This is a genomic window from Rhodococcus sp. 14-2483-1-2, from assembly GCF_002259405.1.
Lineage (GTDB): Bacteria > Actinomycetota > Actinomycetes > Mycobacteriales > Mycobacteriaceae > Rhodococcoides.
Genome location: NZ_NPFW01000006.1, coordinates 1 through 113,341, shown reverse-complemented (window position 1 = coordinate 113,341; position 113,341 = coordinate 1). Strand labels below are relative to the sequence as shown.

The window sequence follows — 113,341 nt, the reverse complement described above, 5'->3', positions numbered from 1 at the left end:
ACGGTGACCTCGAAGCCGGCTCGATCCAGCCAGAACGCCGCGGTGGGACCGGCGATGCTCGCACCGGTGACGAGTACACGAGAAGTCATGGAGTGGGAGTGCCCGAGCGTCCGGCCGTTCAATCCCGGAGGGAAAGTAGCTGAGCCTCACCTTTGTGGTGTACTTTCATCGAATTGTCCGAATGACCCGTTTTCGTCAGGAGAACCGTGTTCACCGTTCGCCGTCTGGCGCTGCTCTCGTTCAGCGCAACCCTCGCCCTCGGTCTCGTCTCATGCAGCTCGGACGGCTCGTCCGACGAAGGCACGTCCACCTCCGAGTCCGCCACCTCGGAGTCCGCACTCGTGGTGTACTCCGGCCGCGGTGAAGAGCTCGTCGACCCGCTGATCGAGCGAATCGGTGGCGATATCGAGGTCGACTACTCGGGCAACACCAACGCACAGGCCGCAAAGATCCTCGAAGAGGGCGACGCGACCCCGGCCGACGTCTTCTACGGTCAGGACGCGGGCGCACTCGGCGCCCTGGACGAAGCAGGTGCTCTCGCACCGCTGCCCGAGGACATCCTCTCCCTCGTTCCCGAGCAGTACCGCGGGACCGACGGCACCTGGGTCGCCACCTCGGCGCGGGCCCGCGTGTTGGCCTACAACTCCGATTCGGTGCAGGCAGCAGACCTGCCCACCGGGATCGACGGACTGCTCGACCCGCGCTGGCGCGGACAGATCGGCTACGCACCGACCAACGCGTCGTTCCAGGCCTTCGTCACCGCTCTGCGGGTGCAGCGCGGCGAGGACGGTGCTCGCACCTGGCTCGAAGGATTCGTCGCCAACGAGCCGGTCGCCTTCGAGGGCAACGGCCCGCTGCTGACCGCCGTCAACGACGGACAGGTCGCCACCGGCCTGCTCAACCACTACTACTGGTACCCCTTCAAGGACGAGAACGGTGCCGATGCCCCGGTCGAGTTGCACTACTTCGAGCCCGGCGACCCCGGCGCGCTGATCAACGTCGCCGGTGCCGGTGTGCTCGCTGCCTCGGACAACCAGGAAGCGGCATTCGATTTCGTGCGCGAGTTGCTCTCGACCGAATCGCAGACGTACTTCGCGAACGAGACAGCCGAATACCCCGTCATCGACGGAGTCACCTCCGACTACGACCTGCCGCCGCTGTCCGAGCTGGGCTCGACCGATCTCGATCTGGGCCGGCTCTCGTCTCTCGAGGCCACCCAGACCCTCCTCACCGACGTCGGAATCATCTAGTCGGTGCTCGTGTCTGCACTCCAGCCGCTTCGGCGGCGTCACTTCGGCGGTCGTCCCGTTCTCGGGACGACCGCGTTGTGCGTGGGAGCGCTGACGCTGACACCCTTGGTGTACCTGTTCGTTCGAGCGTTCGACGGAGGAACCGAGAAGGTTCTGCGTCTGCTCCTGCGGCAACGCACACTCGACCTCGCCGTCCGTACGGCAACACTGACTCTCACCGTGCTCGTCGCGTCGGTGGTGGTCGGGACGCTGCTGGCGTGGTTGACCGTCCGTACCGATCTACCGGGGCGACGCTTCTTCGCGATGGTCCTCGCAGCCCCACTCGCCATCCCGTCCTACGTCTCCGGGTACCTGTGGATCGCCGAATTCCCCTCGCTGGCCGGCTTTTCCGGTGCAGCGCTGGTGCTCACGTTGTCCTGCTTCCCGCTGGTGATGCTGCCGGTATCGGCGGCGTTCGCCACCGCGGACCCTTCGTTGGCCGAGGTCTCGCGAACCCTCGGTCGAGGCGCTGTACGCACGGCGCTGACCGTCGAGTGCCGTCGCGTCGTTCCGGCCGCGGCGGCGGGCGCACTTCTGGTCGCGCTGTACACCATCAGTGACTTCGGGGCGGTTGCTCTGATGCGATACGACGCCTTCACGCTCGGCATCTACAGCGCGTACCGCGGGGGACTCGATCGCACCGCGGCCGCAGTCCTCGGGCTGGTGCTCGTGGTGGGCGCGTTGGTGCTCACCCTCCTCGAACGGCGTGCCCGACGCGGCGCCACGGCGAGGGTGGGATCGGGAACCGACCGGATGGCCGAGCCTGTGGTTCTGGGCCGGTGGCGCGTGCCTGCTCTGGCCGTTGTCGTTGCTGCTCTCGGTGTTTCGGTGCTGGTACCGATTCTGGCCCTGGCGCGGTGGCTGAGTCGATCGTTGCGCTTCACCGTCGACTGGGCGGACGTACTGGCCGTCACGGCCAAGACCGTCCAGTACTCCGCAACGGCCGCTCTTGTGGTGGCCTTGCTCGCGTTGCCGGTCGCGCTGTTCGCGGCCCGATCCACGTCGAGGGCCGCCCGCGGTGCCGAGTTGTCCACCTACATCGCGCACGGACTACCGGGTATCACCGTCGGGCTCGCCACGGTCTTTCTCGGTATCAGGTTTCTGCCGTCGTTCTATCAGACGGCGGTTCTGCTGGTGCTGGCGTACGTGGTGCTGTTCCTGCCGTTGGCCGTCGGCAGTACGAGGGCGGTCGTCGACGCCACTCCCGTTGTCCTCGAGGATGTCTCACGGACCCTGGGCGCGGGCCGGTTGCGCACCGACCTCCGAGTGACCATTCCGATCGCCGTACCCGGCATCGCAGCCGGGGCCGCGCTGGTCTTCCTGACCGTCGCCAAGGAGCTACCTGCGACGTTGATGCTGCGCCCTCGGGGAGTCGACACGCTCGCGACCACGCTGTGGTCCACCACCGAGGCGTTCCGATACGGCGAGGCGGCTCCCTACGCCCTGGCCCTGATCCTGATCTCGGTGGTCCCGACGGTCGTTCTGACACGAGCGTTGGGGCGCACGACGCGGAAGCGAGTAGCACTGCCATGAGCATGGTGATTTCCGGTCTCGTTGCCTCGTACGGCAGTACGGCGGTGCTGCACGGGATCGATCTCGACCTCGGTGACGGCGAGATGCTTGCCGTCCTCGGCCCCTCCGGCTGCGGCAAGACGACCCTGTTGCGATCCATTGCGGGACTGCACCGCATCGACGCGGGCCGCATCACCTCCGACGGGCGGGACATCTCGGTTGCGGGGCAGATTCAGGTGCCGCCGGAGAAGCGAGGGATAGGGCTGATGCCGCAGGAAGGTGGATTGTTTCCACACCTGACGGTACGTAGGAACATCGAATTCGGTTTGCGTACAGGGTTTCTGCGGCCCTACCTGTCCGGTCACGCAGAGCGCACCCGACGCGTCGACGAGATGCTCGAGCTGGTCGGACTACCCGATGCCGGCGGGGTGAAGCCCAGCGAACTCTCGGGCGGTCAGCAGCAGCGCATCGCGTTGGCACGTGCGCTCGCACCGGCTCCGTCGGTGGTGTTGATGGACGAGCCGTTCGCCGCCCTCGACGCGGGGCTGCGTACCTCGATCCGGCAGGACGTGCGAGAGTTGTTGCAGTCCAGCAAGACCGCCTCTATCCTCGTCACCCACGACCGAGCCGAAGCGCTCGGAACAGCCGATCGGGTCGCCGTGTTGCTGGGTGGTCGCTGTGCCCAGATCGACACTCCGCGTGAGGTGTACGAGCGACCCGCCACACCAGCCGTCGCGCGGTTCGTCGGCGACGCCTACTTCATAGACGCTGCAGCACAGGGCGGCCACGTCGACACAGTCCTCGGGCGTCTCGAATCCACTACCCGAGCGACGGGAAACGGGCAGGCGTTGCTCCGTCCCGAGCAGCTGTCGGTCTCGGAGCGCGAGGACGGCGCATTCGTCGTCGAGCACGAGTTCTTCACCGGCCCCGAATCCTCGGTGACCCTGCGGCACAGTGGCACCGGGCTGCGGCTTCGAGCCATCGCCCGAACCGCGGACCGATTCGCCCCCGGTACCGCCGTCGACGTTTCCGTGACGTCTCCGGTGCATTGGTTTGCGGGTTCGGTGGAGTGACGCGGCTACCGAAATCACCACCGTCCGGGCGTCGACAACAGCGTCAGGGCGAGTACACCGACTGCGAGTATCGCCGCGCTGAGCACCAATCCCGACTGTCCACCGACCCTGTCGACCAGCAGACCGGCCCCAGCCGCACCGAATGCAGCGCCGAGGTTGTAGGCGGTGTTGACCCAGCTGCTCGCCTCGGAGCGTCGGCTTTCGGGAGCGAGTTCGTCGGCGGCCAGGTATGCGGTGATGAACGAGGGCGCGACGGCGAGACCGGCGACGAACAACCCGGCGGCCACTCCCCAGAGCGTGTCTGCCAGGGCTGCCGTTCCCGATACCGCGACGGCCAGTGCGGCCGACAGACCGCCGAGCTGAATCGGCCGCGACGACGTAGCGAGGTTCAGCTTTCCCCAGATCAGCCCGCCCACAACGCTGGCCGCGACCATGCCGGACTCGATATATCCCGCCGCGCTGGGGTGGCCCTGTGCGGTGGCCAGTTCGGCGACGCTGATGTAGACGATGCTCACTCCGGCGGCCAGAGCCGATATCGCGACCAGGACCGCGAACAGTCCCGGGATCGGGCGGGCCGTGACGGTGCGAATTCGACGGTGCGGCGGCGCGGTGTCGTGGACTTCCCAGGTGCCCCGTCTTATCGGTTCGGCTGCGATCATCGCCGAGGTGCCCGCCACCAGCACCACCGCTGCACCGGCAAGACCGACCCATGCGGGGAGCACCGTGATGAGGATTCCGACGGTGAGCGGGCCGGCGAGAAACAACACCTCCTCGCACGTCGAGTCGAGGGCGTAGGCCGCTTGCTTGCGATCGGGGGAGTCAGCGGTCATCGCCCGCCAGTTCGACCGCATCGCCGGGCCCAACGGCGGCACGGCTGCTCCACCCGTGACGAACAGGGCGATGGATAGCAGTACCGGGAAGTCGGTAGAACCGGTGATCGAGGCCGCGCCACCGATGCACAGCGCAGAGAGCGCAGCCAACGGCAGGAGAGCCCGGAACTGGCCGTGCCGGTCCACCAGACGAGCCTTGAACGGGAGCGTGATCGTGGTGAGGCCATAGGCGGCGATCGCGAGACCGGCAGTCGAAAAAGACCCGGTTCGTTCGTGGAAGGTGAACACCGCGGACAGCGGAATCAGCGCGAAGGCGAACCTACCGAGCAGGGCTGCTGCGAAAACTCCGCGAGCCCAGGGTATTCGGAGCACGGAAGAGTAGCCCTCGGACCCGACCGACGGCACCGGCGTCACCTCCTCGAATTCGGTTCGGCAGGCCCGACCCTATTCCGCGGCACGCTTGGGCATGAACAGTGCGGCGACGGCCATCACCGCCGCTGCCGCCAGGACACCCAGAAAGACCGGGTGGATGGCGTCGGACAGTTGTTCGGGACTCGGGTCGTCGGAGATGCGTGAGTTGACGATCGCACCGAACACCGCGACCCCGACTGCGCTGCCGATGGAGCGGGCGAACATGTTGGTCGAGGTGGCGACGCCGCGCTCGGACCATTCGACGCTCGACTGGGCTGCGATGAGGGTGGGGCTCGCGATCAGGCCCATACCGAGGCCGATCACGAAGCACACCGCCCCCACCTGCCATACCTGGGAACCGGAACCGAGGCCAGCGGCGAATGCCGCTCCGACCACCGCGATGGAGGCACCGATCAGCGCGGTGGTGCGGAAACCGAACCGGAGGTACACCCGCCCGGAGAGGGAGGCCGCGATGGGCCAGCCGAGTGTGAGGGTGGACAGTGCGAAGCCTGCGACGATCGCGCCGGTGCCGAGCACGCCCTGCACGAACGTCGGAACGTAGGACGTCAGGCCGAGGATCAACGCACCGACGAGCAGCGAGATGAAACTGCTGACCACCAGGACTCGACGCGTGAACACCCACAACGGCAGGATCGGCTCTTCGACTCTGGTCTGAACCACTGCGAAAGCGGCGAGCAGCGAGAGTCCGGCGACGAAGATGGCGATGCTGACGGGGGAGTTCCACGCCCAGGACTGTCCGCCCTCGAGCAGCCCGAGCAGCACCATCGCCGCGCCCACCGTCAGCAGACCGGCACCGAGGTAGTCGATCTTGGGCTTGGTGCGTTCCACGGCTCCCTCGTCGAACTTGCGCCACAGCATCACCGCGGCCAGCGCGCACAGCGGAATGTTGACGAAGAAGATCCAACGCCACGTCAGGAACTCGGAGAAGATACCGCCGAGGGCCGGGCCGAGCACCGAGGACATCGCCCACACGCTGGCGAGGTAGCCCTGCACCTTGGCGCGCTCGGCCAGGGTGTAGATATCGCCGGCGATGGTGATCGCCATCGGCTGCACGGCACCCGCACCGAGACCCTGGACTGCCCGGAAGGCGATCAGGGCGGGCATACTCCAGGCCAGGCCACAGAGTATCGAGCCGAGCAGAAACACCGCGATGCCGAACAGCATGATCTTCTTGCGGCCGAACAGGTCGGCCAGTTTTCCGTACAGCGGCACCGATACTGCCTGCGCCAGAAGATAGATGGAGAACAGCCACGGAAACTGCGTGAACCCGCCCAGGTCGTCGACGATGGACAGCACCGCGGTCGCGATGATGGTCGCGTCGAGGGCGACCAGAGACGTGCTGAGCATCAACGCAATCAATATCGGCCCGCGTTCGGAGCGGAATCCGACAGCCGACGTCGTGTTGTTCGTTGCCACGGCTACCAGTCTGATGCCTGCCGGCACCCCCGCCGCCACCGGCCCAGATAGTGTTGAACACCGTGCGACCATCACTGAGTAGCTACGAGCATCTGGCCGGCGGCAAGGTCCGCGATCTCTACACGATCGACGACGCGCATCTGTTGCTCGTCGCGAGCGACCGAATCTCGGCCTACGACCACATCCTCGACACCCCGATCCCGGACAAGGGACGCGTGTTGACGGCCATGAGCGTGTTCTTCTTCGAGGAGCTCGGCGGCGTCAACCACCTGGCCGGTGATCCGCTCGACGAACGCATTCCCGCCGAACTGCTCGGCCGCGCCCTGGTGGTGAAGAAGCTGAACATGGTGCCGATCGAATGCGTCGCACGCGGCTACCTCACCGGTTCGGGTCTGTCGGATTACAACGCGACCGGAAAGGTGTGCGGCGTCGAACTCCCGCCGGGGCTGATCGAATCCAGCAAGCTCGGCCAGGCGATCTTCACGCCCGCGTCCAAGGCCGAGCTCGGCGACCACGACGAGAACATCACCTTCGATCAGGTCGTCGAGAAGATCGGTGCCGAACTCGCCTTCAAGCTGCGCGAGGACACCATCGAGATCTACTCACGCGCTGCCAACTTCGCTCTGGAACGCGGAATCATCCTCGCGGACACGAAGTTCGAGTTCGGTACCGACGCCGACGGCAACCTCGTGCTCGCCGACGAGGTGCTCACCCCTGATTCATCGCGCTACTGGCCTGCCGATTCCTATGAGGAAGGTCGCGTCCAGCCCAGCTTCGACAAGCAGTTCGTCCGCGACTGGCTGACGGGCGAATCCGGCTGGGACCGCAACTCCGACACCCCGCCACCACCGTTGCCCGACGACATCGTCGCAGCCACACGCAGCCGCTACATCGAGGCCTACGAGCGCATCTCGGGCCTGAACTTCGACGATTGGGTCACGCCATGACGATCACCCCACCCGTTGCCAAGAAGGTGCCACTCGAGCGCACCCATCACGGCGACACCTTCATCGACAACTACGAGTGGTTGCGCGCCAAGGAAGATCCCGAGGTGATCGCCTACCTCGAAGCCGAGAACGCCTACACCGAGCAGCAGACCGCAGGCCTGGAGTCGTTGCGCGGCAAGATCTTCGACGAGATCAAGTCGCGAACCCAGGAGACCGACCTGTCCGTGCCGACGCGCATGGGGCAGTGGTGGTACTACTCGCGCACCGTCGAGGGCAAGTCGTACGGTCTCCAATGCCGTTGCCCCGTCGACTCTCCCGACGACTGGACTCCGCCGACGCTGTCGTCCGACGTGGACGTCCCCGGTGAGCAGATCCTGCTCGACGCCAACGAAGAAGCGAAGGGACACGACTTCTTCTCCCTCGGCGCGTTCTCCATCAGCCTCGACGGCACGCTGCTGGCCTATTCCACCGACACCGAGGGCGACGAGCGCTACACACTGCGCTTCAAGAACCTCGAGACCGGCGAGCTCCTCGCCGACACCATCGAGAACGTCGCGCCCGGGGCCACCTGGACGGCCGACGCCACCCACGTGTTCTACCTGACGGTCGACGAATCCTGGCGTCCCGACACCGTCTGGCGACACACGCTCGGCAAGTCCGGAGACGTCAAGGTCTTCCACGAACCCGACGAGAGCTACTGGGTCGGCTTCGGTTCCACCCGTAGCGAGAAGTACCTGATGATCTGGGTCGGTTCGAAGATCACCTCCGAATGCCTCGTTCTGGAATCCACCGATCCCGAGGGCGAGTTTCGCGTCGTACTGCCGCGCACGGACGGCGTCGAATACAGCATCGAACATGCCGTCGTGGCCGGTGAGGATCGATTCCTCATCACCCACAACGGCTCGGTGAACGGGTGGGGCACCGAGGGGGACAAGGCCGAGAACTTCCTGCTCGCCGAGGCACCGGTCTCGGACCCACTCGATCAGCGCACTCTGGTTCCGCATCAGGGCGACGTCCGGGTCGAGGACATCGACGCCTTCGCCGGCCACTTGATCTTCACCTACCGCCGAGAAGCGTTGACCCGCATGGCGATCTGGCCGCTGACCGATCAGGGGTACGGCGAGTACCGCGAGCTCGAATTCGACGAAGAGCTCTACTCCGTGGGGGCCGGCTCCAACCCGGAGTGGGATCAGCCGTTGCTGCGGATGGTCTACACCTCGTTCATCACCCCCGGCCAGGTCTACGACCTCGACATCGCCAGTGGTGAACTGCTGCTCCGCAAATCGCAGCCGGTTCTGGGCAAGTTCGATGCCGGTGACTATGTGCAGCATCGCGAATGGGCCACCGCGCCGGACGGCACGCAGATTCCGATGTCGGTCATCGCGCGCAAGGACGTGCCCGACGGCCCCGCGCCGACGCTGCTGTACGGCTACGGATCGTACGAGGCGTCGATGGACCCGTCGTTCTCGGTGGCGCGGCTCTCGCTCCTCGATCGCGGCATCGTCTTCGTCGTCGCACATGTTCGCGGCGGCGGCGAGATGGGTCGGCACTGGTACGACAACGGCAAGACGCTGAAGAAGAAGAACACCTTCACCGACTTCATCGCTGCCGCACAGCATCTCATCGACACCGGACGCACCTCGCCGAAGCGCCTCGTCGCCGACGGCGGCAGTGCAGGTGGACTGCTGATGGGCGCGGTGGCCAACCTCGCGCCGGAGCTGTTCAACGGCATCCTCGCCAACGTTCCGTTCGTCGATCCACTCACCTCCATCCTCGATCCGTCACTGCCGCTGACGGTCATCGAATGGGACGAATGGGGAAACCCGTTGGCCGACAAGGAGGTGTACGACTACATGAAGTCGTACAGCCCCTACGAGAACGTCGAAGCCAAGGACTACCCGTCGATCCTGGCGATCACGTCCATCAACGACACTCGCGTCCTCTACGTCGAGCCCGCGAAATGGGTTGCTGCACTGCGAGCAATGAAGACCGGTGACTCGGACCTGTTGCTGAAGACCGAAATGAGCGCCGGACACGGCGGAGTGAGCGGGCGCTACGAGAAGTGGAAGGAAGCGGCCTTCGAGTACGCGTGGATCGTCGAGAAGACCGGTGCGGCGGCGCCGCTCTAACGCCACATGTAACGGACCTGCGGTCGCCCGGCTTTACCGTATTCGGTGTGCCGGGTGACCAGGCCGTCGTCGGCCAGTCGCTCGAGATATCGCCAGGCCGTCACTCGGGAGACCCCGACGACCTTGGCGGCCTCGGACGCGTTGAGTCCGTCGGCCGCTTCCTTGATGCTCGCGGTGATGCCGTCCATCGTCTGCGGGGCAATACCCTTGGGTGTCGAGACGCGTTCGTCGGCCGTCCGTAGATGCGCCATGGCGCGGTCGATGTCGCGTTGACTCGACGCGTTCTCCCCGGCCGGCAACGCAGCGTGGAATTCGCGATAGCGCTCGAGCTTGTCGCGGAACGCGGCGAACGTGAAGGGCTTGAGCAGATACAGCACGATGCCGTGCGCTACTGCCGAACGCACCACCGACAGATCCCGCTCGGAGGTGATGGCGATGACGTCGGGACTCGGCCGTAGACCGCCGAGAGCTGCTGCCACGTCGATGCCGCTCGCGTCGGGCAGACCGATATCGAGCAACACCAGATCGACGGCCTCGGTGCTGGCGAAACGCATGGCCGACGCTCCGGTGTGCGCCACCCCGGCCACCTCGAAGCCCGGGGTGCGCTCGACGTACGTCTTGTGTGCCTCGGCGATCAGTGGTTCGTCGTCGACGATCAGGACGCGGATCATGACGCCGATCCAGGGATGGTGGCAACCATGACCGACCCGTACGTCACTTCCGAGGTCAAGGTGCCGCGATGGCGACCGATCACCTGAGTCACCAGGGCGAGGCCGAGGCCGCGTGAGCCGGACTTGGTCGAGTAGCCGCGCCGCAGAGCGGCTTTGAGCGTCTCCGGCGGCATTCCGGGACCACTGTCGGCGACCCTGACGACGAGTTCACCATCGGCGTCGCGGACCGTCACTTCGACCCACGGCTGGTCGGATTCTTTCGAGGCATCGATGGCATTGTCTATCAGATTGCCTACCAGCGTGACCAATTCACGCGCAGTGAGCACACCCTCGTGCTCCATCGCTGTGTCGTCGGTGATCGTCAGCTCCACGCCCTGCTCGGCGGCCTGACTGACCTTGCCCAGCAGCAGCGCAGCGAGTGCCGGTTCGCTGACCGCGTTCATCAGACGGTCGATGAGCGCCTGCGAGAGTTCCAGATCGGCCGTCGCGAACTCGACGGCCTCCTCGGGTCGGCCGAGCTCGACCATCGTGATGACGGTGTGCAGCCTGTTCGCCGACTCGTGAGCCTGCGAACGCAGCGACTCCGCGAAACTGCGCACCGAGTCCAATTCACCCATCAACGAACGCAATTCGGTCTGATCACGAATCGTCAGCACATTGCCCAGGCGTCGGCCCTCCCACATCACCGGATCCTGATTGACGACGAGTACGCGATCCTTCGTCAGATGCAATTCGCCACGCACGATGCCGGTGTCCATCTGCTGCATCGACTCCGGCAACGACTCGAAAGAGACCGGGCCCTCCGGTAGATCGAGGAGGCGTCGGGCCTCGTCGTTGACCAACTCCGCCTCGTCCCCGCGGCCGAACACCAACAGTCCCTCGCCGATCGAGTGCAGGACGGCGTCGTGATGCTCGTACATGGTGCGCAGTTCCGCCGGTGCCATTCCCAGTGTCTGACGCCGGAGCCGACGGCTGAGCAACGTCGATCCCGCTGCGGCGACGACGAAGGCGGCGAGCACGACCGCGATGATGAGCGGCAGGCCTTGGAAGAACTGATCACTGATCTTCTGGCGAGTGACGCCCGCCGAGACGAGGCCGACGATCTCGCCCGAGGAATCGGTGACCGGCGTGACCGACCGGATCGACGGGCCGAGAGAACCCACGTACGTCTCGGTGAACGTCTCGCCCAGCAAGGCGCGGTCGATATTGCCGCTGAACGGCTTACCGATCAGGTCGACGGTGGTGTGCGTGAATCGGGTGCGATCCGGTGCCATGACGACGATGAAATCGACACCCGTGACCTGACGAATCTTCTCCGTTTCCGGCTGCAGACGTGACGTCGGGTCGTCGGACTCGATCGCAATGGGCGTCGACGGTTCGTTGGCGATGCTCACCGCGATCGCCGTGACTTCGCGTCGGGTGGCGTCGTCGCTGTTGGACCGTTCGTTGAGCACCGTCAGGATGCCGCCGGCGAACACAACGACCGCCATGACGACGAGCTGCAGCACCAACACCTGGCCGGCGACGCTCAGTGGGCGCTTCGAGGACAACGCAATCCCTTCGTGCAATACATCGGACGTGAACGAAATGAACGTATAGGTGACTCCTGTCACCCGGTGCAGCAACATCATCTCTCAGCAGGGGTGATCCACCTCACTCCACTCCCAGTAGTCACGAAGTCCGCAGTTCGACTCGCGCTTCACCGGAACCCAGAAGGAACATTCATGACAACCATCGATGCGGAGCGGTTCGACAATCCGCCCACCGAGCCCAAGAAGAAGCGCGACAAGACTCATTGGCTCTACATCGCCGTGATCATCGCCGTCGTTGCCGGCGTCATCGTAGGACTGACCGCCAAGGACTTCGCCGTCGAGCTCGCGGTCCTCGGCACGCTCTTCGTCAGCCTGATCAAGATGATGATCAGCCCGGTCATCTTCTGCACCATCGTCCTCGGCATCGGATCGGTCCGCGCCGCAGCCAGTGTCGGCCGAGTTGGTGGCCTTGCCTTGGCCTACTTCATCACGATGTCGACCATCGCCCTCGGTATCGGCATGGTCGTCGGCAACCTGATTCAGCCCGGCGAGGGACTCAATATCGTGCCCGGCGGTGGCGATGAGTACGCCAAAACCGCAGAGGGTGCGGGCGGAACCATGGACTTCATCGCCGGCATCATCCCGGAGAGCTTGCTGTCGTCGCTGACCGCCGGATCCGTCCTGCAGACGCTGTTCGTCGCCATCCTCGTCGGCTTCGCGCTGCAGGCCATGGGCAAGAGCGGCGAGGGCATCCTCAAGGGCATCGGTTCGGTGCAGAAGCTCGTCTTCCGCATCCTGACCATGATCCTGTGGCTCGCCCCGATCGGTGCCTTCGGTGCCATCGCCGGTGTCGTCGGCAAGACCGGGTTCGACGCCGTCATCCAGCTCGGCACCCTGATGCTCGCCTTCTACATCACCTGCTTCATCTTCGTCTTCTTCTTCCTCGGACTGATCCTGCGCTTCGTCTCCGGCTTCTCCATCTTCAAGCTGGTCAAGTACCTGGCCCGTGAGTACCTGCTCATCGTCGCCACGTCGTCCTCCGAGTCGGCCCTGCCGCGTCTGATCGCCAAGATGGAACACGTCGGAGTCGAGCGCACCACCGTCGGCATCGTCGTCCCCACCGGATACTCGTTCAACCTCGACGGCACCGCGATCTACCTGACGATGGCCTCGATCTTCATCGCCGACGCCATGAACATGCCGCTCTCGATCGGCGAGCAGTTCTCGCTGCTGCTCTTCATGATCATCGCCTCCAAGGGCGCAGCCGGCGTCTCCGGAGCCGGTCTGGCCACGCTGGCCGGTGGCTTGCAGAGCCATCGCCCCGAACTGCTCGACGGAGTCGGCCTGATCGTCGGAATCGACCGGTTCATGTCCGAGGCCCGTGCGCTGACGAACTTCTCGGGTAACGCCGTCGCCACCCTGCTGGTCGGCACCTGGACCAAGACCATCGACAAGGACCGGGTCAACACGGTGCTCGACGGCGAACTGCCGTTCGACGAGGAGACCATGGTCGACGACCACCTCCCCGAGGACGACCGACCTGCAGACAAGCAGGTCATCATCGAAAAGCACGCCGCCAAGGCGTAGTGCCTGCCGGGCGCCGCGCATCCCCCCGTCGCCCGGTTCGGAAAAACGCAAGTACGACCCCGCCACCAGCGGGGTCGTACTTGCTTTTGTACGTCGGTTCCATTCTGTTGGTACTCACAGGTAAGTTCGGGTGATGACTGAAGTTCAGAACATCGGCATCAACACCCTGGGTGGTGCGCCCACCTCGCTCGACGAGTACGCCGGAAGAGCCATCCTCGTGGTCAATGTCGCCTCCAAGTGTGGACTGACCCCGCAGTACGAAAAGCTCGAGAAGCTCGCCAACGAGTACGCGGCCAGTGGCCTCTCGGTCGTCGGCGTGCCGTGCAACCAGTTCGGTGGCCAGGAGCCCGGCACCGCCGAAGAAATCGAAACGTTCTGCTCCACCACGTACGGCGTCACGTTCGCGATGACCGAGAAGGTCGACGTCAACGGTGACAACCGGCACCCGCTGTACGCCGAATTGACCAAGACCGAGGACGCCGACGGCAAGGCCGGCGACGTCCAGTGGAACTTCGAGAAGTTCCTGATCTCGCCCGACGGCGTCGTCACCGATCGCTTCCGTCCGCGCACCGAGCCGGACGCACCCGAGGTGCTCGCCGCTATCGACAAGATCCTGCCGAAGGAAACGATGGCCGTTTAGCTTCTGTCTGCATCGACTTCGAGCCTCGTTCACGCTGGTGTGCGAGGCTCGAGTCATGTCTGGACGCCTGATCGTGTCGGTGAGCGGAATCAAGAACGACACCTACGAGCATGCCGCCGAGTTCGCGCGCATCCTCGACGGACGCCGCGTCCCGCTGTCGCTGCTCGTCGCACCGCGGTTGAAGGACAAATACCGACTCGCAGCGGACGTGCCGACCCAGGAATGGCTCCGGGCGCGGCGCGACGGCGGCGACGCGATCGTTCTGCACGGCTACGACCAGGCCGCGACGAAGCGTCGACGCTCCGAGTTCTCCGCACTGCCGCGTCACGAAGCCCGACTGCGACTGATGGCAGCGGACCGCGTCATGGAACAGACCGGCCTGCGCACCCGCATCTTCGCCGCTCCGCGCTGGATCGCCTCACCCGGTGCCGTCGAAGCCCTCCCCGACGCGGGCTTCCGAATGTTGGCTGCACTCAACGGCATTCACGACCTCGAACGCGACGGCGTCGTCCGCGCCCGAGTGTGGGGAATCGGCGAAGGATTCAAGGCCGAGCCCTGGTGGTTCAAGGCACTGGTACTCGGCGCAGGCCGCACCGCCCGACGCGATGGAGTGGTGCGCCTGGCCATCAGTGCCAAGCAACTGGGACGACCCGGACCACGACAGGCAATCCTCGACGCGATCGACCTCTCCCTGCACCACGGAGCCGAGGCGGGCGTGTACGAATGGATCCCGCGAACCAAATCCCGCGTGGCTTAGCTCCTCGCTGCACCCCCACCCGCCCCGCGTCAATGGACCATTGCACGGCTCAGACGTCTGCAATGCGCCATTCACGCGTACGGGGTTGCGGCGTGAATGTGCCATTGCACCGCTCAGACGTATGCAGTGGTCCATTGACGCGAACGGGGTGAGTGCGGTCGTAGACTCGCAACAATGAGTGCCTCGACTGTGACCCTGGACGACATCGTTGCCGCACATCGACTTCTGCGCGATCGCAATCCGCTGGTGCAGTGTCTGACCAACACGGTGTCGGTGCAGTTCGTCGCCAATGCACTGTTGGCCGCGGGGGCCGCGCCGGCGATGGTGGACAACCCCGAGGAAGCGGCAGGGTTCGCCGAGATCGCCGACGCGGTCCTGGTCAATCTCGGAACTCCGACAGCTGCCCAGGTGGAGAGTTCTCGGTTGGCGTCGGCCGCAGCGAGGGCAGCGGGGAAGCCGTGGGTGCTCGATCCGGTGGGAGCCGGCGGTCTGCCGTGGCGAACCCAGGTGGCCGTCGAGCTACTTGCCAACCGGCCCAGCGTCATTCGCGCGAACGCGTCCGAGGTCATGGGATTGGCGGGTGCCGAAGGTGGATCGCGCGGGGTGGATTCGTCTGCACACGTGGCAGATTCGGTCGATGCGGCCCGGTCGCTGCTCGACCGGGCCGAGGTCGTGGCGGCGTCGGGGGAGGCCGATCACATTCTCGGCCCCGACGGCATGGTGAAGGTGGGCGGCGGAAGCGGACTGCTGCAACGGGTTACGGCTACCGGGTGTGCGCTCGGTGCACTGACGGCTGCCTACTGCTCGGTGTCACCGACTGCACTGATCGGTGCCGTCGCGGCGCACGCGCACGTCGCGGTCGCGTCGGAGATCGCGGCCCGGTCGACGTCGCGGCCGGGGTCTTTCGCAGCTGCGTTCCTCGACGGACTCGACACGGTCGACGAGTCGGCAATTCGTGAATTGGTTCGGCTCGACATCGGCTGGCCTGAATGACGCGTGCTCCAGTGTGCAGTTGGTGCTCCACTGTGCCGAAATATCCGCGGGAATGTCGCGAAAACTGCGTGTAGTGGTGCGAAAAATGCAGATCGCTGCGAAGGTAACGCCCTCTTGACCGAAACGTGATGTAACGGAACACGTTTGCGGGCGACATATCTGGCGTCGGACAATACGAACCAGGCGGTCTTCATGAAACGACTTCTGCTCCTCGCTCTCGGTGCATCGGCCCTCGTCGCCTGCGGGGGAGCGGAGCAAGGAACGCCCTCGGCAGCACCGTCCTCGGCCGTTCCGGCGACCACGGCGGCAAGCCCGGCGTCGGTGACACCCGACCCGGCCACCGTCACCGAAGAAACGCAGCCACAGCGGACCCCACCCGAGGAAGCCGGCGACCTGGTTCCGATGGGCCCACCGGACGCCGAGCCGCAGTGCCTCGATCTGGCGTCGGCACAGGTGACACAGGCCGTGGACTCGCTGCCGCTCGTGTTCGCCGACTCACCGTGGGTCGCCACCGACATGGGTGATCCGTGTGCGTCGTTCACCTGGGTCGAAGCCCTGCCGTACGGCGCGACGGTGAGTTCGCCGACGCATCTGCTCTTCTTCCACGACGCCGAGTACTTGGGCACCGCCACGCTCGAGCCGTACGGATTCACCTCTGTTGCGGCGCAATCCGCCGACACCGTGTCGGTGAACTACCGCTGGCCGCTCGCGAGCGATGCGAATGCCAATCCCACCGGCGGCCCGGTGACGATCGACTACGCGTGGGACGGGACGCAGGTGACCATGAGCGGCACCCTTCCGCCCGAGGTCACCGGCTAGATCGAGACGGACGATTCCTCGGGAAGCTCGCGGATTTCGGCGTCGGACATCTCCTTGAAGCGGCCGTAGTAGATGCCCCTCGCCTGCTCCGCGACGATGGCCTGGTGGATGGGGAAGGCCATATTCGGCGCTACCGCACGCAGGAATTCGACTGTTTCGGAGAGCTTCGACCACGGCGCGGCTGCGGGCAGCGCGAGAACCTCGACCTGCTGCTCGGGGACGAACAGCGAGTCACCCGGGTGGAACAGCTGGCCCGGATTCTCCGGTGTGCCGAGCAGGTACCCGGTGTTGTCGATCTCCGGCAGTTCGGGATGGATGACGGCATGGGTGCCGCCCACGCCGGTGACCGTGATGCCGCCGACAGTGAATGCCTTGCCTGCGGGAGCTGCCGCCCACTGGCCGCCCAATTGGCCCGCGGTCATCGGATCGGCATGCAGTGCCGCTCGCGGATTTGCCTCGACGAGAGCGGGAAGACGTTGCAGATCGACGTGATCCGGGTGCTGATGGGTGACGAGGATCGCGTCGAGTCCGGTGATGCCCTCGAACCCGTGGGAGAACGTGCCGGGATCGAACAGCACGGTGGTGCCGTTGAGTTCGACGAGAACGCAGGAATGTCCGAAGTGTGTCAGCCGCATGGGCTCCACAGTAAGCGCGGTTTCGCGCCTCCCGCCAGGGCTGCGTAGACTCCCACCTGCCGGTAACTGTCTTGCTGTACGTATTTCAAGGAGCGCTTTCGTGGCCCGAGTCGTTGTCGATGTCATGCCCAAGGCCGAGATTCTCGATCCCCAGGGTCAGGCGATCGCAGGAGCGCTCGGACGTCTGGGGATCTCCGGCGTGTCCGACGTCCGTCAGGGCAAGCGTTTCGAGCTCGAGGTCGACGACACCGTCGACGATGCCGAGCTCGAGAAGATCGCCGAATCGCTGTTGGCCAACACGGTCATCGAGGACTGGACGGTCACTCGCGTGTCGGTAGAGCCCGCCGCATGAGCGCCCGCGTAGGGGTCATCACCTTCCCCGGGACCCTCGACGACGTCGACGCCTCCCGCGCGGTCACCCTCGCCGGTGGAGAAGCCGTCAGCCTGTGGCATGCCGACGCCGACCTGAAGAACGTCGACGCCATCGTCGTCCCGGGCGGATTCTCGTACGGTGACTACCTGCGAGCCGGTGCCATTGCCCGATTCGCCCCCGTGATGGAGTCCGTCGTCAAGGCTGCCGAAGGCGGTATGCCGGTTCTCGGTATCTGCAACGGATTCCAGGTTCTCTGCGAGGTGGGACTGCTCCCCGGCGCGCTGACTCGCAACGAAGGCCTTCACTTCGTCTGCCGTGATCAGTGGCTGGCAGTGGAGAACACCGATACCGCGTGGTCGTCGCGATACGAGCCCGGTGCCGAGATTCTGATCCCGGTCAAGAATGCCGAAGGTCGGTTCCAGGCACCGCAGAACGTGCTCGACGAGCTCGAGGGGGAGGGCCGGGTCGTCTTCCGATACAGCGGCAGCAACCCGAACGGATCGCAGCGCGGGATCGCCGGCATCTCCTCGGCCAACGGCCGGGTCGTCGGTTTGATGCCGCACCCCGAGCACGCCACCGAGCCACTGACCGGACCGAGCGACGACGGCCTTGGCATCTTCTACTCGGCACTGGACACGATCGTCAACGCCTGACCCGAACTTGTCGGTGGTCGCCGATATCGTGCCGCCATGACACTGACGCTGGGCATGATCACGTTCGACACCACCGATCCCGGACCACTCGCACGCTGGTGGGCGGCGCAGGTCGAGGGCACGATCGTGGAGGAGAACGACGGCTGGTTCTATGTCGTCGAACTCGCTGCGGCACCGTATCGAATGGCCTTCCAGAAGATCGACGACCCGACGCCCGGCAAGAATCGCGTCCACCTCGACATGACCACCGATGACCTCGACGGTGAGGTCGCGCGCCTGATCGAGGCGGGTGCACGTGAGGTTGCGCAACACACCATGGGCGACTTTCGCTGGGTGACCCTGACCGATCCCGACGGCAACGTGTTCTGCGTGTCCGGTTCGCACTGAGTAGCGGATGCCCGCCCAAGCGTGGGTGACTCTCGTCGTGGGAGTCCTCGCCGTCGTCGGAGTCGCTCTCACCATTCGTCAGCGCACCGTTGCCGACAAACGGGCCCAGGCCTGACAGCGGATCGCCTGGTGCCTCGACCACACCGTCAGTGACAGTGATGACGAAGCGGAACTCGGCTGGGACGTCTTTGCGACGGTCACCGACTCCCCGCTCATCACCAGCACCGAACGCAAGGTGCTACTGGCCGTTGCGGGCCGGTCTGCACGTCGCGCACTGGCGCAACCGCGCGAAACCGAGGACACTGACGGCGAGAGCGAGCAGGAGGACCCGCGATGACCACCACCGACGAACGCAACATCAAAGCACCACGTCCAACGGTCGCCGCTGCCGCTGCCCGCGCGTACATCACCATGGCCGAACGCGATCATCAACCCGTCCCCGACTGGATTCGCGACGCTGCCGCCGGACGGCCCACCACTCCGCCGCCCGAATAGCGGGTCTACCGGCACGTGATCGCGGTCAGGCCGCACACGCTCGCAGCTCCGCCAAGGTAGAGGCAAAGATGCCCGTTGGGCCGTGCGATACGTCGCAGTATTCGCCGTCTCGCCAGAAGAACACCGAGCGCGACAGTGGGCTCGGTGTGTCACGTGAGAACACGTCCGCCAGTTCGGCGAGTGCGGCCGCTGCCGTGAGTGCACTGTCGGCGTTGCGCGGCCGGTGAAAAATGAACTCATAGGCATTGGGAACGACGAACACTACGCCGTACAGACATTCGCCGAGGTGTGCGGAGATCAGCGTGGACATATCGGCGACCTTGGACGCGAGGTAGATCGAATCGCCGCTGAGAACCTCGATGTCGATGCTGTTTCTGCTGAGAATTCGGCCGCCCTCGAACTTCAGCGCTGCGGTGTTCCTTCGGCCGGCTGCCCAGGCGGCGTTCAGGTCTCGGCCGACGAGATGCCGATCTGCCAGTGTCACAGCGCGATTCGGAGAAGACAGGTTCGGTACCCGTCGCGGTGCGCCCGGCACGTCGAGTAGCGGGACGGAATACTCGTACTCGCGCTCACCCATGGCCGCCAGGGCAGACGGAGCGATGACGCGCTCGCGCAGCCTCGAGTGGAACTCGTCGTCCGACAGTCCGGTGATGAACGTGGGATCCGCCTCGCGCATCGTCTCGATCATGAGATCGACATGGCCGGCGATGATGCCGTCCCACGCCGATCGACTCACCCCGGAGCACCGGGCGAACACATTGTTCAGTGACATGCGAACGCCCGAGCCCACCGCCAAAGTCGTCGCGTCCTCGCGGTGAACCACCACCCCGCGCTTGCGAAATGCTTCGATCGTCTTCATCCGCACGATGGCGAATGTGGTCGCATGAACTGCGCCGTAGTCAGGTGAAGTATGAAATTTCATGACGTTGTCCCCCCGGTCGGTGTGTGCTCTCGAGGTGTTCGACGCGGCGGCTGCCACAATGGTTCCCATGTCGACTCACGCCTCCGCAACCGGTCTCTGCAACTTCGTCGACGTCTCGCCGTCTCCGTTCCATGTCTGCAACACGGTCTCGGTGCAACTCGAGGACGCCGGTTTCGTGCGCCTCGAGGAGACCGATGCCTGGCCGACGGAGCCGGGCCGCTACTACCTCGTTCGCGGCGGATCGCTGGTCGCATGGAGTACCGAGAGCAGTAATTCGGGTCGTTCCGCAGGCTCCACTCCTGATGGCCCTTTCCGTATCGTCGGCGGACACACCGACAGCCCCAACCTTCGCGTGAAGCAACATCCCGATCTGCAATCCGCGGGCTGGCAGATGGTCGGCCTCGAACCGTACGGCGGTGCCTGGCTGAACTCCTGGCTCGATCGCGATCTGGGTATTTCCGGCCGGCTGAGTGTGCGCGACGGAAACGCGGTGCGCGAGGTTCTGGTCAAGGTCGACGAGCCGATCCTGCGAGTTCCACAGTTGGCGATCCACCTCTCCGAGGACCGCAAGGGCGTCACCCTGGATCCACAGCGACACGTCAATGCCATTTGGGGCGTGGGCAATTCGCCACAATCGTTCATCGCATACGTCGCCGAGCGAGAAGGCGTCGACCCGCATTCGGTACTGGGGTGGGAGTTGATGACGCACGATCTCGCGCCCAGTGCCGTCGTGGGTGTCGAGTCTGAACTGGTCAGCGCGCCGCGTCTGGACAACCAGGGCACCTGCTACGCCGGGACCCAGGCTTTGCTTGCCGCAGTGGAGAATCCGACCGCAGTCACTCCGGTGCTGGCACTGTTCGACCACGAGGAAGTCGGCAGCATGTCCGACCGCGGCGCGTTCTCGGATCTGCTGAACACCGTGCTCGAGCGCATCGTGCTCGGACGCGGCGGTGGCCGTGAGGACTTCCTCCGCACGATGGCCGGATCCATCTGTGCCTCAGGCGATATGGCGCACGCGACGCATCCCAACTACCCGGACCGGCACGAGCCCGCGCATCGTATCGAACTCGGTGGGGGACCGGTGCTCAAGGTCAACCAGAACCTGCGCTACGCAACGGATTCCGCGGGTGCCGGTGCCTTCGCGCTCGCCTGCGATCAGGCCGGAGTTCCCTTGCAGCGCTACGTACATCGCGCCGATCTGCCCTGCGGCTCGACCATCGGACCCATCACCGCGTCGCGCACCGGCCTGTCGACGGTGGACGTCGGAGCGGCGCAGCTGGCCATGCACTCGTCGCGAGAGTTGATGGGAGCCAGTGACGTGAAGTCCTACGCCGACGCGTTGGCGGCATTCCTCGCCCCTGCCTGAGTCCGATCGGCGATCGCAAACGCGCGCGCATTCGTCAGGTGCGCGTGGATTCGTGACCTGTGCGGGGGCGATGTCGCGCGCGTATGGCAAACGCGCGCGCGTTTGCGGGGCGGGGGTGTGGACGGAGGCTGAATACCGCGGCGCGACACCGTTCCCCGTTCCCCGTTCCCCGTTCCCCGTTTCTCGTTCCGCGATCGCAAACGCGCGCGCATTCGCCAGGTGCGCGCGGATTCGTGACCCGTGCCGGGGCGATTTCGCGCGCGTATGGCAAACGCGCGCGCGTTTGCGGGGCCGGAGGGGGGTGAGCCAGTGACCCGGGATTCGTGAACCCCTAGATCGAAGACCCGAGCTCGGCTAGACCGGGCTCAATTGCAGGCACGCATCGGCCGCGAGCCAGAACAACTGTTCGCGCACCGTCGTGGCCTTGGTCCAGCCGCGGTGATCCCAGTCGGCGGCGAGGGAGTCACCCGCGTACAGCAGTTGCGCGAATCGCACGCCGCGGAATCGGGCGACGGCGCAGAAGGCCGACGCTTCCATGTCGACCGTTCGGCAGCCTTCGTCGACGCGGCGGGAAACGCGGGCACGGGTCTCGCGGTAGAGGGCATCGGTCGTCCAGGAGCGGCCGGTGACGAAGTCGACTCCGGCGTCGGTGAGCACCGACTGCAGCACGGCCACGCCGGCGGGATCGGCGTCCACGACCCGTCCCGGCGGCAGGTAGTGGAACGAGGTGCCCTCGTCGCGGACGGCGCTGTCGACCACCATCACGTGTCCCATGCCCAGGTCGTCGGACAGTGCCCCCGCACCGCCGACGGCCACGAACTGGGTGCATCCCATCGCGATGGCCTCTTCGAGGAACAACGCTGCCAGCGGAGCGCCGACGCCGGGGTGGAAGACGGCAAGTTTCTCCCCGTTCCGTTCGATCTCGTAGACGGGGTGTTCGCCGTGCTCGGAGCGCATGATCGAGACGACTCTGGCGTCGCCCTTCGCGCAGATGCTGTCGATCACCTCGGAGAAGAAACAGACGACGGCCTTGGGTGGTACGTCGACTCCCTTGGCCACCATCGACGGGTCGATGACGCCCGTTTCGTCCAGATCGTTCTCGGTCAGCGCGATGTCCATCAGGTGATGTTCGCACGAACGAATCACAGCCCTGCACGACCGATGCCGTACATGTCGCAGGGTCCCGATAGACTCTCCCTGGCATTTCGCTCCATCGAAGGGACCTATTCCTCGTGTCCGCTAGCTCTGTACCCACAGACACTGTCTCCAACGCCGTCGCCACCCCCGACGTAGCGCAGCCGTACAAGGAACTCGGACTCAAGGACGACGAATACGTCCGCATCAAGGAAATCCTCGGCCGTCGGCCCACCGACGCCGAGTTGGCGATGTATTCCGTCATGTGGAGCGAGCACTGCTCGTACAAGTCCTCGAAGGTGCACCTGAAGTACTTCGGTGAGACCACCACCGACGAGATGCGTAAGCCCATGCTCGCCGGTATCGGTGAGAACGCGGGCGTCGTCGACGTCGGCGACGGCTGGGCCGTCACGTTCAAGGTCGAGAGCCACAATCACCCGTCGTACGTCGAGCCCTACCAGGGTGCGGCAACGGGCGTCGGCGGCATCGTCCGCGACATCATGGCCATGGGCGCTCGCCCGATCGCCGTCATGGACCAGCTGCGATTCGGTGCTGCCGATGCACCCGACACGCGCCGCGTCCTGAGCGGCATCGTCGCAGGCGTCGGCGGCTACGGTAACTCGCTCGGCCTGCCGAACATCGGCGGCGAGACGGTGTTCGACGCCTCCTACGCCGGTAACCCTCTGCTGAACGCTCTGTGTGCCGGCGTCATGCGCGTCGAGGACATGCACCTCGCGTTCGCGTCGGGCCTGGGCAACAAGATCATTCTGTTCGGTGCACGCACCGGTCTCGACGGTATCGGCGGCGTGTCCGTACTCGCGTCGGAGACTTTCGACGGAGACGAGACCGGCGGGGGCCGCAAGAAGCTGCCGGCCGTGCAGGTCGGCGACCCGTTCACCGAGAAGGTGCTCATCGAAGCCTGCCTCGAGCTGTACTCCAACAAGCTCGTCGTCGGTATCCAGGACCTCGGCGGTGCCGGGTTGTCCTGTGCCACTTCGGAACTGGCATCCGCGGGCAGTGGCGGCATGCACATCGAGCTGGAGAAGGTGCCGATGCGCGCCACCGGCATGACTCCCGCCGAGGTGCTGTCGAGCGAATCCCAGGAGCGCATGTGCGCGGTGGTCACTCCCGACAACGTCGATGCATTCATGGCCGTCTGCAAGAAGTGGGACGTTCTGGCCACGGTGATCGGTGAGGTCACCGACGGTGAGCACCTGCAGATCACCTGGCACGGCGACACCGTCGTCGACGTTCCGCCGAAGACCGTCGCGCACGAGGGCCCGGTGTACAACCGTCCCGTGCAGCGACCTGCCACCCAGGACGATCTGGTCGCGAACACCACGGCGTCGCTGAAGCGTCCGGAAACCGGTGACGAGCTGAAGGCGACGTTGCTGAAGATGATCGGCTCACCGCAGCTGTGCAGCCGACGCTTCATCACCGAGCAGTACGACCGCTACGTGCGCGGCAACACCGTCCTCGCCGAGAACGCCGACGCCGGCGTCATCCGCATCGACGAGAAGACCGGTCGCGGAATCGCTTTGGCCACCGACGCATCGGGTCGCTACACCGCACTCGACCCGTATCAGGGTGCGCAGCTCGCGTTGGCCGAGGCGTTCCGCAACGTCGCTGTCACCGGCTCGACCCCCAAGGCCGTCACCAACTGCCTGAACTTCGGCTCACCCGAGGATCCGGGCGTCATGTGGCAGTTCCAGCAGGCCGTGCGCGGCCTGGCCGACGGCTGCGTCACCCTCGGCATTCCCGTCACCGGTGGCAACGTCAGCTTCTACAACCAGACCGGTGCCGAGCCGATCCTGCCGACGCCCGTCGTCGGTGTTCTCGGCGTCATCGACGACGTGCATCGCCGCATCCCGACCGGTCTCGGCCTCGAACCCGGCGAGACGCTGATTCTGCTGGGCGACACCCACGACGAGTTCGACGGATCCATCTGGGCGCAGGTCGAGCACGATCACCTCGGCGGCGTTCCACCCAAGGTCGATCTCGCTCGCGAGCAACTGCTCGCAGACATTCTGCTCTCGTCCTCGCGTGACGGACTGGTCTCGGCGGCACACGATCTGTCCGAGGGTGGTCTCGCGCAGGCCGTCGTCGAAGCTGCTCTGGCCGGTGAAACCGGTTGCCGCATCATCCTTCCCGAGGGTGCCGATCCGTTCGTGACGCTGTTCTCCGAGTCCTCGGGTCGCGTACTGGTCGCCGTACCGCGCACGGAAGAAACTCGCTTCACCGGCATGTGCACCGCCCGCGGTCTGCCGTGGGCGCGCATCGGCGTCGTCGACGAGGGCTCGGATTCGATCGAGGTCCAAGGGCAGTTCTCCGTCCCGATGACGGAGCTGCGCGAGACGTTCGAGAGCACTCTTCCCAGACTCTTCGGCTGACCGAGGTGGGGGGACGCACATCGGAGCAGCGCCGGGGCGAGGTCGACGCGACACTCGAGCAGGACCAGCATCATCGGTACCACCTGCCCTCGGTCGAGTTCTCCGTCCCCTCACCCGCCAAGCACCCGTTCGTCATGTGGGCCTGGGGCCTGCTGCGCCTCGACTTCACCGGAATCGCGTTCAGCGCGTTGTTCTTCTGCTGGTCGCTGACTCCGTCCCTGCTCCCTCGCGGATGGTTGTTCCAGGGCATCATCGGCGGTATCAACGCGGCCATCGGCTACGCGTTCGGCGTCGCGGTGGGTTGGGCCGTGACCCGTTGGTGGCTCTCGTCCCGATCGTGGTGGCCGTTGCCGCGCAAGGTCGAGCTGGCCGTCAAGGTCGCCGTACCCGTCCTGGCGATTGCGGCATCGATGATCATGCTGGCGATCTCGGCGGAATGGCAGCGTGAGCTGGCCGCACTGATGGACGCGGAGGGCACCACCACGACGGGGTACTTCCGCACCGGTGCGCTCAGTATCGCCATTGCGGCGCTGTTGATTTCGGTGTGGCGGGTGTTGCGTGACCTCGTTCGCCTGCTCGCCCGTCAGATCAACCGCATCGTCAAGATGCCGCGCGAAGTGGCCAATGCGCTCGGGGTCGTCGTCCTCGTGGTGCTGTCCGTCGCGTTGGTCCAGGGCGTATTGCTGCGCGCGGTCTCCGAGGTCACCAATTCCGCGTTCAGTCTGCAGAACGACGAAACCCGGGACGGCGCAGAGCAACCCGTCGCCGACGAACGTTCCGGCAGCCCGAACTCGTTGGCGCCGTGGGACACCCTCGGGTTCGAGGGTCGCAACTTCGTCTCCAGCGGGCTGCGGGCCGACGAGATGGAGCGGGCCACGGGCCGTCCGAGCCTCGAGCCGATCAGGGCATACGCAGGCCTGGAAACCGCAGAGACCCAGGACGAGCGACTGAACATCGTGGTCGCAGAACTCGAGCGCACCGGGGCATTCCAGCGAGCGGCTCTCGTGGTCGTCCCGACCACCGGAACCGGATGGGTCAATCCCACCGCCATCGAAGCCGAAGAGCTGATGTTCGACGGCGATGTCGCCACCGTCGCATCCCAGTACTCGTACCTGCCGAGTTGGATCTCCTTCATTGCGGAGGGGGACAAGGCCGCGCAGGCAGGCAGAGCGCTGATCGACAAGGTGCACGACCGTTGGCTGCAGGAACCCGAGGCCACTCGCCCCAAGTTCTACGTCTACGGCGAGAGCCTCGGTACCCAGGCGGGGGAGGGCGCCTTCGACGGTTTGGCCGACATCAGGGCCACCGCCGACGGCGTGCTGTGGGTGGGGCCGCCGAACAACAACCGAATCTGGAGTCAGTTCGTCAGCCGTCGCGACCCGGGAAGCCCGGAGGTCCGGCCGGTCTACTCGGAAGGACTGACGGTCCGATTCGCCGACAACTCGTCGGGCATCCCGCCGGAGGATCAGCCCTGGTACGAGCCGCGAATCCTGTACGTGCAGCACGCGTCGGATCCGGTGGTGTGGTGGTCGCCGGACCTGCTGTTCGAGCGCCCCGACTGGCTGTCCGAGCCACCGGGACCGGACCGGCTACCGAGCATGCGCTGGTTCCCGGTCGTCACCTTCTGGCAGGTGGCCGCCGATCTGACCAACGCCGCAGGCGTCCCCGACGGGCACGGCCACAACTACGGAACCCTCGTGCTCGACGGCTGGGTGGCCGTCGCCGCGCCCGAGGGGTGGACCGAGCGCGACACCGAACGAGTTCGCGGCGTCATGGAGCAGTTCGCCGGCCGGGACGGTCCGGAGAAGTGAGAACCGCACTGACGGCCGGAGTGGAGCCTGCGGAACGACCCGTTCTGATCGGACTCGCGACGACGGCGTGGAGTACCTACCTCCTTCCCGCGCTCGGTCTCGACGCACGTCGGCGGGCGGTGGCCAACACCTCGTTCGCCGTCGGTGTTGCTGCACTGTCCCGAACGAGCGCGGCGGAACTCGGTCTGCGCAACACTGCCGCCGGCCTGAAGTGGGGCGCTGCTGCGGCGGCGGTGCCGGTGCTCGGATCCGCCGTCGTGGCCGCAGTTCCCGCGTTGCGACGCCGGGTCCGGCCGTCCGAGGACGAACTGGCCGAGTGGGTCCTGTTTCGGATTCCGGTGGGGACCGTCGTCACCGAGGAGTTGCTCTTCCGCGGTGTGCTCGACGCCGCGTCCCCTGCTCTGTCGCCGATCTTCTTCGGACTCTGGCACATTCACCCCGCTCGTGCTGCGGGTGACACCGTGCTCGGAACGGTCGCGGCGACGGCGGCGGCCGGTGTGGTGTTCTCGTGGCTGCGAGCCCGCAGCGGGAGTGTGCTCGCCCCGGCGCTGCTGCATTACTTTCTCAACGCGAGCGGCGCCGTGCTGGCGCATCTGGCGTTCGTCGACGAAGAGAAGGGCTGAACGACCATGCCACCGCACAAGGAAGTCGGCCCCGCCGAGGTGCGCGACGCCGTTCTGGCCGTCGAGCAATGGATCAAGGGTGAGGCGGACAAGCCTGCGCGGGCGCAGATCGCCGCCGCGGTGCGCACCACTGCCAGAACTCTGGGCCAGAATGCGCCCGGATCCTCGGTGGAGGTGCGGGTGCCGCCGTTCGTCGCGGTGCAGTGCATCGTGGGGCCGCGTCACACGCGGGGAACCCCGCCGAACGTGGTCGAAACCGATGCGCTGACGTGGCTGCAGGTGGTCACCGGAATCCGCGATTTCGCCGAGGCTCTCGCCGACGGTTCCATCGATGCGTCGGGCAGTAGAGCAGCCGAAGTGGGTCGCTGGCTGCCACTGTTGTCCATCAGGTGATTCGCTCGAAATCGGACACGGGTTCACCTGCTGGGAATCTCCCGTACACACGATGCGTTGACTCCGGCCGTGTGCCCGTAGACTCGGGCACGGCCCCCCGCCCCGTACCCCCAAGGGAGCAATGCCCGTGACCAACGCCGATTTGTCGGTCGACAGTCCGAATCTTCTGGTAGGCAAACCGCTCGACGAACCGGAGAACGAGCCGCGCGAGGAGTGCGGAGTGTTCGGAGTATGGGCACCGGGCGAGGATGTGGCCAAGCTCTCGTATTACGGTCTCTATGCGCTGCAACACCGTGGTCAGGAGGCTGCAGGCATCGCAGTGTCCGACGGCTCCCAGGTGTTGGTGTTCAAGGATCTCGGTCTCGTCAGCCAGGTGTTCGACGAGCAGACACTCGGCGCGATGCCCGGGCACGTCGCCATCGGACACTGCCGCTACTCCACCAGTGGATCGGTCACGTGGGAGAACGCGCAGCCGATCTTCCGCACCACCACCGCCGGCACCGGGATTGCGCTCGGCCACAACGGAAATCTGGTGAACTTCGCCGAGCTCGCCACCAAGGCGCGCGACGCAGGGTTGATCAGCGACCGGCTGCAGGGCAACGGCACGTCGGATTCCGACGTGGTGACCGCGCTGCTGGCGCACAAGGCTGCCGACTGCACCATCGAGCAGGCGGCGATGGAACTGCTGCCGCTGCTCAAGGGTGCCTTCTGTCTGACGTTCATGGACGAGCACACCCTCTACGCCGCGCGTGACCCGCACGGCGTGCGCCCGCTGTGCCTCGGCCGCCTCGATCGCGGCTGGGTGGTTGCCAGCGAGACGGCGGCACTCGACATCGTCGGTGCCGCGTTCGTCCGCGACATCGAGCCGGGTGAACTGCTCGCGATCGACGCCGACGGTGTTCGGTCCTCGCGATTCGCAGCCCCCGAGCCCAAGGGCTGTGTGTTCGAGTACGTCTACCTCGCTCGGCCCGACAGCGTCATCGGTGGTCGTTCGGTGCATTCGACGCGAGTCGAGATCGGACGACGCCTCGCGAAGGAGCATCCGGCCGAGGGCGACCTGGTTATCCCCGTGCCCGAGAGTGGAACTCCCGCTGCGGTCGGTTTCGCGCAGGGCTCCGGCATCCCCTACGGCCAGGGCCTGATGAAGAACGCCTACGTGGGGCGCACGTTCATTCAGCCGTCGCAGACCATTCGCCAGCTCGGCATCCGGCTCAAGCTCAATCCTCTCAAAGAGGTCATTCGGGGCAAAAGGCTGGTGGTGGTGGACGATTCGATCGTTCGCGGCAACACTCAGCGCGCCCTGATCAGGATGCTGCGTGAGGCCGGTGCGCTGGAGATTCACGTGCGGATCGCGTCGCCACCGGTGCGCTGGCCTTGCTTCTACGGCATCGACTTCGCTTCTCCCGCAGAGCTGATCGCCAACGGTGTCGACTCCGAGGACGGGATTCTCGAGGGCGTTCGGCAGGCGATCGGAGCCGATTCGTTGGGATACATCTCCATCGACGGCATGATCGCTGCCTCCGAGCAGCCTGAATCGCGCTTGTGTGCAGCATGTTTCACCGGCAAGTACCCGATCGATCTGCCTGCCGACAATGCGCTCGGCAAGCACGTCCTGGAGGGTCTGCTGGCTTCGGCCGCCGGGCAGCCGGTGGACAACGACGCGAATGTGAGTGCTCTGAGTCGTCCGTGAGCTGGGCGTTCCCGCGAGGGAACAGCGGGGTTTTCTCAATGCCACATATTGGAAACAGTCCGTCGGTACTGTCCCGAGTTACATAGGACACACCGATTGGATAGAGGCTTTCAGATGACCCTGTCGCCCGACGACGGACGCATGCAGCGCTACAGCGCGGCATCGAAGACCGCTGGACCCATCAGGGCCGTGCGCAAGCACGGCAAGAAGACCGCTGCAGTGGCAGCACTGTCGGTACTCGCATTGACTGCGGCAGCCTGTGGCTCGGGCCGCACCGACGACGCCGGCGGATCCGGCGACAGCGGCGGCGGCGAGACCATTACGGTCGGCACCACCGACCAGGTGACGTCACTGGACCCGGCCGGCTCGTACGACAACGGCTCGTTCATGGTGATGAACCAGACGTATCCCTTCCTGATGAACTTCGCGCCCGGTAGCTCCGAGCTCGAGCCCGACGTAGCCGAGAGCTGCGACTTCGCCGAGCCGACCGTCTACACGTGCACGCTGAAGGACGATCTGAAGTTCGCGAACGGCAACCCGCTGACGAGCGAGAGCGTGAAGTTCTCCTTCGATCGAATCGTCGCCATCAACGATCCCAACGGGCCCGCATCGCTGCTGACGAACCTCGACAGCATCGCGACGCCGGACGAGAAGACCGTCGAGTTCACGCTGAAGGCAGCGAACGACCAGACGTTCCCGCAGATTCTGGCGACACCGGCAGGCCCGATCGTCGATCAGACCGTGTTCCCGGCAGACTCCGTTCTCGACGACGACGCCATCGTGGCGGCAACGCCGTTCGCGGGCCCGTACTCCATCGCGAGCTACGCGAAGAACTCCCTCGTCAGCTTCACCGCGAACGGCGACTATCAGGGAATTCTCGGAGCCCCGAAGACGTCGTCGATCAACGTCAAGTACTACACCAGCTCCGACAACCTCAAGCTCGACGTGCAGAACAAGGCCATCGACGTCGCATGGCGCTCGCTGACCCCTACGGACGTCGAATCGCTCGGCAGCGTGGACGGTCTGACGGTGCACGAGGGACCCGGCGGTGAATCGCGCTACATGGTGTTCAACATGAACACGATGCCCGGCGACACCCCGGAGCAGAAGTTGGCCGTGCGCAAGGCAATTGCGGCCTCGGTCGATCGTCAGGCGCTGTCCGACGGCGTCTACAAGGGTACGTACACCCCGCTGTACTCCGTGGTCCCCACCGGTCTGGCCGGCGCGAACACCGCCTTCGGCGACGTCTACGGCACCACGCCCAATCGTGACGAGGCGGCCGGATTCCTCTCTGCCGCAGGCATCGCCACTCCCGTGCAGCTCAACCTGCAGTACAACCCGGACCACTACGGTTCGAGCTCGAGCGAGGAATACGCCGCGATCAAGAGCCAGCTCGACGCGACGGGCCTGTTCAACGTCAACCTGCAGTCCACCGAGTGGAGCACGTACACCAAGGAACGCGTCGCCGACGCCTACCCCGTGTACCAGCTGGGCTGGTTCCCGGACTACCCCGATGCAGACAACTACCTGACGCCGTTCTTCGGGCCGGACAACTTCCTGCAGTCGCACTTCGAGAGCCCGGCCATCACCTCGCTGCTCGATCTCGAACGCACGACCGCCGACGAGAATGCTCGGATGCAGATCATCGGTCAGATTCAGACCGAGCTCGCGACGAACTTCCTGCCGACGCTTCCGTTGTTGGAGGGCAAGCAGATCGCCGTCGCCACCGACGAGATCAGCGGTGTGGACGAGACTCTCGACGCCTCGTTCAAGTTCCGTTTCGTCACTCTCGCCAAGAGCTGACGGCGTGCCCACTACCGACAGCACGACGGTAGAGGGCGAGAAGCAAGCACAGCAGGCGAGCGCGCCGTCACGGTACGGCGCGCTCGCCCGTTATCTCGGGGTCAGATTTCTGCTGATCATTCCGACCGCCTGGATTCTCGTCACCGTCGTGTTCTTTCTCATGCGGGTGATCGGTGATCCGATCACCGCGGCCCTCGGTGGCCGCCTGCCCGCCGAACAGATCGCTCAGCGCAAGGCCGAGGCCGGGTACGACCGGCCGATCCTGACGCAGTACTGGGAGTACCTGACCGGATTGCTGCGCGGCGATTTCGGCCGCTCGGCCACCGACAATCGCGCGATCAGTGACGTTCTGCTCGTCAACGGCGCTGCCACACTGGAATTGGCGTTCTGGGCACTGCTGGTCGCCTTCGCCGTCGGCATCCCGCTCGGCTTCTTCGCCGCCACCCATCGGGACCGATTCGGCGACGCCTCGCTGCGGATCTTCGCGATCCTGGCGTACGCGGCTCCGGTGTTCTTCGTCGGCATGCTGCTCAAGTTGCTGTTCGCGGTCAAGCTCGGCTGGCTGCCGGTGGCGGGACGAGCGAGCACCAACGTGGAACTGGCACTGCAGAACGTCTCGCCCAAGACCAACATTCTCATCGTCGATTCGTTCCTGTACGGCGAGCCGAGCTACATCGTGGACGTGCTCGAGCATGCGGTACTTCCCGCTCTCGCCCTGGGTCTGCTGACGGCCGGAGTGTTCCTGAGACTGGTGCGCGTCAACCTGATTCAGACCCTGCAGGCACCCTTCGTCGACGCCGCGCGCGCTCGCGGATTGAGCGAGGGCACGGTGACGCGACGGCATGCGTTCCGCAACGCCATGATTCCCATCGTCACCGTCATCGGTCTGCAGATCGCCGTACTGCTCGGCGGCGCGGTGCTGACCGAGACGACCTTCGAGTGGCAGGGCCTGGGCTACGAACTCGCCCGATACCTGCAGGCTCGCGATTTCGTTGCGGTGCAGGGCATCGTGACGTTCCTGGCCGTGGTGGTCGCCGTCGTCAGCTTCGTCACCGACGCGATCGTCGCACTCATCGACCCGAGAGTGAGGTTCTGATGAGCACCGAAGTCGTGCTGTCCGACGTTCCTCCGACCCGCCCGCACCGTCGGGGATTTCCCGGCGTCGCGTTCGTCAAGTCCACGTCGGGCTTGCAACGCGTCACCCTGATCGTCGGGTTGGCCCTGATGGTGGGGTTCGTGATCGCGGCAGTGTTCGCTCCGCTTCTCGCGCCGTACGGGTTCTCGCAGACCAGCGATGCCGGGCAGGATTTCGCCCGGCAGGCAGCCCCGTCCGCGCAGCATTGGTTCGGCACCTCGGTCCGCGGCGAGGACGTGTTCTCGCGCGTGATCTACGGTGCGAGAACAGCATTGATGGTGATCGCGTCGTCGTTGATTCTCTCGCTCATCATCGGCGTTCCGCTCGGCCTCGCCTCGGGCTACATCGGCCGTTGGTTCGACCGCGTGCTCGTGCTGTTCATGGACGCGATGTACGCGTTTCCATCGCTGCTCCTCGCGGTCGTCATCTCGATCGTCGTCGCAGGCGGACAGTCGTCCAGTTTCGGCGGTATCGCGTCCGCGGCAATCGCCATCACGGCGATCTTCGTGCCGCAGTACTTCCGCGTGGTACGCAACGCCACGGTGGCGGTCAAGACCGAACCGTACGTCGACGCCGCACGGGTCACCGGGGCCGGAACTCCGCGAATCCTGTTCCGCCACATCCTCGCCAACGTGGTGCAGACGCTGCCGGTCATCATCACCCTCAACGGTGCCGAGGCCATCCTGACCCTCGCCGGACTCGGATTCCTCGGATTCGGCATCGAGCCCACCTCCGCCTCGGAGTGGGGATACGACATCAACAAGGCGCTGCCCGATATCTCCAACGGCATCTGGTGGACGTCGGTGTTCCCCGGCCTTGGCATCGTGCTCGTTGTGCTCGGCCTGACCATGGTGGGCGAAAGTGCAAGCGAGACACTCAATCCGCTGCTGCGCACCCGCAAGAAGTTCAAGAAGGCGGTGAAGGTATGACATCGAGCGTTGCAACTCCACGCGAGTCGGCACTGTCGGTGAAGTCGTTGTCCGTCACGTTCCTCACCGATGCCGGCGAGGTCGATGCCGTCACCGAGGTCTCGTTCGAGGTGTATCCCGGTGAAGTCCTGGCCGTGGTGGGCGAGTCCGGATCGGGTAAATCCGTCAGCGTCAGATCCGCAATCGGACTGCTACCCGACACCGCACGCGTGGAGGGCCACGTGGTGCTCGGTGGCCAGGACGTGACGAGGCTGAGCAACAAGGCGTGGGCGCAGTTGCGCGGCAACAAGATTTCGATGGTGTTCCAGGAGCCGGGCAGCGCCCTGGATCCGCTGTTCACCATCGGGTATCAGATCGTCGAAGCGTTGCGCGCGCACTCGGGCAGTGACGGCAAGCGGATGTCGGCGAAGGATGCCAAGACGCGGGCCGTCGAACTGTTGACGATGGTGGGTCTGCCCAGTCCCGAGCAGCGCTTCTCGTACTACCCGCACGAGCTCTCGGGTGGGCAGAAGCAACGCGTCATGATCGCGATCGCCATCTCGTGCGAGGCGAAAGTCATCATCGCCGACGAGCCGACCACGGCCCTCGACGTCACGGTGCAGGCCGAAATCCTGGAGCTGCTCCGCGATCTCAAGGACCGGCTCGGCTGCGCCGTCGTGCTCATCACCCACAGCATGGGCGTCGTCGCCGATCTGGCGGACCGCGTCGTCGTCATGCAGAACGGTCGCGTCGTCGAGGAAGCTCCGGTGGCGCAGCTCTTCGACGCACCCGCGGACGACTACACCAGGAAGCTGCTGGCCGCGGTGCCCACTCTCGCCGCCGTGGAGTCCGACAAGACCGTCGACACCTCGGGCGAACCGGTACTCGACGTCTCACGTCTGGTGGTGCAGTTCTCCGGCGGCGTCGGCTCGCCCGCCTTCCGGGCGGTCGACGACGTCTCGCTGACCATCCACCGCGGCGAAACCCTCGGTTTGGTGGGCGAATCCGGCTCGGGCAAGTCCACGATCGGCAGATGCGTCGCAGCACTGCAGAAGCCGACCAGCGGCAGCGTGACGGTGATGGGGCAGAACATCGCAGGGGTGAGCGAACGCAAGCTCAAGCCGCTGCGCAAGCGATTCGGGTTCGTCTTCCAGGACCCGTCGGCCTCACTGAACCCCCGGCTGACCGTCGGACAGTGCATCGCCGAGCCGATGATCGTGCACAAGTACGGCTCCAAGGACGCGATCGCCGCGAGGACGACCGAACTGCTCGACGCCGTGCAACTGCCGTCGGGCACCGACAAGCGCTACCCACACGAGCTCTCGGGTGGGCAGCGGCAACGCGTCAGCCTGGCGCGGGCATTGGTGCTGGGTCCGGATCTGGTGGTCGCGGACGAGCCGACCAGCGCACTGGACGTCTCGGTGCAGGCAGCCGTGCTCGACCTGTTCGAGGCACTGCAGCAGGAGTTCGGCTTCGCGTGCCTGTTCATCAGCCACGACCTCGCGGTGGTCGACCGCGTTGCGCACCGCGTGGTGGTGCTGCGCAACGGGGCGATCGTGGAAGAGGGGACACCGTGGAAGATCCTGAGATCGCCGGAGGCGGACTACACCAAGAAGCTGTTGGCGGCGATCCCGGGAAAGCGGCTGCACACGTGAATTCTTCTCGCCACCGGGCACTCCGGTACCGTTAGGGCGCTATCTGCGCCGCTATGGGCGCTGACATGATCGAGTACACAGGCTGGAGCCGAATGACCGAGGAATCCCAACCCACGAGCGCAACTCACTCGGGCGGTGCCTCCTACGCGGCGGCCGGGGTCGACATCGCCGCAGGAGATCGAGCAGTGCAACTGTTCGCGCCGCTCGCCAAGAAGGCCAGCAGGCCCGAGGTCATGGGCGGTCTCGGTGGTTTCGCCGGTCTCTTCGCGCTCAAGGGCGACTACCGCGAGCCCGTCCTGGCCGCCTCGACCGACGGCGTCGGCACCAAGGTGGCCGTGGCACAGGCCCTCGGCAAGCACGACACCCTCGGCCTGGACCTGGTTGCCATGGTCGTCGACGATCTCGTCGTCTGTGGTGCCGAGCCGCTGTTCCTGCAGGATTACATCGCCGTGGGCCGTGTGGTTCCCGAGCAGGTCGCCGAGCTGGTCAAGGGCATCGCAGAAGGCTGCATCATCGCCGGCTGCGCACTGCTCGGCGGCGAGACGGCCGAGCACCCGGGTCTGATGGCCGACGGCGATTACGACCTCTCGGCCACCGGCATCGGCGTCGTCGAGGCGGATTCGATCCTCGGACCCGAGCGGGTGCGTCCCGGTGACGTCGTCATCGGCATGGGATCGTCGGGCCTGCACTCCAACGGCTACTCCCTCGCTCGCAAGGTGCTGCTCGAGATCAACCACATGGACCTCGGCGGACACGTCGAGGAGTTCGGCCGCACTCTCGGTGAGGAACTGCTCGAACCCACCAAGATCTACGCCAAGGACTGCCTCGCGCTCGCTGCGGAGACCGACGTCCGCACCTTCTGCCACGTGACCGGCGGCGGACTGGCGAACAACCTGTCACGGGTCATGCCCGAGGGACTGGTCGCCGAACTCGACCGCACCACGTGGAGCCCGGCTCCGATCTTCTCGCTGATCGCTCAGCGCGGACGCGTCGAGCGGGCCGAGATGGAGCAGACGTTCAACATGGGTGTCGGCATGGTCGCCATCGTGGCACCCGAGGACGTCGACCGAGCACTCGCTGTGCTGACCGCACGCCACATCGACTGCTGGACGCTGGGCACGGTGAAGAAGGCGACCGGTAAGGATGTCGCCGACGAGCGTGCGCTGTTGCTGGGTAACCACCCGAGGTTCTGATCGCCCGAGCACCGGGCAAACAAGTGAGGGGGAGCCGCACCGCGGCTCCCCCTCAGTCGTTCAGTGCACAGTACTAGCGTCGCCAGTCCTCGTACTCGTCTTCCTCGACTCGGGAATGCACATCCGAGTCAGAGTGGATGCCACGATGGGAGTTGGACGAACCACCGGAGAGTTCCTTCTGCAGACTCTCCAAGTCCGTTGTCGGCGAGCTGTACTTGAGCTCACGAGCGACCTTTGTCTGCTTTGCCTTAGCCCTGCCTCGGCCCATGGCGGTGCCCCCTCGCGGACTTGCGGGGCGGCCTGGGGAAATTTGGCGGCCCCGTTAGAGTTGGTATTTCTTCCTGGCACACACTCTAGCGCGCGAATCGCCGCGATGCGCATACGGCACCACGTGTCGGTGGCGGGCGCACCGGCGCGACACGCCCGGGGTAGGGGTCGGCGCTGCCTGTACCTGCAGATATCCGTGCACAGGCAAACTATCTTCGTTCCACGACACGAGAACTACGTGCTGCGCGTCATGGGGAGCTGAGCTCGTCGGGGTCAGTTGCGCGAGGATTTCAGCGCTGCCGCCGCATCGCGGTAGACCTTGGGCGCCAATCCCGGCGCGTCCAGCAGAGTCTGCATCGCAGCTGTGTCCCTCCCCTCGAAGAGCATCCGCACCGTCACCCCGTGCTCGGGGACCGACGTCACAGTCACGGCGTCCCCGGCACCGAAGACCCCGGGTTCGAGAACTCGGAAGTACGCACCCACATCACCGCGCGCGGTGAATCGACGGATCCACCCGGGCTCGGCCATCCACCGCGCGAACGTGCCGCAGGGCTTGCGAGCGATCGTCACCTCCAACTCCACACTGCCCACTCGCCACCGCGTACCGATCACCGCGTCGGTCACCGGTACGCCGGTGGTACGGAGGTTCTCGCCGAACCGTCCGGGAGGAACGGGTGTCCCCAGCTGATCGGCCCAGTACCGCGCTTCGTCCTCGTCGTAGGCGTAGACGGCCTGATCGAGTCCGCCATGGAACTTCGTGTCCCGGCAGTGATCGCCGCCGACGCCGAGCTCGTGGACATCCACCGGCCCGTCGACGGGCCGCTTGTCGATGCCGCTGTCGACCACCGCGCGGCGTCCGAACGGAACATCGGCGTGCACGACGCAGACAGCGAGAACTGTGCCGGTCACCGGCCGCGCAGGCGGTCCACCGCAGCGCGACCGGCCTGGACGTCGTCGTACGACGGGATCGAATCAGGATCGATCGACGCCGCACACGGACCTGCCTCCAGGGCGGTGTCCACCGGAATGGATCTCTTGACCAGCGCCAGAGCGATTGGCCCGAGCTCGAAGTGATCGATGACGGTGCCCAGACGCCCCACGGACCGTCCGCCCGCGGTCACCGCGTCACCCGTGTTGGGTCGACCGTCCGCGGAACCGTCGAGATGCAGCAGCACCAGATGCCGGGGCGGGCGACCGAGATTGTGTACGCGCGAGACCGTCTCCTGCCCGCGGTAGCAGCCCTTCTCCAGATGCACCGCGCCGAACTCGGCGGCGCTGCCGATCCAGCGAACCTCGTGCGGAATGGTCTTCTCATCGGTGTCCACGCCCACTCGCGGACGCAGCGATTCCACCCGCAACGCTTCGAACGCCCAGGTTCCGGCCGGGGTGGCACCGGCGTCACGCAGTCGGAGAAACCAATCGGTCGAGTTCGCGCGGGGGATCATCACGTCGTACGAATTCTTGCCCGGCCAGGGCATCCGCCGAACGAAACCGCCGCCGTCGATCGGCGACGCCCCGTAGATCTCGCCGGGAGCGGGCAGGCCGGCCTTCGCGAGCACCGCCGCCGCGTCGGATCCGAGCACGGTGAGCACGGCGAGTTCGTCGGCCTGGCGGGGTTCGGCCTTGGCCCAGAACACCATCTTCTGCAGAAACGACAGCAGACCGGGTCCGGCTGCACGTTCGGTGTCGATGTACGTCACGCCGTCGATATCGGTCTGCACGAAGTGATGCTCGATACGGCCGTTGACGTCCAGGCTCAGGTTCTCGGCGGAGCTGCCGTCGGGCAGGTTCGAGACGAGCTGGCTCGAGATCGTGTTCAGCCAGCTCAGGCGTTCGTCTCCGCTGATGGCCAGGACGAACCGGTGCGACCGATCGATGACGGCAGCTGCGCTCGCGGCGTCCCGCTGCTCGCCGAACGGATTGCCGTAGTGCCAGGCCACCCCGGCGTCGATGCTGTCGTCCGGGGACGGTACTGCGTTGGGAAGAGTGAGAAGAGGACTCGGGCTGATCGTCACGGAATCGGACACCACCCCATAGTAGGAGCCCGTCGGCGTAGCAACTCGGCGACCGGTCCCTTTACACCCTCGAAACGACGATGACACGGCGCTGCGACGACACGGACCTAGCGTTTCGATCCATGAAGAAATTGGCGCATCCGGCCGCGCAGATCGGCCTCGCGGCGATCGGCGGCATCGTGTTCGGGTTGGTGGTCGGCGAGTGGGCCGCGAACCTGAAGTTCATCGGCGATCTGTTCATCCGACTGATCCAGATGTCGATCGTTCCGCTGGTGATGGCCTCGGTCATCGTCGCAACCGGATCGATGGCAGGGGCGGGAACCGGCAAGATCGCGTTTCGCACCTTCAAGTGGATGATCGGGTTCTCGATCGTCGCTGCGGTGCTGGCCTGGGTACTGAGCAGCATCATTCGGCCGGGCGCGGGCATGGTGTTCACCCAGCAGCTCGATCCGTCGCTCGAGGAGTCGGCGAGCGAGGCACTCGGCTGGCAGGACACGCTGCTCAACTTCGTCAGCACCAACGTGTTCGACGCCATGTCCACGGCGACGATGGTGCCGATCATCGTCTTCTCGCTGCTCTTCGGCATCGCCCTGCGCAGTCACATCACCAAGACCGGCAACACCCAGGTGCTCTCGTTCATGGACCAGATTCAGCAGATCGTCCTGACGATGATCCGGCTCGTCATGGTCATCGCGCCGGTCGGTGTGTTCTGCCTGCTCGCCGCGCTCGCCGGAGACGTCGGCTTCTCCGTGGTGTCCACCGCGCTGAGCTACCTCGGGACGACGCTGCTCGGGGTGTTGATTCTGTTCGCGCTCTTCGTCGTGGTCGTGACGATGCGGACCCGATTGAACCCGTGGAAGCTGCCCAGCAAGCTCACCGAACAGACGGCCGTCGCGGTGACGACCACGAGCTCGGCCGTCACGTTCCCGACGGTGCTGCGCAACACGGTCGAGAAGGTGGGCGTCAGTCAGAAGGTCGCCAACTTCACGCTGTCGATCGGGTTGACGATGGGGTCCTACGGTGCCGTTCTCAACTACATGATCGTGGTGATGTTCCTCGCGCAGGCGGGCGACATCGACCTCACTCTCGGGCAGATCGTGTTGGGCATGGGCCTGGCGGTTCTGCTCAACATGGGCACCATCACCGTGCCCGGCGGATTCCCCGTCGTCGCGATGTTCCTCGCGACCTCGCTCGACCTTCCCTTCGAGGCCGTCGGCCTGCTGATCGCCGTGGACTGGTTCGCCGGAATCTTCCGCACCTTCCTCAACGTCAACGGAGACACGTTCGTCGCGATGCTCGTCGCCAACGCCGACGACGAGATCGACCGCGAGGTGTACAACGGCACCAAGGTCGTCGTCGCGGAGGATCTCGACCTCGACGAGTACGCAGACGCGATGGCGACGGCCGACCGAGCGGATTGATCGAACGCGTCCGCCCCCATCTAGGGTGGCGGGCATGTCGGAGTCGGTAGTGGTGACGTTGGACGGCCGAGTGCACGACGCGAATCGGCCGTTGCTGTTCGCCGACGACCTGGCCGCGGTGCGCGGGGACGGGGTGTTCGAGACGCTGCTCGTGCGCGGCGGCGCGGCCTGTGCGGTCGAGTTGCACCTGGCCCGGTTGGTGGCGTCGGCGAGGGCACTGGACCTGCCGGTTCCCGATCTCGAGCAGTGGCGCACTGTGATCGAACAGTCCGTCGGTCTGTGGGCGCGAGAGTCCGAGGACGAGGGTGTGCTTCGGCTGGTCCTCAGTCGCGGACGCGAGGGCGGTGGTGACCCCACCGCGTACGTGACGGTGGGACCGCTGCCCGAGCGGGTGCGGGCCGCGCGCGCCGACGGGGTGTCGGTGATCACGCTCGATCGCGGCTACTCGGTGGACTTCTCGTCGGGAGCGCCGTGGCAGCTCGCGGGGGCCAAGACGTTGTCGTATGCGACCAACATGGCCGCGCTGCGGCACGCCGCCGCTCAGGGCGTCGACGATGTGATCTATCTCAGCAGTGAGGGTCGGGTGCTCGAAGGTCCGCGCTCGACGGTGGTGCTCGCGCGCGGTAAGACTCTCGTCACACCGTCGGTCGAACAGGGCATCCTGGCCGGAACCACGGTCGCCGGGTTGTTCTCCGTGGCCGAGTCCGCCGGTTGGACGTGCGAGCACGGGAACCTGTATCCGGCGGATCTCATTGCAGCAGATGGTGTTTGGCTGGTCTCGAGCGTCACTCTCGCGGCTCGGGTCACGGAGATGAACGGCGTTCCCCTCGGCACTCAGAGGCGTGCCGACGATGTTCGATCGATGGTCGATGCGGCCGTGGAGACGGTCGAAACTCGATAGGAGCCGAACGACCCTGCCGAAAGACTCTTCCCTACTACTACTCGTAGTAGTACATTCGAGTTTGTCGCGGGCCAACGCCCTGACCTGCGGTGTTGCCCGTCACAGCTCGGGTGTGAGAGTTCGGAGTATCGATGGACGCGTTGGATGTCTCGCGGTGGCAGTTCGGTATCACCACCGTTTACCACTTCATTCTCGTACCTCTCACGATCGGCCTCGCGCCGATGGTGGCCGCCATGCAGACCATGTGGGTGATCACCGGCAAGGACTCCTGGTATCGACTGACCAAGTTCTTCGGCAAGCTGTTCCTCATCAACTTCGCCCTCGGCGTCGCCACCGGAATCGTCCAGGAGTTCCAGTTCGGCATGAACTGGAGCGAATACTCCCGCTTCGTCGGTGACGTGTTCGGCGCTCCTCTCGCACTCGAAGGCCTCGTTGCCTTCTTCCTCGAGTCCACGTTCCTCGGACTGTGGATATTCGGTTGGAGCAGACTTCCGAAACTGGTTCACCTGGCCACGATCTGGCTCGTCGCCATCGGCGTCAACGCCTCGGCCTTCTTCATCATCGCGGCCAATTCCTGGATGCAGCATCCCGTGGGCGCGATCTACAACGAAGAGACCGGGCGCGCCGAGCTGACCGACATCTGGGCACTGCTCACCAACAGCACAGCGCTGGCGGCATTTCCCCACGCCGTCGCCGGAGCGTTCCTCACCGCTGCCACCTTCGTGGCCGGAATCTCCGGTTGGTGGATGGTCCGTGAGGCCCGCAAGAACAAGGCCGGGGTCGATCCGCAGGCTCCACTCCAGGAGAGCAACTCGCGCAGCATGTTTCGCCCTGCTGCCCGGATGTCCTTCGTCATCATGATCGTCGCCGGTGGCGCGCTGGCCATCACCGGAGACATCCAGGGCAAGCTCATGTTCGAGCAGCAGCCGATGAAGATGGCCTCGGCGGAATCGCTGTGCGACACCGAGACCGGAGCCAGTTTCTCGCTCCTGACCGTCGGAACACACAACAACTGCGAGTCCGTGGTGCACCTCATCTCGATCCCCGGCCTCACCTCGTTCCTGGCGGAGAACGACTTCGGTGCCACCGTGCAGGGCGTCAACCAACTGCAGGAGCAGTACGAGCAGCAGTTCGGGCCGGGTAACTACAAGCCGAACCTGTTCGTCACCTACTGGGCATTCCGAATGATGATCGGACTGGCCGCCGGATCCGCTCTGCTGGCACTGGCCGGCCTGTGGGTCACCCGCGGCGGCCGAGTACCCGACCAGAAGTGGTTCTCGTGGCTGAGCCTCGCGGCCATCCCGACTCCGTTCCTGGCCAACAGCGCCGGCTGGATCTTCACCGAAATGGGCAGGCAGCCATGGGTTGTCGCACCCAACCTGTCCGGCGTCGACCAGATCAGGCTCACCGTCGACCAGGGTGTGTCCGACCACCCCGTCGGCCTCGTCCTCGCCTCGCTGGTGACGTTCACACTGCTGTACGCCGCTCTCGGCGGTGTCTGGTTCTTCCTCCTTCGCCGCTATGTCATCGAAGGACCTCTCGACCACGACGCGCAGCCGCACGTCGATCCACCGGAATCGGAAGACGAAGAGCCCAAACAGCTCTCGTTCGCGTACTAGGGGAACAACCATGTCACTGCCCGAATTCTGGTTCTTCGTCATCGCCTTCTTCTTCGTCGGCTACTTCGTGCTCGAAGGCTTCGACTTCGGCGTCGGCATGCTCATGCCCATCCTGGGTAGGCATCCTGACGCTGTCACGGGGGAGAAGCGCAGGCGTGCCGTCCTGAACACGATCGGCCCGGTCTGGGACGGCAACGAGGTGTGGCTCATCACCGCGGGCGGCGCGCTGTTCGCGGCCTTCCCGGAGTGGTACGCCACGTTGTTCTCCGGCTTCTACCTCCCGCTGCTGCTGATCCTGGTGGCCCTGATCCTGCGTATCTGCGCCATCGAATGGCGCGGAAAGATCGACGACCCGGTATGGCGTCGACGCTGCGACATCGGCATCGGCATCGGGTCCTGGGTTCCAGCGGTGCTGTGGGGCGTCGCGTTCGCCAACATCGTGCGCGGCGTCGCGATCGACGAGAACAAGAAGGTCACCGCAGGCTTCTTCGACCTGCTCAACCCCTACGCCCTGCTCGGCGGTGCCACCATGGCGCTGGTGTTCGCCCTGCACGGCGCCGTGTTCATCGCACTCAAGACCTCCGGCGACGTGCACGAGGATTCGGCGAAAATCGCAGCGCGACTGTCCGTTCCGGCAGTTCTCGTCGGCGGCACATTTGCCCTGTGGACCCAACTCGCATACGGCAAGACGTGGACGTGGCTACTCGTCGGGGCGGCCGCTGCCGCTCTGCTCCTCGTCGTCGCGCTGACGGCGAAGGTGCGCGAAGGCTGGGCATTCGTCTTCACCAGCATTGCCATCGTGGCCGTCGTCGCACTGCTATTCGCCTCCCTGTTCCCCAACGTGATGCCGTCGAGCACCGACGCCGCCTTCGACCTCACGATCGCGAACGCGTCGTCCAGTGCGTACACGCTGAAGGTGATGACGTGGGCTGCAGCCTTCGCCGCCCCTGTTGTCCTCGGATACCAGGCCTGGACGTACTGGGTCTTCCGCCAGCGCATTTCGAGTGCCCAGATCCCGGACTCGATCGGACTGACGGTGAAATCGTGACCGCGCCCGCTCGTTCGCGGGGACCGGTCGATCCCCGCCTGTGGAAATACTCCAGCTCTGCGCGGGGCTACCTGATCGTCACTGTCGCTCTGTCGACCGTCGTCACGCTCTGCATCATCGTCGGCGCGCTTGCGATCGGCCGGGTACTGGCAGGCGTCATCACCGATCCGACGGCCAGATCATTGTCCGCGTGGACGACGGAACTGGCTGTGCTGGCGGGCGCGGTGGCCGTACGTGTGCTCGCCACCGGAGCCCAGTCCCGCTACGCGCACCGGTCGGCGTCACGGGTGGTTGCCGAGCTCGAGGTCGAGGTGCTCACGGCAGCAACACGATTCGAGCCTCGGGAGCTCGACAGCGAACGGGAAGAGTTGGCCGTCGTCGTGACCCGAGCCATCGGGGGTCTGCGGGCGTACCTGACCGGATACCTACCGGCGCTGGTGTCCGCGGTCATCGTCACCCCGCTCGTTCTGGTCGTCATCGTCACCCAGGACGTGACCTCGGCGGTGATCATCGCGGTGACGTTGCCGCTCATCCCCATCTTCATGATCCTGATCGGGTTGCTGACCAAGGGGCGAGCCGCGGCGACGCTCACCACGATGACCCGGTTGTCTGCGCAGTTACTCGATCTACTGGCCGGTCTGCCGACCTTGCGCGCGCTGCGCCGCGAACAGGGACCGGCTGCTCGCATCCGCGCACTGGGCGACGCACATCGGCGAACAACGATGCGCGCGTTGAAGGTCGCCTTCCTCTCGTCGATGGTGCTCGAGCTGCTTGCGACCCTGTGTGTCGCGCTGGTGGCCGTCGGAATCGGATTGCGCTTGGTCTTCGGGGAGATGACGCTCGAAGCAGGCATCATCGCGTTGATTCTCGCCCCCGAGGTGTATTTTCCGCTGCGCGCCGTGGGGACCCAGTTCCACGCAGCAGAGGACGGCGTCGAGGCCGCGGACCGAGCATTCCGAGTCCTGGATCGGCGCACCACACAGCCGACCGGTGGCCGGACCGTCGACGCTACGACCGCGGACATCGAACTCGTCGGACTCACCGTCGCGAGCCGGGACGGTCATGCTCCGGCAGAACTGAGTGCGCTGTGCCGAACAGGCACCATCACGGTACTGACCGGCCCCAACGGTTCCGGGAAATCGACTGCGCTGCAGGCGGTTCTCGGACTCACGACGCCGACGAGCGGTGCGGTTCTCGTCGGTGGCGTGCCCGTGGCCGATCTCGATCTCGACCGCTGGTGGGCGCAGGTCGCCTGGCTGCCGCAGCGGCCGGTATTGCTTCCCGGCACGCTCTACGAGAACGTCACCCTTCACGGGGTGCCCGACCCCGATGCACTGGACGCAGCCTGCCGCGCTTCGGGTTTCGATGCCGTACTGCGAGATCACCCGAACGGCTGGAACACTCGCGTCGGGCAGGGCGGAGTGGGGCTGTCCCTCGGCGAACTGCAACGCCTGGCCCTGACCAGAACCTTCGTCTCCGACGCTCCGGTGATGGTGCTGGACGAGCCGACGGCGCACCTGGATGCGGCGAGTGAACAGACTGTGCTGCAGGCCGTTCGAGACGCAGCCGACCGAGGTGTCACCGTGGTGATGGTCGGTCATCGGCGCTCGGTGCTGCACGCCGCAGATCGCGTCGTCGAGGTACGAAGCAGTTCACCGGTGGTACGGGAGTTCGATCATGTCTGACCTACGACGCGCACTGGCCCTGTTCGAGCTCTCCCCGCGGCGGGTGGCACTGGCCGTGGCGGCCGGCGTGGCAACCCTCGGCAGCGCACTGGCCCTCGCCGCACTGTCGGCATGGCTGATCACCAGAGCCTGGCAGATGCCTCCGGTGATGGACCTGACCGTCGCCGTGGTAGCCGTTCGGGCGCTGGGCATTTCCCGCGGGGTGTTCCGCTACCTCGAACGACTGACCACGCACGACGCGGCACTGCGCGGTACGACGGCAGCGCGCACCCGGATCTACGAGCAACTGGCGAACGGACACGGCGCGCTCACTCTGCGGCGCGGGGACGTCCTGGCTCGCACCGGAGCGGACGTCGACGTGCTCGGCGACGTCGTCGTACGCGCGATCGTGCCCATCTGCGTCAGCGTCGTGATGATGCTCGCAGCCGTGGGCCTGCTCACAGGAATCGCGCCTGCTGCTGCGTCGATCCTGGCGGTGTCGTTGCTGATCGCCGGGGTGGGCGCACCGATTCTGGCGGCGCGGGCCGCAAGGATCGCCGAGGAGGCCGGAGCCGACGCCGACGCGCGGTTCGCCGAGACAGCCGTCCGGGCACTCGACCACGCCGCAGAACTGCGGGTCGCCGGACGCCTCGACGCGACGCTCACCGAAGCCCGCGGGGCAGCACAGGATTCGGTGGTCGCCCGCGACCGCGCGGCGCGGCCGTCGGCGCTGGCCGATGCCGCCGGTCCGCTGTCGATCGGTGCATCGGTGATCGGGTCCTTGCTCGTCGGTATCGGGTTGTACGGATCGACCGGAGGCACCGTAGGCGGGATGACACCGATGGCCCTGGCGATCATCGTGTTGGTTCCGCTGGCCGCCTTCGAGGCGACCGCGGCACTGCCCGGAGCGGCAATCGCCCTGATGCGTGGCCGAATCGCGGCCACCCGAATCATGGCGATGCTCGATGCGGCTGCGCCGCAGTGGCGTGGTCATGTGCCCTCCGAGGCACTCGACCGCACCACTGCGCGAAGCGCACTGATCGGGCCCAGCGGATCGGGCAAGAGCACGACGCTGCGGGAGTTCGCCGAGGAATGCGGTTCGGACGCAGCGCTGTTCGCCGAGGACGCGCATCTGTTCGACACCTCGATTCTGGAGAACCTGCGGGTGGTCCGCGGCGACGTCAACGAGGAGGAAGCAGCGGAGGCGCTGCGGAAAGTCGGCCTCGGCTCGTGGCTCGACACCCTGCCTCTCGGCGTTCACACCACCCTTGTCGGCGGCGCGCAGGCCGTCTCGGGAGGAGAGCGCCGCAGACTGTTGTTGGCGCGCGCTCTGGTCAGTGCGGCACCGATCGTGCTGCTGGACGAGCCGACCGAGCATCTGGACCGAGTTTCCGGCGAATCGATACTGCGCGAGCTGCTCACCACCGAGGGAGGATTGTTCGGAGCCGACCGAACCGTGGTGGTCGTCACCCATCAACTACCGGAGAACACCGACGCCGACCAGGTGATCGACCTCGGCTCGGACCGTGAGAAAAAACCCTTTGCCGACTCGGAAACTCGGGCGTACGTTGTGAAGTACACGAGAGAGGAGGTGGTCTGAAGTTGATGAACTCTAGGACGCGTGAGGTGGCTGTCAGCTAGCCGCAATCGCTGACGGATTCACTGCGAAGACCGCGCGAGCGGCAGGCGAATCCCAGGCAGCTACCCGGCCCCCGAGCCCCCGACCTGTCCGGTCGGGACCTGAAATCAGGTATGGCTCGGGGGCCGTTCGCGTGCAGTGGGTGGTGAGAGAGAGTCAGCCGATGTAGCGAGTCAGGCGCGCGGACAACCGCGGTGCCAGTGGGCCGTCGGCGACGACGCGTTCTTCGACGTACGCGAGATCCCCGCCTTCGACGATGCCGTAGAGCCGCTTGGCTCCGCCGACCAACGCACCCGACGTGCTGCGGATGACGACGTCGGTGGCCAGTTCCCAGGACGACTTGGTGAGTGCATGGCCGTAATACAGTTCGACGACGCCGGTGCTGTGTGTCAGCAGTAGCTCGACGACCTCTTCATCCTCGGAACCCTTGAGCCCGTTGCCACCGCTCATGCGCCAGAATCCGGTTTCGCGAAGATCGGGGTGTGCGAAGTTACCGTCGGAATCGAGTCGCCACGAACGTGATTCCCAGCTCAGGTAGCTACCGCCGTCGTGGGTGACGACGATCTGCTGACCGAAGGGGTAGTCGGTACCGGACTCGGGGTCGTGGCCTTCGCCTTCACCGCGCCACACGCCGACGAGCGGCAACAGAGCGAGCATCGACGGGTGCAGATCGGGGCCGAGGCGGAGGTTGGCCGTGTCGTCGGGATGCGGGATGTCCGGCAGGACCGGAACGTTCCGCGTCGACGCGTCGGCGAACTTCTGCTCGGCAGCCGCTATTGCTTCGTCGCCACTGGTGACGGGGGTGTCGAGCCCCTCGTCAGCACTGCCGGGTCGACCCGCAACCGGTTCTGTCACGATTCGTCGTTGACCAGTCGGTAGACGACATACAGCGAGAACGCGATGATGGCTACTGCCGCAAGCGCCAGCAATACCTCGAAGAAGATGACCACGAGTGCGAGTTTAACCCGCTGCGATCGTCGTCGAGAACAGCGGCCCGAATCCGGGCTGTGTCTTTGGTGACATGTAACCGAATTCAGGGCTGGGGGTGCGCTGGATCACTCTTCTTCGTGGGAAAATCCCGTAGAGCAGGTACCTTCTTCGGGGGGCGTCGGGCGCTCGAGGGTGAATTTCCGACGTTGTTCACTGTGTTCTGTCACGAAGGCTGGGGAGGTCTCCGCAATAATGCTGCGTCGTAAACGGGCTCTGACATCGTCGTTCGGATCCGTGTTGTTCAGGTCCGGGGTGGTCACTCTGGCGTTGGCGTTGGCGCTCGCCGCTCCCGCAGCTGCGCTCGCCGCTCCGGACTCGGGATCGGCGGACTCGGGATCCTCCGACTCGGGGTCGTCGGACTTCGGGTCTTCGCAGGGCCCGAACATCGACCCCAACAACTACGCGCAGGACTGCCCCGATGTGCTGGTGCTGGCGGTGTCCGGTGCCACCGACTCGGCGTCGGACCGCAATCCTCTGGCCGAGCAGGCGTCCACGGTCGCGTCGAACTGGGTCGGGAACGTGACGGTCCCGGTCGGTGAGGCGAATGCCGACAGCCCGGGTACCGTCGGCTGGCTCTACGTCCCGTACGCCTCGACGTACGGCTTCGACGTTCTGGACAACGTGCCGACCTACCACGAGTCGATCGTGGAAGGTGTCGCAACGACCAATCGTCTGATGGACGAGTACAAGGTCAAATGTGGAGACCGAACCAAGTTCGTACTTCTCGGATACAGCGTCGGCGGCGAGGTACTCGATCGTTTGTCCACCGAGATCGGCGCGCGTGACTCGAGTGCCCTGGTGAACGGCGACGACATCGCGGGCGTGATCATGGTCGGTTCGCCTTATCGCCCGGCCGGTGTGCCGAATTTCGGTGACGAGCCGGGTGAATCGCTCGGTGGCTTCATGGACCAGTCACCGCGGGATTACGGAACGCTGACCGACAAGGTCACCTGGTCGTGCCGACCGTGGGATCTGGCATGCGACGCTCCGGACGACATCGAACTTCTGCAACTCGCCCTCGAGGTCATCTCGCAGATGCGGCTGACCGTCCTGAACCCGGTACAGACCGTGTCCGACTTCGCGCGCGCAGTGACGACCATTGCTTCGCGCGCGATCGTCGATATCGCCACCGACAAATCATGGTTCACCTCCGACGAGACTCTGCTGCAGGTCTTGGTGAGGGTGGCGGATGTGGATTACACCGTCGCTGATCAGCAGGCGGTGGACGCATTGACACCGGAGCAGCTCCTCGCCGATCTCAACTGGGCGATGGGGCCCGGTGCCGAGACCGTGGAAGCCAAGCTCCGTGCCGAGGCCACCGGGTTCGAGGAGAACAACAAGGGCATCGCCGATGTCGTGCTCGGGCCCTACCTGGCGCTCGGCTTCCTGCAGCACCTGTCGTACTGGTACAACGACCCCAACGACGGGTACGAGTGGGAGAGCGAGAAGATGGTCGCTTGGATAACCGACCTTGCACGCACCGAACGCGACAAGAAGAACGCGACCGGGCCACAGACGTCGACGCCGGAAACCCCCGCCCCCGAGACCGAGACCGCACCGGAACCTCGCCTGCTGCCGGAGCCCGGAACGGTCACTCGGGTCAGCGATCTCGGAGCTTTCCTCGAGTCGCAGGGCATTCCGGTACCGGAAGGGATGTTCCCGCCGCAATATTCGACGGTTCCCGACCCCGGCGCCTCGGTGCCCGTCCCGAACTAGCAGCCTCCACCGAACCGAAAGAACCCCGCACCTGCGAGCAGGTGCGGGGTTCTTGTCTCGTTCGATGCGAGCGGGTCGGATCAGACTCCGACGGTGACGTTCGCCGAGTGCACGCCTGCGCCCTCGGGAGCGATGACGGTGTCGCCGTTGCCCGATGCCGACAGTGCGCGCAGCGTCCACTGTCCGGGAGCGGCGAAGAACCGGAAATCACCGGTGCCCGACGCAACGACCTCTGCGGTGAATTCGCCGCTGCCGTCGAGCAGACGCACGAAAGCCCCTGCTACCGGCTCACCGTCGCCGGCGAGGACACGGCCGGTGATGACCGTTTCCTTCTCGACGTCGACGCCTGCGGGGATGGTCTGGCCTTGTACGGGTGCTCCACACATATCAGTGAACCTCCAGCTCGATGGGTGCTCCGACGAGAGAGCCGTATTCGACCCAGCTGCCGTCGTAGTTCTTGACGTCTTCCTTGCCCAGAAGCTCCTTGAGGACGAACCAGGTGTGGCTCGAACGCTCACCGATGCGGCAGTAGGCGATGGTGGCCTTGCTGTCGTCGTAGCCCTTGGTCTTGTACAGCTCTTCGAGCGCTTCGTCGGACTTGAACGTGCCGTCCTCGTTGGCGGTGGTGCTCCACGGGATGTTGATCGCGGACGGCACGTGGCCACGCTGCTGAGCCTGCTCCTGCGGCAGGTGAGCGGGGGCGAGGATCTTGCCCGAGAATTCGTCGGGCGAACGGACGTCGATCAGATTCTTGTTGCCGATGGCGTCGATGACCTCGTCGCGGAACGCGCGGATCGACAGGTCGGGTGCCTCGGCGCGGTACTGCGTGGTCTCACGGCTGACGACGTCCTTGGACAGCGCGCGGCCGTCGAGTTCCCACTTCTTGCGGCCACCGTCGATGAGCTTGACGTCCTTGTGTCCGTACAGCTTGAAGTACCAGTAGGCGTAGGCAGCGAACCAGTTGTTGTTCCCGCCGTACAGGACGATGGTGTCGTCGTTGCTGATGCCCTTGGCCGACAACAGGTCCGAGAACTGTTCCTGATTGAGGAAGTCGCGGCGAACCGCGTCCTGCAGGTCCTTGCGCCAGTCGAGCTTGACCGCACCTTCGATGTGTCCGCCGTCGTAGGCGCTTGCGTCTTCGTCGACCTCGACGAAGACGGTCTTCGGTGCGTTCAGGTTCTGCTCGGCCCAGTCGGCAGAGACCAGGACGTCGGAGCGAGCCATGGTGTTCCTTTCGGTCTTTCTTTACGGATCGGTGAGGGTCAAGCAGTGGTGCGCAGTCGCGCGGCGAGGGGATAGATCATGCAGCCGAGGCAGACCGCGAACGCGGCATTGAGGAAGGCTGCGAACAACGCGAAGCCTGCCGCCACGGTGCCGACGACCGGAGCGCCGAGCGCGAAGCCGACAACTCCTGCGGCGGCGAACACGAAGCCCACCAGTTGAGCGAATTTCAACGGTGCCACCGGCTCACGTTCGCTGGTGGGGGAGAGGCGCGGTGCGACGAATGTCGCGTAGATCGTGCCGTACGGACTGCGCTTGGGTCCGCGGACGGCTCCGATTCCGAAGACGATCGCCTGTAGCCCGAGCAGGATTGCCGCCGCGGGGACAGAGAACGTGGTCAGGAGGAGAACGACGACCAGAACGGCGGTGGTGATCCACGCTGCGAAGCGCGGACCACGAACGTCCACCTGGTCGATCGTGGCAGTGGGGGTGGTGATCCGGGTGTCGGGTGTCGACATCGAGAGGTACTCCTGTGCGAAGCCGGGGCACGCCGCATCGGCAGTGCTCGGACGTGGATTTCGATCATCGGGCCGTACATCACGCATGGGCGTGGCGGCAGAAGGAAATCAGCAGCAGCGACAGCAACAACCGCCCAGTCGGCACAGATCAACTGTGCGACGACTGGTGAGCATCAGCTCGCGGCGGGAGAACACGAAGAGCATCGTACCCTCTACCAGCGGCGCGTCCTACCGCCGGTCCGAAGAGGCGAGGTCACAGAGCGTCGAGCGCCGACCGTAGCGCCGCCGCGGACGGCACACCCGCGATTCTGGAGCGTCGTTGCAATCGGGTGTCGAGGACAAAAGTCGTGGGCAGTGACAGCACGCCCAGTTCGCGGGCGAGGATCGGATGGGCGTCGATGTCGAGTTCGAGCTCCCGGGCATCGCTTCGATCGTTCAATACCTGCTGGACGACGCGTCGCACGGCCGCACACGGTCCGCACCAGTCCGCCGAGAAGTGCAGGACGGTCGCGACGTCGGTCGTGGCACCCGCGTCGAGCAGGAGCGGGTGCAGAGCGTCGGTCTCGGAGTCGGTGTTCCGTACGGCCCGCACGGCACCGGATCGGCTGCGGAGGAACAATCCGGTAGCGACGGCAAGGATCGCCACGACGACCAGAACTGTGATCCCTGTCACGGCTTTTCGATCTCGTTGAGGTCGATGGTCACGTTCTCGCCCGAGCCCTCGATGACGATCTGCGAGCCCTCCGCGTAGACGTCCGTCGGCAGGAGTCCGAAGGGCAGGCTCTGACGCTCGATGGTCCTGGTGAACAGACCGAGCACCGTGGGCTTGGCGAAATCGGGAATCGTGAAGTCCGCTTGACCCTCCGGGCCGAAATAGAAGTCCGACGCGACGATGGCGACGCCGTCCCCTTCGAGCAACAGGTCGGCCTGGACGCTCACGGTCGTTTCGAGGGGGCCGACCGGAACCGTTCCGGTCAGCACGACGCCCCCGGTCGTGGTCTTGCCCGACCCACCGGAACCGCCGGTACCGTCCGACTTGTCGGCCGGCGGCGCGGAAACCTGCAGGTCGACGATGCCGAGGAACCGGCCGAGGTCCGTCGCCTCGATACGGACGCGGCCGTCGAGTTCGTCCACCGGGATCGCCCGAACGTTGTTGTCGATCAGGTCGGACAGCTCGATGTGCACGCCGCGAAGATTGGCCTCGATCGTCGTCGAGCCGACGTACTCGGTCGGCACGTCCTGGGCTCGAATCTCGATGTTCTGGTAGCGGCCGTCCGCCGCCTGGGTGAGGAACGGGAAGCCGTGCACGATCACTTGAGGGTCGGAGGTGAGCTCGCCGCCGGCACGGATCGCGCGGGAGACTCGGTACTCCGAGTAGGCCGCAGCGCCGAAATCCACCACGAGCGCGAGGGCCAGCAGGCTGGCGAGTCCGATGAGAAGTGTGCGCACCGGTCCATTGTGACCGACGGATCGCGTACTGCCCTCTTCGGCCGGTTGTACGGACAAGCTAGTCTGTGTCCTTGACGATCACTCGAATCCAGCCTGGGCTGGACCGGCCAGCAGTAAGAATGGAGACGCAGTGGAGCTCCTACTACTGACCTCCGATCCCAATCCGGAGGGCGTTCTGCCGTCCCTTGCTCTCCTGGCGCATCACGTACGCCCGGTACCCACCGAGGTGTCCTCGCTTCTCGAAGCCGGTTCGGCAGACATCGCACTGGTCGACGCCCGCACCGACCTGGCTGCTGCCCGCGGTCTGTGTCGCCTGTTGGGAAGTACCGGCTCGGCCATCCCGGTCGTCGCGGTGCTCACCGAGGGCGGGCTCGTCGCGGTGAATTCCGACTGGGGGCTCGACGACATCCTGCTCCCCGGTACCGGCCCCGCCGAGCTCGACGCGCGACTGCGGTTGCTGGTCGGCCGTAGTGGGGGAGTTGCCAGCCCGGAGACCTCGGGCAAGATCACGCTCGGCGAACTGGTCATCGACGAGGGCACCTACACCGCACGGCTGCGAGGTCGTCCACTCGATCTGACCTACAAGGAATTCGAGCTGCTGAAGTATCTGGCTCAGCATGCGGGCCGCGTCTTCACTCGCGCCCAGCTCCTCCAGGAAGTCTGGGGCTACGACTTCTTCGGTGGAACGCGCACCGTCGACGTCCATGTCCGACGCCTCCGCGCCAAGCTCGGTACCGAATACGAGTCGCTCATCGGGACGGTGCGAAACGTGGGCTACAAGGCTGTTCGGCCGGCGCGCAACGCCAAGGGCGGACCGGTGGCCTCGGACGCTGCCGGTGGGGATTCCGACGATGCGGATTTCGAGTTCGAGCAAGAGAGTACTCTCTCGTAGATGAGTTCGGATCCTGCGTTCGACGTCCATTCGACCGACGGCGGCGCACCGTCTTCCCGTGTGTCCTACGAGGTTCATCAAATTCTTTCCCGTGCAACGGAAGTCGACGGTACTGCGCCCTTGTCGGAGCAGGCCGTGAAGGCCGTCGACGACGGTGACGAGGTCGTTCGTCTCGTGGCGACCGAGGGTGATCGTGTCGTGGGCTACGTCGGAATCACCGACGGGATGGCCGAGGCCGTCGTCGATCCTTCGGCCCGCGGTCGCGGCGTCGGACGTGAATTGGTTTCTCGCGCACTCGATATCGGCTCCGAAACTCGAATCTGGGCGCACGGCAACCTGCCGGCTGCGCAGGCCGTCGCGGCGCGCCTCGGGTTGCAGGTGGTTCGCGAGTTGCTGCAGATGCGTCGCGCGTCTGCTGGTCCCGATCTTCCGGATGTCGTTGTGCCGGAAGGTATTTCACTTCGAACCTATCGGGGGCATCAGGACGATGCCGAGCTGCTGCGCGTGAACAATGCGGCCTTCTCCTGGCACCCCGAACAGGGTGGCTGGACCGATCGCGACATCGACGCGCGACGAGACGAATCGTGGTTCGATCCGGCAGGTCTGTTCCTGGCTTTCGAGGAGGGCAGTGACCGCCTCCTCGGTTTTCACTGGACGAAGGTCCACCCGGCCGAGGGTTCGGAACCGGCCATCGGCGAGGTGTACGTGGTCGGGATCGACCCGCAGTCGCAGGGGCGTGGTCTGGGTCGAGTGCTCACGCTGGCCGGCCTGCACTACCTGCGCGGTCGAGAACTGGGCCAGATCATGCTCTACGTCGAGGCCGACAACACCGCTGCCGTGCACACGTACACCAAGCTGGGTTTCGAGAATTACCACGTGGACGCCGCATACGCGCGCAGTAGCTGAACGGACATATCGGCCAGGGTGTTCATCTTCCGTTCACCCGCGCGGGGGTAAACGTCTACCACCTGCCCTTACCTTTCTCCATGGGTGGCAACCAGCGCCGCCTGGTGCGAGGTTCTCTCGAGGAGCCGGCACCCACACAGTCACAGCGCGGCCGATCAGGTCCGAGCCGTGGACACGGCCTACAGATTCCCCGGAGGAAACAGGTGAACCTCAAGCGCAACGGTGCTCTCATGAGTGCAGTGGCCATCAGTGCCATGTTGCTGACCGCATGCGGTAGCGACGCGAACGTCGCCACCACGGACGGCGCATCCGAATCCTCGGCTACCTGCGAGGGCAAGTCTCCGCTGACCGGCGAAGGCTCTTCTGCGCAGCAGAACGCAATGTCCAACTTCACCTCGATCTACTCCGGCGTGTGCGCCGGCAAGGCCGTCGAGTACACCACCAGCGGCTCGGGCAACGGCCGCACGCAGTTCGTCGCCGGACTGGTCGACTTCGCAGGGTCCGACTCCGCGATCAAGGACGAGCAGGCAACCGAGGCAGCCACCCGCTGCGCCAGCAACCCGGCATGGAACCTGCCGCTGGTCTTCGGCCCGGTCGCAGTGGCCTACAACCTCGACGGCGTCGACAGCGTTGCGCTGAATCCGGACGTCATCGCGCGCATGTTCACCGGCCAGATCACCACCTGGAACGATCCCGCCATCGCCGCACTCAACGAGGGCGTCGAACTGCCGTCCACCGCGGTCACCCCGGTCTACCGGTCCGATTCCTCGGGCACCAGCGACAACTTCCAGCGCTTCCTGGCCGCTTCGGCTCCCGAGGCGTGGACCCTGGACCACAGCTCCGACTGGGCAGGCGGCGTCGGCGAAGGTGCCAACGGATCCTCGGGCGTAGCCCAGGCCGTGGCAGCTACTCCCGGCTCGGTCACCTACGTCGAGAAGGGCTTCGCCGACCAGGAGAACCTGGGCACGGCTGCAGTCGACTTCGGCAACGGACCGGTCGAGCTCACCACCGAGTCGGCTGCCGCAGCGATCGACGCGGCAACGTTCTCCGGTGAGGGCAACGACCTCGTCATCGACATCGATGCGCTGTACGCCAGCAACGAAGCCGAGACGTACCCGCTGGTTCTCGCAACCTACGAGATCGTCTGCTCGGCCGGCTACGACCCCGAGACCTCGGCAGCAGTCAAGTCGTTCCTGCTCAGCGCAGCCAACGAAGGTCAGCAGGGCCTCGAGGAAGCCGGCTACGTGCCGCTCCCCGAGTCCTTCAAGGAACGTCTGACCACCGCCATCGAAGCAATCGCCTGATTAGATGAGACGTGATCCTGCTTCGGCTCGTGGTGACGCGAGCCGAAGCAGGACCGTCCTCGACCTCCACACGAGACAGTGAGCGGTATGAGCGACACCCACTCGATGACCGGCGTCCCCTCCGCGGCTACCGTGCCCTCCGCGGGTTCCGCGCACAAACCGGAAGAACCACAATTGTCAGACAAGAAAAAATCGGGGACCGTCACACGTCCCGGTGACCGGATCTTCTCCGGCCTCGCCACGGGCTCGGGTATCTTCATCATCGCCCTGATCGCCGCCGTGGGTATCTTCCTGGTCTGGCGTGCCATTCCCTCGCTGTCGAACAACACGGTCAACTTCCTGACCTACAACGGTGCCTGGGACACGTCCAACACCTCGGCCATGGCGTTCGGTGTTCTCGATCTGTTCCTGGTCACCGTCACGGTGTCTCTGTTCGCGCTCGTCCTCGCGATGCCTGTTGCACTCGGCATCGCCATCTACCTGACGAATTACGCTCCCAAGCGGGTAGCGGGACCGCTCGGTTACGTCATCGACCTGCTGGCCGCGGTCCCATCGATCGTCTTCGGTCTCTGGGGCCTGTACGTCCTCGCGCCCGCCATCAGCCCATTCGCGGAATGGCTGAACTCGTCCTTGAGCTGGTTCCCGCTCTTCAGCACCGGCTCGGTCTCCATCGCCGGCGGCGGCACCATCTTCACCGGCGGCATCGTGCTCGCGGTCATGATCCTGCCGATCATCGCCGCAGTCACCCGCGAGGTCTTCATGCAGACGCCGAAGGGGCAGATCGAAGCAGCTCTCGCCCTCGGAGCCACCCGCTGGGAGGTCGTGCGCACCACGGTCATTCCGTTCGGCAAGTCCGGTTACGTCAGCGGCTCCATGCTCGGTCTCGGTCGCGCACTCGGTGAGACCATCGCGCTGTACATCATCATCCGCAGCACTCAGGCAACCTTCGGCGGAACGCTGTTCGACGGCGGTTCCACGTTTGCGACGAAGATCGCGCTGGCCGCGGGCGAATTCAACAACCCGCTCCAAGCCGGCGCCTACATCGCTGCAGGTCTGGTGCTCTTCATCCTCACCTTCGTCGTCAACGCCGGTGCCCGCGCCGCCATCGCCGGAAAGAAGGACTGACCCATGACCGCAACGATGGACAAGCCCGTCAAGCAACCCACGTTCCAGGGCGTCAGCGCTCGGCGTAAGGCGTCCAACCTCTCGGCGACGATCCTCGTGAGCCTCTCGGTTCTCGTCGCACTCGTGCCTCTCATCTGGGTGCTGTACACGGTGGTCTCCCGCGGCCTGTCGGCAGTGGTCTCTCCCACCTGGTGGCAGAACTCGCAAGCAGGCGTCACCCAGTTCATCGCAGGTGGCGGTGCGTACCACGCCATCGTCGGAACGCTCCTGCAAGGACTGTTCTGCGCCGTCATCTCCATCCCGATCGGCATCTTCGTCGCCATCTACCTCGTCGAGTACGGGGTAGGCACGCGACTGGCCCGAGTCACCACGTTCATGGTCGACATCCTCACCGGTGTGCCGTCCATCGTCGCGGCCCTGTTCATCTACGCGCTGTGGATCGCCACCTTCGGATTCCAGCGATCCGGTGTGGCCGTCGCATTCGCTCTCGTTCTCCTGATGATCCCCGTGATCGTGCGCTCGGCCGAGGAAATGCTGCGCATCGTTCCCCAGGATCTGCGCGAGGCGTCCTACGCACTCGGTGTGCCGAAGTGGAAGACCATCGCCAAGATCGTCATCCCCACGGCCCTGTCCGGCATCGTCACCGGAATCATGCTCGCCCTGGCCCGCGTGATGGGTGAGACGGCACCGGTGCTGATCCTGGTGGGATCGGCCACCGCCATCAACTTCAACATCTTCTCCGGGCCGCAGACGTCTCTGCCGCTCATGATGGTCGACCTGCAGAAAGCAGGAACCGGCGTGCTCACCGCTGAGCGCATGTGGGGAGCAGCCCTGACGCTGATCCTGATCGTCGCAATACTCAACATCGGCGCGAAGTTGGTCTCGAAGTTCTTCTCGCCCAAGAACTTCTGACCCACCCGACTCCAGCGAATTCTAAGGAACGAAGAACATGGCAAAGCGTCTCGATCTCAAAGACGTCAACATCTACTACGGCAAGTTCCATGCCGTCTCCGACGTCACTCTGGCCGTCCCGCCGCGCAGTGTCACCGCGTTCATCGGACCGTCCGGCTGCGGTAAGTCGACCGTCCTGCGTTCCCTCAACCGCATGCACGAGGTCACCCCCGGCGCGCGCGTCGAAGGTTCGGTGCTGCTCGACGGCGAGGACATCTACGGCAACGGCGTCGACCCCGTCGGTGTGCGTCGCACCATCGGCATGGTCTTCCAGCGCCCCAACCCGTTCCCGACGATGTCGATCCGGGACAACGTCGTCGCCGGCCTGAAGTTGCAGGGCGGCCGCGGCAAGAAGGAGCTCGACGAGATCGCCGAGCGCTCGCTCAAGGGTGCCAACCTCTGGAACGAGGTCAAGGACCGCCTCGACAAGCCCGGTGGCGGCCTCTCCGGCGGACAGCAGCAGCGGCTGTGCATCGCTCGCGCGATCGCCGTCTCGCCCGACGTGCTGCTGATGGACGAGCCGTGCTCGGCCCTCGACCCCATCTCCACTCTCGCCATCGAGGACCTGATCCAGGAACTCAAGCAGGACTTCACGATCGTGATCGTCACGCACAACATGCAGCAGGCCGCACGTGTGAGCGATCAGACCGGCTTCTTCAACCTCGAGGCCACCGGCAAGCCCGGCAAGCTCATCGAGATCGACGACACCGAGAAGATCTTCTCCAATCCGACGCAGAAGGCCACCGAGGACTACATCTCCGGTCGCTTCGGATAACCACACACGAACGCGAGAACCCCCGTCGAGCGAAAGCTCGACGGGGGTTCCTCTCGTTGTGCGCTTGCCCTGATTAGGTCGTCGAGTAGCGCTGCCGGGCAGCGCTACTCGACGAAGAGCGGTTCTACGAGGTGGGAATGTTGTTCTGGTGCAGGTCGACCGGAAGCTGGCCGGTGACCAGGAAGATCACCCGACGGCCGACCTCGACGGCATGATCGGCGAACCGCTCGTAGAAGCGTCCGAGCAGGGTCACGTCCACTGCAGCAGCGACTCCGTGGCTCCACTCGCGGTCCATCAGCACCGTGAAGAGGTGACGGTGCAGATCGTCCATTGCCTCGTCCTCCTCCTGCAGCTTCGCCGCGCGCTCGGGATCGCGGGTCTCGAGGACCTCACGGGCCGAGGCGCCGATCTGAACTGCGAGGCGACCCATCTCGGCGAAGTACCCGTTGACGACCTCGGGGAGGGCGTGGTTCGGGTGCCTGCGACGGGTGATCTTGGCGACGTGCAGTGCGAGTGCGCCCATACGGTCGATGTCGGCGACGATCTGAATGCCGGCCACCACCGAACGGAGATCGCCTGCGACCGGAGCCTGCAGGGCGAGAAGCGTGAAGGCCTTCTCCTCGCACACCGCGCTGAGCTCGGTGATCCTGTCGTGTTCGGAAATGACCTGCTCGGCGAGCACCAGGTCTGCTTGAAGGAGGGACTGAGTGGCCTTTTCCATGGCCGCACCAGCCAGGCTCGCCATCTCTCCGAGGAGATCGGCAAGCTCGTTCATCTGTTCGTTGTAGGCGACGCGCATGAGCGAAGTTTAGTAGGTCACACCGACCAGTTCCCTGTCCCGAGGGTTAACGGAGCATGAATGAACTCAGGCGCACGTGTCGTCGGCGGCGTTGGTGAACGAGAGATCCTCCGGAAGGGGCGCGCTCTCGGTGGTTCCTTCCACCTGGGTGGGATCGATTTCGGTACCGAATGCCGTCGGAAACTGGGTGTATCCGGGATAGTTCGAGCCCAGCACGACCTCGACGACATTGTTCAGGCTCGGTGCCAGTTCGATGGCAGCGCCGGGGATCGCCGACGCGACCGTCGCCGCAGCCGCCTCCTGATCCTGGGAGTAGCGCACCACGGTCTGGGCGGCGGTACCCGAGAAGTTGCCGACCGTCAGGATCTGGAATCCGTATGTCGCAAGTTCGTCGGATGCCGTCTGAGCCATGCCTGCGATGTCCGATGCGTTGGATACCTGCAGGGAGACGGTTCCCGGATCGACGGCCAACAGCGGAGCGTCGGGTGTGGCGGCAGGTTCGGGTACGTCGGGTGTCACCGGCTCCGCGCGTTCCTCACCGGGCAGCGGAGCGTCGTCGATGATGGCCTGGAAGATCGCACCGATTGCGTCGTCGTTGGGGATCTCGTTGCCGTAATCGTTGGTGCCGGTGGTGGGGATGGTCAGGAAGGTGACCGCACCCGCGTCCACGTTCTGCAGCGAGCGTCCCAGCGTCACCAGGTCCTGAGTCTTGACGTTCTCCACGAAGGTGTCCGAGGTGAAAGCATTGACGAACCCGTTGAGCTTGCCGGGATCGAGCAGCACGTTGTTCGAGAGCGCAGACCTCAGCAGTGACGACAGGAAACGCTGCTGTCGCTTGATCCGGCCGTAGTCGCCGTTGCCCTCGGACTCGACGTTGCGCGCCCGAACGTAGTTCAGTGCGGTTCGGCCGTCGATGCGCTGCGTTCCGACGTTGGGGAGGACGTCTCCCAATTCGTAGTCCACCAGCGGTTGCGCGGTGCAGACCTCTACGCCTCCGACCTCGTCGACCATGGACTCGAACCCGGCGAAGTCCATCCCGACGAAGTGTCCGATACGCAGGCCCGAGATCTTCTGGATGGTCTTGACCAGGCACTTCGGGCCGCCGAGGGCGTAGGTGGCGTTGAGCTTGTCGCCGTACGCCTCGGGGAACATCTCCCCGGTGTAGGTATTGGTGTCGTTGTCGAACTGCTCGCACTCGGGGCGCGTGACATCGAGGTCGCGGGGGAACGAGACGGCGACGACGCGGCTGCGATCGGCCGGAATGTTGACCAGCATGACCGTGTCCGAGCGGGCTCCCTCGGCGTCGGCGACGGTGCCGGCACCGACCTCGCCGCTGGCCCCGGTGCGGGTGTCGGTGCCCACGATCAGATACGTCTCGTCGCCGTATTGGCCTTCGGCGTCGACGACGTCGGTCGAGTCGGGATCGAGAGCGGCGACCTGCAGAAATCCCTGATCGGTGTTGCGTAGGTATCCCCACACCACTCCGGTCAAGGCCACCGCCAGGATCGCGACGAGAGAGACCAGGCTGCGGCCGATCATCCGCACCCGACGGCGTCGACGCACCCGGCTCATCGCCAACCGCGTCAGAGCGGGGCGATCCGTTGCGGGCGCACCCACCGGTTCCGGTGCCGCATGCGGCACCGGGGTCGGCGGCACCGTTCGGGCAGGTGGGGGAGTGGACTCGGTGATGGGGGCGATGATCTCGGTCGGCTCTTCGGCGTCGGGACGCTCGGCCGGCACCCGCCGCATCGATCCGGAGCGCGACATCTTGTCCACCAACTCGGCCACCGAGACGGTGTCGGCGTTACGCGGCGATCGTTTACCGAGCCTGCCGCTGTCTCCGGGCTGCGGCGGCTGCTCCGGATCCGGTGTCGCGGAGCGTTCGGAGCGCGGTGGGCGCTGTCCGGATCGTCCGATTGCGCCGGGTTGTCTGATTGAGGACAGCGGGCGCTCCCATGGGGCGCGACCCTCGGGCACAGACGGGCCCGACTCTCGATCGTCTCCCACGAATTCGAACCTGGCCTTCCATCACACGCACGCGCTGCCTTCTCGGCAATCCCAGCCATAGTACTGACTCGAGCGGCATGGTCCACTCGTGCGAGGTGGGCGGCTGGTCAGCTGCGAATCAGCCGCCGGAATGCATCAGGTCGGCACCGGCGGGGACACAGACGTCCTCCGGATCGTCGAGCCAACCGTCGGGCAGCGACACCGCGCCAGGCGAGCCCTGCCGACCACGGGGACCTTCGGCGTCCTTGGGAAACGGAACGGTCGGATCGAGTTGCGCCAGAAGGTCGTCCAGTTCCGAGAGAGTGGACACCAACGCCATCGACACTCGGAGGTCTGATCCCGCGGGAAACCCGCGCAGGTACCAGGAGACGTGCTTGCGCAACTCGCGCAGGCCCTTCTTCTCCCCGTGATGCTGCGCCAGCAACTCGGCGTGGCGAGCGATGATCGTGGCCACCTCGCCGAGGGTGGGGGGAACGGGCTCGGGGCGGCCGTTCAGGCGAGCGCTGAGTTCGGCGAACAGCCAGGGCCTGCCGAGGCAACCTCGCCCGACGACGACGCCGTCGCACCCGGTCTCCGCCATCATGCGGACCGCGTCGGACGCCGAGAAGATGTCACCGTTGCCCAGTACCGGGATGCAGGAGACATGTTCCTTGAGTCGAGCGATCTCGTTCCAGTCGGCGGTGCCGGAGTAACGCTGTGAGGCCGTTCTGGCGTGCAGTGCCACTGCCGCCGCGCCCTCGTCGGCGGCGATTCGACCTGCGTCGAGGTGAGTGTGGTGGTTCTCGTCGATGCCGACGCGGAACTTGACGGTGACGGGAATGTCGGTGCCCTCGGTCGCCTTGACCGCAGCAGCGACGATGCGGCCGAACAGGTTCCGCTTGTAGGGCAGCGCAGCACCGCCGCCCTTTCGGGTGACCTTCGGAACCGGGCAGCCGAAGTTCATGTCGATGTGGTCGGCCAGATCGTCGTCGACGATCATCTTCGCCGCGGCGTACGTGGTGTCCGGATCGACGGTGTAGAGCTGCAACGACCGTGGAGTCTCGGTGGGGCCGAAGGTCGTCATGTGCATCGTGGCCGGCTGCCGTTCGACGAGCGCGCGCGCCGTGACCATCTCGCACACGTACAGACCCGAGGTACTGCCTGCCCTCTCCAACTCCTGCTCCCTGCACAGGGTGCGGAACGCCACATTGGTGACGCCGGCCATCGGTGCGAGGACGACGGGGCTGCGCAACTCCAGCGAGCCGATCTGCAGTGTCATGAGGGAAGCCTTTGGAACGGAGGGAACGTGATCGTGGTGATGAAGGTGGGCCGAGAACGGTGACGCCGGAAAACAGTGGTGCCCGGCACCGAAGTCGGTACCGGGCACACCAGCCGATCTGAGCTTACGACGCGCGTGCTTCGGCCTTTGCGCGTTCGCGGGCGAGGGAGCGATCGCGCATCTCCTCGAACTTGGTGGCCTGCCGCTCGAGGTCTTCGAGGAACGCGGCGAGTTCTTCGCGCTTGTTCTCACCGCGTGCGGTGAAGTCGTTGCGCTCGAACACGCTCCACTTGCGCAGCACCGGCCAGACGACGTCCTCGAGGTGCTGACGCAGGTCGTAGATGCCGTGCTTGGCCATCAGCACACCGTTGCGGCGGAAGTTCGGCATCCCCGCGCCCGGCATGACGAAGTTCGTCACGATGTCGGAGACCGCGTCGAGGGTCTGGTCGGGTGCGATGTCCATCGCCGCGCCGGTGATGTTGCGGTAGAAGATCATGTGCAGGTTCTCGTCGGCGGCGATGCGCTGGAGCATGCGGTCGGCGATCGGGTCGTCGCAGACCTTGCCGGTGTTGCGGTGCGAGACGCGCGTCGCGAGTTCCTGGAAGGTCACGTACGCGACGGAGTGCAGCAAACCGGTCTGCGACCCTGCCGGTGAAGCGAACCCGTTGGTCATGTGGATCATCCGGGCCTCTTCGAGGGCGACGGGATCGACGCCGCGGGTGACGACGAGGTAGTCGCGCATGACGATGCCGTGCCTGTTCTCCTCGGCGGTCCATCGACCGACCCAGGTTCCCCAGGCACCGTCCTGGGAGAAGTTCTCGGCGATCTCACGGTGGTAGGACGGCAGGTTGTCCTCGGTGAGCAGGTTGGTGATCATCGCGGCCTGTGCGACGTCGGAGAGCTTGGACTGCTCCGGGTCGTAGTCCTGGCCGCCGAGTGCGGCGAAGTTGCGACCTTCGTCCCACGGGACGTAGTCGTGAGGGTGCCACTCCCGCGCCATCGAAATGTGACGGTTCACATTGTCCTCGGCAGTGGGCACCAGCTCTTGCAGAAGCTCGAGCTGTGTCAGATCCCTCGCCATTAGATCGCCTCCATAGATTGCGTACGACCGGTCCAGCTTACGGCACCGTAGGTTCGGTGTGAACCTCGTTGCGCCTGTTCACTTGCTGTTCCGGCGGTCGTGATGTTCGGTGTCGATCGACGCGACGTGCCCCCGGAGCGCCGATCCTCCGGCCGGCCTTCGCGAGTTCACGAACGCTGCAGTTCCCCCTGCACGTCGCTCTGTCTCGGCCGATCGTTACTTCCGAGTGTACGTTCCGGACAGGAGTGATCACTGTTACCAGGACGGTGTGTGGTGCCCCCAGTAGGACTCGAACCTACGACCTGCGGATTAAAAGTCCGTAGCTCTACCAACTGAGCTATAGGGGCGCGGCTCGAAAGTGTAATGGGCCGCGCGGCGCCGGCGGGCAGTACCCCCGGCAGTGGTGCCGACCGGTCAACGTCCGAAGCTGCTGCACCCGCTCGGCACCGGAATACCGGCCAGGCGGTCGTCGATCCAGGCGTACGCGCCCGGAATGCCGCTGAGTGCGACGATCAGGTGCTCACCGAGATACTCCTCGAGTCTCACGTTCGCACCCTGAGCGCACCATTCGTCGTAGAGGGTCTCGACTCCCTCCTTGGGAATCCAGAACTCCTGTTGTCCGTGATAGATGAAGACGGGAACGGTCGGTGTCTTGTCTCCACCCATGCGGGTCGACGCGATGATCTGTTCGGCGATCGGTGTCCGGTCCACGTTCGGAATGTCCGACAGCGCCTGTGCCGGGATGGGTGCCACCAGGCCGCCCGGTGCGGTCAGATAGATGCACATGTCCTTGGCGATGGTGGCCAAGCGCAGACCGTTGGCGTTCATCAACGAGAACATCTCGGGATACTCTCGGGCGACTCCGAGCGTGGCCGACAGGAACAGTGTCGACCCCACCGTTCCGTTGAGAGAACGCAGCAGAATGCGGTAGTCGGTGGGTGCACCGCCGAACGCCACGCCGACGAGATTCACGTCCGGGGCGTAGGTGGGAGCCAGCTGCGCGGCCCATCCGGAAGCGATGGCACCTCCGGAATATCCCGTCGCGGCGATCGGAGACTCCGCAGGCAGGCCCAGTTCGGGCAGTTTCACCATCGCGCGGAGGGCGTCCAGGATGGCGTGGCCCGCCATCGGTCCCGCCGCGTATCCCTGCCGCGGCCCCTGATGATCGGTGACGACGACGGCATAGTTCTTCGCCAGGAACGACTGTACCGGAACGATCTCCGGTGCAATGCCGCGGGGGAGGGTCCACGACGGAGCGCAGGTGTTTCCGAGTGAGTCGATGGCCATGTTGTACGCGACCACCGGCCGACTCCCGGGTCCCGTCCATGGGGCCGAGGGCACGATGACCGTAGTGACACCCGCGACCGGACGATCCTTGGAATCGTTGGTACGGAACAGGATTTGGGTCGAGACGACCGGCGTGAACAGCGGTCCGACGGTCACCCGTCGGGTCGCCAGCACCGCTCCGGGAGGTTGCTGTTCGTAGCCTGCGGGTGGATCGAACCAGGGCTCGCCCAGCGGGGTGGGTAGATACAGAGCCGGATCGGCGACGGGGGCCACGAAGTTGCCCAGGGGATCTGCGGCCGCGGTGCCGGTTGTCGACAGAGCGAGCACGCCCACCGCGAACAAGGTTGTGATGGAACGACATGCGCGGATCGATACCTTCATGGCAGTCACTCGCTTCCGATCGGCAGAACTCCCGATGTGATGCATTTCACAGTAATTCAGGACGGACGCGATCTAGGGGCAAGGCTGGGAACGTGTCGAAACCGTTACCGACCGGTCTTTCTCATATCGTTTATCGGGCAATGGATTTGGCCGATGCTTCTCGACCGTCTCGGTGTATTCGGTTGGTGAGCAGTAGATTTGAAACGCTAACGAGCAAAGCGAAACAATCGGGACTCGAGATGCGTTACCGCGAAATGTAATTCGGTTTTCAACCGAATGCAGGTCGGGTTCCCGCGGTGGTGTGGACGGTGTGTCGACCGTCCGGTTCGGGGAACTCGTCTGCGGCTCGGGCAACGCCGAAGGTGAGTCGATCGGTGCGCGATTCGGTCCAGGAAGGTCCGACGAAGTGCCGGTTCGCCTGCGGTTGCGGGCCCGGCAGAAAGCGACTCGAGTGCGCACCCCCTGCAGCGCACTCGAGCCGCGCAGATCATACCATCCGGCTTGTTTCGGTTGCCTAACCGATTTTTCGGTCGGGTGTGTGTGTCGAAGCGAACCGTAGGTGAGTCGACTCGTATGTCGTTCGGGTGAAGTACTCTCTATCTGTACTACCTGCGGATACGCAGGGCGCTTGGGGCTCGGAGGCACGGAGTAAATGGCACAACAAGAGCGCGCACGGCGGACCCGGGCGGCCATCGTAGAGGCGGCGGCGGCGGAGTTCGCCAAGCGTGGATACGCAGCGGCATCCGTCAACACCATCTTGGAGGGCTCCAATGCCACCAAGGGTGCGATGTACTTCCATTTCCAGTCGAAGGAAGATCTGGCCCGAGCTGTGCTCGGAGCGGGACTGGATCGGTACGTCGCCATCACGGAGAAGTGGGCGGACACCACCGCACACCCGTTCTACGTCGTACGCGGGATCGTGGACGACATCGCGCAGAACTTCCAGAACGACGTGATCGTGCGTGCCGAGTTCCGGCTGATCGTCGAGCCGGAGTTCTATGCGGAGGTTCATTCGGGTGGCGGTCGCGTCTGGGGCGCTCAAGGGCTCGCTCAGGCCGAGCGTGCGCTGGCGATGGGCGACCTCAAGCCGGAGTTCGATGCGGCCAAGTTCGTGCGAGTGCTCGCCGCGTCGATGGCGGGTCAGCGCTACATGTCGGATCTGGTGGCCGACAACGCGGATCTGCGCGAGCGTTTCGAGGAGTCCGTGGAAGTCGTACTGCTCGCCATGGCGTCGGAGCGTTGGCTCGCGGAATTCAAACTGCACGGGTGGGAGCACTACGGCGAAAACTGTGCGAAAACCGCCTCTGACCTGCCGGTTTGAGATTTACAGCGAAAGTGTCCTAAGCTATCCCAGCTCCCAACGGAACGCCGTTGAGGGTAACGTCGAAGCAGTTCGGCGGGCCCCCTTCGTCTAGCGGCCTAGGACGCCGCCCTTTCAAGGCGGTAGCGCGGGTTCGAATCCCGTAGGGGGTACGTAGGAAAAGATCGGATTGACAATCCGGTCGGCAGTACAGCATTCTTCTTTTCGCTTCACGGCGAGATGCGGATTTGCAGTTCGGAGAGTTACTGCGCTAGAAATAGCGCGGCAACAACAGCAAGGCCCTGTGGCGCAGTTGGTTAGCGCGCCGCCCTGTCACGGCGGAGGTCGCGGGTTCGAGTCCCGTCAGGGTCGCAACATCGGTGCGGAAGTACCGACATTGCGATGGCATTGTTTCACCGGTGCCGCCCGGCCAGGTAGCTCAGTTGGTACGAGCGTCCGCCTGAAAAGCGGAAGGTCGCCGGTTCGATCCCGGCCCTGGCCACCACGGTGTTGGATCGACAAGCACGATGAAAGCCCCTTCCGGTCGGCCGGCAGGGGCTTTTTCGTGTGCACGAGTTATTGTCGACGCGTGGACGTGATCGATCGAGCGCAGGAGGATCTTGCGCGCGGAGACAGCATCGCTGCTCGAGATCGGCTGGTCGGTGCCTTGGTTCGCAACCCGACGTCGCCCGGCATTCTCGAATTGCTCGCGTACACGTATCTGGTGCTCGGCGATCGTGCGGCGGCCGGAGCGGCGTGGTTCCTCACCGACAAGTCCGACGACGATCCCACGGCGTCCGCTGCGTTCGCCGCCCTGGAAAAGCAGTACAGATCGCCCCTGACGATGGCGCAGGCCCTGCCCATTCACGCGCCCTCCGATTGGTATCCCACCCGCGCTCGGATACGGCTGGCGCGGCTCGGAGCCGCGATCGAGGCCAACGGCCAGCAATGGGTGCCGCCGCGAGATGTCGTCTACTTCGACGAGGACGGTCTTGATTCCGACGACTTCTACGACGTGGACGGCGATTCCGACGATGCCGATGACGACGGTGCTCGGACGGGCGCGAGCTACCGCTCCGTGCGGCAGCGCGCGATAGCGGCGACCATCGTCATCGCCATCGCTGCCACCTCGGCATCGGTGGTCCTGGCACTCGTCTTCGGGTGACGCCGGTTCACGGACGAAGTGTCCGACGCCGAGCGTAGAGTCGCGAAAGAAATTCCGGCCGACGATCGAGGGTGACGAGTTTTCATGGGCACAGCGAACGGCGCGCCGTCACCGGCTCCGCGAGACGACAACTATGCCGTCAACCTCGAGCAGGCGAGGGTGTTCGCGAGAGGACTCGCCGAACACATCGAGACATGTTCGGCATCCATCGAGCGGGCCCAATCCAAGGCATTTCGAGCTCGCGCGGATCGCGCCGAATCCAAGGCCCGAGCGTTCGAGTCCGAGGCGTCGACGCTTCGGACCGAGCTCTACGAAATGTACCGACACGTCGATGCGATGACGGCGCGCTTTCCGGAGCTGCGCAGCGATCCATCCGTTCGGGGCTAGCCCTCGGCTGGATCAGACAGCTGCGGAATCGGTGACCAAGCCGAAGGTCGCCTCTGCGCCCCGACGGCCGAGCGCCGAGCCCCACACCTCGTACACCGCATCGGTGGCCGACGATCGCTCGATGTCGCGGCCCTCCGCGACGGTGATGAGCGTGCGCGAGAGCTCGAACAGACTGACCCGGTGATTTCGCGCGGTCGTGAACAGCTCGTCGATGGCGTCGGCGACGGATCCACCGTGGATCCCGATGAGCACTCCGGTTGCGATGTCCACGTGTGTACGAGATGCAGGCGATTCGGGCAGTCTGTCGGTCATCTTTTTCCTCGAGATGTTGTGGTCGGTGCGGATGACCGAAGTGGATCCTGGCGTCGAGCGGGCTTCACTGTCTCACACGGACATGACATTTCATACCGTCGGTTTCGCCCGCACGTGCATACGCTCGCCCTGGGGTCCGAACAGGCTCAGAAGCTCGACGGGCCGGTTTCCGACGGCACCGAACCAGTGCGGCACACGAGTGTCGAATTCGGCTGCCTCACCGGCCTTCATCGTCAGATCGTGCTCGCCGAGAATGAGGCGAAGGGTGCCGTCCAGCACGTACAGCCACTCGTACCCTTCGTGCGTTCTTGGGCGAGGCTCGGAGTCCTCGGGTCGGACCAGAAGTTTGTATGCCTGCAGGCCGCCAGGACGCAGCGTCAGGGGAAGGATCGTCACGTGCTCGCGAACGGTGGCCGTGGTGCGCACCCGAGGGTCCGCTACGGGCGGCGCAGTCACCAGATCGTCGAGTTTCATCTGATGGGCGCGAGCGATGGGCCAGAGCAACTCGAGGCTGGGCTTGCGGTCACCGGACTCGAGTCTCGACAGTGTGCTGATCGAAATTCCGGTGGTGTCGGACAGCGATGCGAGGGTGGTGTTCTTCTCCATCCTGATGCGCTTGAGGCGGGGACCGAGGCCTGCGATGACCTCGTCCAGACTCGTGTTCGATTCGTCCATGCCACTATTGCAGTTTCGGCAACCGAATTTGTCAACCAAGGAAACAGTGACGTGCGAAAACCGCCCGTGAACGACGGCAGACGGCACATACTCGATCGATGACCGGTCGTTCGGGGACCACACATCGCCGAGGCATGATCCGCGATGCCTACGGAAGTCCCGCATCCGAGGCGTTCATGGTCGTCGCCATTGCGACGATTCTGATCACCAGGGCGTACCTGGAGTTGACCCACTACCCCCAGGTGGGTGGTAAGTCGCTCCACATCGCTCACGCCCTGTACGGCGGAGCGGCGATGATGTTCGCGCTGCTGATCGGGTGGATGTTCATCGGGTTCGGCGTTCGAGTGTTCACCGTGCTGCTCGGTGGGATCGGATTCGGGCTGTTCCTCGACGAAGTCGGCAAATTCGTCACCAAGGACAACGACTACTTCTACGGACCCTCGTCGGAGATCATGTACGTCCTGGTGGTCCTGCTGTTGGTGTTCAGCAGGATCGTCCGGGAGTTCCGCCGCCCCTCGGTCGACGAATCGCTGGCCAACGCGGCTGCCATCGCCGCAGACGGCGTCGCGCACGGCCTCCCCGAGCATCGACGCGACTGGGCGCTACGGATGGTCACGCGGGCCGAGGCGGAGGGTGCCGACGCGGACACCGTGGCCGGAATCAGACTGTTGCTCGGTCGCTGTCGTCTGTCGACGTCGCGTACCCACTCGCTGCGGAACGCTGTTCCCCGGCTGATTCCCGCCTTCTTCACCAGCGCCCGGTGGATTCCCGTCGTCGGCTGGGGGTTGGTTCTGATCTCCGGGGCCGGGGTGGTGTTCGGGATCGTCGAACTCGTCATCGGGGAGCTGCACATCGATCGGCGCGACCTGACGATCGACATCGACGGAATGGGGATCGCAAGCGGGATCCTGTTCGTCAGTGCCTGCCTCACCTTCGCCACGGCGCTACCGGCGATGCTGTGGTTGCGCACTCGGGGCCCGCTCTGGCCCCTGCGCACACTCCGCGTGTCCGCGTTGATATTCACTCTGCTCAACGCGCTCGTGGACTTCGCTCAGGAAGGATTCGCCGCGCTGGTGAACGTCGCAATCGGACTGTTCGCACTCGCAGTCATCTCACATCGCATCACAGTCCGTACCGCCGAGATCGCCGATATCACGGCCGAATCTGCTGTGAAGCAGGTGGATTCAGACTCCGATTGCTCTCGAACCGTCGAACCAGGCCGCTGAGCGGATCGACGAATTCGATCGAGCGTGCCAGCAAGCGGAGCGGGTCGGAGTAGTCGTCGCCGGCGACATCTCGGAACTCGGGGTAGAAATTGTCCCCGACGATCGGAATCCCCAACGAGCACAGGTGAACTCGAAGTTGATGAGTCTTGCCGGTTCGAGGATGCAATCGATACAGGCCGTGGGCTCCGAGCGTGTCCACGAGCTCGACGAGTGTCTCGGCGTTGGGCTCGCCGGGTACCTCGCGGGCCTGGAGAACGCCGCGCTCCTTGATGATTCGGCTGCGTACCGTCAACGGGAGTTCGAGGTCCCGGGCGAGTGGAGCGATCGCGTCGTACTGCTTGGTGATCGTGCGTTGAGCGAACAGCTCCTGGTACGGCCGGCGGGCCTGCTGTCGCACGGTGAACACCAGAACCCCGGCGGTGAGCCTGTCCAGACGGTGCGCCGGGCTGAGCTCGGGCAGGTCGAACCGGCGTCGGAGCAGGACGAGGGCAGACCGCGCGACGTAGGCACCGCGCGGAGTGGTGGCCAGAAAATGCGGCTTGTCGACCACCAGTAGGTTCTCGTCGCGATGCAGGACGTCGAGGGAGAACGGCACCGTCGGCTCCACCGGTGGGTCTCGGTAGAGATAGATGTCCGCGCGTGGTCTCGCGACCGTCGTCGAATCGATGGGTGCGCCTGCCGCGTCGACGATCTCGCCGCCCGCGACCTTCTCGGTCAGCCTGGCCGCGTCCTGGGGGAACCGGGCGCGCAGATGGTCGAGCACGGTGATCCCGCTCGAGGTGTCGGGCATCCGTACCCGAGTGGGGTCGAGGCCGTCGCGCAACGGCAGGGGAGCGGCGGGCATGCATCGACTCTAATCGGTGGAACATGGAAACACCCCGGTCGGAATTCCCGACCGGGGTGTGGACTGCGGTAGAACCTTTCGGGTCCGACTCAGATGGTGACGACCATCTTGCCGGTGTTCTCGCCCTTCATCAGTCCGATGAACGCAGAGGGAGCGTTGTCGAGACCGTCGACGACTGTCTCGTCGAATTCGATTGCGCCGCTGTCCGACCACTGGGTCATCTTCGCGCGGAATTCCTCGGTGAGGTGCGCGTACGAACCGACGATGAATCCCTTGAGCGTCAGCTCCTTGCCGATGGCCAGAGCGAGATTGCGCGGTGCGGGCGTCGGCTCGGTGGAGTTGTACTGAGCGATGGCTCCGCACATGGCAATTCGGCCGTACTTGTTCATCGAACCGATGGCGGCTTCGAGATGCTCGCCGCCGACGTTGTCGAAGTACACGTCGATGCCGTCCGGTGCCGCCTTGCGGAGCTGCTGGGCGACCGGGCCGTCGTGGTAATCGAATGCCGCGTCGAAACCGAGCTCGAGCAGGCGAGCGACCTTCGCCGGAGATCCGGCACTGCCGATGACCCGAGATGCGCCGAGCGCCTTGGCGATCTGTCCGACGAGCGACCCGACTGCGCCGGCAGCGCCGGACACGAACACGACGTCGCCCTCCTTGAACGAGGCGACCTCGGTGAGGCCTGCGTACGCCGTCGTGCCGGTCATTCCGAGCGCACTGAGGTATGCAGACGCCTTCGCGGCGGACAGGTCGACCTTGCTCGCACCCTTCGCCGGAACGACGGCGAGATCTCGCCAGCCCTTACCGTGCAGAACGGCGTCGCCGACGGCGAAACCCTCGGCCTTGGACTCGACGATCTCGCCGACGGCACCGCCGTCGAGCGGGGCGTCGATCTGGAACGGCGGGACGTACGACTTCACGTCGTTCATCCGACCACGCATGTACGGATCGACCGACATCACGATGTTGCGGACGAGGATCTGCCCGTCCGCGAGTTCGGGGAGTTCGACGACCTCCGCGCGAAAGTTGTCTTCGGTCGGCCAGCCTTCTGGGCGGGACGCGAGGTGAATTTCGTGTGCCTTCATGGTGTTTCCTCTTACTCGTCTTCGGTGACGGTGACGGTGACGTCGATGTTGCCGCGGGTGGCGTTGGAGTACGGGCAGACCTGGTGGGCCTTGTCGGCCAGGGCCTGCGCGTCCTCGCGGCTCAGGTTCGGCAGCGTCACCTCGAGGGTGACGGCGAGCTGGAAGCCGCCAGCGTCGTTGGGTCCGATGTCGACGCGAGCGCCGACGGCCGAATCGGTGACGTCGGCCTTGTCCTGGCGCGCCACCATCTGCAGTGCGGAGTGGAAGCAGGCGGCATAGCCGGCGGCGAAGAGCTGCTCGGGGTTGGTGCCGTTGCCGCTGCCGCCCATGGCCTCCGGGATGGCGAGGTCGAGATCGAGACGTCCGTCGGAGGTGCGGGCGTGGCCGTTGCGGCCCTCTCCGGTCGCGAGAGCTTCGGCGGTGTAGATGGTCTTCATGATTCTCCTTCTGTCGTGCGCGAATCGGTGTGATGCAGAGCGCTCGTCAATGCGTCGAGCGATTCCTTGAGCTTGACGAGATCGTCGATTCCCATGCCGGTCTTCTCGGCCAGCTTGCGTGGGAGGTCGAGTGCCTTCGCGCGCATGGCGCTACCGGTCTCGGTGAGGTGGATTTCGACGCGGCGTTCGTCGGTGCTCAGTCGTCGACGCTCGATGAATCCGAGGCCTTCGAGCCGCTTGAGCATCGGCGACAGAGTGCCGGTGTCCAGGTCGAGTTCGGCGCAGATGTCCTTGACGCCGCGCCCGTCCTGTTCCCACAGCACCAGCAGTACGAGGTACTGCGGGTACGTGACCCCGAGCTCCTCGAGCATCGGGCGATACACCGCGGTGGTAGCCCGCGATGCGGAGTACAGCGCGAAGCACACCTGACGGTCGAGTGCGAGTTCGTTGGTCACCTCGAGAACGGTAGTACACGGTTAAGTTGTGCGCAACCTATCTGTCCGACGTGAGCGGAACCTCGTGGTCTGCTTCGAGGTACCACTCGCCTGGCGTCAGCCCTGCAGGGCGTCCTTCAGGCCGTCGAGCACGATGGTTGCCGCCGTCGGGCCTGCGTTGAGGTACCACGGGTCGTCGTCGACTCGAACGATGTGGTTCTCGGTGGCCGCGCTCATTCCGGTCCACAGCGGATTGGTGGTGTACGACGCGGCGCTCGAATCGGCTTCGGCATCCTGGCTGGAGACGAACACCCAATCGGCGTTCGCGAGCTGGATCTCCTCCTCGCTGAAGTCCTGCGAGGTCTTGTCGAATTGCTGGCTTTCCGGTCGGGCCAGTCCGGCGTCCCAGGCGATGTATCCCGCGAACGACGGGATGCCGAACACGCGTGCCCGATCGGCGGTGAAGCGGACGAAGGAGACCGTGGGTGTGCCGCCGCTGCCTGAAACCGAGTTACCCAGTGCCGCAGCGTCGGACGTGAAGGTGTCGACGAAGGTCTCTGCCTGCTCGGTACGGCCCAACGCGTCGGCGAGAAGCAGGAAGTCCTGCTTCCAGTTCACTCCGGTGCCCTCGGTCAGTACGGTCGGCGCGATGGTCGACAGTGTCGAGTAGATGTCCTCGGAGCCCGCCTTGTTCGCCAGGATCAGGTCGGGTTCGATGGCGGCGATGGCCTCGATGTCGACTTCCTGCCGGTTGCCGACGTCGACGAACCGGTCCATCCGATCCGCGTACTGCGGGAACGAGAAACTGATGTAGTCCGGGACCAGTGCGGCTCCGTCGCCGTAGGCGACTCCGGTGGGTACGACGCCCAGAGTGAGGGCCGCGTCGAGCTGGCCGGTGGCGATCACGACGATCTTCTTCGGTTCGGCGGGGATCTCGGTGGAGCCGCCGAAGTGGCCGACCGTGCGGGGGAACACTCCGTCCGCGGCACCCGAACCCATGCCGTCGGGGATGCCGGTCGGTCCTGGTGCGTCCGTCACGGCGTCGCCGGTGGTCGCTTCAGTGCTGGTGGAAGGCGTGGCCGTCTGCTCGGCGGTGCCGCCACAGGCAACGGTGGTCAGTGCGGTGACCGCGGCGATCGTGGTGGCCAGCAGTAGACGTTTCACTTCGTTCTCTTTCACAGGGCGGGCGTAGGCAGGTAAGCCTAGCCTGTACCTCGCGAACGAGGTGAGCGGAACTTCGTAGCGGGGGTCGAAGTTCCGCTCACCGTGGGTCAGCGCAGCGCGGCCGCCGCCTGCACCATGTTCGTCAGTGACCGTTCCACCTCGGCCGGCCCGCGGGTCTTGAGTCCGCAGTCGGGATTGACCCAGAGTCGTTCGGCAGGAACGGCTTTCAGTGCAGCGCGCAGAGACTCGGTGATCTCCTCGACACTCGGTACCCGCGGTGAGTGGATGTCGTACACACCGGGGCCGACGCCGAGGTCGAAGCCGACGGAGTTCAGGTCGTCGAGCACCTCCATGTGCGAGCGAGCCGCCTCGATGGACGTCACGTCTGCGTCCAGGGCGACGATCGCGTCGATGATCTCACCGAACTCCGAGTAGCACAGATGCGTGTGAATCTGCGTGTCGTCGGCGACACCGGACGTCGAGATCTTGAACGATCGCACCGCCCATTCCAGATACGCCGCTGTATCTTTCGCACGCAGCGGTAGCAGCTCGCGTAGAGCAGGCTCGTCCACCTGGACGATGCGAATGCCCGCTGCCTCCAGATCGATCGTCTCGTCCCGGATCGCCAGGGCGATCTGGGCCGCGGACTCGGCCAGCGGTCGATCGTCTCGGACGAACGACCACGCCAGAATCGTCACCGGGCCGGTCAGCATTCCCTTGACAGGCTTGTCGGTGAGCGACTGCGCATACTCCGACCACTCGACGGTCATGGGTTCGGGACGCGAGACGTCGCCGTACAGAATCGGCGGCCGAACACACCGAGTTCCGTACGACTGGACCCAGCCGTTGGACGTCGCGGCGAAGCCGTTGAGCTGTTCGGCGAAGTACTGCACCATGTCGTTTCGCTCGGGCTCGCCGTGCACCAGCACGTCGAGCCCGATCTTCTCCTGCAGTGCAACGACATCGGCGATCTCGGACTGCATCCGGGACGCGTATTCGGCGTCGTCGATCTCACCTGTTCGCAGGGCTGCCCGAGCGAGTCGTATCTGCGTGGTCTGCGGATACGAACCGATGGTGGTCGTCGGCAACGACGGCAGGTCCAGCCGCTCGGCCTGTGCTCGACGACGCTCCTCGGCCGGGGTTCGGTCGACGGAGACACCCGCCTCCATGCGTGCTCGGATGACCGAGTCGTGCAGGCGCGGATCGGTGCGACGGCTCTCGAGCGCGGTGCGGGCCCGCTCGAGCTCGGATGAGACCGATTCGGTCCCGTCTCGAAGCGCCCGGGCGAGGAGTGTCACCTCGGCAACCTTCTCGGCACCGAACGCCAACCACGACCGGAGCGGATCGACGATGTCGGTCTCTCCGTCGAGGGTGTACGGAACATGCAGCAGCGAGCACGAACTCGACACTGCCAGGCTCTTCGCGCTGCCCAGCAGGCTCGCCGACGTTGCAAGTGCCCGGTCGAGATCCGTCCGCCAGATGTTGCGACCGTCGATGATGCCCGCGACGATGTGCTTGCCTGCCAGCGCAGGTACCACGGCAACCTGCTCGACGGTGCCCGGCACCGTCAGGTCGATCGAGAATCCCTCCACTCCGGTCGATGCGAGCACGGGTAGCGCAGCGCCGAGGTCACCGAAGTACGACGCCAGCAATATGGCAGGCCTCGTCGACACTGCACTCAGAAAGTCGTAGGCCTTCTTCGCGGCGTCGATCTCGCTCCGAGTGCGATCGGCCACGAGCGCAGGTTCGTCGATCTGGACCCACTCGGCTCCGGCATGGGCGAGTCTCGTCAGCAGCTCGCCGTACAGCGGCAGAATCTCGTCGAGGCGGTCCAGCAGAGGTGCGCCGCCGCCGACCGCCTTGGACAGGAGCAGGAACGTGATCGGTCCGATGATCACCGGCCGCGCCGAAATGCCCAGCGCAACAGCCTGCTTCAGATCGTCCACTACTTTCTCCGAGTGCAGGGAGAAGGTGGTGTCGGGGGAGATCTCCGGGACGAGATAGTGGTAGTTGGTGTCGAACCACTTGGTCATTTCGAGCGGTGCGACGGCGTCGGTCCCGCGTGCTGCCGCGAAATACCGGTCCAGTTCGGTGCCCAGTCCCATCACTCGCGGTGGCAGCGCTCCGAGTAGCACTGCTGTGTCGAGCATGTGGTCGTAGTACGAAAAAGTGTTCACCGGAACGGAATCGAGTCCGGCGGCTGCGAGTTCTCGCCAGGTGCTCTCGCGCAACGTCCGCGCCACGGATTCGAGTCCGACGGCGTCGAGCTTTCCGGCCCAATAGGATTCGACGGCTTTCTTGAGTTCTCGGTTCGGTCCGATACGGGCCGAGCCGAGCACGGTGGCAGTGAATTCGATACTCACGGTTTGTCTCCAGTTGACTGCTGCATCGACGGTGCACCGCCTTCTCGGACGCGCACATCCCGGAGAGCCCCACGAGCAGCCGTACCAGGGTTACGCGCCCATTCCGCGAGGCGGTGAACCGCTGCGCACGGCGTGCGCAGCACAGACGGCAGGTATTCGGACTCGCGGGCGCGTGGACGAAGAGCCCACTCCTACTGGCCGTCGCTTCCCGAAGAGGCCTCTTCAGTGCTTGTGGTGACGGCGGTCGTTCCTGCATACCGCTGCGGGACAGTCCCGGATTCTCACCGGGTTCCCTCTCGCGATGCGCCGGAACTGCTGCGCATCGCTTCGACGCCGTGGCGAACTTCGGGGCTCCTCATGGACACCTGGCGAACCGACTGCAGGAACGAGCATAGATGCATCCGCGACGAATCTGCTACGGTGCTTTTCATGCAGCGCACGTATTTCTGGTTTAGCAGGCCGGCCCCGGGTGGGTCAGCCAGCGACGCCATGCGCTGACCCTCCACCCCACGAGCCGGATACAGACCGGCTCGAAGTGCGTGTGGAGCATGAGGAGCCGGCCTGGGAACAGGAACGCACTCTCATGACACTCTCTCTCGATACCCCACCTCTCGACGATCAGCGGACCATCAGCATCAGTCCGCTGGTTGCTCCGTCGGTGCTGCGCCGCGACCATGCAGTGGACGACGCGATCTCGGCCACCGTCAGAACCGGACGCGCCGGCGTGGTCGACGTGCTGGACGGTCGCGACGATCGACTGATCGTCGTGGTCGGCCCGTGCTCGGTGCACGACACCGACGCTGCACTCGACTACGCCCGACGCCTCGCGGCCAAGGCGTCCGAACTCGGCGATCGACTGCACATCGTCATGCGGGTCTACTTCGAGAAGCCGCGGACGACGCTCGGGTGGAAGGGCTTGATCAACGATCCGCACCTCGACGGCAGCTTCGACATCAATTCGGGCCTGCGCGTGGGACGTCAACTGCTGCTCGACATTTCCGCGCTCGGTCTACCGGTCGGGTGCGAGTTCCTCGACCCGATCACCCCGCAGTACATCGCAGACCTGGTCAGCTACGGCGCAATCGGTGCGCGAACGGCGGCGAGTCAGGTGCACCGCCAGCTGTGCAGTGCGTTGTCGATGCCGGTGGGGATCAAGAACTCCACCGAGGGCGACATCCAGGTCGCGGTCGACGGCACCCGCGCTGCCGCCGCGAGCCACGTCTTCCCCGGCACCGATCTCGACGGTCAGGCGGCTCTGATCCGTACCGTCGGAAACCCGGATTGCCACGTCATTCTGCGCGGCGGCGTCGACGGTCCGAACTACGACGCCGAATCGGTCGCCGATACCGTTGCGCGACTGCGAAAGTCGGGCCTACCGGAGAGAGTCGTCATCGACGCCAGCCACGGCAACAGCCGCAAGGACCACAACAAGCAGGTCGACGTGGTCACCGACGTGGCAGCGCGGGTCGCGGCAGGCGAACACGGCATCGTCGGTCTGATGCTCGAGAGCTTCCTGGTCGCGGGGCGTCAGGATCTCGAACTCGGCCGCCGTGACGATCTGGTGTACGGGCAGTCGATCACCGATGCCTGCCTCGACTGGGACACCACGGCAACGCAATTGGACGCACTTGCGGCAGCGGTCGAGGAGCGTCGAATCCCGACCGCGCGTTGACGCGTCGTGTGTCAGCGAACCCCGCGCGGTCGGAACTGCACGCTGATGCGTGGGCCGGTCGCGCGGGTGGACTTGGGTACGGCATGCTCCCAGGTCCGCTGACACGAGCCGCCCATCACCACCAGGTCGCCGTGCCCGAGCGTGAACTTCAGCGAGGTTCCGCCGCCGCGCGGTCGGAGCATGAGTTGTCGTGTGGCGCCGAGCGATACGATCGCCACCATCGTGTCCTCGGTGGCGCTGCGGCCGATGTTGTCGCCGTGCCAGGCGACGCTGTCCGATCCGTCGCGGTAGTAGCACAATCCGGCGGTGGCGAACGATTCACCGAGTTCGGCGCGGTAGTGCTCGTCGAGGGCGTCGCGCGCGTCGTAGAGTGCGGCGTCGGGCCACCGCTCGCGCTCGGCGTAGAACCGAACCAGGCGCGGCACGTCGACCACGCGGTCGTACATCTGCCTGCGCTCGGCCCGCCAGTCGACGGCGTCCACCAGCGAATCGAACAGGTGGGTATCGGCCAACCAGCCCGGGCGAACGTCCACCCACGCCCCGAGTGTCAGTTCGCGACGGGTGACGGACTCGAGCGACCCGACGCCACCGTCGGCGTCACCGAACAACGAGCCCTGCATGGCGAGCGACATGACCGCCACTGTATCGAACGTGTGTTCCCATTTCCAGCGAACGACGGTAGCGTGCCGTCATGGGATATCGATTTCAGGTCGTCGTCGACAGTGCGAACCCGCATGCGCTGGCGAAATGGTGGGCGCAGACTCTGGGCTGGCAGGTCGAACCCAGCAACGAGGACTTCATCCGTGAGATGGTCGCTGCCGGCCATGCCCGCGAAGAGGACACGATCACGTTCGAGGGCGTTCTGGTGTGGCAGGCGGGCGCGGCGATCGTCGATCCCGAGTCACCCGGCAGCCCACGGGTGCTGTTCCAGTCGGTGGCCGAGCCGAAATCGGTGAAGAATCGGTTGCACCTCGACATCCGCGTCGGCGACGAGCGTGAATCGGTGGTCACGCAACTGGAAGCACGGGGTGCGTCGGTGTTGCATCGAGGACATCAGGGCCCCAGTGTCTGGATCACGATGACCGATCCCGAGGGCAACGAGTTCTGCGTCAGCTGAGACGGTATGCGCCGGGGGTCTGACCGGTCCAACGCTTGAAGGCTCGGCGGAACGCGCTGGGCTCGGAGAAGCCCAACCGGGCAGAGATGTCGTCGACGCTGTCTCCGCGGCTGAGTCCGGAGATCGCTGCGTCGCGCAGCACCTCTTCGCGCAGTTGGTTGATGGAGGTGCCCTCCTGCCGAAGGATTCGTCGCAGGTGCGGTGGGCTGATGTTCAGCATTGCCGCGATCTCGTCGGTTCCCGGTGCGCCACCTTTGAATCCCGTTTCCAGGGCGCGGCGAACCTGGCTCGACGCAGTGCTGTCGTAATCCCGGGACGAGAACAGCAGATTGGGCGACTCCGCGAGATACTCCGCCAGACTCGCCTCGGTCTGCACGATCGGTGCCCGCATCACCGCGCTGTCGAATTCCAGTGTGGCGAGCTCGCTTCCGAACTCCACGTGGGTTCCGAAGATGGCGTCGTACATCTTTCCCGCCTCGGGTCCCGGCAGCGCGTAGGGCAGTTGCACCGACAGGAGCTTGACCCGGCTACCGATGAGCCACGCTGCGAATCGGTGCAACAGAATCAACAGGAAGTCGGTCAGCAGCCGCTCGGCGAGTTGGTTGCCTTCCGGGCTCAGATGGGTAGTGGGGGTGACGTGCACGGTCAAGACCGTGGATTCTTCGGTTCGATCGATCGTCATGGGGCGCACCGGTATCAGTACCCGCATGGTCTCGGACATTCGAATCAGTGCAGCCCACAGGTTCTCGGTGTGTATGAGTGTCTGGCACACCACGCGAAAGCTCCCGCGGCGCACCGGTACTGCGGCGAGACCGAACAGTTCGTCGCCGGTCATCGTCCAGACGGCCTGGGTGAACGCGGTGACCTGCCGAGTGGTCAGACGCTCCGTCGGATTGTCGAGGATGGTGGCTCCGATGCCGGCCATCGACAGCGGGTAGGTCAGGTCCACTCCGCTCTTCGTCGCGAGGTCGACGGCCTGCCTCACGAAGTACGCCGGGATCGTCGGTTGCGGAGTCACAACTTCCGTAGCCTCTCGGCCGCGTCGGCGAGTACCTCGTCCTGTTTGCAGAAAGCGAAGCGCACCAACGATTTCCAGGGAGCCGGCTCGTCCACGAACGCCGTGACCGGAACGGCGGCGACGCCCACCAGATCCGGTAGGGCACGGCAGAACTCGTAGGCGTCACCGCGCCCGATCGGTGCGATGTCGGCACAGACGAAATACGTTCCTGCGCTGTACTTCACATCCGCTCCCGCGGCGGCGAGAGCGTCCGAGAGCGTGTCTCGTTTGCGTTGCAGGCCGTCGCGCATCGCCGATATCCACGCCTGCTCGTGCTCCAATGCGTAGGCCACGGCCGGCTGGAACGGAGTGCCGCCCACGAAGCTCATGAACTGTTTGGCGGCGCGGACGGCGTCGATCAATCGGGAAGGGCCGAGCGCCCAGCCCGTCTTCCATCCGGTGGCATTGAAGGTCTTCGCGGCACTCGACACGGTGACGGTGCGCTCGAACATTCCGGGCAGTGTCGCGATCGGGGTGTGCACGCGGCCGTCGAAAACGAGGTGTTCGTAGACCTCGTCGGTGAGGACCAACAGATCGTGTGCCACCGCGATGTCGGCGATGCGGATCATGGTGTCGCGGTCGAAGACCGTGCCGGTGGGGTTGTGCGGGGAATTGACGATCAGCATGCGTGTTCGGGGCCCGACGGCGCGTTCGAGGGCGTCGGTGTCGACGGTCCACCCGTTGCCGTCGGCGACGAGTGACACGGCGGTCCTGGTGGCACCGGCCAGAGCGACGGCGGCCGCGTAGGAGTCGTAGAACGGCTCGATCAGCAGGACGTCGTCGCCTGGCTCGATCAGACCGAGGAGGGACGCCGAGATCGCCTCGGTGGCACCGACGGTGACGAGTATCTGAGAATCGGGGTCGTAGCTCTGACCGAATCTGGCCGCCCTGTCGTCGGCGATGGCAGCGCGCAGCACCGGCATGCCGGGGCCGGGGGAGTACTGGTTGAGGCCGCTGGCGATGGCCTCACGCGCGGCCTCGAGCATGGCCGGTGGGCCGTCGGTGTCGGGGAAGCCCTGCCCGAGGTTGACGGCATTCTTCTCGACGGCGAGAGCGGTCATCTCGGCGAAGATCGTCGATGCGAACGGGCGCAACCGTGCCACTGTGCGCGAGGGGAACAACTCGGACATTCCTGCAGCGTAGTTCACAGACCGGAACCGGTCCTTCGCCCTGCGTCTGTACTGTGCCTGTCATGCGATTCGGATTGTTCGTGCCACAGGGGTGGCGTCTCGATCTCGTCGGTATCGACCCTGCCCGGCACTGGAGTGCGATGCGCGATCACGCGCTCGCCGCCGAGGCCGGTCCGTGGGAATCTCTGTGGGTCTACGACCACTTCCACACCGTTCCGACCGCGACCGACGAGGCGACGCACGAGGCCTGGTCGCTGATGTCCGCCTTGGCCGCATCCACGTCACGCATCAGGCTGGGACAGATGTGCACGGCGATGGCGTACCGCAACCCGGCCTACCTCGCCAAAGTTGCTGCCACCGTCGACATCATCTCCGGCGGCCGCGTCGAGATGGGCATCGGAGGCGGCTGGCACGAGCACGAGTTCCGCGCCTACGGCTACGGGTTCCCCTCTGCCGGAGAACGATTGGGCAGGCTCGACGAGGGTGTGCAGATCTTCAAGCAGGCATGGACGGCCGGAGAGGTGTTCCTCGACGGCAAGTACTACGAGATCGACGGTGCCGTGGTGCGACCCTTACCGTTGCAGGAGGGAGGCATTCCGCTGTGGATCGCGGGCGGCGGCGAGAAGGTGACTCTGAAGATCGCCGCGAAGTACGCGAACTACACCAACTTCGACGGAACCCCCACCGGATTCGCCACGAAATCTGCTCTGCTGCGCGAGCATTGCGCGACCGTGGGTACCGATTTCGATGCCATCGTCCGTTCGGCGAACTACAACGTCGCCATCGGCGCGACCGAGGCCGAGGTGGAAGACAGACTGCGCGCCCTCGAAGCTCGCCTGACCGAGTACGTGGGTGCCGAGAAGGCGCACAGCGCACTCGATGCGTACCGCGGCATGCCCGCAGTGGGAACTCCTGAGCAGATCGTCGAAAACCTGACGGCGCTGCAGGACCAAGGGATGACGTACGGCATCTTCTATTTCCCCGAAGCGGCCTACGACCGCTCCGGCATCGAACTCTTCGAGCGGGAAGTGATCGCCGCACTGGCTTAGGTCGTTGCTGCAGGCTCTAGCGCAGGTCGTCGGGAAGATCCGCAGGATCGATGAGCAACTGTTGGTTCTTGGCCGTGCGGACCTTCTCCGACAGGCCGATGTTGGCGTGCAGCAACGCCCACTCACCCTCGGTGATCTCCTCGACGGCGCGTGTGATGACTGCCGGATCGGTGGTTCCCCATGCGATGGGCATCGCCGAGGCCAACTGCCACGTTCGACCGCCGGTGTTTCGGCCACGGTCCGCGAGAACCGACACCGCGGGCACCTGTGCGCCCCGCTCGACGGCGTGGCCGGGGAGCGACCGCACGACGCGGGTGATCAACACGAAGTGCGGCTCGTCGACCTCCGGCTTCGCGATATCGACCAGGGCCAGCAGTATTGCTCCACTCGGTAGCTTCTCGGCCACCACCGCCGGTACCAGATCGCCTGCAGCATATTGCGATTCGATGGAACCCATCTTTCGGGGCGCCCACAGCATCACCCAGAGCGAGGTGGCCGCGCCGATCAGGAACACCACGCCGAGGATGTACGACCACGGGGCCGCGATCCAGATGAACCACGCTCCCAGCGCGATCAGGAACACCGCGGTGAGAGCTGCGGATGCCCGCAACCGGCGAAGCTCGGTGAACGTCTCGTTGACCGACTTCGCGTGGGCTACGTCTACAGGGAACTCGAACTTGCGCACACAGGTATTCCTAGCACGGCACCGAGCCGACCCGAAGTCTCAGATCGCCGGACCGAGCAGATCGTCCGCGTCGGTGATGCGGTAGGCGTAGCCCTGTTCGGCGAGGAAACGCTGACGGTGGGCTGCGTACTCGGCATCGAGGGTGTCGCGGGAGACCACCGAGTAGAAGTGTGCCTGACCGCCGTCGTGTTTCGGTCGGAGCAGTCGGCCGAGGCGCTGAGCCTCTTCCTGCCTGGAGCCGAACGTTCCCGAAACCTGCACCGCAACGGAGGCTTCCGGAAGGTCGATCGAGAAGTTCGCCACCTTGCTCACCACGAGCGTCTGGATCTCGCCCTTGCGGAACGCGTCGAACAGCACTTCACGTTCCTTGTTCTTGGTCGAGCCCTGAATGACCGGAGCGTTCAGCGCTTCACCGAGCTCGTTCAGCTGGTCGAGGTACGCACCGATGACCAACGTCGGAGCGTCCTGGTGTTTGGCGAGGATCGATTTCACGACGGCGATCTTCGTGTGCGCCGTCGAACACAGCTTGTAGCGCTCCTCGGGCTCGGCGACCGCGTACGACATGCGCTCGGCATCGGTGAGGGTGACGCGAACCTCGATGCACTCGGCCGGGGCGATCCAGCCCTGTGCCTCGATGTCCTTCCACGGCGCGTCGTAGCGCTTGGGCCCGATCAGCGAGAAGACGTCGCCCTCGCGGCCGTCCTCGCGGACGAGCGTCGCGGTGAGGCCGAGGCGTCGACGCGACTGCAGATCGGCCGTCATACGGAACACCGGCGCGGGGAGCAGATGCACCTCGTCGTAGATCACCAAACCCCAGTCGCGGGAATCGAAAAGCTCGAGGTGCTTGTACTCACCCTTGGTACGACGCGTGATCACCTGATACGTGGCAATTGTCACAGGGCGAATCTCTTTGCGCTCTCCCGAATACTCGCCGATCTCCTCCTCGGTGAGCGAGGTGCGTGCGATGAGTTCGCGTTTCCACTGCCGACCGGCGACGGTGTTGGTGACCAGAATCAGCGTGGTCGCCTTGGCCCTGGCCATCGCAGCTGCGCCGACCATCGTCTTGCCCGCGCCGCAGGGCAGTACGACGACGCCCGAGCCGCCGGCCCAGAACGAATCGGCCGCCATCTCCTGGTAGTCGCGCAGCGTCCAGTTGCCGCCCTCGGTGTCGAGCTCGATGGGGTGGGCTTCTCCGTCGACGTAGCCGGCGAGGTCCTCGGCAGGCCAGCCGATCTTGAGCAACATCTGCTTCACGTGGCCGCGTTCGCTCGGATGCACGATCACCGTGTCCTCGTCGACCATCGCGCCGAGCATGGGCGCAATCTTCTTGTGGCGCATCACCTCTGTGAGCACTGCGCGGTCGAGGCTGATCAGGACCAGACCGTGTATCGGGCTCTTGACCAACTGCAACCGGCCGTAGCGCGCCATGGTGTCGACGATGTCGACCAGCAGCGGTTGCGGTACCGCGTAACGCGAGAAGTTCACCAGCGCGTCGACCACCTGCTCGGCGTCGTGGCCTGCGGCACGTGCGTTCCACAGTGCCAGCGGGGTGATGCGATAGGTGTGCACGTGCTCGGGGGCACGTTCGAGCTCCGCGAACGGTGCGATGGCCGCCCGCGCTGCACCCGCGAGTTCGTGATCGACCTCGAGCAACAGCGTTTTGTCGGACTGGACGATCAGCGGGCCGTCGGTCACGGGTTCCTCCTAGAGACATCTGCTGCGCCCGAAAGAGCGCAACTTCTCCATTGTCCACAGGTAGGGGCGTGCGTGCACGTGAGCCCGGTCTACTCGACCAACGCGACCGAGGTGATCCGGTGCAGCGTGAAGCGCCGAACCCCACCGGTGGCGGGGTCGAACGCGTCGAGTTGGCCGCCGCCGATGCTGATCGGATCGACGATGCGATGGGTCGCCACGCCCTGGGCATCGACGTAGCCGATGCTCACGCTCCGTTTGACCTTCGCCGCGGTCTGCAGCAGCGTCATCGTCGCGGTGCTGCTGGCCCGAGATCCGTCGGCCCGCACCACTGCGCCGCCGTTGCCTGCTGCTCTGTCGGCAGCGCGCATCCCGCGCACCAACGAACCCAGCTGTTCCTCGGTGGGGACGGCCGGAGTGCGGAACGCCTGGCGTGGCCGCCTCGCCGATACCCGCGACCCGCGGGATCGCAGATCGACGATGGTGCCGGACGAGTCCTCGCCCGCAGGCGCAAACCCGGCTCCGGCCAGGACCGTGAGCACCTCGGCGAGCGGGGCCTGGGAGATCGCGACGGTCGGAGCCAGCGCTCTCAGGGCCAGCGATTCGGCCGCCGGGGACGCCATCACCTCGGCCAGCAATGCCGGATCCTCGCATCGAACGAACGACGCGGCGACGCCTGCTCGTAGCCGGCCGTGCCGACGAGCCACGTCGTCGATCAGATAGGTCAAGGCCTGGGGCACCGGCGTGCGCGAGTGGGTGGCGAACAACGTGTGCAGCTCGGAGGCGCTCAGTCCCACATCGAGAGCGCGGCGCAGGCTGGTGTCGCTGATCCGGTACATCGTGGCTGCGCCCGCGGATTCCACATCGGCGACCAGCTCGATCCGATCCTGCAGGTCCGGCTCGAGCGGGCCGGGTGCCACCAGCGTGAGATCGGCTTGCACCAGGACGTAGTCGATGGGCTCGGGCAGGGCCGCACGCATGTCGGCCTCGGCATTGCCGTCGTGCAGCAGGGAGCGGCCCGGGGTCGAGATCGCCCCACGGGCGACGATGCCGAGAGCCGTTGCCTCGGCGAGGACATGTCCGACGGGCGTGACGCCGAAGCGCCCCGACCACCGGGGTCGACGCCACGCCAGGGTGCGGGCGAGGTCGGCGGGCTGCGCTGCGTGCCCACTGCCGAGTTCGGCGAGCAATTCCAGGATCATGCGTCGATCCCGTGGTGCGGCAGGAGATCGGACTTCCTCGGACAGGGCGGCGATGGGCTTGTCGTTGGGGTCACGCATCCCGATGACCCACGGTGCCCGCGGCACTTCGAGCCAGGCAGAGGCGAGGGTGTGCCAGCGGGCCGCCGGGGCTGCGGTGAGCCATGCGTCGACGGCAGGGGTCGGCGCCCAGTAGTCGTCGCCGTTGTCGGACGCAGGAACCGGGTCCGGTGTTCCGCTCGAGATGAGATGGGCGGCCGCCAGCAACTCGACGAGGACACTCACTCGGTCGTCGTCGAGGCCGGTGGCCTTGCTGATCTTGCGGAGCTCGCGCACTCCGAGGCCGCCGGCCTTGAGAGCGGGTGCAGGAGAAACGGACAGTGCCTCGATGACTGCGACGCAGTGCCGACCCAGCTCGAGTGCCTCTCCTGCGGCAGCGGCGTCGACATCGGCGAGCGAATACGTGCCGGTGGCGAGCTTGGGTTCGGCGAGCGAGCGTGGGTCCGACATCGGTTCGCCGCGCAGGATCTGCCCGACCTGGACGGGAAGCTCGACGGTTTGCTCGTCCAACCAGATCAGCAGGCCTGCGGCGAGCAGCTTCTGGACGGGTCGATCCGGCGGCGTGCCCGGTGCGGCGTCGCGGGTACGGCCGGTCGGGGACGATCTGGCGAGGGTCTCGAGAAGACTGCGTTCGCCGTCACCGAGTTCGGCGAGGGCCGCGGTGATGTGTGATTCGGTGAGGTTGTCCACCGGGTCGAGAGCGCGGCCGATGCGCCACGGCACCGCGTCCGCCGCTGTGGCGCCGATCCGGAAACCGGCTGCGTCGCCCCACACCAGCAGGCGTTCGCGCAGCTGGGCCAGTGCCTTGTCCACGCTCTTGGCCGGTGCGCGTTTGGCGACCACGGCCAGCAGCGCGGCGCGGGTGACGGGCCGCTCGTACGCCTCTTCGATGGCGAGGATCTCGAGCACCGTCAGGGCCAGGGTGTCGAGGGTGTCCGCGGTGTGCAGGATCGACCGGCGCTGCTCGGCCCGACCGGCCAGCACGGCCAGGGATGCGGGCGGCGGCGCGGTCAGATCCGGACGCAGCGACATGGCCCTGATCAGCTCGGCGTCGCTGCGAGCTGCGATCCACTGAGGCAGATCCGGGGGCGTGTCGGTGTGTCGGTGCGCAGTCGTGTCGGTCATCGTCTATCAGATTAGAGACCTGGGCTGGTGCTTGCCGCAGGGCAGGTGTCAAAATAGGCGCATGGTGAACAAGTCGAAGAAGCCCTATGTCGATCCAGGCTGGCCGGAAACCGCTCGCGGTGACCACGCGGTGACCGAACTCTCGTCCGCTCGCTCGGGTGGCTTGTCACCCTTCGGCGAAGACACGGAGTTCCCGCTGCCCGTCGAAGACCTCCCCTATGCCCATCCGGTGACCGTGGTCAATCGCTAGCTGCGGCACTCGAGCACGAAAAAGCCCCCGACATCCGTCGGGGGCTTTTTTCGTACGAGCTGAACTGTCGCGGGCGCTTACTGAGGCAGGAATGCCTTGTTGGCCTGGTAGAAGTTCACGATCTGCGGATCGAGCTGGATGCCCTGGGCCGCGTTCTGCACGAACGAGGCGATCTGCGGATCGTTGGTGATGTTCTGGACGGCGGTGACGATGCCCTCGACGACCTCGGCCGAGTTGTCGACTGCCGGGATGGACGTCAGGTCGGGCAGTGCGGGAACTTCCGGTGCCTTGGGGGTGACCGGAACGCTGCGCTCGGTGGGCGCGCTGCTCAGTCCGAGGCTCGAGGAGCAGGACGGCCATGCGCCCCAGCCCTGCGAGTCGAGGACCTTCTCTGCGACTGCGATCTGCTCTTCGCGGCTGGCCTGGTTGGCCGTGGCCGCGTACTGCTGGCCGCCGTGTGCGTTCCAGGTGCTGGGGGAGAACTGCAACCCGCCCTGGTAACCGTTGCCGGTGTTGATGCCCCAGTTGCCGCCGGCTTCACACTGTGCCAGTCGGTCCCAGTCGGAATCCGGTGCCGCGTTGGCGGTGCCGGTGAAGGCGATGCTTGCGGTGCCCATGATGGCTCCGGTGACAGCGACCTTTGCGACGGTCTTGCCAGTGGTGCTCGGCTTGCGATGACGTCCGCTCATACGAGTTGAAATCCTCTCCACACGCGCCTGCGAGGTCAGCTGTCGGGTTCGGGCTGAGAGGTAGCCCGGCCTTTTCGCTCACTCCTGCGAGTGGGCAATTGGGCTTCACCCCAAGGGAAGTCGGTGCGACTTCGTGAGTCGCTACAACTTCCCGGTTGTCCGTGGAGGACGTGGGTCCCCCGTCCTCGTCCCCTGGGTGATCGTCGAGGGTGTTCCGGTTCCCGCGGGACGAGGTTTGGCGCTGCGGGTCGGAATTCGGCCGAACTTTCCGGCCGCTGCTGACCGTACTGAAATTCCCGCCTTACGTCACTATTTGGTAACTGTCGATTTCGAGGTGTCGTCGAGAGCGCATTTCGTACCCCTTTCGGGTCTCTCGAGTCGGCCCAGCTAGTGGACGTGCCGGGCATTGAACCCCTGTCCGTTGCCTACCCGTTACCGGAGCGTGATGTGATGGAAGTCACATCGACCGGAAGCGGTTCGGAAGGTCACCGAACGGCAACGATGTCCTTGCCGAGGGGCATCAGGGATACGGGAATCATCTTCAGGTTCGCGATCGCCAACGGGATGCCGATGATGGTGATCGCCATCGCGACGGCGGTGACCACATGAGTCAGCGCCAACCACCACCCGGCGAGGATCAACCAGAGCACGTTCCCGACGAGCGCGCCGGACCCGGATCCCGGCTTGTCGACGATCGTCGACCCGAACGGCCACAGCGCGTAGACGCCGATGCGGAACGACGCGATGCCGAACGGAATGGTCACGATCAGGATGCACAGCAGCAGTCCGGCGAGGAAGTAGCCCAGCGCCAGCCACAGGCCGCCGAACACCAGCCAGATGACGTTCAGTATCAACCGCATGGTCAGCGCGCCCTTCGTCCGGATGCCAGCGCGTACACCAGGGCCAACACGAAGCCGGTCGGCGCGGAGAACATGGCCGTCAGGTACAGCCCCAGTGGTGGCTTGGCGTCGGAGAAGATCGGAAACATGAGGATCGCGACGATGGCGACGAGGCCGATCGCGAACAGGGCCAGCGCGATGCGCAGCAGAGCGGTGCTGCTCTTACGGGTCGTTGTGTCCACGTACACCACGGTAGTGCGAAACGGGGCACTGTGAAGAGCGCAGTGCAGGGAACAACTCGAATGCTCTATCCGGGATCACCGCGCTAGACTGACGTATTCGCGTCCTACGTTCTCGTGGGGCGCGAAACTCGTGCGGGCCGAACATCGGTCCCACGAACAACGCAACTTTCTACAGCAACAGATGAACGGGTGAGCTCAGTGCCGACCGGCAAGGTGAAGTGGTACGACGTCGACAAGGGATTCGGATTCCTCTCGCAGGAGGAAGGCGAGGACGTCTACGTGCGTTCCTCGGCGCTGCCCGAGGGCGTCGAGGGCCTCAAAGCCGGTCAGCGAGTCGAGTTCGGTATGGCCGCGGGACGTCGCGGACCGCAGGCGCTGAGCCTGAAGGTGCTCGAGCCGGCCCCGTCGGTGCGTCAGAACACCGGCAGCCCCCGCCGCGAACCCGTCGAGCGCAAGCACACCCCCGACGAGCTGCACGGGATGGTCGAGGACATGATCACGTTGCTCGAAGCGACCGTGCAGCCCGAGCTCCGCAAGGGCAAGTACCCGGACCGCAAGATCGCTCAGCGCATCTCCGAGGTGGTCCGGGCCGTCGCCCGCGAGCTCGACAGCTGATCTCGGGGACCGACTACGGGCGCGTGCCGATCGACCAGATGGCGTGGCTGACGAAGCCCTCCTGATTGGTGTCGGTGTCGATGATGCCGGTGGGCAGACGAATTTCGATTCCGAGCAGGGTTCGGTCGCTGTCGTCCGTGGTGGGCACCGTGACACTGAGCCTGGTTCCGGGTTCGTTGAACGCACTGTCCTCGACGACATTTCCGCTGTCGTCGCCGTAGACCAGGGCGAGTACCCACGGTGCCGAGTAGACGGCCTCGGGGAGCGAGAGCTGCACCGCAGGGGCCTTGCCGACCTGAATCTCGGTGGTCTCTCCGACATTGGTGCACAGCGGGTCGCTGACGGCGCAGTACAGGTACGGCTCCACGTCGACGGCCCGGCCGTTGGCGTATGCGGAGACGACCGGTTCCTTCTCGGGCGCGTTCCCGATCAGCAGGGCGAGCACCGCGACGAACGCGACGGCGACGACGAGCAGACCCGTTGCGGTCAGGGCGGCGATCTTCTTGGTGCGGGGAGCGAGATTCACTTGGTCACGTTTTCGCCGAAGGAACCGTCGGACACTTCTTGTTCGACGTGGTCGGGGCGGTTGCCGCCGAAGCCGGGCAGAAGTGATCTGCCGCGGTAGGTGAGGAATGTCTGCACGAGCCCGATCGTAAGCAACACCGAGACCACGGTGAAACCGAGCCAGTACTCGGTGGGGAGCAGCACGCCGAGCGTGCCGCCCAGGACCCAGCACAGCTGCATGACGGTTTCCGATCGGCCGAATCCGGACGCGATCGACTCCGGCGGCAGGTCGGCTTGCAGGGATGCGTCGAGGGAGACCTTGGCGAGTGCACTGGCGCTCGACGCAACGAGCGCGGCCACCGCTGCGGTGAGCAGGCTGTCGGTGACCGCGGCGACGACGGCCACCACCGTGACGGCGAGCGTGCAGCGAAGAACCACAAGGGATGGCCGGCCGAGCTTGATCCTGGCACCGAGCGCGTTGCCCGAGAAGTTGCCGAGACCGGCGGCGGCTCCGACGAGTCCGAGCATCGCGGCCTGCTGAAGCGGCTCGTGTTCGGTACGGGATTTGGCGACGAACGCGATGTAGAGCGTCAGGAAGCCGGTGAGAATCCGGATGGTGCCGTTACCCCACAGACCGACGATGACGGCCCGGCCCAGGGGCTGTCTGCGGTTCTTGGTGCTGCTCGACGTCGGCGGGGACGAGGTCGTGCGGCGGAGGTTCTCGGTCGGAGCACCGCTTCCGGCGTAATCGTGTCCACCGTGCTGCTCTGCGTGGTAGCTCAGGGTCGCGGGCACCTCGCCCTCGGTGATCTCCACCCAGGACGGGATGCGCATGCTCAGGTAGGCCCCGAGCACGGTGATCGCCGCGACGAACCACAGGGCTCCCGGCGAGCCTGCGACGAACGCGATGCCGCCTGCGACGGCACCGGCCGCGATGGTGCCGCCGAGCAGTCCGAACACCGTCAGACGGGAGTTGACGCGAACGAGGTCTATCTCCGGTGGCAGTACTCGCGGCGTCACCGCGCTCTTGAGCACCGCAAAGGACTTGCTGAGGACGAGCATGCCGAGCGCGGCCGGATACAACACCCAGCTGTCGAAGTTGAACACCAGCACCACCGCCAGCACGGTGCGCAGCCCGAAGGACGTGGCGAGCGCGATGCGTCGGCCCTGCTGCAATCGGTCGAGCAGCGGTCCGATGAGCGGCGCGATCAACGCGAACGGCGCGATGGTGATGACGAGATACAACGCGACCTTGGTCTTGTCCTCACCGGTGGCCGCGGAGAAGAAGAGAGTGTTGGCCAAAGCGATCGCCAGCGCTGCATCCGATGCGAAGTTGGCCATGGTCGCGTAGGTCAGTGCAGTGAGACCGGACTTGTCGGCACCGTCGGCCTTCGCGGCTCGCTGGAACGACGCGATTCCCTTGCCGGTCAGTTCGCGTCCGCGCATGGCTGCGACGCGGGTGACGGTCAGCTTCTTGGGCATCGGCGGCGGCTTGCGTGCACCGGCCTTGCCGCGCGCCGCAGTGATCTGCTCGGTACGCGGCGGGTGCAACGGCGGCAACGGCTGACGTCGACTCGGAACATGGGTGGACGTGAGAGGAACAGCGGGCGGGTAGTTCGCCAGACCGGGGTGCTCGAGGGGGTCAGGAGCGGAGCCTGCGGAGTGACCGGGTCGGTCGGGAGCGGAGCCTGCGGAGTGACCGGGTCGGTCAGGAGCACCGTTCTGCTCGGGGGCGTGAGCGGAGCCTGCGGAGTGATCCTGTTCTGAATCGTCCGCACCCGGTGGGGTGTGGGGGAGACGTGGATCGGTCACGGTGTCAATTCTGTCCTACCGGCGCGGTATCGGTGAATCGCACCTCGAAGATCGTGGGCCAGTATTTGCCGGTGACGAGGAATCGGTCGGTGCCGGGAATCTGCGCGATGCCGTTGAACACGTCGGCACCGCCTCGTTGAGAGGCCGACATCGAATTCCACAGGGGGGTGCCGTCGATGACGGCCGTCACCGCGCCGGTCTCGGGGTCGATGCGCATGATGTCGAACGTCTGCCACACGTTGGCGTACACCGATCCGTCGTCGGCGCATTCGAGTTCGTTCAGACGCTCCACCGGATTGCCGTCGAGAGTGACGTTCACGGTGCCCTCGGCGTCGAACGACGTGGGGTCGCGGAAGGTGAGGGTGGACGAACCGTCGCTCATCACGAGGCGGTCGGCCGATGCCTGCGTGCACAGCCCCCAGCCTTCGCCGTCGTAGTTCACTCGACGTTGCTCGGCGAGGGTGTCTCGGTCGCGGGCGATCGCGACGCCGTCCTGCCAGGTGATCTGCCACAGGGTGTCGCCGTCGACGGTGATGCCTTCGCCGAACAGGTCGGACGGCAGGTCGACGCGGTCGAGTTCGGTCATCGTGTCGAGCGATGTCCGCCTGACGAACGACGATCCTTCCAGTCCGGTGCCCTCGTAGAGCACGTCGCCGTCGATCTCGAAGCCCTGGGTGAAGGCGTCCTTGCCGCGGTCGTATTCGCGCACTACCTCGGTGGTCAGTGTCGGAACCGAGTCCGACGTCACCGGGGTCGGCTGCGTCGTCGACGAGCAGGCAGTGACTGCCAGTACCGAGGTGAGGGCGGCGGCGAAGGTGCGGGCGCGGGCGGTCATTGCACCCATGATGGCAGCCCGAACTGGGCGTCACCGAGTCGATGCGGCAAACTGAATGTGTGAGTTTCGTATCTTCTCCAGAGCTCGATTCCATCCGCCCCGTCTTGGCCGATGCCGCGGACCTCGCGCGGCAGGCTCTGCTCGACCTGGGAGAGGGCGGTATCGGCGAGTACCTAGGGGTCACCGCCGAAGACGCCAGTGCGGCCACTCACCGGTTCGCCAGCGATCTCGAGGGGTATCGCGGATGGCAGTGGGCCGTTGTGGTCGCCGCCCCGGAGGACGCGGATCACGCCACGGTCAGCGAGCTGGTTCTGCTGCCGGGACCCGATGCCCTCGTGGCTCCGTCCTGGGTGCCCTGGGACGAGCGCATCCGTCCCGGTGATCTGGGCCCCGGTGATCTACTGTCTCCGCGCCAGGACGATCCCCGGCTCGTACCCGGGTACGTCGAATCCGGTGACCCTGCCGTCGACGAGGTGGCGGGCGAGATCGGTCTCGGCCGAACCAAGGTCATCAGCCTCGAAGGACGCCTCGACGCCGCCCAGCGTTGGCACGACGGCGACTTCGGTCCCGATACCGAGATGGCCAAGGCCGCCCCGTCGACCTGCGGGCTGTGTGGCTTCTACCTCCCCATCGCCGGCTCGCTGTCCGCCGCTTTCGGTGTGTGCGGCAACGAGTTCGCGGCCGACGGACACGTGGTGCATGCCGAGTACGGCTGCGGAGCGCACTCCGACACCGAACTCCCCACCGGAGCCGGATCGCCGCAATTCGAGCCGTACGACGACGCTGCACTCGACGTCATCGCCTCGCCGGTCGCTCCGGTCGAGCCTGCTGCTGTCACCGAGACAAGCGACACCGCCGAGAACACCGACACCGCCGAGGCAGTCGAGACAGTCGACAGCGTCGAGACGACCGACACCGCCGAGACGACGGAAGAGGCTTCGGCTGCCCCGGAAGAGTCGGCTGCCTCCGAGGAGTCGGCGGCCGCCGAGGTCGTGGCGGCCGACCACGCCGAACCCGTCGCCGATGATGCGTCGAGCACCACCGATGTTGCTGCGCAGGAAGAAGCTTCGGCATCTCCGAGCTGATAGACCCGTTCGACACCGGGTCGTTGCGGGAGTCGATTCTCGCGGCGTGGGGCTCTTCTCCCACCCGGCTTCGGGAGGACTCGGCGTCCGAGTCCGATCTGGTGCGCGGGGGTTACCGCGATCGTCTGCTGACCGAGCTGGCTCAGAACGCGGCGGACGCCGCGCAGCGTGCCGGCGTCCCGGGCCGGCTGGCCGTGTGGACCGATAGGTTCGGCGCTCTGCATGTCGCCAATACCGGTGCAGCGCTCGATGTCTCGGGCGTACATGCCCTCACCGCGCTGCGGGCTTCGGCCAAGGGGGCGACGAATACTGGCGTCGGACAATTCGGGGTCGGGTTCACCGCCGTGCGATCGGTGTCCGACGAGATCGAGGTGCGCTCGCGCAACGGTGGCGTGGCGTTCAGCGCACGGCGCACGCTCGAGGCGCTGGACGAGCGAGGCATGCCCTTGCCCGACACCGGCGTGCCGGTGCTGCGGCTCGCATGGCCGGTCGCAGATTCGCCCGCCGAGGGCTTCGACACCGAGATCGTGTTGACATTGCGAGCCGAGGTGGCGGCGGATTCTGTCGCAGCAGGCTTTGTGGACGAGGCCGTCGACCTGCTGCTCGAACTGGAGGCATTGAACTCCATCGAGATCGACGGCGTCGTGATCGGCTGCAGCAGAACAGAATTGGACGACCGATCCTCCGAGATCACGATCGGTTCGCGAACCTGGCGGCAGTTCACCACCCCGGCTGCCCGCTGGCTCGCTCCGATTGTCGACGGTCTGCCCGTTCCCGCTCCGCCCGATGTACTGCGCGCTCCGACTCGGTCGGACGAGCTACTGTCGTTGCCCGCGTTGGTCATTGCCGATGTACAGATGCAACCCGATCGGCGACGCGTGTTACCGGGTGTCTCGTTCGACGCGGTAGCGCACGGGTACGGGGACTTCGTGGCCTCGCTGCCTGCGGCATCCAGGGTGTCGTTCGTGCCCGAGGTCGGATTCGCTCGCAGTGAGGTCGACGGCGCACTGCGTGAACTCGTGTTTCGTCGATTGTCCTGCGCGCCATGGCTTCCCGGTGCAGACGGACGCGACCTCGTGCCCGAGCGAGCGAACGTCGTCGCGGATGCCTCCGAGGAACTCGTCTCGGCGCTGGTCGATGTCGTACCGAATCCGGTCGACGCATCACTGTCGGGTGCGCGGTATGCCTCGGCGCTCGCGGCGGTGGGTGTGCACCGCATCGGGTTGGCGGGGCTGGCGGAAATGGTCGGTGGGCTCGATCGCGAGCCGAGTTGGTGGCGGCGACTGTTCGACGCGTTGACCCCACTCGTGGTCGACGGTGTGGCTGCGGAAGAGCTTGCGGCACTGCCTGTTCCGCTCGCAGACGGTCGTACGGTGACCGGTCCGCGGACGACGGTGATCGGCTCCGACGCCTCGGCGGCGGTCACCTGGGTCCGGCTGGTGCACCCGGACGCGGTGAGTCCGCTGCTGTCGCGTCTGGGTGCCCGGGAGGCGACTGCGACCGAGCTGCTCACCGACCCGGCCCTCGAGGCGGCGCTGGACGATCTCGACTGGGACGAGAGCGAGGAGGTCGACGGGCTGGTCTCCGCCGTGCTCGCGTTGGCAGGAGAGGCGGGCGAACTACCCGGTTGGCTCGGTGGTCTGCCCCTCGAAGACGACGGGGGCGAATTGCGCAGTGCCGACGAATTGTTGCTTCCCGGAGCGCCGTTGGCAGATCTGCTGATACAGGATTCACCGTTCGGTGTGCTCGCGCCTGCGGTGGTGGACAGGTTCGGTGAGCGGGCGCTGCGAGCAGTGGGCGTCGGGTGGGGATTTTCGGTGGTGCGTGACGAACTGCCGACCGGGCCGGATCACGATCTCGACGACGAGTCGGCGTGGTGGTCGAGTCTGTCCGAGGAGCCGGAGACGCTCCTCGCGGTCCGAGATCTCGACCTCGTTCGATCGGATGCCTGGTCCGAGGCGCTGACCGTGTTGCTCGACGATCCCAGTACCAACGCGGCACTGGTCGATCGTGACGGCTACACCGCGTGGTGGATCGGGCACCATGCGCGACTGCATGATTGGCGTCCGGTCAGTTTTCGAGCGCCGTCCGACGAGACGTTTGCCGGATTGCTCGATCCGCTGGATCATCCGCGTGCCGACGAGCTGCACGCCGTGCTGAGCGCGTCGTTCTGTGACGGCGTCGACACTGCTCGAATTCTGTTGCGAGCGCTGTCGGATCCACAGCGGAATCCGACCCCTGCGGTGATCGCGCGAACCCACACCCTCATCGCCACCGCTGTGGCGGAGCGGCGTATCGACGTGTCGGACATCGACCCACCGGATCGTGTCCGCACCCTCGGCGGCGCAGTCGTGGACGCGTCGGATGCGCTGGTGATCGATGCCCCGTGGCTGGCGAGCGTCGTACCACCGGAGGTGGCCGTGCTCTCGGACATGGCCACCGCCGCGGTACTGGCCGACGTGCTCGACATCAGGTCGGCGTCGGAGGCGATCAGCGGCGAGGTACTCGGAACCGGACGGGTCAGCTCCTGGGATCGTGAACCCGGGGCTGTATTGGCCTGTGCCGTCATGGGATTGCCGCTGCCGTCCGGCGGGGTGGTGGTGCATCGCGAACTCGTGGTGCGGCTGTCCGGTGACGAGAGCGGCGAGCGAGCTGTCAGTGGAGATCGAACAGTCCCGTGGTGGGTGACCGCCGACGGAACGGTGCATTGTTCGCAGAGTTGGGAGCGACCTCGTGGGGTTTGACGGTGTGATCCTGGACTGGATGGTGGAGCATCGAGTCGGGTGGGTCACGACGATGTTCTGGATCATCACCACGGTGGGAAACACGGTATCGATGTTTCTGCTGTCCGCGGTGGTCGTCGTGGCGTTGCTTCGCGTCGGACGCAGATCGGATGCCGTGGTGGTCGCGGGAGCGATGCTCACCGGGTGGGGGCTGATGAATGCGCTCAAGTTTGCGTTCGCGCGGGAGCGGCCACCGATTCCGGAGCGGCTGGTGGATATTGCGAGCCATTCGTTTCCGTCCGGCCACGCGATGATGTCGATGGTGCTTGCCACGGTGGCGATCGCTGTGATGCTGCGATCGTCCACGCCGTGGCTGCATCGGCCGGTACTGCTCGTGTTACCTGCGGTCGCGTCCCTGCTGATCGGATTCTCTCGGATCTACCTGGGTGCGCATTGGACCACGGACGTGCTGGCCGGCTGGGTGTTCGGTGCCCTGTGGGGGCTGGGGTGGATCTATGCCGTCAGGCTGATCAGCGCGAGAAATCCGAGCGCTGGGCGATGACGAGCAGCTCGTCGCGCATGGCCGGGCTGGAGACAGCGTTGGCGCGTGCGTAGAGGGCGCGGAGCGAGCGGACGTGGTTACGGCGATTGCGGTACTGAGAGACGAGCTTCATGGCCTGGCTTTCGTGGATCAAGAGGTTGTTTTATCTGACATAACCCATGGTCCACGTTAACTTTGTGTTACTCAACCGGCTGAGGGGTTAGTTTCCCCACCTCAGGGGCGGTGTGGTGATCGGGCTAACGTGATGCTGGTCTCAATCGAGGCCGCGCTGGGCGGTTTTGCTCCCACGACGTGACGCGGCTCTCTGCATCAGGAAGATTCCGAACCCTACGGCACCGACAGCGATGCCGGACCAGCACGTGGCGAGCGCATCGTCGGTGCGGTCCCCGGTGGCGGTGAACACCACCAGCGCGATGATCCAGCCGAGGATGCCGATCGCCAACACCGGCACCGGATCGGTGAGGCTGCGCGGGATCTGGGGGAGGTCGGCCACAAAATCACGCTACGCCACCATATTTCCCCAAGTCTCGCGGTGTGCTTTATCGTTCGCTCATGCAATTGTCGTCGCGGCTACTCGACAACTACTTCAAGATCACCGAACGAGGCTCGACGGTCGGATCCGAGGTCCGAGGAGGCGTGGTCACCTTCGTGGCCATGGCCTACATCGTCGTCCTCAATCCGCTGATTCTGGGCAGCTTCTCCGCCGACGACGCGGCCGCCAAGACCGATGTGCTCGGCAACATCCTGCCGGTCGCCCAGGTCGCCGCCGTGACGGCGCTGGTGGCCGGATTCATGAGTATCGCCTTCGGCATCATCGCCAACTACCCGTTCGGCATCGCGGCGGGCCTGGGCATCAACACCCTGCTCGCCGTGACGATCGCACCGCAGGTGACGTGGCCGGAGGCGATGGGGCTCGTCGTCATCGACGGCATCATCATCGTGCTGCTGGCGGTGACCGGATTCCGCACGGCGGTGTTCAACGCGATCCCGGCCGAGCTCAAGGCGGCGATCGCCGCCGGCATCGGCGCGTTCATCGCCTTCATCGGTCTGGTCGATTCCGGCTTCGTGCGCCGTATCCCCGACGCTGCAGGCACGACGGTTCCCGTCGGGCTCGGCATCGACGGGTCCATCGCGTCGTGGCCGACGGTGATCTTCGTGTTCGGGTTGTTGCTGATGGGTGTACTGGTGGTGCGCAAGGTGCGCGGCGGTCTGCTGATCGGCATCGTGGTCACGACGGTGCTGGCGGCGATCGTCGAGGCCGTCACCGACGTGGGTCCGTCGAACGGCGTCGACCCCAAGGGGTGGAATCTGTCGGTTCCGCAGCTGCCCACCGAGTTGATTCAGTCTCCTGATCTTTCCCTGGTGGGCAACGTCGATCTCTTCGGAGCGTTCACTCGCATCGGCGTACTCGCCGCGAGCCTGCTGGTGTTCACGCTCGTCCTCGCGAACTTCTTCGACGCGATGGGAACGATGACCGGGCTGGGCAAGGAAGCGAAACTGGACAAGGACGGAAAGCTGCCGAACATCGGTAAGGCTCTGGTCGTCGAGGGGGCCGGAGCCATCGTCGGAGGCGGCGCGTCGGCGTCGTCGAACACCGTGTTCGTCGAATCGGCTTCCGGAATCGCCGAGGGTGCGCGCACCGGGCTGGCCAACGTCGTGACCGGATTGCTCTTCCTGTTGGCCATGTTCTTCACCCCTCTCACGGCCGTCGTTCCGATCGAAGCGGCTGCTCCGGCACTGGTCGTAGTGGGTGCGCTGATGATCGGGCAGGTTCTCGACATCGACTTCCGCCGTTTCGATTACGCGCTTCCCGCCTTCCTGACCATCGTGGTGATGCCCTTCACCTACTCCATCGCCAACGGGATCGGCGTCGGTTTCATCACCTGGGTGATACTCGCGGTCGGGTCCGGCCGCGCGAAGTCGGTACACCCCCTGTTGTGGATCGTTGCACTGCTGTTTGTTGCATATTTCGCGGTCGGACCCATCACCGAGGCGGTTACATGATGCGGGGTCGGTACCAGGGCGTATTCTCTGCGCTGTGACGTCGGGAAATGGTGTGAAGGACAATCGGGAATTGGCAAGCGATCTGTCGCTTGCGGTGGTGAGGCTGACTCGCCACCTTCGGGGTAGGCGAGTGGACTCGCAAGTCTCGCTCACTCAGCTGTCGGCTCTGGCCACGCTGAGTCGGGAGGGCGATATGACGCCGGGTGCATTGGCCGCGCGAGAGAAGGTCCAGCCGCCGTCGATGACGCGGGTGATCGCATCGTTGGCCGAACTCGGTCTGGTGGCGCGCACCCCACATCCCACCGACGGGCGGCAGGTGATCGTCTCGCTCTCACCGGCCGGTCGAGAGCTGATCGCCGACGAGGCCAGTGCCCGCGAAGCGTGGATGACCGCGCAGCTCGCAGGCCTCGGACCCGAGCAGCTCGACACACTCCGTGATGCGGTGACGATCATCGGAGCCCTCGTGAGCGACTCCGAGTAGTTACCTAGGGTTATTATCTGAATGGTGGCCCCTGCTTCCCGTACCTCCAGCTCGACGATGTTCGCCGCCCTGAAGACTCACAACTACCGATTGTGGGCGTCGGGGCAGATCGTTTCGTTGGTCGGCACGTGGATGCAGCGGGTTGCCCAGGACTGGCTCGTTCTGACGCTGTCCGGCGGCAACGGCTTCGCCGTCGGCATCGTCATGGCCCTGCAGTTCGGGCCGACACTGTTCCTCTCGGTCTGGGGTGGGGTCCTGGCAGACCGCTACGACAAGCGCAAGCTACTCATGATCACCCAGGTCTTCGCCGCGGCATGCGGTCTGGTGCTCGGCGTGCTCGACGTCGGAGGGATGGTCGAGCTGTGGCACGTCTACGTCATCGCATTCATCCTCGGCTGCTCGTCCGCGATCGATGCTCCGGTGCGACAATCGTTCACCATCGAGATGGTCGGCAAAGAGACCCTCGCCAATGCGATCGCGCTGAACTCGATGACCTTCAACATGGCGCGCATCGTCGGGCCTGCCGTGTCCGGAGTGCTCATCACCCTCGTCGGCACCGGCTGGGTGTTTCTCATCAATGCCGTGTCGTTCGCGGCGGTGTTCGGTGCACTCGTGGCGATGAACGTCGGTCAGCTCTTCCGCGTCGAACCGGCCCCACGCGCCAAAGGGCAGGTGCGGGAGGGATTTCGGTACGTCTGGGGGCGCGGTGACCTACGAGTCCTGCTGTCCACGGTCTTCATGGTCTCGACGTTCGGCCTCAACTTTCCGCTGAGTCTGTCGGTGTTGGCGCGCAACACGTTCGGGAGCGGAGCAGACGCCTACGGTCTGCTCTCGACAACCCTGGCAGTGGGCACGCTGGCCGGAGCGACTCTGGCTGCGCGGCGGGCGAGCGCGCCGCGCCTGCGGCTGTTCATCGGTGCCGTCATCGCATTCGGAGCCTTCGAGCTGATCGTCGGATTGATGCCCAACTATCTGCTCGTGGCACTGTTGCTGATTCCCACCGGTGCCCTGACACTGACGTTCACGACGTCGGCGATGAACATTCTGCAGATGTCGGTGCCGTCCGACATGCGCGGACGCGTGATGGGCATCTACATGCTGTGCTTCCTCGGCGGTACTCCGCTGGGCAGTCCGGTTCTCGGTTGGCTCGCCGACGCCCTGGATCCGCGGGCACCGTTGCTGTTCGGTGGGGCCATCTCTCTGGCGACCGGCCTCTTCGCGGCCGTGTATCTACTGCGGCACAACAATTTGCGGATCACCGTCGTACCGCCGGCCGACGGTCACCGGCTCCCCACCCTCGATACCGTCGCCGTGAGCACAAAGGTGTGACGGTGGGTCAGATCCAGCCGTGGCGTCGAGCGAGAGCGCAGGCCTCGTGTCGGTTCGCTGCACCCAGTTTCGCCGCGGCAGCGGACAGGTAGTTGCGGGTGGTGCCGGGCGAAAGATGGGCCCGCCGTGCGATCTCCGCGATCGACGCGCCGTCGGCGGCGAACTCGAGCACATCGGCCTCGCGCGGAGTGAGCGGCGAGTCTCCGGCTCCGATGGCTTCCGCGGCCAGCGTGGGATCGACGTAGCGCCCGCCGCCGTGCACGGTGCGCACTACCTCGGCCAGGGTCGCCGCCGAGGTCGTCTTCGGCAGGAATCCGCGCACACCCGCTTCGAGCGCCTTCTTCAGATAGCCCGGCCTGCCGTGACTGGTGACGATGATCGACGCGCAGGTGGGCAGCATCTCGGCGATCTTCTGGGCCGTCTCGATGCCGTCGATCCCGCCCATCTGCAGGTCCAACACGGCGACATCGGGAGCGAGAGAGGCCGAGACGGTCAACGCCTTTTCGCCGGAGTCGGCCTGCCCGACGATCTCGATGTCGTCCTCCAGATCGAGCATGGTCGCAAGCGCCGAACGAATGAGATTCTCGTCGTCGGCCAGTAGAACTCGAATCATGATGTCGTCCTTGTCGGGTCGTTCCGCAGGCTCGACTCCTGCCTTGGGTTCTCGATCGGTAGCGCCGCGGTGAGGGTGAATTCCTCGGAGGTCTTCTCCGTGTTCAGGGTGCCTCCGACCGCGACCAATCGTTCCCGCAACCCGCTCAGTCCCGTGCCGTCGTCGCGGCCGGACGATGCACTGGGATGGTCGTTGGTCAGGCGAATGCTGTTGTCGGTCAGCTCGATCCGGCAATAAGTGGCAGCGGAGTGGCGCAGAATGTTCGTCACTCCCTCGCGGACCACCCAGGCGGCCGCCTCGGCCGCGCGCTCGGACAGAACCGATGTCTCGCCGACCAGTTCGGTGGAGATACCTGCGGCGGACAGCAGCGATCGAGCTCCGTCGAGTTCCGATGCCACATCGACCGATCGATAGCCGCGAACCAGCTTTCGGGCGTCGGCCATGGATTCCTGGGCCAGCAGGCGAACCTCGTCCATCTGGCCCGCCGCTCGATCGTCACCCCGGCGAGCCAGCGTCGCGGCGAGTTCGCTCTTGACGGCGATGGCAGAGAGTGCGCGTCCGACGACGTCGTGCAGATCTCGCGAGAATCGCAGACGCTCCTCGGCAACCGAGAGTGCGGCAGCAGCGTCGCGAGTGGCGTCGAGTTCGGTGACGATGCGCAGCAACCACGCCGACAGTTGCACGGTGAACGCCATGAAGGCGATGAAGATGCCGAGTATCAGAGTTTCCACTGCCGGGGTTCCCACAGCCGCCGCGATCGCAGCAGCGGCCACAGCCGCCGCCAGGGACCACCGCAACGGAATCAGGGTCGCGACCGCAGTGGTGACGAGTACGGCGGCCCACAGTGCGTTGCTCGTGGTCCCGCCGGCAACCAGCACCACGGCGGCGACTGCCGTGATCGCCAACGGAATTCGTGGGCTGGCCGTCGACTCACCGCCGAGCGCGGGGGTGCGCTGCACCACCACAAAAGCGGCGGCGGCGCAGACAGCAGTCGCTGCCATCGACAGATAGTCGTCGTACTGCAGAGATGTCAGCATCGCTCCGACGGCAACACCGACGGTGATGAGCAGGAAGGACTGGCGGGTGTAGACGCGCACCTTGTCCACTGCACTGCTGTCGTTCCAGCCGTGCAGTGGATTGAGGTACTGGTGCAACTTCATGATCTCCAGCCTTGCAGACGGTCGACGAAAGGGTGTGATCTAGGACCGCGGTTCCCAACGGAAGTGCGTGCGGGCGATCAGGAGGCTGCCGACGATCCACGCGAGCATCACCAGCAGCGGCATTCCGGCTTCGGTGAAGGTGGCAGCGAAGCCGATGGACGCGTCGCCGGGCGTGGTGGTGCCGAACCAGCCCAGGTTCAACAGGTCCGACACGGCCGCCATCGGGGTCAGTTCGACGACTCGGCTCAGCGAATCAGGGAGAACGTCGCGCAGCATGGCCGAGCCGGCCATGGCGATCAGAATGACCGGCAGGCTGGTGATCTGGGCGGCCTCGGCGTTGCGAGTGAAGGCAGAGGTGATCAACGCCAGTGCGGCGAACAATGCGGCTCCGCCGAGGAGGGCCACGGCGACGAGCACTGCGTTGGTAGGAATGGGCCCACCGAAGGCCAGAACTACAGCTCCGACGATCAGGCCCAGTGCGACGGTGAGGACGAACGAGGGGACCGCCGGCCCCAGCAGAATCTGGATGTCCGAGCTTTCTCCGGTGCGAAGTCGCTTGAGCACCAACTCGTCTCGACGTGTGGCGTAGATCGAGAGCATGTTGTAGTAGACCATGAACACCAGCAGGAACAGGGCGAAGAACTCGAGCGCCGCTCCGACGCCCACGTCGGTCAATCCGTCGTCGCTGCGACTGCTGATGATCAGCATGACCAGCGGTAGTACGAGAGGTATGACGGACGCGTTGAACAGCAGTACTCGATTGCGTCCGAGCAGTGTGAACTCTGCTCGTGACAGTGCGGTCATCGTGCTCATGCGCTCATCACCTTCGTGTGTGTGAAGTCGGGATTGTCGAATTCGTCTGCAATGGAAAGGAATACGGTTTCGAGTGATGCCGCGCGGGCGTCGAGTCCGTGCAGGGTCACCCCGTTGGTGCGGGCCCACACGAGCAGGTCGGTCAACGTGTCCTGTACCGAGGACGTCTGGATCGAGATGGTGTCTCCCGAGACGTCGATGGCGGTACCGGGCAGTGTCGGCAGCGCGGTACCGGGGGCCTGCAGTTCGATCTTCGCCGGATGGTCCGCGACCACCTCGTCGACCGTTCCGCTGCGAACGACCCTGCCGCGGTGCATGATCGCGAGTCGATCGCACAGCGACTCGGCCTCGTCCAGGTAGTGCGTCGTCAACATGATCGTCACGCCGGAATTCTTCAGCTCTTGAATCAACCGCCATGTGTTGCGGCGACTTTCGGGATCGAGACCGGTGGTGGGCTCGTCCAGGAACAGCACTCGAGGACGGCTGATGATGGCGCACGCCAGATCCAGTCTGCGTTGCTCGCCGCCCGAGAGAAACTTCACCCGGGTATCGGCGCGGTCGGCCAGGTCGACTCGCCCCAGCACCTCGTCCACCGGCAGTGGATTGCTGCACGTGCCCGCCCACATCCGCAGGCTCTCCGCGGTGGTCAGATCCTGGGGCAGGCCGCCTTTCTGCAGCATGATGCCCAGAGACGGTCGAACTTTGCGGCGATCGGACACCGGATCCATTCCCAGAATCCGCACCGTGCCTTCACTCGGCCGTGAAAGTCCTTGAATGACTTCGAGAGTGGACGTCTTGCCGGCACCGTTGGTGCCGAGCAGGCCGAACAGCTCACCCTCGGCGACCTTCAGATCGAGCGCCTTGACGGCCTCGAAAGCGTTCTTGCCCGAGCCGTAGCGGCGAGTCATGCCATCGACTTCGATGATGGTCATGATTGCTTCTCCCAGTGGCGGAGTCCGATGACGAACCGCACGCCCATGAACGCGACGATGACGCCGAGTGCGACGAACGCCGGAAGTGATGCGCCGACGATCGCGAACAGCACGGCGATGATCGCGAGACCGATGACGATGACGACGATCTCACGCGCCATCGTCGGAGCCGGTCCGAGCTCCATCAGATCGGTGAACAGGTTTCCTTCGTCTGGTTGCTTCATGACTACGAGTCTGCTGCGCCCGAACCACCGAAAACAGTGCAGCGCATCATGACCTGAGGTGACACCGTCACGGTGTAGCCATGACAAAAGTCATGTGCTTTCCGACTGCTCCCTGTGTGCCAGGTATTCGGGTACTTTCAGCACGTGAATCGCACCGAGTCGGCGAGCTCCGACCGTCGTAGGCAGGTCCGCGTCATTCTGGCGGGTTCGGTGCCGAACCTCGTGCAGTGGTTCAACCTCTACCTCTACGCGACCTTCGCGCCGTATTTTCGGACCGAGTTCTTCGATCCGGCCTCGACCAATTCGCTCGTGTACGTCTACGGACTCTTCGCACTGACCTTCGTCGTCCGACCGCTCGGTTCGTGGCTGTTCGGCAGGCTCGCGGACGTGCGAGGCCGACAGTTCGCGCTCGTCGCTGCGGTCACGCTGATGTCGGCCGGATCGGTCGCTCTGGCGGTCACTCCCACCGTCCACGACATCGGCGCCTGGGCCGCGGTGATCCTCGCGGTCGTGAGCATCGTCCAAGGCATCGCCACCGGCGGCGAGTACGCGGCGGCGACGGTGCTGCTCTCCGAATCGGGCACGCGAGGGCATCGCGGATTCTTCGCCTCGTTCCAGGCCGCGACCATCGTCGGCGGCCTCGTGCTCGCACAGACGTGTCTACTCGTGCTCCTCGCGAGCACGGACCGCGCGGCAATCTCCGAATGGGGTTTTCGCCTCGCGTTCGCCGCGGGAGGTGCGGCGGGCCTGGCATCGCTGTGGTGGGCGCGTGGACTCGATCGCGCGCCCCGTGAACCGGGAGCACCCCGGGCGGACCGAGACGCCACGATGGGGGCGTTGTTTCGCGATCACCGGCGTCCTTTGGTGTGGGTGTTCTTGTTGACCGCGGGAGGGAGTGCGGCGTTCTACACCTACACGGTCACGGTTCCCTCGATCGTTCGCGAGACGTTCTTCGCTGCGGACGGCACCAGGGGAGAGCTCGTCGCGACCGGGCTCGTGCTCGCGGCCTTCGTGGTGTTGATGGTGCTGCAGCCGGTCGCCGGCGCACTGAGCGACCGCATCGGAAGAAAGCCCCTTCTCGTCGCGTTCGGGGCGCTGGGGATACCGGCGACCGGAGCACTGGTGCTGGCGACCACCCGGGTGACGTCTCCGCCTGCGGTCTTCGCCATCCTGGTGTGCGCGTTCCTCGTCCTCACGTGCTACCTGTCGGTGAACGGCATTGCCAAGGCCGAAGTGTTCCCCGCGCACATTCGTGCGTTGGGCGTCGGCTTCGGTTATGCCGTGGCGAACTCCCTCTTCGGAGGCACGGCACCGTTGATCTACCACGCCACGAGCAGCCACGGCAGTGTCGACTTCATCGTCTACCTGACGGTGCTGCTCGCGGTGACGCTGGGTGCCGCCCTCCGGATGCGAGGTGGCTCGGCCACCGCGCTGGATGCGCCGAACAGCCGGCTCTAGAAACCCCAACCCATGACGGCCGGGCGCGCTGTTCCGAACGTCAGATCCAGCGCATGCAGAGATTCCTCGTTGCGTGCGGTAAGGCGGTTGGCCGCGGCGAACAAGCGGGCTCGATGGGTGCCGAAGTAGATGCTCGCGAGCACGTCGATGTCGAGTTCGATGTCCGGTTCGGACTCCACCCGGGTGCAGGTCGCACGACCGTCGGTCACGGTCAGTGAGTAGGTGCCGCCCGCATCGAGGAAGGGATCCCGCACCGCGATGACCAGCGAGGTGTCGAGCGCGTAGGTACGCGCCTCGAGCGCTGCCTCGACGTGCATGATGCGGCCCCACAGTGCGTCGTGGTGAGCCGTGACTTTCGGTAGCCGATTGTTGGTCAGCAGGAACGGCAGTACTTCGTCCCGTGCCTGCCGTACCTCGATGGTGTCGACCAGGTCCACTCCGACGAGTATTTGCCACAACGCGGCGTACGCGTCGTCGGTCACCGCGATGAATTCCTCCACCACCACTCGGCTCGGGTTGCGTCCGCGTCGGTAGGCGACATAACCGTCGGGATGGACGATGAAGAACAGAGCCGTCAGTCCGCCGCGTCGGTTCTCGCGGTCGGCGAAGAACCGCTCCCAGCGGATCGGCGGCTTGGGCTGCGCGCCTGCGGTCTGCTGCTGCCACCGGTGGTAGATGTCGGGGAGCAGTCCGGCGGCCTCGGCCGACTCGATCAGCCGCACACCGGTTGCCGGGGGAGCGTCCTTGCGGAACTGCGCGAATCGTCGGTCGATCGAGACGCTGATCTCCTCGGTCACCGGCCCGTACCCGAAGCGTCCGTAGATCGTGGCCTCGCTGGCCGTGAGCAGGGAGAGGGGTGCGCCGGCGTCGTTCAGTGCGCGGTGCTGCTGGGTGAACATCGATCGCAGGATGCCGCGTCGACGATGCGTCGGTGCGACCGACACCCAGGAGACTCCGGACGCCTCGACCTGCGCACCACCGGGAACGGTGACCGACATCGGGAAGTGCATGGCCACACCCACCGGGGTCTCGCCGTCCCACGCCAGGTACACGTGCTCGGACTGGGTCAGGATCTGTGTCTCGGCCAGGTCCTCGGCGTTCTGGTGCTCGCCGAATGCGTGGGCGTCGAGCAGCGCGACGGCATCCCAGTCGTCGTCGGTGGCGGTGCGGATGGTGATCGATTCGTCGGTAGTCATCGCTCTTTACTTTTCCATACAGGAGTGGAGCCCGCGGAACGACCCGAGAAATCTGCCATACAGAAGGAGGCCTTCGCCGAGGGACTGCCAGAAATGCCGGGTGACAAGATGGGCACGTGGTGCATGTAATCGATATCGACGACCCATCGGACCCGCGACTGGACGATTTTCGCGATCTCAACTCCTCGGATCGGCGACCCGACCTGCCCGAGGGCAAGGGATTGGTGATCGCCGAGGGAGTGTTGGTCGCGCAGCGCCTGCTGACCTCGCGCTTCCCGATGATCAGCCTGCTGGGCGTGGATCGACGGCTCGACACCTTGCGCGACGATCTGGCAGATTCCGACGTCCCGTTCTATCGGACATCGGCGGAGGTGATGGCCGAGGTCGTCGGATTCCATCTCAATCGCGGCGTGCTGGCAGCGGCGAACAGGCCACCGGCCCTCGATTTGGACGAGGTGTTGGCCGACGCGAAGACGGTGGCGATCCTCGAGGGCGTCAACGACCACGAGAATCTCGGGTCGATGTTCCGCAACGCGGCCGGTCTCGGGGTGGATGCAGTGCTGTTCGGCGCCGCGTGCGCTGATCCGCTCTATCGACGGTCGGTGCGGGTATCGATGGGGCATGTGCTGCGGGTGCCGTTCGCCAAGGTGCCCGAGTGGCCGCGCGGTCTCGATCGCGTTCGCGCGCACGGTTTTCAGCTGATCTCGCTGACACCCAATCCGTCGGCGGTGTCGCTTGCGGCGGCGATGACGGGGGAGAAGGTGGCGTTGTTGCTCGGCGCGGAGGGACCGGGTCTGACCGAACATGCCATGCGTGCCACGGACATTCGCGCTCGTATCCCGATGGCACCCGGCACCGATTCACTCAATGTGGCGACGGCCGCTGCGATGGGGTTCTACGAACGTGTGCGCCTGACGTGAACGACCACGACCCGGGCGTCCGCTGGACCGGAATACCGATCGCCGTGATCTCGGCGGCGCTGGTGAGTGTGGCACTGACGGCTTTCGGTCTGGAACTGGCCAGAATTCACCCGCTGCTGGCGATCGGTCTGAACATGATCGTCGTCGCGGGTGCGGCACCGACGGTCATGCGGTGGCTCGCGATACCGGTGTGGCGCTGGGCCGTGTACGGAGCCGGCATCGGTTCCATCCTGAGCTTCGTGGCACTGGCGGCGCTGGCGTTCTGACAGTCGTCTTCTTCGTCGGTCTCCGACAGCGGGCAGAGTTGCGCACTACCGTCGACAATCGGCGGAAACCCGTCGATCAGCGGTGGTTGCGTGCAACTGTGCCCACCCGAGCCACTATTTGCGCGAGAACCAACGCTTCTTCGGTCGCGGTGCCTGTTCCTCGGGGGCGTCGGGCATCGGTTCCTGTGCGCCACGGCCGTTCGAGCTTCGGCTCTGCTGGTTCGGTGGCGGTGGCTCCTGCCCCGGAACGTACATCGTGAAGCCGCAGACCGGCAGGGTGTTCGGATCGAATTCGTCCGCGTGTGGTGCGCCGGTGTAGCGGAATCCGAGCCACTCGGCGTTGGCGGCCTCGGCGAACTCCTGCGGGTGGAACGGCAGCGATTGCGGATCCGGCATCACTCCGGGTGGATAGATCAGCGGGTGCTCACCGGCCCAGAACGACCGCTCCCACACCAGTGGCAGGCCCGCGTCCTCGTAGATGTACACCGGAGTGGCGCTGAAGGATCGGCGGAATTCACCGCGCTCCCAGTACGCGAACGCTCCCCAGGCGTGTTGGGGATCCGAGGCGACGAGGTAGGTGTGCTCGGACGCCAGAGGGCGAGTGAAGGATTCGGGAAGCGTCGACGGTGTGGGCACCGCGAGATTGGATCCGCAGACCACGGTGACGCCCGGGTAGCAACCGATGAAGACGTGATCGTCGTCCACGCCTGCCGAGGTCGATATCGGGCCCTGTCCGAGGGGCACTGCCGTCAGGTGGGGGTACAGACGTCCGACGAGTGCGGTCGCAGCATTCCAGTCCGAGGTGTTGGCCTCTCGGAGTACAGAAATGGGATCCGGTGCGTCCACGTACCAGATCGTTGATGCTTTGGCCCCCACTACCGGCACCTCTCTCTCCGTTACTTCCTGGGAAGCCTACGGTGTGAGCGTCGGCGGTTCTGCACCGCGCGGCACATCGGTCACATCGGAACTCAGTTGTGGCCGCTGCTGCGAACTCCGAGCAGGACGTCCTCCCACGACGGCATGGCCGGCTTGCCGCGCTTGTCCTTGCCACTGGTGTGACCGGCGGCAGGCTTGGGTGCGGGCCTGGGCTCCCTGGCCACCGGTTCGCGCGGCTCCTCGGGCTCGGGAGCAGGCGCATCGTCCACCTCGACCTCGATGGTCTCGGCGTCGATCTCGCTGTCGGCGGTGGTGCCGTAGTACTCGTCGAAGCTCTGCTGCGAGGTCTCGTCGTCGCCGAGGTCCTCGGAGGATGTGAGTGCGCGGACCGGTGCCAGACCGCGCAGTTGACGTCCGAAGTCTGGATCGATCAGTTCGTGTGCGGTGTCGTCGAGCGGCGCGATGGTGCCGCCGTGGCCGTCGGGCAGGAACTGCCAGTGCGCCTTGTTGGTGGTGCGGCCGGCCTGCCACTTCAGCTGTGCGACCCACTTGTTGTCCTCGTCGCGCCAGGCGTCCCACGTCGCGTCGTCGAGGTTGTGGCCGCGAGCGCGGAAAGCGAGGGTGACGATCTCGAGCAGGGTCTGCACGGCCGGGCCGTCGTGGCGCAGTGGATGACCGGACTGGGCCATCGACGCGGCCTGCGAGCGTTCGAGCAACACCGGGTGAGCGAACACCTCGACGCGGCTGATGGCCATTCCGGAGTCGGCGGCAACCTGTTCGATGGTCGCTCCGCTGCGAATACGGGCCTGAATTTCCTTCGGCCGAAGCAAGCTGTCCATTTCGATCTCAATCTGTCCTAGTCGAGCGATGTCGCCGCGTGAGGCCGCGCGGAGTTTGTCGTCGGCTGGAAGCCGGAATCTGTCGCCGGTCTTGGGATCTGCGCACACGACGAACTTTCCGTCGGCCTCGAGACCCACCACACGTAAGTCTCGCACCTTGACCTCCTCATCGCGCCGGCTCGCGATACCGTCGAATTCGAGCCTAGTTCACCTGCCGTATTCGGCGGGTGTTCGACACGCATCGCTTCTGCCGACGATCGTTTCCCTATCAGAGGGTAGACAGCTGCGGGCTCGGCTGCACCCATTCGGTCGATGTTCCATCAATTGCTTTGTGCGACAACGTCGATGCGTCCCTGCGAAGGTAGAGGGCACCCAGGCCGAGGCCGATGGTCAGGGCAATCGCGTGGCCGACGGCGGTGAAGGACGGGTCCGACACTCCACTGAAGGCGACGACGCCGATCCACAGGGCGGCCCAGCCCGCACGCCACGGCATCGGCAGGTACCTGATCATCGATCCTGCGACCGCTGCTGCTGCGTAGCTGACGCCGACGTCGACGGCCATCGCCAACGAGTCCGCGAGCCAGTCGTTGTGAATGCCGATGAGCAGGCCCGTGGCCACCAATGCCGTCGCACCGAGGTGTCCGGCGCTGAAGGTCAGCAGAAAGCGTCGCCAGCCGGAGACCCACTCGGCGACGGCGAACAACAGGGCGACCGCGGCCAACCACAACCAGTTCACCCGTCCTTCGGTGAGAAAGACGCTCGTGACGAGGGTGGCGAGGTGGCCGTCGGTCAGATTGTGGAGATTGGTGCTCGCCGCGTGCAGTACGTGCCAGCGATCGTGTGGGCCGATCTGGCCCAGCGCGATAATTCCCGCTGCCGCGAGCGCGCAGTACACCAGAGTCACCCGAATCCGTAGCGCGAATGTCAGGAGCCTGTACATACGAGCGCTCCCTCCGCGGTCGTTACGCTTGCTTACTTGATAGCAAGTGTATGCCGCGAAGGGAGCGCTGTAGCTGTGAGCTTGCTGGTAATCAGCTCAGCGTGGACACGACCCAGTCGATGCTCTTGGTCAGTGCGGTGATGTCGTCCGGCTCGATTGCCGGGAACATACCGACACGCAGCTGGTTGCGGCCGAGCTTGCGGTACGGCTCGGTGTCGACGACGCCGTTGGCGCGCAGGATCTTGGCGACCTGAGCTGCGTCGACCTTCTCGTCGAAGTCGATGGTGCCGACGACCTGGCTGCGGTGATCCGGGTTCGTCACGAACGGCGTCGCGAATTCGCTCTTCTCGGCCCAGTCGTACAGGCGTGAGGACGAATCGGCGGTGCGCTTGGTGGCCCAATCGAGGCCGCCCTGCGAGTTGAGCCATTCGATCTGATCGGCGAAGAGCAGCAGGGTCGCCACGGCCGGAGTGTTGTACGTCTGGTTCTTGCTGCTGTTGTCGACGGCGATCGGCAGCGACAGGAAGTCCGGGACCCACCGATCCGTGGCAGCGATCTCGCTGACGCGCTCGAGCGCGGCCGGGCTCATCAGCGCGATCCACAGGCCACCGTCGGCGGCGAAGCACTTCTGCGGAGCGAAGTAGTAGACGTCCGAGTCGGCGACGTTCACCGGCAGACCGCCTGCACCGGAGGTGGCGTCGATCGCGATGAGGGCGTTCTCGGAGCCGGCCGGACGGCTGACCGGGATGGCCACGCCCGTCGAGGTCTCGTTGTGCGCCCAACCGATGAGGTCGACGGACGGGTCGGAGGTGGGCTCGGGCGCACTGCCCGGCTCGGCCTTGACGACGATCGGATCACCGATGAACGGGTTGTTCTTGGCCACCGAGGCGAACTTCGAGCTGAACTCGCCGTTGGTCAGGTGCAGCGACTTCTCGCGAATGAGGCCGAAGGCAGCAGCGTCCCAGAACGCGGTGGTGCCACCGTTGCCGAGGACGACCTCGTAGCCCTCGGGCAGCGAGAACAGATCCTTCAGGCCACTGCGCACGCGTCCGACGACGTCCTTGACGGGCTTCTGACGGTGGCTGGTGCCGAACACGGAAGCGCCGACGTCGACCAGGGACTGCAGCTGCTCGGGGCGAACCTTGGACGGGCCGCAACCGAAGCGTCCGTCGGCGGGCAGGAGATCGGCGGGAATGATCGGCAAATCGGCCATGGAGTAGCGCGTCCTAGCGTCGATGGAATATGGCCTCCACAGGCTAGTCGGGTGTCATGACACCGTCGACTACCGGATCAGGTCCCAGCCGTCGACGGACTCGGGGGTGCGGGGTTCGGGGCCGGTGTAGAGGGCGGCCGGTCGGACGAGCTTGCCCAGGCGCTTCTGTTCCAGGATGTGTGCGCACCAGCCCGCGGTACGTCCGCAGGTGAACATTGCGGGCATCATGTGCGCGGGCACCTCGGCGAAGTCGAGGATCACCGCGGCCCAGAATTCGACGTTGGTCTCGATGGCGCGATCGGGGCGGCGTTCGCGC

Annotated in this window: 111 protein-coding genes, 4 tRNA genes and 2 riboswitches (1 of these 117 cut by a window edge); of the genes, 59 read left to right on the top strand and 56 right to left on the bottom strand. The window is 65.4% G+C overall.

The window, feature by feature from the left end; translation table 11 throughout:
* On the bottom strand, positions 1 to 89 hold the 5' portion of the coding sequence (locus CH295_RS04160) for an FAD-dependent monooxygenase (RefSeq protein WP_094739858.1). The gene continues 1,111 nt to the left of window position 1, outside the view; only the first 89 of its 1,200 coding nucleotides appear in the window; the start codon lies at positions 87 to 89; the stop codon falls past the left edge of the window.
* Between the two features lie 117 nt (positions 90 to 206).
* Here CH295_RS04160 and CH295_RS04155 point away from each other — a divergent pair, with 117 nt between their 5' ends.
* Genes CH295_RS04155 through CH295_RS04145 form a run of 3 tightly spaced genes read left to right on the top strand, consistent with a single transcriptional unit; the run spans position 207 to position 3,874 of the window.
* Positions 207 to 1,250, top strand: coding sequence for an iron ABC transporter substrate-binding protein (locus CH295_RS04155; protein ID WP_094739857.1), 1,044 nt, complete (start codon positions 207 to 209; stop codon positions 1,248 to 1,250).
* A 9-nt stretch (positions 1,251 to 1,259) separates the two neighbouring features.
* Entirely contained in the window at positions 1,260 to 2,822 is a 1,563-nt protein-coding gene (locus CH295_RS04150; protein ID WP_230596428.1) for an ABC transporter permease, read from the top strand.
* On the top strand, positions 2,819 to 3,874 hold the full coding sequence (locus tag CH295_RS04145) for an ABC transporter ATP-binding protein (RefSeq protein ID WP_094739856.1): 1,056 nt from the start codon (positions 2,819 to 2,821) through the stop codon (positions 3,872 to 3,874). The genes CH295_RS04150 and CH295_RS04145 overlap by 4 nt, the downstream gene beginning before the upstream one ends.
* A gap of 14 nt (positions 3,875 to 3,888) precedes the next feature.
* Here the strand turns inward: CH295_RS04145 and CH295_RS04140 are convergent, their stop codons facing one another.
* Together CH295_RS04140 and CH295_RS04135 are read right to left on the bottom strand one after the other, a co-directional pair.
* Positions 3,889 to 5,109, bottom strand: a complete 1,221-nt coding sequence (locus CH295_RS04140; RefSeq protein WP_141216951.1) for an MFS transporter — start codon at positions 5,107 to 5,109, stop codon at positions 3,889 to 3,891.
* 39 nt (positions 5,110 to 5,148) lie between these two features.
* Positions 5,149 to 6,552 (bottom strand): MDR family MFS transporter, encoded by a 1,404-nt coding sequence (locus CH295_RS04135; RefSeq protein ID WP_170945736.1) that lies wholly within the window; start codon positions 6,550 to 6,552, stop codon positions 5,149 to 5,151.
* Between the two features lie 62 nt (positions 6,553 to 6,614).
* On the opposite strand from CH295_RS04135, the gene CH295_RS04130 reads away from it, so the two are divergent.
* On the top strand, positions 6,615 to 7,499 hold the full coding sequence (locus CH295_RS04130) for a phosphoribosylaminoimidazolesuccinocarboxamide synthase (RefSeq protein ID WP_037194748.1): 885 nt from the start codon (positions 6,615 to 6,617) through the stop codon (positions 7,497 to 7,499).
* Entirely contained in the window at positions 7,496 to 9,628 is a 2,133-nt protein-coding gene (locus CH295_RS04125; RefSeq protein WP_094739853.1) for a S9 family peptidase, read from the top strand. The genes CH295_RS04130 and CH295_RS04125 overlap by 4 nt, the downstream gene beginning before the upstream one ends.
* Here the strand turns inward: CH295_RS04125 and CH295_RS04120 are convergent.
* Both CH295_RS04120 and CH295_RS04115 read right to left on the bottom strand, forming a co-directional pair.
* Entirely contained in the window at positions 9,625 to 10,299 is a 675-nt protein-coding gene (locus CH295_RS04120; RefSeq protein ID WP_037194556.1) for a response regulator, read from the bottom strand. The genes CH295_RS04125 and CH295_RS04120 overlap by 4 nt on opposite strands.
* Complete coding sequence (locus CH295_RS04115; protein WP_230596436.1) at positions 10,296 to 11,789, bottom strand: sensor histidine kinase; 1,494 nt, start codon at positions 11,787 to 11,789, stop codon at positions 10,296 to 10,298. Before CH295_RS04115 ends, CH295_RS04120 begins: the two co-directional genes overlap by 4 nt.
* Positions 11,790 to 12,023: 234 nt before the next feature.
* On the opposite strand from CH295_RS04115, the gene CH295_RS04110 reads away from it, so the two are divergent.
* The 5 genes from CH295_RS04110 (at position 12,024) to CH295_RS04090 (ending at position 16,627) form a co-directional block, all read left to right on the top strand.
* On the top strand, positions 12,024 to 13,418 hold the full coding sequence (locus CH295_RS04110; RefSeq protein WP_094739852.1) for a cation:dicarboxylate symporter family transporter: 1,395 nt from the start codon (positions 12,024 to 12,026) through the stop codon (positions 13,416 to 13,418).
* 130 nt (positions 13,419 to 13,548) lie between these two features.
* On the top strand, positions 13,549 to 14,058 hold the full coding sequence (locus CH295_RS04105; RefSeq protein ID WP_371828292.1) for a glutathione peroxidase: 510 nt from the start codon (positions 13,549 to 13,551) through the stop codon (positions 14,056 to 14,058).
* 55 nt (positions 14,059 to 14,113) lie between these two features.
* The gene (locus CH295_RS04100) at positions 14,114 to 14,815 is read left to right on the top strand and encodes a DUF2334 domain-containing protein (RefSeq protein ID WP_094739851.1); all 702 of its coding nucleotides are present in this window, start codon (positions 14,114 to 14,116) and stop codon (positions 14,813 to 14,815) included.
* A gap of 174 nt (positions 14,816 to 14,989) precedes the next feature.
* The gene (gene thiM / locus CH295_RS04095; protein WP_170945735.1) at positions 14,990 to 15,808 is read left to right on the top strand and encodes a hydroxyethylthiazole kinase; all 819 of its coding nucleotides are present in this window, start codon (positions 14,990 to 14,992) and stop codon (positions 15,806 to 15,808) included.
* 192 nt (positions 15,809 to 16,000) lie between these two features.
* On the top strand, positions 16,001 to 16,627 hold the full coding sequence (locus tag CH295_RS04090) for an LppP/LprE family lipoprotein (protein WP_094739850.1): 627 nt from the start codon (positions 16,001 to 16,003) through the stop codon (positions 16,625 to 16,627).
* On the opposite strand, the gene CH295_RS04085 is transcribed toward CH295_RS04090, so the two are convergent.
* On the bottom strand, positions 16,624 to 17,262 hold the full coding sequence (locus tag CH295_RS04085) for an MBL fold metallo-hydrolase (protein WP_094739849.1): 639 nt from the start codon (positions 17,260 to 17,262) through the stop codon (positions 16,624 to 16,626). The two genes, CH295_RS04090 and CH295_RS04085, sit on opposite strands and share 4 nt — an antisense overlap.
* A gap of 100 nt (positions 17,263 to 17,362) precedes the next feature.
* On the opposite strand from CH295_RS04085, the gene purS reads away from it, so the two are divergent.
* The 4 genes from purS to CH295_RS27675 all read left to right on the top strand — a co-directional run bounded on the left by purS (position 17,363) and on the right by CH295_RS27675 (position 19,170).
* A complete protein-coding gene (purS, locus tag CH295_RS04080) occupies positions 17,363 to 17,614 on the top strand; it encodes a phosphoribosylformylglycinamidine synthase subunit PurS (protein ID WP_032395924.1) in 252 nt (83 codons plus the stop codon).
* Positions 17,611 to 18,288: a phosphoribosylformylglycinamidine synthase subunit PurQ gene (purQ, locus tag CH295_RS04075; protein WP_094639287.1), complete on the top strand. Its 678-nt coding sequence runs from the start codon at positions 17,611 to 17,613 to the stop codon at positions 18,286 to 18,288. Before purS ends, purQ begins: the two co-directional genes overlap by 4 nt.
* Before the next feature lie 36 nt (positions 18,289 to 18,324).
* Complete coding sequence (locus CH295_RS04070) at positions 18,325 to 18,675, top strand: VOC family protein (protein WP_094739848.1); 351 nt, start codon at positions 18,325 to 18,327, stop codon at positions 18,673 to 18,675.
* Positions 18,676 to 19,008: 333 nt separating this feature from the next.
* A complete protein-coding gene (locus tag CH295_RS27675; RefSeq protein ID WP_155288495.1) occupies positions 19,009 to 19,170 on the top strand; it encodes a hypothetical protein in 162 nt (53 codons plus the stop codon).
* Between the two features lie 25 nt (positions 19,171 to 19,195).
* Here CH295_RS27675 and CH295_RS04060 read toward each other — a convergent pair whose 3' ends face one another.
* A complete protein-coding gene (locus CH295_RS04060) occupies positions 19,196 to 20,092 on the bottom strand; it encodes a hypothetical protein (RefSeq protein ID WP_094739911.1) in 897 nt (298 codons plus the stop codon).
* A 58-nt stretch (positions 20,093 to 20,150) separates the two neighbouring features.
* Between CH295_RS04060 and CH295_RS04055 the strand changes: the two genes are divergently transcribed.
* Positions 20,151 to 21,458 (top strand): M18 family aminopeptidase, encoded by a 1,308-nt coding sequence (locus tag CH295_RS04055; protein ID WP_037194573.1) that lies wholly within the window; start codon positions 20,151 to 20,153, stop codon positions 21,456 to 21,458.
* A gap of 354 nt (positions 21,459 to 21,812) precedes the next feature.
* On the opposite strand, the gene CH295_RS04050 is transcribed toward CH295_RS04055, so the two are convergent.
* The gene (locus tag CH295_RS04050) at positions 21,813 to 22,577 is read right to left on the bottom strand and encodes a nucleoside phosphorylase (protein WP_230596429.1); all 765 of its coding nucleotides are present in this window, start codon (positions 22,575 to 22,577) and stop codon (positions 21,813 to 21,815) included.
* A gap of 113 nt (positions 22,578 to 22,690) precedes the next feature.
* On the opposite strand from CH295_RS04050, the gene purL reads away from it, so the two are divergent.
* From purL to purM, 10 genes are all read left to right on the top strand, one after another.
* Complete coding sequence (gene purL, locus CH295_RS04045) at positions 22,691 to 24,982, top strand: phosphoribosylformylglycinamidine synthase subunit PurL (protein ID WP_094633011.1); 2,292 nt, start codon at positions 22,691 to 22,693, stop codon at positions 24,980 to 24,982.
* Positions 24,983 to 25,065: 83 nt separating this feature from the next.
* On the top strand, positions 25,066 to 26,793 hold the full coding sequence (locus CH295_RS04040) for an alpha/beta hydrolase (protein ID WP_252341905.1): 1,728 nt from the start codon (positions 25,066 to 25,068) through the stop codon (positions 26,791 to 26,793).
* Positions 26,790 to 27,416, top strand: a complete 627-nt coding sequence (locus CH295_RS04035; protein WP_252341897.1) for a CPBP family intramembrane glutamic endopeptidase — start codon at positions 26,790 to 26,792, stop codon at positions 27,414 to 27,416. Before CH295_RS04040 ends, CH295_RS04035 begins: the two co-directional genes overlap by 4 nt.
* A gap of 6 nt (positions 27,417 to 27,422) precedes the next feature.
* Positions 27,423 to 27,809 (top strand): sterol carrier family protein, encoded by a 387-nt coding sequence (locus tag CH295_RS04030; RefSeq protein WP_094739846.1) that lies wholly within the window; start codon positions 27,423 to 27,425, stop codon positions 27,807 to 27,809.
* A gap of 127 nt (positions 27,810 to 27,936) precedes the next feature.
* Positions 27,937 to 29,499 (top strand): amidophosphoribosyltransferase, encoded by a 1,563-nt coding sequence (gene purF, locus CH295_RS04025; protein ID WP_037194761.1) that lies wholly within the window; start codon positions 27,937 to 27,939, stop codon positions 29,497 to 29,499.
* Positions 29,500 to 29,613: 114 nt separating this feature from the next.
* Positions 29,614 to 31,302 (top strand): ABC transporter substrate-binding protein, encoded by a 1,689-nt coding sequence (locus CH295_RS04020; protein ID WP_094633014.1) that lies wholly within the window; start codon positions 29,614 to 29,616, stop codon positions 31,300 to 31,302.
* Between the two features lie 109 nt (positions 31,303 to 31,411).
* Positions 31,412 to 32,398: an ABC transporter permease gene (locus CH295_RS04015; protein WP_170945747.1), complete on the top strand. Its 987-nt coding sequence runs from the start codon at positions 31,412 to 31,414 to the stop codon at positions 32,396 to 32,398.
* A complete protein-coding gene (locus tag CH295_RS04010; protein ID WP_037194582.1) occupies positions 32,398 to 33,366 on the top strand; it encodes an ABC transporter permease in 969 nt (322 codons plus the stop codon). The genes CH295_RS04015 and CH295_RS04010 overlap by 1 nt, the downstream gene beginning before the upstream one ends.
* Positions 33,363 to 35,000, top strand: a complete 1,638-nt coding sequence (locus CH295_RS28415; protein WP_094739845.1) for an ABC transporter ATP-binding protein — start codon at positions 33,363 to 33,365, stop codon at positions 34,998 to 35,000. Before CH295_RS04010 ends, CH295_RS28415 begins: the two co-directional genes overlap by 4 nt.
* Positions 35,001 to 35,092: 92 nt before the next feature.
* Positions 35,093 to 36,193 carry a phosphoribosylformylglycinamidine cyclo-ligase gene (gene purM / locus CH295_RS04000; protein ID WP_032376541.1) on the top strand — a complete coding sequence of 367 codons (1,101 nt, stop codon included), beginning with the start codon at positions 35,093 to 35,095 and terminating at the stop codon, positions 36,191 to 36,193.
* 73 nt (positions 36,194 to 36,266) lie between these two features.
* Here the strand turns inward: purM and CH295_RS03995 are convergent, their stop codons facing one another.
* The 3 genes from CH295_RS03995 to ygfZ all read right to left on the bottom strand — a co-directional run bounded on the left by CH295_RS03995 (position 36,267) and on the right by ygfZ (position 38,487).
* A complete protein-coding gene (locus tag CH295_RS03995; RefSeq protein ID WP_008719426.1) occupies positions 36,267 to 36,461 on the bottom strand; it encodes a DUF3073 domain-containing protein in 195 nt (64 codons plus the stop codon).
* A gap of 272 nt (positions 36,462 to 36,733) precedes the next feature.
* The gene (locus tag CH295_RS03990) at positions 36,734 to 37,369 is read right to left on the bottom strand and encodes an MOSC domain-containing protein (RefSeq protein WP_094739844.1); all 636 of its coding nucleotides are present in this window, start codon (positions 37,367 to 37,369) and stop codon (positions 36,734 to 36,736) included.
* Entirely contained in the window at positions 37,366 to 38,487 is a 1,122-nt protein-coding gene (gene ygfZ / locus CH295_RS03985; protein WP_094739909.1) for a CAF17-like 4Fe-4S cluster assembly/insertion protein YgfZ, read from the bottom strand. The genes CH295_RS03990 and ygfZ overlap by 4 nt, the downstream gene beginning before the upstream one ends.
* Before the next feature lie 110 nt (positions 38,488 to 38,597).
* Between ygfZ and CH295_RS03980 the strand changes: the two genes are divergently transcribed.
* The 6 genes from CH295_RS03980 (at position 38,598) to CH295_RS03955 (ending at position 46,728) form a co-directional block, all read left to right on the top strand.
* Positions 38,598 to 39,896, top strand: coding sequence for a dicarboxylate/amino acid:cation symporter (locus tag CH295_RS03980; RefSeq protein ID WP_037194587.1), 1,299 nt, complete (start codon positions 38,598 to 38,600; stop codon positions 39,894 to 39,896).
* Positions 39,897 to 39,930: 34 nt separating this feature from the next.
* The gene (locus CH295_RS03975) at positions 39,931 to 40,797 is read left to right on the top strand and encodes an aminodeoxychorismate lyase (protein WP_037194589.1); all 867 of its coding nucleotides are present in this window, start codon (positions 39,931 to 39,933) and stop codon (positions 40,795 to 40,797) included.
* A gap of 131 nt (positions 40,798 to 40,928) precedes the next feature.
* The gene (locus CH295_RS03970; protein WP_037194591.1) at positions 40,929 to 42,416 is read left to right on the top strand and encodes a cytochrome ubiquinol oxidase subunit I; all 1,488 of its coding nucleotides are present in this window, start codon (positions 40,929 to 40,931) and stop codon (positions 42,414 to 42,416) included.
* Positions 42,417 to 42,426: 10 nt separating this feature from the next.
* Complete coding sequence (gene cydB / locus CH295_RS03965; RefSeq protein WP_094739843.1) at positions 42,427 to 43,464, top strand: cytochrome d ubiquinol oxidase subunit II; 1,038 nt, start codon at positions 42,427 to 42,429, stop codon at positions 43,462 to 43,464.
* Positions 43,461 to 45,149 (top strand): thiol reductant ABC exporter subunit CydD, encoded by a 1,689-nt coding sequence (cydD, locus tag CH295_RS03960; protein ID WP_094633018.1) that lies wholly within the window; start codon positions 43,461 to 43,463, stop codon positions 45,147 to 45,149. The genes cydB and cydD overlap by 4 nt, the downstream gene beginning before the upstream one ends.
* The gene (locus CH295_RS03955; RefSeq protein ID WP_094739842.1) at positions 45,142 to 46,728 is read left to right on the top strand and encodes an ATP-binding cassette domain-containing protein; all 1,587 of its coding nucleotides are present in this window, start codon (positions 45,142 to 45,144) and stop codon (positions 46,726 to 46,728) included. The genes cydD and CH295_RS03955 overlap by 8 nt, the downstream gene beginning before the upstream one ends.
* Before the next feature lie 195 nt (positions 46,729 to 46,923).
* On the opposite strand, the gene CH295_RS03950 is transcribed toward CH295_RS03955, so the two are convergent.
* Entirely contained in the window at positions 46,924 to 47,544 is a 621-nt protein-coding gene (locus CH295_RS03950) for a heme-binding beta-barrel domain-containing protein (RefSeq protein WP_170945745.1), read from the bottom strand.
* 405 nt (positions 47,545 to 47,949) lie between these two features.
* On the opposite strand from CH295_RS03950, the gene CH295_RS03945 reads away from it, so the two are divergent.
* Positions 47,950 to 49,473 carry a cutinase family protein gene (locus CH295_RS03945; protein ID WP_094739841.1) on the top strand — a complete coding sequence of 508 codons (1,524 nt, stop codon included), beginning with the start codon at positions 47,950 to 47,952 and terminating at the stop codon, positions 49,471 to 49,473.
* Positions 49,474 to 49,553: 80 nt separating this feature from the next.
* Here the strand turns inward: CH295_RS03945 and CH295_RS03940 are convergent, their stop codons facing one another.
* From CH295_RS03940 to CH295_RS03920, 5 genes are all read right to left on the bottom strand, one after another.
* Positions 49,554 to 49,859 carry a DUF1416 domain-containing protein gene (locus tag CH295_RS03940; RefSeq protein WP_037194601.1) on the bottom strand — a complete coding sequence of 102 codons (306 nt, stop codon included), beginning with the start codon at positions 49,857 to 49,859 and terminating at the stop codon, positions 49,554 to 49,556.
* Between the two features lies 1 nt (position 49,860).
* A complete protein-coding gene (locus tag CH295_RS03935; RefSeq protein ID WP_037194603.1) occupies positions 49,861 to 50,697 on the bottom strand; it encodes a sulfurtransferase in 837 nt (278 codons plus the stop codon).
* Between the two features lie 38 nt (positions 50,698 to 50,735).
* On the bottom strand, positions 50,736 to 51,212 hold the full coding sequence (locus CH295_RS03930) for a DUF4395 domain-containing protein (RefSeq protein WP_052048007.1): 477 nt from the start codon (positions 51,210 to 51,212) through the stop codon (positions 50,736 to 50,738).
* Between the two features lie 253 nt (positions 51,213 to 51,465).
* On the bottom strand, positions 51,466 to 51,885 hold the full coding sequence (locus tag CH295_RS03925; RefSeq protein ID WP_037194605.1) for a thioredoxin family protein: 420 nt from the start codon (positions 51,883 to 51,885) through the stop codon (positions 51,466 to 51,468).
* Entirely contained in the window at positions 51,882 to 52,661 is a 780-nt protein-coding gene (locus CH295_RS03920; RefSeq protein ID WP_037194774.1) for an LmeA family phospholipid-binding protein, read from the bottom strand. Before CH295_RS03920 ends, CH295_RS03925 begins: the two co-directional genes overlap by 4 nt.
* A gap of 130 nt (positions 52,662 to 52,791) precedes the next feature.
* On the opposite strand from CH295_RS03920, the gene CH295_RS03915 reads away from it, so the two are divergent.
* The 6 genes from CH295_RS03915 to pstB all read left to right on the top strand — a co-directional run bounded on the left by CH295_RS03915 (position 52,792) and on the right by pstB (position 58,614).
* Entirely contained in the window at positions 52,792 to 53,553 is a 762-nt protein-coding gene (locus tag CH295_RS03915; RefSeq protein WP_037194609.1) for a winged helix-turn-helix transcriptional regulator, read from the top strand.
* A complete protein-coding gene (mshD, locus tag CH295_RS03910; RefSeq protein ID WP_094739840.1) occupies positions 53,554 to 54,459 on the top strand; it encodes a mycothiol synthase in 906 nt (301 codons plus the stop codon).
* 203 nt (positions 54,460 to 54,662) lie between these two features.
* Positions 54,663 to 55,763 (top strand): phosphate ABC transporter substrate-binding protein PstS, encoded by a 1,101-nt coding sequence (gene pstS / locus CH295_RS03905; protein WP_037194613.1) that lies wholly within the window; start codon positions 54,663 to 54,665, stop codon positions 55,761 to 55,763.
* Positions 55,764 to 55,850: 87 nt separating this feature from the next.
* Complete coding sequence (pstC, locus tag CH295_RS03900) at positions 55,851 to 56,888, top strand: phosphate ABC transporter permease subunit PstC (RefSeq protein WP_094633023.1); 1,038 nt, start codon at positions 55,851 to 55,853, stop codon at positions 56,886 to 56,888.
* A gap of 3 nt (positions 56,889 to 56,891) precedes the next feature.
* Positions 56,892 to 57,800, top strand: coding sequence for a phosphate ABC transporter permease PstA (pstA, locus tag CH295_RS03895; protein ID WP_094739839.1), 909 nt, complete (start codon positions 56,892 to 56,894; stop codon positions 57,798 to 57,800).
* Between the two features lie 37 nt (positions 57,801 to 57,837).
* The gene (gene pstB / locus CH295_RS03890) at positions 57,838 to 58,614 is read left to right on the top strand and encodes a phosphate ABC transporter ATP-binding protein PstB (protein ID WP_037194618.1); all 777 of its coding nucleotides are present in this window, start codon (positions 57,838 to 57,840) and stop codon (positions 58,612 to 58,614) included.
* A 124-nt stretch (positions 58,615 to 58,738) separates the two neighbouring features.
* Here pstB and phoU read toward each other — a convergent pair whose 3' ends face one another.
* From phoU to CH295_RS03860, 6 genes are all read right to left on the bottom strand, one after another.
* Positions 58,739 to 59,413, bottom strand: a complete 675-nt coding sequence (gene phoU, locus CH295_RS03885) for a phosphate signaling complex protein PhoU (RefSeq protein ID WP_037194620.1) — start codon at positions 59,411 to 59,413, stop codon at positions 58,739 to 58,741.
* A 66-nt stretch (positions 59,414 to 59,479) separates the two neighbouring features.
* Positions 59,480 to 61,420 (bottom strand): LCP family protein, encoded by a 1,941-nt coding sequence (locus tag CH295_RS03880; RefSeq protein WP_094739838.1) that lies wholly within the window; start codon positions 61,418 to 61,420, stop codon positions 59,480 to 59,482.
* Between the two features lie 118 nt (positions 61,421 to 61,538).
* Positions 61,539 to 62,678, bottom strand: a complete 1,140-nt coding sequence (dusB, locus tag CH295_RS03875; RefSeq protein ID WP_094739837.1) for a tRNA dihydrouridine synthase DusB — start codon at positions 62,676 to 62,678, stop codon at positions 61,539 to 61,541.
* Positions 62,679 to 62,802: 124 nt separating this feature from the next.
* The gene (locus CH295_RS03870; protein WP_068283329.1) at positions 62,803 to 63,759 is read right to left on the bottom strand and encodes an acyl-ACP desaturase; all 957 of its coding nucleotides are present in this window, start codon (positions 63,757 to 63,759) and stop codon (positions 62,803 to 62,805) included.
* A 271-nt stretch (positions 63,760 to 64,030) separates the two neighbouring features.
* Positions 64,031 to 64,106: transfer RNA gene (locus tag CH295_RS03865), tRNA-Lys, on the bottom strand.
* Between the two features lie 67 nt (positions 64,107 to 64,173).
* Positions 64,174 to 65,427, bottom strand: a complete 1,254-nt coding sequence (locus CH295_RS03860; RefSeq protein WP_094739836.1) for a lipase family protein — start codon at positions 65,425 to 65,427, stop codon at positions 64,174 to 64,176.
* Positions 65,428 to 66,079: 652 nt separating this feature from the next.
* On the opposite strand from CH295_RS03860, the gene CH295_RS03855 reads away from it, so the two are divergent.
* The 6 genes from CH295_RS03855 (at position 66,080) to CH295_RS28075 (ending at position 68,279) form a co-directional block, all read left to right on the top strand.
* The gene (locus tag CH295_RS03855; protein WP_037187463.1) at positions 66,080 to 66,748 is read left to right on the top strand and encodes a TetR family transcriptional regulator; all 669 of its coding nucleotides are present in this window, start codon (positions 66,080 to 66,082) and stop codon (positions 66,746 to 66,748) included.
* 79 nt (positions 66,749 to 66,827) lie between these two features.
* A tRNA-Glu gene (locus CH295_RS03850) sits at positions 66,828 to 66,900 on the top strand.
* A 125-nt stretch (positions 66,901 to 67,025) separates the two neighbouring features.
* Positions 67,026 to 67,099 (top strand) — tRNA-Asp (locus CH295_RS03845).
* A gap of 56 nt (positions 67,100 to 67,155) precedes the next feature.
* A tRNA-Phe gene (locus CH295_RS03840) sits at positions 67,156 to 67,232 on the top strand.
* A gap of 84 nt (positions 67,233 to 67,316) precedes the next feature.
* Positions 67,317 to 67,892 (top strand): DUF6584 family protein, encoded by a 576-nt coding sequence (locus CH295_RS03835; RefSeq protein ID WP_094739835.1) that lies wholly within the window; start codon positions 67,317 to 67,319, stop codon positions 67,890 to 67,892.
* An 84-nt stretch (positions 67,893 to 67,976) separates the two neighbouring features.
* Positions 67,977 to 68,279, top strand: coding sequence for a hypothetical protein (locus CH295_RS28075; protein WP_037187459.1), 303 nt, complete (start codon positions 67,977 to 67,979; stop codon positions 68,277 to 68,279).
* 12 nt (positions 68,280 to 68,291) lie between these two features.
* Here CH295_RS28075 and CH295_RS03825 read toward each other — a convergent pair whose 3' ends face one another.
* Entirely contained in the window at positions 68,292 to 68,591 is a 300-nt protein-coding gene (locus CH295_RS03825; protein ID WP_037187457.1) for an ANTAR domain-containing protein, read from the bottom strand.
* Between the two features lie 90 nt (positions 68,592 to 68,681).
* The gene (locus tag CH295_RS03820; protein WP_037187456.1) at positions 68,682 to 69,266 is read right to left on the bottom strand and encodes a helix-turn-helix domain-containing protein; all 585 of its coding nucleotides are present in this window, start codon (positions 69,264 to 69,266) and stop codon (positions 68,682 to 68,684) included.
* Positions 69,267 to 69,364: 98 nt separating this feature from the next.
* Here CH295_RS03820 and CH295_RS03815 point away from each other — a divergent pair, with 98 nt between their 5' ends.
* On the top strand, positions 69,365 to 70,492 hold the full coding sequence (locus CH295_RS03815) for a hypothetical protein (RefSeq protein WP_252341896.1): 1,128 nt from the start codon (positions 69,365 to 69,367) through the stop codon (positions 70,490 to 70,492).
* Here CH295_RS03815 and CH295_RS03810 read toward each other — a convergent pair.
* The 6 genes from CH295_RS03810 to metE form a co-directional block, all read right to left on the bottom strand.
* Positions 70,419 to 71,336 (bottom strand): pseudouridine synthase, encoded by a 918-nt coding sequence (locus tag CH295_RS03810; protein ID WP_094739834.1) that lies wholly within the window; start codon positions 71,334 to 71,336, stop codon positions 70,419 to 70,421. The genes CH295_RS03815 and CH295_RS03810 overlap by 74 nt on opposite strands.
* An 89-nt stretch (positions 71,337 to 71,425) precedes the next feature.
* Entirely contained in the window at positions 71,426 to 72,421 is a 996-nt protein-coding gene (locus CH295_RS03805) for an NADP-dependent oxidoreductase (RefSeq protein WP_094739833.1), read from the bottom strand.
* 11 nt (positions 72,422 to 72,432) lie between these two features.
* Positions 72,433 to 72,858 carry an organic hydroperoxide resistance protein gene (locus tag CH295_RS03800; protein WP_037187450.1) on the bottom strand — a complete coding sequence of 142 codons (426 nt, stop codon included), beginning with the start codon at positions 72,856 to 72,858 and terminating at the stop codon, positions 72,433 to 72,435.
* Entirely contained in the window at positions 72,855 to 73,313 is a 459-nt protein-coding gene (locus tag CH295_RS03795) for a MarR family winged helix-turn-helix transcriptional regulator (RefSeq protein ID WP_037187447.1), read from the bottom strand. The genes CH295_RS03800 and CH295_RS03795 overlap by 4 nt, the downstream gene beginning before the upstream one ends.
* A 96-nt stretch (positions 73,314 to 73,409) precedes the next feature.
* Positions 73,410 to 74,456: an ABC transporter substrate-binding protein gene (locus CH295_RS03790; RefSeq protein ID WP_094739832.1), complete on the bottom strand. Its 1,047-nt coding sequence runs from the start codon at positions 74,454 to 74,456 to the stop codon at positions 73,410 to 73,412.
* Between the two features lie 107 nt (positions 74,457 to 74,563).
* A complete protein-coding gene (gene metE, locus CH295_RS03785; RefSeq protein ID WP_094739831.1) occupies positions 74,564 to 76,819 on the bottom strand; it encodes a 5-methyltetrahydropteroyltriglutamate--homocysteine S-methyltransferase in 2,256 nt (751 codons plus the stop codon).
* Positions 76,820 to 76,949: 130 nt separating this feature from the next.
* Positions 76,950 to 77,145: riboswitch (cobalamin riboswitch) on the bottom strand.
* 257 nt (positions 77,146 to 77,402) lie between these two features.
* On the opposite strand from metE, the gene CH295_RS03780 reads away from it, so the two are divergent.
* Positions 77,403 to 78,491: a 3-deoxy-7-phosphoheptulonate synthase gene (locus CH295_RS03780; RefSeq protein WP_094739908.1), complete on the top strand. Its 1,089-nt coding sequence runs from the start codon at positions 77,403 to 77,405 to the stop codon at positions 78,489 to 78,491.
* A gap of 11 nt (positions 78,492 to 78,502) precedes the next feature.
* Here CH295_RS03780 and CH295_RS03775 read toward each other — a convergent pair whose 3' ends face one another.
* On the bottom strand, positions 78,503 to 79,123 hold the full coding sequence (locus CH295_RS03775; protein WP_037187441.1) for an alpha-ketoglutarate-dependent dioxygenase AlkB: 621 nt from the start codon (positions 79,121 to 79,123) through the stop codon (positions 78,503 to 78,505).
* Positions 79,124 to 79,182: 59 nt separating this feature from the next.
* Between CH295_RS03775 and CH295_RS03770 the strand changes: the two genes are divergently transcribed.
* A complete protein-coding gene (locus CH295_RS03770; RefSeq protein WP_037187439.1) occupies positions 79,183 to 79,608 on the top strand; it encodes a VOC family protein in 426 nt (141 codons plus the stop codon).
* On the opposite strand, the gene CH295_RS03765 is transcribed toward CH295_RS03770, so the two are convergent.
* Together CH295_RS03765 and CH295_RS03760 are read right to left on the bottom strand one after the other, a co-directional pair.
* The gene (locus tag CH295_RS03765; RefSeq protein ID WP_094739830.1) at positions 79,601 to 80,626 is read right to left on the bottom strand and encodes an AraC family transcriptional regulator; all 1,026 of its coding nucleotides are present in this window, start codon (positions 80,624 to 80,626) and stop codon (positions 79,601 to 79,603) included. The genes CH295_RS03770 and CH295_RS03765 overlap by 8 nt on opposite strands.
* Entirely contained in the window at positions 80,623 to 81,795 is a 1,173-nt protein-coding gene (locus CH295_RS03760; protein ID WP_094739829.1) for a pyridoxal phosphate-dependent aminotransferase, read from the bottom strand. The genes CH295_RS03765 and CH295_RS03760 overlap by 4 nt, the downstream gene beginning before the upstream one ends.
* A gap of 62 nt (positions 81,796 to 81,857) precedes the next feature.
* Between CH295_RS03760 and CH295_RS03755 the strand changes: the two genes are divergently transcribed.
* Positions 81,858 to 82,844: an LLM class F420-dependent oxidoreductase gene (locus CH295_RS03755; RefSeq protein WP_094633033.1), complete on the top strand. Its 987-nt coding sequence runs from the start codon at positions 81,858 to 81,860 to the stop codon at positions 82,842 to 82,844.
* Positions 82,845 to 82,860: 16 nt separating this feature from the next.
* On the opposite strand, the gene CH295_RS03750 is transcribed toward CH295_RS03755, so the two are convergent.
* The 3 genes from CH295_RS03750 to CH295_RS03740 all read right to left on the bottom strand — a co-directional run bounded on the left by CH295_RS03750 (position 82,861) and on the right by CH295_RS03740 (position 87,605).
* Positions 82,861 to 83,529 carry a DUF3239 domain-containing protein gene (locus CH295_RS03750; protein WP_037187429.1) on the bottom strand — a complete coding sequence of 223 codons (669 nt, stop codon included), beginning with the start codon at positions 83,527 to 83,529 and terminating at the stop codon, positions 82,861 to 82,863.
* Between the two features lie 39 nt (positions 83,530 to 83,568).
* Positions 83,569 to 85,224: a DNA repair helicase XPB gene (locus CH295_RS03745; RefSeq protein WP_037187427.1), complete on the bottom strand. Its 1,656-nt coding sequence runs from the start codon at positions 85,222 to 85,224 to the stop codon at positions 83,569 to 83,571.
* An 89-nt stretch (positions 85,225 to 85,313) separates the two neighbouring features.
* Positions 85,314 to 87,605, bottom strand: a complete 2,292-nt coding sequence (locus CH295_RS03740; RefSeq protein ID WP_094739828.1) for a helicase-associated domain-containing protein — start codon at positions 87,603 to 87,605, stop codon at positions 85,314 to 85,316.
* Between the two features lie 61 nt (positions 87,606 to 87,666).
* Here CH295_RS03740 and CH295_RS03735 point away from each other — a divergent pair, with 61 nt between their 5' ends.
* Complete coding sequence (locus CH295_RS03735; protein WP_008719333.1) at positions 87,667 to 87,855, top strand: hypothetical protein; 189 nt, start codon at positions 87,667 to 87,669, stop codon at positions 87,853 to 87,855.
* Positions 87,856 to 87,932: 77 nt separating this feature from the next.
* Here the strand turns inward: CH295_RS03735 and CH295_RS03730 are convergent, their stop codons facing one another.
* The 3 genes from CH295_RS03730 to CH295_RS03720 all read right to left on the bottom strand — a co-directional run bounded on the left by CH295_RS03730 (position 87,933) and on the right by CH295_RS03720 (position 89,625).
* Positions 87,933 to 88,544: a transglycosylase family protein gene (locus CH295_RS03730; RefSeq protein ID WP_094739827.1), complete on the bottom strand. Its 612-nt coding sequence runs from the start codon at positions 88,542 to 88,544 to the stop codon at positions 87,933 to 87,935.
* An 8-nt stretch (positions 88,545 to 88,552) separates the two neighbouring features.
* Positions 88,553 to 88,753: riboswitch (cyclic di-AMP (ydaO/yuaA leader) on the bottom strand.
* A gap of 276 nt (positions 88,754 to 89,029) precedes the next feature.
* Positions 89,030 to 89,404, bottom strand: a complete 375-nt coding sequence (locus CH295_RS03725; protein ID WP_037187421.1) for a YccF domain-containing protein — start codon at positions 89,402 to 89,404, stop codon at positions 89,030 to 89,032.
* A gap of 2 nt (positions 89,405 to 89,406) precedes the next feature.
* Positions 89,407 to 89,625 carry a hypothetical protein gene (locus CH295_RS03720; protein ID WP_037188795.1) on the bottom strand — a complete coding sequence of 73 codons (219 nt, stop codon included), beginning with the start codon at positions 89,623 to 89,625 and terminating at the stop codon, positions 89,407 to 89,409.
* Positions 89,626 to 89,823: 198 nt separating this feature from the next.
* Here CH295_RS03720 and CH295_RS03715 point away from each other — a divergent pair, with 198 nt between their 5' ends.
* Positions 89,824 to 90,240, top strand: a complete 417-nt coding sequence (locus CH295_RS03715; protein ID WP_170945744.1) for a cold-shock protein — start codon at positions 89,824 to 89,826, stop codon at positions 90,238 to 90,240.
* A gap of 13 nt (positions 90,241 to 90,253) precedes the next feature.
* Here CH295_RS03715 and CH295_RS03710 read toward each other — a convergent pair whose 3' ends face one another.
* The 3 genes from CH295_RS03710 to CH295_RS03700 all read right to left on the bottom strand — a co-directional run bounded on the left by CH295_RS03710 (position 90,254) and on the right by CH295_RS03700 (position 93,391).
* Positions 90,254 to 90,766: a DUF2771 domain-containing protein gene (locus CH295_RS03710; protein ID WP_037187417.1), complete on the bottom strand. Its 513-nt coding sequence runs from the start codon at positions 90,764 to 90,766 to the stop codon at positions 90,254 to 90,256.
* The gene (locus CH295_RS03705) at positions 90,763 to 92,367 is read right to left on the bottom strand and encodes an MFS transporter (RefSeq protein ID WP_502694462.1); all 1,605 of its coding nucleotides are present in this window, start codon (positions 92,365 to 92,367) and stop codon (positions 90,763 to 90,765) included. The genes CH295_RS03710 and CH295_RS03705 overlap by 4 nt, the downstream gene beginning before the upstream one ends.
* 193 nt (positions 92,368 to 92,560) lie before the next feature.
* Positions 92,561 to 93,391, bottom strand: a complete 831-nt coding sequence (locus tag CH295_RS03700) for a glutaminyl-peptide cyclotransferase (protein ID WP_502694461.1) — start codon at positions 93,389 to 93,391, stop codon at positions 92,561 to 92,563.
* A 41-nt stretch (positions 93,392 to 93,432) separates the two neighbouring features.
* Here CH295_RS03700 and CH295_RS03695 point away from each other — a divergent pair, with 41 nt between their 5' ends.
* Genes CH295_RS03695 through CH295_RS03685 form a run of 3 tightly spaced genes read left to right on the top strand, consistent with a single transcriptional unit; the run spans position 93,433 to position 97,761 of the window.
* Positions 93,433 to 94,476, top strand: coding sequence for a DUF3027 domain-containing protein (locus CH295_RS03695; protein ID WP_094739825.1), 1,044 nt, complete (start codon positions 93,433 to 93,435; stop codon positions 94,474 to 94,476).
* A 23-nt stretch (positions 94,477 to 94,499) separates the two neighbouring features.
* Positions 94,500 to 97,220, top strand: coding sequence for a sacsin N-terminal ATP-binding-like domain-containing protein (locus tag CH295_RS03690; protein ID WP_252341894.1), 2,721 nt, complete (start codon positions 94,500 to 94,502; stop codon positions 97,218 to 97,220).
* Positions 97,210 to 97,761: a phosphatase PAP2 family protein gene (locus CH295_RS03685; RefSeq protein WP_252341893.1), complete on the top strand. Its 552-nt coding sequence runs from the start codon at positions 97,210 to 97,212 to the stop codon at positions 97,759 to 97,761. The genes CH295_RS03690 and CH295_RS03685 overlap by 11 nt, the downstream gene beginning before the upstream one ends.
* Here the strand turns inward: CH295_RS03685 and CH295_RS27670 are convergent.
* Together CH295_RS27670 and CH295_RS03680 are read right to left on the bottom strand one after the other, a co-directional pair.
* A complete protein-coding gene (locus CH295_RS27670; protein WP_155289340.1) occupies positions 97,730 to 97,873 on the bottom strand; it encodes a hypothetical protein in 144 nt (47 codons plus the stop codon). The genes CH295_RS03685 and CH295_RS27670 overlap by 32 nt on opposite strands.
* Before the next feature lie 141 nt (positions 97,874 to 98,014).
* Complete coding sequence (locus CH295_RS03680) at positions 98,015 to 98,254, bottom strand: DUF2530 domain-containing protein (RefSeq protein ID WP_094739823.1); 240 nt, start codon at positions 98,252 to 98,254, stop codon at positions 98,015 to 98,017.
* 59 nt (positions 98,255 to 98,313) lie between these two features.
* Between CH295_RS03680 and CH295_RS03675 the strand changes: the two genes are divergently transcribed.
* The 3 genes from CH295_RS03675 to CH295_RS03665 are packed head-to-tail and all read left to right on the top strand — an operon-like array spanning position 98,314 to position 101,575.
* Positions 98,314 to 99,765 carry an NCS2 family permease gene (locus CH295_RS03675; protein ID WP_068047858.1) on the top strand — a complete coding sequence of 484 codons (1,452 nt, stop codon included), beginning with the start codon at positions 98,314 to 98,316 and terminating at the stop codon, positions 99,763 to 99,765.
* A 52-nt stretch (positions 99,766 to 99,817) separates the two neighbouring features.
* Entirely contained in the window at positions 99,818 to 100,246 is a 429-nt protein-coding gene (locus CH295_RS03670; protein ID WP_037188786.1) for an Rv0880 family HTH-type transcriptional regulator, read from the top strand.
* A 57-nt stretch (positions 100,247 to 100,303) separates the two neighbouring features.
* Positions 100,304 to 101,575 (top strand): MFS transporter, encoded by a 1,272-nt coding sequence (locus tag CH295_RS03665; RefSeq protein WP_094739822.1) that lies wholly within the window; start codon positions 100,304 to 100,306, stop codon positions 101,573 to 101,575.
* Positions 101,576 to 101,582: 7 nt separating this feature from the next.
* Here CH295_RS03665 and CH295_RS03660 read toward each other — a convergent pair whose 3' ends face one another.
* The 5 genes from CH295_RS03660 to CH295_RS03640 are packed head-to-tail and all read right to left on the bottom strand — an operon-like array spanning position 101,583 to position 105,317.
* Entirely contained in the window at positions 101,583 to 102,188 is a 606-nt protein-coding gene (locus CH295_RS03660; protein ID WP_037187407.1) for a response regulator transcription factor, read from the bottom strand.
* Positions 102,185 to 103,348 (bottom strand): sensor histidine kinase, encoded by a 1,164-nt coding sequence (locus tag CH295_RS03655; protein ID WP_094633041.1) that lies wholly within the window; start codon positions 103,346 to 103,348, stop codon positions 102,185 to 102,187. Before CH295_RS03655 ends, CH295_RS03660 begins: the two co-directional genes overlap by 4 nt.
* A 39-nt stretch (positions 103,349 to 103,387) precedes the next feature.
* On the bottom strand, positions 103,388 to 104,161 hold the full coding sequence (locus tag CH295_RS03650; RefSeq protein WP_094739821.1) for an ABC transporter permease: 774 nt from the start codon (positions 104,159 to 104,161) through the stop codon (positions 103,388 to 103,390).
* Positions 104,158 to 105,093: an ABC transporter ATP-binding protein gene (locus CH295_RS03645; RefSeq protein WP_094739820.1), complete on the bottom strand. Its 936-nt coding sequence runs from the start codon at positions 105,091 to 105,093 to the stop codon at positions 104,158 to 104,160. Before CH295_RS03645 ends, CH295_RS03650 begins: the two co-directional genes overlap by 4 nt.
* Complete coding sequence (locus CH295_RS03640) at positions 105,090 to 105,317, bottom strand: hypothetical protein (protein ID WP_170945734.1); 228 nt, start codon at positions 105,315 to 105,317, stop codon at positions 105,090 to 105,092. Before CH295_RS03640 ends, CH295_RS03645 begins: the two co-directional genes overlap by 4 nt.
* Positions 105,318 to 105,461: 144 nt before the next feature.
* Here CH295_RS03640 and CH295_RS03635 point away from each other — a divergent pair, with 144 nt between their 5' ends.
* Complete coding sequence (locus CH295_RS03635; protein ID WP_170945733.1) at positions 105,462 to 106,775, top strand: MFS transporter; 1,314 nt, start codon at positions 105,462 to 105,464, stop codon at positions 106,773 to 106,775.
* On the opposite strand, the gene CH295_RS03630 is transcribed toward CH295_RS03635, so the two are convergent.
* Positions 106,772 to 107,971 carry a GNAT family N-acetyltransferase gene (locus CH295_RS03630; RefSeq protein ID WP_037187401.1) on the bottom strand — a complete coding sequence of 400 codons (1,200 nt, stop codon included), beginning with the start codon at positions 107,969 to 107,971 and terminating at the stop codon, positions 106,772 to 106,774. The genes CH295_RS03635 and CH295_RS03630 overlap by 4 nt on opposite strands.
* 116 nt (positions 107,972 to 108,087) lie before the next feature.
* Between CH295_RS03630 and CH295_RS03625 the strand changes: the two genes are divergently transcribed.
* Together CH295_RS03625 and CH295_RS03620 are read left to right on the top strand one after the other, a co-directional pair.
* Positions 108,088 to 108,891: a TrmH family RNA methyltransferase gene (locus CH295_RS03625; protein WP_037187398.1), complete on the top strand. Its 804-nt coding sequence runs from the start codon at positions 108,088 to 108,090 to the stop codon at positions 108,889 to 108,891.
* Positions 108,888 to 109,157 (top strand): DUF2537 domain-containing protein, encoded by a 270-nt coding sequence (locus CH295_RS03620; RefSeq protein ID WP_094633045.1) that lies wholly within the window; start codon positions 108,888 to 108,890, stop codon positions 109,155 to 109,157. Before CH295_RS03625 ends, CH295_RS03620 begins: the two co-directional genes overlap by 4 nt.
* 114 nt (positions 109,158 to 109,271) lie before the next feature.
* On the opposite strand, the gene CH295_RS03615 is transcribed toward CH295_RS03620, so the two are convergent.
* From CH295_RS03615 to CH295_RS03595, 5 genes are all read right to left on the bottom strand, one after another.
* Entirely contained in the window at positions 109,272 to 110,042 is a 771-nt protein-coding gene (locus CH295_RS03615; protein WP_441347076.1) for a DUF6928 family protein, read from the bottom strand.
* Positions 110,043 to 110,125: 83 nt separating this feature from the next.
* Positions 110,126 to 111,028: a septation protein SepH gene (gene sepH / locus CH295_RS03610; RefSeq protein ID WP_094739818.1), complete on the bottom strand. Its 903-nt coding sequence runs from the start codon at positions 111,026 to 111,028 to the stop codon at positions 110,126 to 110,128.
* A 112-nt stretch (positions 111,029 to 111,140) separates the two neighbouring features.
* Entirely contained in the window at positions 111,141 to 111,812 is a 672-nt protein-coding gene (locus tag CH295_RS03605; RefSeq protein ID WP_094739817.1) for a rhomboid-like protein, read from the bottom strand.
* A gap of 91 nt (positions 111,813 to 111,903) precedes the next feature.
* A complete protein-coding gene (serC, locus tag CH295_RS03600) occupies positions 111,904 to 113,025 on the bottom strand; it encodes a phosphoserine transaminase (RefSeq protein ID WP_094739816.1) in 1,122 nt (373 codons plus the stop codon).
* 69 nt (positions 113,026 to 113,094) lie between these two features.
* A partial coding sequence (locus tag CH295_RS03595; protein WP_288143173.1) for a citrate/2-methylcitrate synthase occupies positions 113,095 to 113,341 on the bottom strand: 247 nt, incomplete at its 5' end.

Excerpts from the sequence above, each read along its gene's own strand:
- CH295_RS03650 (WP_094739821.1), bottom strand. The coding sequence starts at position 104,161 with ATGAGCACGATGACCGCACTGTCACGAGCAGAGTTCACACTGCTCGGA.
- CH295_RS04090 (WP_094739850.1), top strand. The coding sequence starts at position 16,001 with ATGAAACGACTTCTGCTCCTCGCTCTCGGTGCATCGGCCCTCGTCGCC.
- CH295_RS03730 (WP_094739827.1), bottom strand. The coding sequence starts at position 88,544 with ATGAGCGGACGTCATCGCAAGCCGAGCACCACTGGCAAGACCGTCGCA.
- CH295_RS27670 (WP_155289340.1), bottom strand. The coding sequence starts at position 97,873 with ATGAAGCTCGTCTCTCAGTACCGCAATCGCCGTAACCACGTCCGCTCG.
- CH295_RS03810 (WP_094739834.1), bottom strand. The coding sequence starts at position 71,336 with ATGCCCGCCGCTCCCCTGCCGTTGCGCGACGGCCTCGACCCCACTCGG.
- CH295_RS03735 (WP_008719333.1), top strand. The coding sequence starts at position 87,667 with ATGGTGAACAAGTCGAAGAAGCCCTATGTCGATCCAGGCTGGCCGGAA.
- pstC (WP_094633023.1), top strand. The coding sequence starts at position 55,851 with ATGAGCGACACCCACTCGATGACCGGCGTCCCCTCCGCGGCTACCGTG.
- CH295_RS03695 (WP_094739825.1), top strand. The coding sequence starts at position 93,433 with ATGCGGCAAACTGAATGTGTGAGTTTCGTATCTTCTCCAGAGCTCGAT.
- CH295_RS03815 (WP_252341896.1), top strand. The coding sequence starts at position 69,365 with ATGACCGGTCGTTCGGGGACCACACATCGCCGAGGCATGATCCGCGAT.
- CH295_RS03870 (WP_068283329.1), bottom strand. The coding sequence starts at position 63,759 with ATGGCGAGGGATCTGACACAGCTCGAGCTTCTGCAAGAGCTGGTGCCC.
- CH295_RS03860 (WP_094739836.1), bottom strand. The coding sequence starts at position 65,427 with ATGAAGGTATCGATCCGCGCATGTCGTTCCATCACAACCTTGTTCGCG.
- CH295_RS03700 (WP_502694461.1), bottom strand. The coding sequence starts at position 93,391 with ATGACCGCCCGCGCCCGCACCTTCGCCGCCGCCCTCACCTCGGTACTG.
- CH295_RS03945 (WP_094739841.1), top strand. The coding sequence starts at position 47,950 with ATGCTGCGTCGTAAACGGGCTCTGACATCGTCGTTCGGATCCGTGTTG.
- CH295_RS03780 (WP_094739908.1), top strand. The coding sequence starts at position 77,403 with ATGACACTCTCTCTCGATACCCCACCTCTCGACGATCAGCGGACCATC.
- mshD (WP_094739840.1), top strand. The coding sequence starts at position 53,554 with ATGAGTTCGGATCCTGCGTTCGACGTCCATTCGACCGACGGCGGCGCA.
- CH295_RS03820 (WP_037187456.1), bottom strand. The coding sequence starts at position 69,266 with ATGGACGAATCGAACACGAGTCTGGACGAGGTCATCGCAGGCCTCGGT.
- CH295_RS03630 (WP_037187401.1), bottom strand. The coding sequence starts at position 107,971 with ATGACTACCGACGAATCGATCACCATCCGCACCGCCACCGACGACGAC.
- purQ (WP_094639287.1), top strand. The coding sequence starts at position 17,611 with ATGAGCGCCCGCGTAGGGGTCATCACCTTCCCCGGGACCCTCGACGAC.
- CH295_RS04100 (WP_094739851.1), top strand. The coding sequence starts at position 14,114 with ATGTCTGGACGCCTGATCGTGTCGGTGAGCGGAATCAAGAACGACACC.
- serC (WP_094739816.1), bottom strand. The coding sequence starts at position 113,025 with ATGGCCGATTTGCCGATCATTCCCGCCGATCTCCTGCCCGCCGACGGA.
- CH295_RS03675 (WP_068047858.1), top strand. The coding sequence starts at position 98,314 with ATGCAATTGTCGTCGCGGCTACTCGACAACTACTTCAAGATCACCGAA.
- CH295_RS04050 (WP_230596429.1), bottom strand. The coding sequence starts at position 22,577 with ATGGACATCGCGCTGACCGAGAACGATCTGGACGAAACGGGCGTCATC.
- thiM (WP_170945735.1), top strand. The coding sequence starts at position 14,990 with ATGAGTGCCTCGACTGTGACCCTGGACGACATCGTTGCCGCACATCGA.
- CH295_RS04125 (WP_094739853.1), top strand. The coding sequence starts at position 7,496 with ATGACGATCACCCCACCCGTTGCCAAGAAGGTGCCACTCGAGCGCACC.
- CH295_RS03760 (WP_094739829.1), bottom strand. The coding sequence starts at position 81,795 with ATGTCCGAGTTGTTCCCCTCGCGCACAGTGGCACGGTTGCGCCCGTTC.
- CH295_RS28075 (WP_037187459.1), top strand. The coding sequence starts at position 67,977 with ATGGGCACAGCGAACGGCGCGCCGTCACCGGCTCCGCGAGACGACAAC.
- CH295_RS03855 (WP_037187463.1), top strand. The coding sequence starts at position 66,080 with ATGGCACAACAAGAGCGCGCACGGCGGACCCGGGCGGCCATCGTAGAG.
- CH295_RS03645 (WP_094739820.1), bottom strand. The coding sequence starts at position 105,093 with ATGACCATCATCGAAGTCGATGGCATGACTCGCCGCTACGGCTCGGGC.
- CH295_RS04020 (WP_094633014.1), top strand. The coding sequence starts at position 29,614 with ATGACCCTGTCGCCCGACGACGGACGCATGCAGCGCTACAGCGCGGCA.
- CH295_RS03655 (WP_094633041.1), bottom strand. The coding sequence starts at position 103,348 with ATGAAGTTGCACCAGTACCTCAATCCACTGCACGGCTGGAACGACAGC.
- cydB (WP_094739843.1), top strand. The coding sequence starts at position 42,427 with ATGTCACTGCCCGAATTCTGGTTCTTCGTCATCGCCTTCTTCTTCGTC.
- CH295_RS03665 (WP_094739822.1), top strand. The coding sequence starts at position 100,304 with ATGTTCGCCGCCCTGAAGACTCACAACTACCGATTGTGGGCGTCGGGG.
- CH295_RS04085 (WP_094739849.1), bottom strand. The coding sequence starts at position 17,262 with ATGCGGCTGACACACTTCGGACATTCCTGCGTTCTCGTCGAACTCAAC.
- CH295_RS03930 (WP_052048007.1), bottom strand. The coding sequence starts at position 51,212 with ATGTCGACACCCGACACCCGGATCACCACCCCCACTGCCACGATCGAC.
- CH295_RS03940 (WP_037194601.1), bottom strand. The coding sequence starts at position 49,859 with ATGTGTGGAGCACCCGTACAAGGCCAGACCATCCCCGCAGGCGTCGAC.
- CH295_RS03755 (WP_094633033.1), top strand. The coding sequence starts at position 81,858 with ATGCGATTCGGATTGTTCGTGCCACAGGGGTGGCGTCTCGATCTCGTC.
- CH295_RS03725 (WP_037187421.1), bottom strand. The coding sequence starts at position 89,404 with ATGCGGTTGATACTGAACGTCATCTGGCTGGTGTTCGGCGGCCTGTGG.
- CH295_RS03995 (WP_008719426.1), bottom strand. The coding sequence starts at position 36,461 with ATGGGCCGAGGCAGGGCTAAGGCAAAGCAGACAAAGGTCGCTCGTGAG.
- CH295_RS03980 (WP_037194587.1), top strand. The coding sequence starts at position 38,598 with ATGAAGAAATTGGCGCATCCGGCCGCGCAGATCGGCCTCGCGGCGATC.
- dusB (WP_094739837.1), bottom strand. The coding sequence starts at position 62,678 with ATGACACTGCAGATCGGCTCGCTGGAGTTGCGCAGCCCCGTCGTCCTC.
- CH295_RS03640 (WP_170945734.1), bottom strand. The coding sequence starts at position 105,317 with ATGAAGCAACCAGACGAAGGAAACCTGTTCACCGATCTGATGGAGCTC.
- CH295_RS03955 (WP_094739842.1), top strand. The coding sequence starts at position 45,142 with ATGTCTGACCTACGACGCGCACTGGCCCTGTTCGAGCTCTCCCCGCGG.
- CH295_RS03605 (WP_094739817.1), bottom strand. The coding sequence starts at position 111,812 with ATGTACAGGCTCCTGACATTCGCGCTACGGATTCGGGTGACTCTGGTG.
- CH295_RS27675 (WP_155288495.1), top strand. The coding sequence starts at position 19,009 with ATGACCACCACCGACGAACGCAACATCAAAGCACCACGTCCAACGGTC.
- CH295_RS04120 (WP_037194556.1), bottom strand. The coding sequence starts at position 10,299 with ATGATCCGCGTCCTGATCGTCGACGACGAACCACTGATCGCCGAGGCA.
- CH295_RS03770 (WP_037187439.1), top strand. The coding sequence starts at position 79,183 with ATGGGATATCGATTTCAGGTCGTCGTCGACAGTGCGAACCCGCATGCG.
- CH295_RS03775 (WP_037187441.1), bottom strand. The coding sequence starts at position 79,123 with ATGTCGCTCGCCATGCAGGGCTCGTTGTTCGGTGACGCCGACGGTGGC.
- CH295_RS04110 (WP_094739852.1), top strand. The coding sequence starts at position 12,024 with ATGACAACCATCGATGCGGAGCGGTTCGACAATCCGCCCACCGAGCCC.
- CH295_RS04115 (WP_230596436.1), bottom strand. The coding sequence starts at position 11,789 with ATGGCGGTCGTTGTGTTCGCCGGCGGCATCCTGACGGTGCTCAACGAA.
- pstA (WP_094739839.1), top strand. The coding sequence starts at position 56,892 with ATGACCGCAACGATGGACAAGCCCGTCAAGCAACCCACGTTCCAGGGC.
- CH295_RS03970 (WP_037194591.1), top strand. The coding sequence starts at position 40,929 with ATGGACGCGTTGGATGTCTCGCGGTGGCAGTTCGGTATCACCACCGTT.
- CH295_RS04060 (WP_094739911.1), bottom strand. The coding sequence starts at position 20,092 with ATGAAATTTCATACTTCACCTGACTACGGCGCAGTTCATGCGACCACA.
- CH295_RS03660 (WP_037187407.1), bottom strand. The coding sequence starts at position 102,188 with ATGATTCGAGTTCTACTGGCCGACGACGAGAATCTCATTCGTTCGGCG.
- CH295_RS04070 (WP_094739848.1), top strand. The coding sequence starts at position 18,325 with ATGACACTGACGCTGGGCATGATCACGTTCGACACCACCGATCCCGGA.
- CH295_RS04010 (WP_037194582.1), top strand. The coding sequence starts at position 32,398 with ATGAGCACCGAAGTCGTGCTGTCCGACGTTCCTCCGACCCGCCCGCAC.
- CH295_RS03935 (WP_037194603.1), bottom strand. The coding sequence starts at position 50,697 with ATGGCTCGCTCCGACGTCCTGGTCTCTGCCGACTGGGCCGAGCAGAAC.
- CH295_RS03800 (WP_037187450.1), bottom strand. The coding sequence starts at position 72,858 with ATGAAGACCATCTACACCGCCGAAGCTCTCGCGACCGGAGAGGGCCGC.
- CH295_RS03740 (WP_094739828.1), bottom strand. The coding sequence starts at position 87,605 with ATGACCGACACGACTGCGCACCGACACACCGACACGCCCCCGGATCTG.
- pstB (WP_037194618.1), top strand. The coding sequence starts at position 57,838 with ATGGCAAAGCGTCTCGATCTCAAAGACGTCAACATCTACTACGGCAAG.
- CH295_RS04055 (WP_037194573.1), top strand. The coding sequence starts at position 20,151 with ATGGTTCCCATGTCGACTCACGCCTCCGCAACCGGTCTCTGCAACTTC.
- purM (WP_032376541.1), top strand. The coding sequence starts at position 35,093 with ATGACCGAGGAATCCCAACCCACGAGCGCAACTCACTCGGGCGGTGCC.
- phoU (WP_037194620.1), bottom strand. The coding sequence starts at position 59,413 with ATGCGCGTCGCCTACAACGAACAGATGAACGAGCTTGCCGATCTCCTC.
- CH295_RS04145 (WP_094739856.1), top strand. The coding sequence starts at position 2,819 with ATGAGCATGGTGATTTCCGGTCTCGTTGCCTCGTACGGCAGTACGGCG.
- CH295_RS03975 (WP_037194589.1), top strand. The coding sequence starts at position 39,931 with ATGTCGGAGTCGGTAGTGGTGACGTTGGACGGCCGAGTGCACGACGCG.
- CH295_RS04030 (WP_094739846.1), top strand. The coding sequence starts at position 27,423 with ATGCCACCGCACAAGGAAGTCGGCCCCGCCGAGGTGCGCGACGCCGTT.
- CH295_RS28415 (WP_094739845.1), top strand. The coding sequence starts at position 33,363 with ATGACATCGAGCGTTGCAACTCCACGCGAGTCGGCACTGTCGGTGAAG.
- CH295_RS03805 (WP_094739833.1), bottom strand. The coding sequence starts at position 72,421 with ATGAAGGCACACGAAATTCACCTCGCGTCCCGCCCAGAAGGCTGGCCG.
- CH295_RS03825 (WP_037187457.1), bottom strand. The coding sequence starts at position 68,591 with ATGACCGACAGACTGCCCGAATCGCCTGCATCTCGTACACACGTGGAC.